The 112,077-nt window shown below is 64.7% G+C and carries 104 protein-coding genes, 1 tRNA gene and 1 pseudogene (2 of these 106 cut by a window edge); 59 read left to right on the top strand and 47 right to left on the bottom strand.

All coding sequences use genetic code 11. The annotated features are described in order from the left end of the window. From BCCGELA001_RS03690 to BCCGELA001_RS03680, 3 genes are all read left to right on the top strand, one after another. Positions 1–718, top strand: partial view of an acyltransferase family protein gene (locus BCCGELA001_RS03690; protein WP_008542629.1) — the 3' portion only. 347 nt of this gene lie to the left of the window's left edge; only the last 718 of its 1,065 coding nucleotides appear in the window; its start codon lies beyond the left edge, outside the window; it ends in the stop codon at positions 716–718. 187 nt (positions 719–905) lie between these two features. Further along, positions 906–3,995: a DNA polymerase I gene (gene polA, locus BCCGELA001_RS03685; RefSeq protein WP_060734646.1), complete on the top strand. Its 3,090-nt coding sequence runs from the start codon at positions 906–908 to the stop codon at positions 3,993–3,995. A gap of 160 nt (positions 3,996–4,155) precedes the next feature. Then, a complete protein-coding gene (locus tag BCCGELA001_RS03680; RefSeq protein WP_008542615.1) occupies positions 4,156–4,791 on the top strand; it encodes a LysE family translocator in 636 nt (211 codons plus the stop codon). 164 nt (positions 4,792–4,955) lie between these two features. On the opposite strand, the gene BCCGELA001_RS03675 is transcribed toward BCCGELA001_RS03680, so the two are convergent. Next, the gene (locus tag BCCGELA001_RS03675; protein WP_008542611.1) at positions 4,956–5,582 is read right to left on the bottom strand and encodes a glutathione S-transferase family protein; all 627 of its coding nucleotides are present in this window, start codon (positions 5,580–5,582) and stop codon (positions 4,956–4,958) included. Between the two features lie 176 nt (positions 5,583–5,758). On the opposite strand from BCCGELA001_RS03675, the gene pyrE reads away from it, so the two are divergent. Beyond that, complete coding sequence (gene pyrE / locus BCCGELA001_RS03670) at positions 5,759–6,322, top strand: orotate phosphoribosyltransferase (protein WP_008542609.1); 564 nt, start codon at positions 5,759–5,761, stop codon at positions 6,320–6,322. A gap of 212 nt (positions 6,323–6,534) precedes the next feature. After that, complete coding sequence (locus tag BCCGELA001_RS03665) at positions 6,535–7,344, top strand: DUF2865 domain-containing protein (RefSeq protein ID WP_008542607.1); 810 nt, start codon at positions 6,535–6,537, stop codon at positions 7,342–7,344. 63 nt (positions 7,345–7,407) lie between these two features. Here BCCGELA001_RS03665 and BCCGELA001_RS03660 read toward each other — a convergent pair whose 3' ends face one another. Both BCCGELA001_RS03660 and BCCGELA001_RS03655 read right to left on the bottom strand, forming a co-directional pair. After that, a complete protein-coding gene (locus tag BCCGELA001_RS03660; protein ID WP_008542605.1) occupies positions 7,408–7,839 on the bottom strand; it encodes a hypothetical protein in 432 nt (143 codons plus the stop codon). A gap of 155 nt (positions 7,840–7,994) precedes the next feature. Continuing rightward, the gene (locus BCCGELA001_RS03655; RefSeq protein WP_008542603.1) at positions 7,995–8,228 is read right to left on the bottom strand and encodes a hypothetical protein; all 234 of its coding nucleotides are present in this window, start codon (positions 8,226–8,228) and stop codon (positions 7,995–7,997) included. A 210-nt stretch (positions 8,229–8,438) separates the two neighbouring features. Here BCCGELA001_RS03655 and BCCGELA001_RS03650 point away from each other — a divergent pair, with 210 nt between their 5' ends. Beyond that, positions 8,439–10,955 carry a glycogen/starch/alpha-glucan phosphorylase gene (locus tag BCCGELA001_RS03650; RefSeq protein WP_060737470.1) on the top strand — a complete coding sequence of 839 codons (2,517 nt, stop codon included), beginning with the start codon at positions 8,439–8,441 and terminating at the stop codon, positions 10,953–10,955. A gap of 231 nt (positions 10,956–11,186) precedes the next feature. Continuing rightward, positions 11,187–12,002 carry an acyl-CoA thioesterase gene (locus BCCGELA001_RS03645; RefSeq protein ID WP_060734644.1) on the top strand — a complete coding sequence of 272 codons (816 nt, stop codon included), beginning with the start codon at positions 11,187–11,189 and terminating at the stop codon, positions 12,000–12,002. A gap of 208 nt (positions 12,003–12,210) precedes the next feature. On the opposite strand, the gene BCCGELA001_RS03640 is transcribed toward BCCGELA001_RS03645, so the two are convergent. The 3 genes from BCCGELA001_RS03640 to BCCGELA001_RS03630 all read right to left on the bottom strand — a co-directional run bounded on the left by BCCGELA001_RS03640 (position 12,211) and on the right by BCCGELA001_RS03630 (position 17,518). Beyond that, positions 12,211–13,827: a phosphoenolpyruvate carboxykinase gene (locus BCCGELA001_RS03640; protein WP_008542575.1), complete on the bottom strand. Its 1,617-nt coding sequence runs from the start codon at positions 13,825–13,827 to the stop codon at positions 12,211–12,213. 288 nt (positions 13,828–14,115) lie between these two features. Continuing rightward, positions 14,116–16,704, bottom strand: a complete 2,589-nt coding sequence (locus BCCGELA001_RS03635; protein WP_060737469.1) for a CHAT domain-containing protein — start codon at positions 16,702–16,704, stop codon at positions 14,116–14,118. 64 nt (positions 16,705–16,768) lie between these two features. Continuing rightward, entirely contained in the window at positions 16,769–17,518 is a 750-nt protein-coding gene (locus tag BCCGELA001_RS03630; protein ID WP_008542554.1) for a HugZ family pyridoxamine 5'-phosphate oxidase, read from the bottom strand. 241 nt (positions 17,519–17,759) lie between these two features. On the opposite strand from BCCGELA001_RS03630, the gene BCCGELA001_RS03625 reads away from it, so the two are divergent. From BCCGELA001_RS03625 to BCCGELA001_RS03605, 5 genes are all read left to right on the top strand, one after another. Next, positions 17,760–18,461 carry a response regulator transcription factor gene (locus BCCGELA001_RS03625; RefSeq protein ID WP_008542552.1) on the top strand — a complete coding sequence of 234 codons (702 nt, stop codon included), beginning with the start codon at positions 17,760–17,762 and terminating at the stop codon, positions 18,459–18,461. A 116-nt stretch (positions 18,462–18,577) separates the two neighbouring features. Further along, positions 18,578–20,374, top strand: coding sequence for a sensor histidine kinase (locus BCCGELA001_RS03620; RefSeq protein ID WP_060734643.1), 1,797 nt, complete (start codon positions 18,578–18,580; stop codon positions 20,372–20,374). A 53-nt stretch (positions 20,375–20,427) separates the two neighbouring features. Continuing rightward, positions 20,428–20,820 carry an HPr kinase/phosphorylase gene (locus tag BCCGELA001_RS03615; protein ID WP_236840816.1) on the top strand — a complete coding sequence of 131 codons (393 nt, stop codon included), beginning with the start codon at positions 20,428–20,430 and terminating at the stop codon, positions 20,818–20,820. 208 nt (positions 20,821–21,028) lie between these two features. Then, positions 21,029–21,430 carry a PTS sugar transporter subunit IIA gene (locus tag BCCGELA001_RS03610; protein ID WP_007597752.1) on the top strand — a complete coding sequence of 134 codons (402 nt, stop codon included), beginning with the start codon at positions 21,029–21,031 and terminating at the stop codon, positions 21,428–21,430. Further along, a complete protein-coding gene (locus tag BCCGELA001_RS03605; RefSeq protein WP_008542539.1) occupies positions 21,427–21,744 on the top strand; it encodes an HPr family phosphocarrier protein in 318 nt (105 codons plus the stop codon). The genes BCCGELA001_RS03610 and BCCGELA001_RS03605 overlap by 4 nt, the downstream gene beginning before the upstream one ends. 62 nt (positions 21,745–21,806) lie before the next feature. Here the strand turns inward: BCCGELA001_RS03605 and BCCGELA001_RS03600 are convergent, their stop codons facing one another. Then, positions 21,807–23,432 carry a glycosyltransferase family 39 protein gene (locus BCCGELA001_RS03600; RefSeq protein ID WP_060734642.1) on the bottom strand — a complete coding sequence of 542 codons (1,626 nt, stop codon included), beginning with the start codon at positions 23,430–23,432 and terminating at the stop codon, positions 21,807–21,809. Positions 23,433–23,546: 114 nt separating this feature from the next. On the opposite strand from BCCGELA001_RS03600, the gene lepA reads away from it, so the two are divergent. Next, positions 23,547–25,358: a translation elongation factor 4 gene (gene lepA, locus BCCGELA001_RS03595; protein WP_060734641.1), complete on the top strand. Its 1,812-nt coding sequence runs from the start codon at positions 23,547–23,549 to the stop codon at positions 25,356–25,358. Between the two features lie 342 nt (positions 25,359–25,700). Here the strand turns inward: lepA and BCCGELA001_RS03590 are convergent, their stop codons facing one another. Next, positions 25,701–26,663: a tetratricopeptide repeat protein gene (locus tag BCCGELA001_RS03590; protein ID WP_008542522.1), complete on the bottom strand. Its 963-nt coding sequence runs from the start codon at positions 26,661–26,663 to the stop codon at positions 25,701–25,703. 257 nt (positions 26,664–26,920) lie between these two features. Between BCCGELA001_RS03590 and BCCGELA001_RS03585 the strand changes: the two genes are divergently transcribed. Beyond that, entirely contained in the window at positions 26,921–27,889 is a 969-nt protein-coding gene (locus tag BCCGELA001_RS03585; RefSeq protein ID WP_060734640.1) for an ABC transporter substrate-binding protein, read from the top strand. A gap of 144 nt (positions 27,890–28,033) precedes the next feature. Here BCCGELA001_RS03585 and BCCGELA001_RS03580 read toward each other — a convergent pair whose 3' ends face one another. Together BCCGELA001_RS03580 and BCCGELA001_RS03575 are read right to left on the bottom strand one after the other, a co-directional pair. Continuing rightward, the gene (locus tag BCCGELA001_RS03580; RefSeq protein ID WP_060737468.1) at positions 28,034–28,447 is read right to left on the bottom strand and encodes an SRPBCC family protein; all 414 of its coding nucleotides are present in this window, start codon (positions 28,445–28,447) and stop codon (positions 28,034–28,036) included. A gap of 163 nt (positions 28,448–28,610) precedes the next feature. After that, positions 28,611–29,912, bottom strand: a complete 1,302-nt coding sequence (locus BCCGELA001_RS03575; protein ID WP_008542518.1) for a serine hydrolase domain-containing protein — start codon at positions 29,910–29,912, stop codon at positions 28,611–28,613. A gap of 192 nt (positions 29,913–30,104) precedes the next feature. Here BCCGELA001_RS03575 and BCCGELA001_RS03570 point away from each other — a divergent pair, with 192 nt between their 5' ends. From BCCGELA001_RS03570 to BCCGELA001_RS03560, 3 genes are all read left to right on the top strand, one after another. Further along, positions 30,105–31,325, top strand: coding sequence for an MFS transporter (locus tag BCCGELA001_RS03570; RefSeq protein WP_008542517.1), 1,221 nt, complete (start codon positions 30,105–30,107; stop codon positions 31,323–31,325). Between the two features lie 383 nt (positions 31,326–31,708). Next, positions 31,709–33,304: a glycoside hydrolase family 17 protein gene (locus BCCGELA001_RS03565; RefSeq protein WP_060734639.1), complete on the top strand. Its 1,596-nt coding sequence runs from the start codon at positions 31,709–31,711 to the stop codon at positions 33,302–33,304. A gap of 96 nt (positions 33,305–33,400) precedes the next feature. Continuing rightward, positions 33,401–34,555: an acyl-CoA dehydrogenase family protein gene (locus BCCGELA001_RS03560; RefSeq protein WP_060737467.1), complete on the top strand. Its 1,155-nt coding sequence runs from the start codon at positions 33,401–33,403 to the stop codon at positions 34,553–34,555. A gap of 206 nt (positions 34,556–34,761) precedes the next feature. Here the strand turns inward: BCCGELA001_RS03560 and BCCGELA001_RS03555 are convergent, their stop codons facing one another. Both BCCGELA001_RS03555 and BCCGELA001_RS03545 read right to left on the bottom strand, forming a co-directional pair. After that, positions 34,762–36,924, bottom strand: coding sequence for an EAL domain-containing protein (locus BCCGELA001_RS03555; protein ID WP_060734638.1), 2,163 nt, complete (start codon positions 36,922–36,924; stop codon positions 34,762–34,764). A gap of 378 nt (positions 36,925–37,302) precedes the next feature. After that, a complete protein-coding gene (locus tag BCCGELA001_RS03545) occupies positions 37,303–37,746 on the bottom strand; it encodes a L,D-transpeptidase (protein ID WP_144441121.1) in 444 nt (147 codons plus the stop codon). A 129-nt stretch (positions 37,747–37,875) separates the two neighbouring features. Between BCCGELA001_RS03545 and mepA the strand changes: the two genes are divergently transcribed. The 6 genes from mepA to modC all read left to right on the top strand — a co-directional run bounded on the left by mepA (position 37,876) and on the right by modC (position 42,068). Continuing rightward, on the top strand, positions 37,876–38,820 hold the full coding sequence (gene mepA / locus BCCGELA001_RS03540) for a penicillin-insensitive murein endopeptidase (RefSeq protein ID WP_060734637.1): 945 nt from the start codon (positions 37,876–37,878) through the stop codon (positions 38,818–38,820). Between the two features lie 190 nt (positions 38,821–39,010). After that, entirely contained in the window at positions 39,011–39,220 is a 210-nt protein-coding gene (locus BCCGELA001_RS03535; RefSeq protein WP_008542497.1) for a TOBE domain-containing protein, read from the top strand. Positions 39,221–39,222: 2 nt separating this feature from the next. Beyond that, positions 39,223–39,726, top strand: coding sequence for a hypothetical protein (locus tag BCCGELA001_RS03530; protein ID WP_060734636.1), 504 nt, complete (start codon positions 39,223–39,225; stop codon positions 39,724–39,726). 182 nt (positions 39,727–39,908) lie between these two features. Continuing rightward, positions 39,909–40,694 carry a molybdate ABC transporter substrate-binding protein gene (gene modA, locus BCCGELA001_RS03525; protein ID WP_060734635.1) on the top strand — a complete coding sequence of 262 codons (786 nt, stop codon included), beginning with the start codon at positions 39,909–39,911 and terminating at the stop codon, positions 40,692–40,694. A 13-nt stretch (positions 40,695–40,707) separates the two neighbouring features. Next, positions 40,708–41,403: a molybdate ABC transporter permease subunit gene (modB, locus tag BCCGELA001_RS03520; protein ID WP_008542494.1), complete on the top strand. Its 696-nt coding sequence runs from the start codon at positions 40,708–40,710 to the stop codon at positions 41,401–41,403. A 2-nt stretch (positions 41,404–41,405) separates the two neighbouring features. After that, positions 41,406–42,068, top strand: a complete 663-nt coding sequence (modC, locus tag BCCGELA001_RS03515; protein ID WP_008542493.1) for a molybdenum ABC transporter ATP-binding protein — start codon at positions 41,406–41,408, stop codon at positions 42,066–42,068. A 116-nt stretch (positions 42,069–42,184) separates the two neighbouring features. Here modC and BCCGELA001_RS03510 read toward each other — a convergent pair whose 3' ends face one another. Further along, entirely contained in the window at positions 42,185–43,978 is a 1,794-nt protein-coding gene (locus BCCGELA001_RS03510) for a potassium/proton antiporter (RefSeq protein ID WP_060734634.1), read from the bottom strand. A 211-nt stretch (positions 43,979–44,189) separates the two neighbouring features. Here BCCGELA001_RS03510 and BCCGELA001_RS03505 point away from each other — a divergent pair, with 211 nt between their 5' ends. From BCCGELA001_RS03505 to BCCGELA001_RS03490, 4 genes are all read left to right on the top strand, one after another. Then, complete coding sequence (locus BCCGELA001_RS03505) at positions 44,190–45,506, top strand: mechanosensitive ion channel family protein (protein WP_008542492.1); 1,317 nt, start codon at positions 44,190–44,192, stop codon at positions 45,504–45,506. 125 nt (positions 45,507–45,631) lie between these two features. After that, a complete protein-coding gene (gene map / locus BCCGELA001_RS03500) occupies positions 45,632–46,450 on the top strand; it encodes a type I methionyl aminopeptidase (protein ID WP_008542491.1) in 819 nt (272 codons plus the stop codon). An 88-nt stretch (positions 46,451–46,538) separates the two neighbouring features. Further along, positions 46,539–47,252, top strand: a complete 714-nt coding sequence (gene radC, locus BCCGELA001_RS03495) for a RadC family protein (protein ID WP_060734633.1) — start codon at positions 46,539–46,541, stop codon at positions 47,250–47,252. 27 nt (positions 47,253–47,279) lie between these two features. Beyond that, entirely contained in the window at positions 47,280–48,068 is a 789-nt protein-coding gene (locus BCCGELA001_RS03490; RefSeq protein ID WP_008542488.1) for a bestrophin-like domain, read from the top strand. A gap of 45 nt (positions 48,069–48,113) precedes the next feature. Here BCCGELA001_RS03490 and BCCGELA001_RS03485 read toward each other — a convergent pair whose 3' ends face one another. The 7 genes from BCCGELA001_RS03485 to BCCGELA001_RS03455 all read right to left on the bottom strand — a co-directional run bounded on the left by BCCGELA001_RS03485 (position 48,114) and on the right by BCCGELA001_RS03455 (position 53,805). Beyond that, positions 48,114–48,734, bottom strand: coding sequence for a tetratricopeptide repeat protein (locus BCCGELA001_RS03485; RefSeq protein ID WP_158511595.1), 621 nt, complete (start codon positions 48,732–48,734; stop codon positions 48,114–48,116). A 258-nt stretch (positions 48,735–48,992) separates the two neighbouring features. Further along, entirely contained in the window at positions 48,993–49,367 is a 375-nt protein-coding gene (locus tag BCCGELA001_RS03480) for a hypothetical protein (protein WP_008542483.1), read from the bottom strand. A gap of 93 nt (positions 49,368–49,460) precedes the next feature. Continuing rightward, positions 49,461–50,153, bottom strand: coding sequence for an AprI/Inh family metalloprotease inhibitor (locus BCCGELA001_RS03475; RefSeq protein WP_008542481.1), 693 nt, complete (start codon positions 50,151–50,153; stop codon positions 49,461–49,463). Next, a complete protein-coding gene (locus BCCGELA001_RS03470; protein ID WP_060734632.1) occupies positions 50,153–51,142 on the bottom strand; it encodes a 2-hydroxyacid dehydrogenase in 990 nt (329 codons plus the stop codon). The genes BCCGELA001_RS03475 and BCCGELA001_RS03470 overlap by 1 nt, the downstream gene beginning before the upstream one ends. Continuing rightward, entirely contained in the window at positions 51,142–51,960 is an 819-nt protein-coding gene (locus tag BCCGELA001_RS03465; protein WP_060734631.1) for an ABC transporter permease, read from the bottom strand. The genes BCCGELA001_RS03470 and BCCGELA001_RS03465 overlap by 1 nt, the downstream gene beginning before the upstream one ends. Then, complete coding sequence (locus tag BCCGELA001_RS03460) at positions 51,957–52,772, bottom strand: ABC transporter ATP-binding protein (protein ID WP_008542467.1); 816 nt, start codon at positions 52,770–52,772, stop codon at positions 51,957–51,959. The genes BCCGELA001_RS03465 and BCCGELA001_RS03460 overlap by 4 nt, the downstream gene beginning before the upstream one ends. Before the next feature lie 10 nt (positions 52,773–52,782). After that, positions 52,783–53,805, bottom strand: a complete 1,023-nt coding sequence (locus BCCGELA001_RS03455; protein ID WP_008542466.1) for an ABC transporter substrate-binding protein — start codon at positions 53,803–53,805, stop codon at positions 52,783–52,785. A gap of 138 nt (positions 53,806–53,943) precedes the next feature. Here BCCGELA001_RS03455 and BCCGELA001_RS03450 point away from each other — a divergent pair, with 138 nt between their 5' ends. The 3 genes from BCCGELA001_RS03450 to BCCGELA001_RS03440 all read left to right on the top strand — a co-directional run bounded on the left by BCCGELA001_RS03450 (position 53,944) and on the right by BCCGELA001_RS03440 (position 57,526). Then, positions 53,944–54,750: a creatininase family protein gene (locus tag BCCGELA001_RS03450; RefSeq protein ID WP_008542465.1), complete on the top strand. Its 807-nt coding sequence runs from the start codon at positions 53,944–53,946 to the stop codon at positions 54,748–54,750. A gap of 139 nt (positions 54,751–54,889) precedes the next feature. Next, a complete protein-coding gene (locus BCCGELA001_RS03445) occupies positions 54,890–55,153 on the top strand; it encodes a hypothetical protein (RefSeq protein ID WP_060734630.1) in 264 nt (87 codons plus the stop codon). Between the two features lie 402 nt (positions 55,154–55,555). Next, positions 55,556–57,526 (top strand): carbohydrate porin, encoded by a 1,971-nt coding sequence (locus BCCGELA001_RS03440; RefSeq protein ID WP_008542463.1) that lies wholly within the window; start codon positions 55,556–55,558, stop codon positions 57,524–57,526. Between the two features lie 209 nt (positions 57,527–57,735). Here BCCGELA001_RS03440 and BCCGELA001_RS03435 read toward each other — a convergent pair whose 3' ends face one another. After that, on the bottom strand, positions 57,736–59,811 hold the full coding sequence (locus BCCGELA001_RS03435; RefSeq protein ID WP_008542462.1) for a methyl-accepting chemotaxis protein: 2,076 nt from the start codon (positions 59,809–59,811) through the stop codon (positions 57,736–57,738). A gap of 243 nt (positions 59,812–60,054) precedes the next feature. Between BCCGELA001_RS03435 and BCCGELA001_RS03430 the strand changes: the two genes are divergently transcribed. Beyond that, complete coding sequence (locus BCCGELA001_RS03430) at positions 60,055–61,350, top strand: hemolysin family protein (RefSeq protein WP_060734629.1); 1,296 nt, start codon at positions 60,055–60,057, stop codon at positions 61,348–61,350. Between the two features lie 65 nt (positions 61,351–61,415). Here BCCGELA001_RS03430 and BCCGELA001_RS03425 read toward each other — a convergent pair whose 3' ends face one another. Further along, a complete protein-coding gene (locus BCCGELA001_RS03425) occupies positions 61,416–61,655 on the bottom strand; it encodes a PilZ domain-containing protein (RefSeq protein ID WP_008542454.1) in 240 nt (79 codons plus the stop codon). A 99-nt stretch (positions 61,656–61,754) separates the two neighbouring features. After that, positions 61,755–63,452, bottom strand: coding sequence for an FMN-binding glutamate synthase family protein (locus BCCGELA001_RS03420; protein ID WP_193409757.1), 1,698 nt, complete (start codon positions 63,450–63,452; stop codon positions 61,755–61,757). 347 nt (positions 63,453–63,799) lie between these two features. Between BCCGELA001_RS03420 and BCCGELA001_RS03415 the strand changes: the two genes are divergently transcribed. Together BCCGELA001_RS03415 and BCCGELA001_RS03410 are read left to right on the top strand one after the other, a co-directional pair. After that, the gene (locus BCCGELA001_RS03415) at positions 63,800–64,192 is read left to right on the top strand and encodes a RidA family protein (protein ID WP_008542449.1); all 393 of its coding nucleotides are present in this window, start codon (positions 63,800–63,802) and stop codon (positions 64,190–64,192) included. A gap of 44 nt (positions 64,193–64,236) precedes the next feature. Continuing rightward, entirely contained in the window at positions 64,237–64,620 is a 384-nt protein-coding gene (locus BCCGELA001_RS03410; protein WP_008542448.1) for a nuclear transport factor 2 family protein, read from the top strand. A gap of 131 nt (positions 64,621–64,751) precedes the next feature. On the opposite strand, the gene BCCGELA001_RS03405 is transcribed toward BCCGELA001_RS03410, so the two are convergent. Continuing rightward, positions 64,752–65,525: a ferredoxin--NADP reductase gene (locus tag BCCGELA001_RS03405; RefSeq protein WP_008542447.1), complete on the bottom strand. Its 774-nt coding sequence runs from the start codon at positions 65,523–65,525 to the stop codon at positions 64,752–64,754. Between the two features lie 375 nt (positions 65,526–65,900). Here BCCGELA001_RS03405 and BCCGELA001_RS03400 point away from each other — a divergent pair, with 375 nt between their 5' ends. The 6 genes from BCCGELA001_RS03400 (at position 65,901) to BCCGELA001_RS03375 (ending at position 72,202) form a co-directional block, all read left to right on the top strand. Further along, positions 65,901–66,731 (top strand): ATP-grasp domain-containing protein, encoded by an 831-nt coding sequence (locus tag BCCGELA001_RS03400; protein ID WP_008542446.1) that lies wholly within the window; start codon positions 65,901–65,903, stop codon positions 66,729–66,731. 186 nt (positions 66,732–66,917) lie between these two features. After that, the gene (locus BCCGELA001_RS03395) at positions 66,918–67,919 is read left to right on the top strand and encodes an NADP-dependent oxidoreductase (RefSeq protein WP_060734628.1); all 1,002 of its coding nucleotides are present in this window, start codon (positions 66,918–66,920) and stop codon (positions 67,917–67,919) included. A 145-nt stretch (positions 67,920–68,064) separates the two neighbouring features. Continuing rightward, complete coding sequence (locus tag BCCGELA001_RS03390) at positions 68,065–68,925, top strand: hypothetical protein (protein ID WP_060734627.1); 861 nt, start codon at positions 68,065–68,067, stop codon at positions 68,923–68,925. 121 nt (positions 68,926–69,046) lie between these two features. Further along, positions 69,047–69,262: a hypothetical protein gene (locus tag BCCGELA001_RS03385; RefSeq protein ID WP_008542439.1), complete on the top strand. Its 216-nt coding sequence runs from the start codon at positions 69,047–69,049 to the stop codon at positions 69,260–69,262. A 190-nt stretch (positions 69,263–69,452) separates the two neighbouring features. Next, positions 69,453–70,592, top strand: coding sequence for an FAD-dependent monooxygenase (locus BCCGELA001_RS03380; RefSeq protein ID WP_008542437.1), 1,140 nt, complete (start codon positions 69,453–69,455; stop codon positions 70,590–70,592). Beyond that, positions 70,589–72,202, top strand: coding sequence for a benzoate-CoA ligase family protein (locus BCCGELA001_RS03375; protein WP_060734626.1), 1,614 nt, complete (start codon positions 70,589–70,591; stop codon positions 72,200–72,202). The genes BCCGELA001_RS03380 and BCCGELA001_RS03375 overlap by 4 nt, the downstream gene beginning before the upstream one ends. A 147-nt stretch (positions 72,203–72,349) precedes the next feature. Here the strand turns inward: BCCGELA001_RS03375 and BCCGELA001_RS03370 are convergent, their stop codons facing one another. Both BCCGELA001_RS03370 and maiA read right to left on the bottom strand, forming a co-directional pair. Next, positions 72,350–72,862, bottom strand: a complete 513-nt coding sequence (locus BCCGELA001_RS03370; protein ID WP_060734625.1) for a MarR family winged helix-turn-helix transcriptional regulator — start codon at positions 72,860–72,862, stop codon at positions 72,350–72,352. Next, positions 72,852–73,484, bottom strand: coding sequence for a maleylacetoacetate isomerase (maiA, locus tag BCCGELA001_RS03365; protein ID WP_060734624.1), 633 nt, complete (start codon positions 73,482–73,484; stop codon positions 72,852–72,854). Before maiA ends, BCCGELA001_RS03370 begins: the two co-directional genes overlap by 11 nt. Positions 73,485–73,664: 180 nt before the next feature. Between maiA and gtdA the strand changes: the two genes are divergently transcribed. Next, positions 73,665–74,705, top strand: coding sequence for a gentisate 1,2-dioxygenase (gtdA, locus tag BCCGELA001_RS03360; RefSeq protein WP_008542432.1), 1,041 nt, complete (start codon positions 73,665–73,667; stop codon positions 74,703–74,705). A 113-nt stretch (positions 74,706–74,818) separates the two neighbouring features. Here gtdA and BCCGELA001_RS03355 read toward each other — a convergent pair whose 3' ends face one another. The 4 genes from BCCGELA001_RS03355 to BCCGELA001_RS03340 all read right to left on the bottom strand — a co-directional run bounded on the left by BCCGELA001_RS03355 (position 74,819) and on the right by BCCGELA001_RS03340 (position 79,081). Further along, positions 74,819–75,643, bottom strand: a complete 825-nt coding sequence (locus BCCGELA001_RS03355) for an ABC transporter permease (RefSeq protein WP_060734623.1) — start codon at positions 75,641–75,643, stop codon at positions 74,819–74,821. Beyond that, positions 75,636–76,409, bottom strand: a complete 774-nt coding sequence (locus BCCGELA001_RS03350) for an ABC transporter ATP-binding protein (RefSeq protein ID WP_060734622.1) — start codon at positions 76,407–76,409, stop codon at positions 75,636–75,638. Before BCCGELA001_RS03350 ends, BCCGELA001_RS03355 begins: the two co-directional genes overlap by 8 nt. A gap of 269 nt (positions 76,410–76,678) precedes the next feature. Next, positions 76,679–77,683, bottom strand: a complete 1,005-nt coding sequence (locus BCCGELA001_RS03345; protein WP_060734621.1) for an ABC transporter substrate-binding protein — start codon at positions 77,681–77,683, stop codon at positions 76,679–76,681. A 30-nt stretch (positions 77,684–77,713) separates the two neighbouring features. Continuing rightward, a complete protein-coding gene (locus tag BCCGELA001_RS03340) occupies positions 77,714–79,081 on the bottom strand; it encodes an FAD-dependent oxidoreductase (protein WP_060734620.1) in 1,368 nt (455 codons plus the stop codon). Between the two features lie 111 nt (positions 79,082–79,192). Here BCCGELA001_RS03340 and BCCGELA001_RS03335 point away from each other — a divergent pair, with 111 nt between their 5' ends. Both BCCGELA001_RS03335 and BCCGELA001_RS03330 read left to right on the top strand, forming a co-directional pair. Then, positions 79,193–80,077, top strand: coding sequence for a LysR family transcriptional regulator (locus BCCGELA001_RS03335; RefSeq protein ID WP_008542417.1), 885 nt, complete (start codon positions 79,193–79,195; stop codon positions 80,075–80,077). 195 nt (positions 80,078–80,272) lie between these two features. Then, the gene (locus tag BCCGELA001_RS03330; RefSeq protein ID WP_008542416.1) at positions 80,273–80,545 is read left to right on the top strand and encodes a hypothetical protein; all 273 of its coding nucleotides are present in this window, start codon (positions 80,273–80,275) and stop codon (positions 80,543–80,545) included. 10 nt (positions 80,546–80,555) lie between these two features. On the opposite strand, the gene BCCGELA001_RS03325 is transcribed toward BCCGELA001_RS03330, so the two are convergent. Continuing rightward, on the bottom strand, positions 80,556–81,359 hold the full coding sequence (locus BCCGELA001_RS03325; protein WP_060734619.1) for an enoyl-CoA hydratase-related protein: 804 nt from the start codon (positions 81,357–81,359) through the stop codon (positions 80,556–80,558). 151 nt (positions 81,360–81,510) lie between these two features. On the opposite strand from BCCGELA001_RS03325, the gene BCCGELA001_RS03320 reads away from it, so the two are divergent. Next, positions 81,511–82,485, top strand: coding sequence for a ketopantoate reductase family protein (locus BCCGELA001_RS03320; RefSeq protein ID WP_008542406.1), 975 nt, complete (start codon positions 81,511–81,513; stop codon positions 82,483–82,485). 3 nt (positions 82,486–82,488) lie between these two features. On the opposite strand, the gene BCCGELA001_RS03315 is transcribed toward BCCGELA001_RS03320, so the two are convergent. From BCCGELA001_RS03315 to BCCGELA001_RS03305, 3 genes are all read right to left on the bottom strand, one after another. Then, the gene (locus tag BCCGELA001_RS03315) at positions 82,489–83,160 is read right to left on the bottom strand and encodes an alpha/beta hydrolase family protein (protein ID WP_060734618.1); all 672 of its coding nucleotides are present in this window, start codon (positions 83,158–83,160) and stop codon (positions 82,489–82,491) included. Between the two features lie 80 nt (positions 83,161–83,240). Then, positions 83,241–84,797 carry an acyl-CoA synthetase gene (locus BCCGELA001_RS03310; protein WP_008542400.1) on the bottom strand — a complete coding sequence of 519 codons (1,557 nt, stop codon included), beginning with the start codon at positions 84,795–84,797 and terminating at the stop codon, positions 83,241–83,243. Beyond that, complete coding sequence (locus BCCGELA001_RS03305; RefSeq protein WP_063921091.1) at positions 84,794–85,525, bottom strand: TetR/AcrR family transcriptional regulator; 732 nt, start codon at positions 85,523–85,525, stop codon at positions 84,794–84,796. Before BCCGELA001_RS03305 ends, BCCGELA001_RS03310 begins: the two co-directional genes overlap by 4 nt. Positions 85,526–85,612: 87 nt before the next feature. Between BCCGELA001_RS03305 and BCCGELA001_RS03300 the strand changes: the two genes are divergently transcribed. Genes BCCGELA001_RS03300 through BCCGELA001_RS03280 form a run of 5 tightly spaced genes read left to right on the top strand, consistent with a single transcriptional unit; the run spans position 85,613 to position 89,672 of the window. Then, on the top strand, positions 85,613–86,794 hold the full coding sequence (locus tag BCCGELA001_RS03300; RefSeq protein ID WP_060734616.1) for a lipid-transfer protein: 1,182 nt from the start codon (positions 85,613–85,615) through the stop codon (positions 86,792–86,794). 8 nt (positions 86,795–86,802) lie between these two features. Then, complete coding sequence (locus BCCGELA001_RS03295) at positions 86,803–87,258, top strand: MaoC family dehydratase N-terminal domain-containing protein (RefSeq protein ID WP_008542387.1); 456 nt, start codon at positions 86,803–86,805, stop codon at positions 87,256–87,258. Then, entirely contained in the window at positions 87,255–87,668 is a 414-nt protein-coding gene (locus BCCGELA001_RS03290) for a MaoC family dehydratase (protein WP_008542384.1), read from the top strand. Before BCCGELA001_RS03295 ends, BCCGELA001_RS03290 begins: the two co-directional genes overlap by 4 nt. Before the next feature lie 17 nt (positions 87,669–87,685). Continuing rightward, positions 87,686–88,513, top strand: a complete 828-nt coding sequence (locus BCCGELA001_RS03285) for an SDR family NAD(P)-dependent oxidoreductase (protein ID WP_060734615.1) — start codon at positions 87,686–87,688, stop codon at positions 88,511–88,513. A gap of 13 nt (positions 88,514–88,526) precedes the next feature. Next, positions 88,527–89,672, top strand: a complete 1,146-nt coding sequence (locus tag BCCGELA001_RS03280) for an acyl-CoA dehydrogenase family protein (RefSeq protein WP_060737464.1) — start codon at positions 88,527–88,529, stop codon at positions 89,670–89,672. A 32-nt stretch (positions 89,673–89,704) separates the two neighbouring features. Here BCCGELA001_RS03280 and BCCGELA001_RS03275 read toward each other — a convergent pair whose 3' ends face one another. Continuing rightward, positions 89,705–90,589, bottom strand: a complete 885-nt coding sequence (locus BCCGELA001_RS03275) for a LysR family transcriptional regulator (RefSeq protein WP_060734614.1) — start codon at positions 90,587–90,589, stop codon at positions 89,705–89,707. A 104-nt stretch (positions 90,590–90,693) separates the two neighbouring features. Here BCCGELA001_RS03275 and BCCGELA001_RS03270 point away from each other — a divergent pair, with 104 nt between their 5' ends. Genes BCCGELA001_RS03270 through BCCGELA001_RS03260 form a run of 3 tightly spaced genes read left to right on the top strand, consistent with a single transcriptional unit; the run spans position 90,694 to position 92,184 of the window. Then, positions 90,694–91,122, top strand: coding sequence for a DoxX family protein (locus BCCGELA001_RS03270; RefSeq protein ID WP_060737462.1), 429 nt, complete (start codon positions 90,694–90,696; stop codon positions 91,120–91,122). A gap of 14 nt (positions 91,123–91,136) precedes the next feature. Next, positions 91,137–91,595, top strand: coding sequence for a DsrE family protein (locus BCCGELA001_RS03265; protein ID WP_060737463.1), 459 nt, complete (start codon positions 91,137–91,139; stop codon positions 91,593–91,595). Positions 91,596–91,620: 25 nt separating this feature from the next. Further along, positions 91,621–92,184, top strand: coding sequence for a TlpA family protein disulfide reductase (locus tag BCCGELA001_RS03260; RefSeq protein WP_008542359.1), 564 nt, complete (start codon positions 91,621–91,623; stop codon positions 92,182–92,184). Between the two features lie 6 nt (positions 92,185–92,190). On the opposite strand, the gene BCCGELA001_RS03255 is transcribed toward BCCGELA001_RS03260, so the two are convergent. Beyond that, positions 92,191–93,330: an amidohydrolase/deacetylase family metallohydrolase gene (locus BCCGELA001_RS03255; RefSeq protein ID WP_060737461.1), complete on the bottom strand. Its 1,140-nt coding sequence runs from the start codon at positions 93,328–93,330 to the stop codon at positions 92,191–92,193. Between the two features lie 140 nt (positions 93,331–93,470). After that, positions 93,471–93,547 (bottom strand) — tRNA-Arg (locus BCCGELA001_RS03250). Between the two features lie 132 nt (positions 93,548–93,679). Between BCCGELA001_RS03250 and BCCGELA001_RS03245 the strand changes: the two genes are divergently transcribed. Continuing rightward, on the top strand, positions 93,680–94,039 hold the full coding sequence (locus BCCGELA001_RS03245; RefSeq protein WP_008542356.1) for a VOC family protein: 360 nt from the start codon (positions 93,680–93,682) through the stop codon (positions 94,037–94,039). 275 nt (positions 94,040–94,314) lie between these two features. Then, positions 94,315–96,762: a hypothetical protein gene (locus BCCGELA001_RS03240; protein WP_060734612.1), complete on the top strand. Its 2,448-nt coding sequence runs from the start codon at positions 94,315–94,317 to the stop codon at positions 96,760–96,762. Positions 96,763–97,021: 259 nt separating this feature from the next. Here BCCGELA001_RS03240 and BCCGELA001_RS03235 read toward each other — a convergent pair whose 3' ends face one another. From BCCGELA001_RS03235 to BCCGELA001_RS03205, 7 genes and pseudogenes are all read right to left on the bottom strand, one after another. Next, complete coding sequence (locus BCCGELA001_RS03235) at positions 97,022–97,954, bottom strand: phosphatase PAP2 family protein (protein WP_060734611.1); 933 nt, start codon at positions 97,952–97,954, stop codon at positions 97,022–97,024. A 77-nt stretch (positions 97,955–98,031) separates the two neighbouring features. Continuing rightward, entirely contained in the window at positions 98,032–99,711 is a 1,680-nt protein-coding gene (locus BCCGELA001_RS03230) for an adenylate/guanylate cyclase domain-containing protein (protein WP_008542351.1), read from the bottom strand. Between the two features lie 392 nt (positions 99,712–100,103). Beyond that, positions 100,104–100,937, bottom strand: a pseudogene (locus tag BCCGELA001_RS03225) (tripartite tricarboxylate transporter substrate-binding protein). A gap of 244 nt (positions 100,938–101,181) precedes the next feature. Further along, positions 101,182–101,553: a dimethylsulfonioproprionate lyase family protein gene (locus BCCGELA001_RS03220; RefSeq protein WP_008542338.1), complete on the bottom strand. Its 372-nt coding sequence runs from the start codon at positions 101,551–101,553 to the stop codon at positions 101,182–101,184. A gap of 24 nt (positions 101,554–101,577) precedes the next feature. Further along, complete coding sequence (locus BCCGELA001_RS03215) at positions 101,578–102,216, bottom strand: RraA family protein (protein ID WP_008542336.1); 639 nt, start codon at positions 102,214–102,216, stop codon at positions 101,578–101,580. Between the two features lie 27 nt (positions 102,217–102,243). Further along, complete coding sequence (locus BCCGELA001_RS03210) at positions 102,244–103,761, bottom strand: AMP-binding protein (RefSeq protein WP_008542334.1); 1,518 nt, start codon at positions 103,759–103,761, stop codon at positions 102,244–102,246. A gap of 123 nt (positions 103,762–103,884) precedes the next feature. Next, the gene (locus tag BCCGELA001_RS03205) at positions 103,885–104,913 is read right to left on the bottom strand and encodes a hypothetical protein (protein ID WP_060734610.1); all 1,029 of its coding nucleotides are present in this window, start codon (positions 104,911–104,913) and stop codon (positions 103,885–103,887) included. Positions 104,914–105,120: 207 nt separating this feature from the next. Here BCCGELA001_RS03205 and BCCGELA001_RS38100 point away from each other — a divergent pair, with 207 nt between their 5' ends. After that, entirely contained in the window at positions 105,121–105,750 is a 630-nt protein-coding gene (locus BCCGELA001_RS38100) for a hypothetical protein (RefSeq protein WP_060734609.1), read from the top strand. Positions 105,751–105,819: 69 nt separating this feature from the next. On the opposite strand, the gene BCCGELA001_RS03195 is transcribed toward BCCGELA001_RS38100, so the two are convergent. Together BCCGELA001_RS03195 and BCCGELA001_RS03190 are read right to left on the bottom strand one after the other, a co-directional pair. Next, positions 105,820–106,029: a hypothetical protein gene (locus BCCGELA001_RS03195; protein ID WP_008542321.1), complete on the bottom strand. Its 210-nt coding sequence runs from the start codon at positions 106,027–106,029 to the stop codon at positions 105,820–105,822. 21 nt (positions 106,030–106,050) lie between these two features. Then, a complete protein-coding gene (locus BCCGELA001_RS03190; RefSeq protein WP_060734608.1) occupies positions 106,051–107,052 on the bottom strand; it encodes a 2-dehydropantoate 2-reductase in 1,002 nt (333 codons plus the stop codon). Between the two features lie 165 nt (positions 107,053–107,217). Here BCCGELA001_RS03190 and BCCGELA001_RS03185 point away from each other — a divergent pair, with 165 nt between their 5' ends. Together BCCGELA001_RS03185 and BCCGELA001_RS03180 are read left to right on the top strand one after the other, a co-directional pair. Beyond that, complete coding sequence (locus tag BCCGELA001_RS03185) at positions 107,218–107,793, top strand: YidB family protein (protein ID WP_060734607.1); 576 nt, start codon at positions 107,218–107,220, stop codon at positions 107,791–107,793. A 28-nt stretch (positions 107,794–107,821) separates the two neighbouring features. After that, on the top strand, positions 107,822–108,094 hold the full coding sequence (locus BCCGELA001_RS03180; RefSeq protein ID WP_193409756.1) for a GlsB/YeaQ/YmgE family stress response membrane protein: 273 nt from the start codon (positions 107,822–107,824) through the stop codon (positions 108,092–108,094). Between the two features lie 142 nt (positions 108,095–108,236). On the opposite strand, the gene BCCGELA001_RS03175 is transcribed toward BCCGELA001_RS03180, so the two are convergent. Next, positions 108,237–109,022, bottom strand: a complete 786-nt coding sequence (locus BCCGELA001_RS03175; protein WP_008542308.1) for an SDR family NAD(P)-dependent oxidoreductase — start codon at positions 109,020–109,022, stop codon at positions 108,237–108,239. Positions 109,023–109,259: 237 nt separating this feature from the next. On the opposite strand from BCCGELA001_RS03175, the gene BCCGELA001_RS03170 reads away from it, so the two are divergent. The 3 genes in view from BCCGELA001_RS03170 to BCCGELA001_RS03160 are tightly spaced (at most 17 nt apart) and all read left to right on the top strand, a layout consistent with a single transcriptional unit that may run on beyond the window. Continuing rightward, positions 109,260–110,324 (top strand): acyl-CoA dehydrogenase family protein, encoded by a 1,065-nt coding sequence (locus BCCGELA001_RS03170; protein ID WP_008542306.1) that lies wholly within the window; start codon positions 109,260–109,262, stop codon positions 110,322–110,324. A gap of 15 nt (positions 110,325–110,339) precedes the next feature. Next, positions 110,340–111,500, top strand: a complete 1,161-nt coding sequence (locus BCCGELA001_RS03165) for an acyl-CoA dehydrogenase family protein (protein WP_060734606.1) — start codon at positions 110,340–110,342, stop codon at positions 111,498–111,500. 17 nt (positions 111,501–111,517) lie between these two features. Further along, on the top strand, positions 111,518–112,077 hold the 5' portion of the coding sequence (locus BCCGELA001_RS03160) for an enoyl-CoA hydratase/isomerase family protein (protein WP_060734605.1). Its footprint extends 253 nt past the window's final position; the window shows 560 of its 813 coding nt (coding positions 1–560); its start codon is at positions 111,518–111,520; its stop codon lies off the right edge, out of view.

Below are 112,077 nucleotides of genomic sequence, written 5' to 3'. Positions count from 1 at the left end.
GGAGACGAGCTGGCATCACGTTGGCTTGCTGTATCTGGAATCCTTCGTCGAGCCGTTCGGCACGCTGTGGTTCATCTATCTGCTGCCGATCTTCTTCGTCGTCACAAAACTGACACGCAAAGCTCCGCCGCTCGCGATCTGGCTCGTCGCCGCCGCACTGGAGACCGCGCGCATCACCACCGGCTGGACGGTCATCGACGAGTTCTGCTCGCGCTTCGTTTATTTCTATTCGGGCTATCTGTTCGCGCCCTATGTGTTCGCGCTGTCGGATCGCGCGCGTAACCACCCGGCGCTTGCGCTTGCAGCGCTCGCGACCTGGGCGCTGGTCAATGCCGGCCTCGTCGCCTGGGGCGCCAGCGAGTGGGCGATCGTCTCTCTCGTGCTCGGCTTCGCCGGCGCCTGCGCCATCATCACCACCGGCACGCTGCTCGCGCGCGCGCAATTGCTGAACTTCCTCCGTTTCTGCGGCGAGTATTCGATCGCGATCTATCTCGCCTTCTTCCTGCCGATGGCGGCAACACGCACGCTGCTGCTGCGCACCGGCATCATTCCCGACATCGGCACGGTCTCGCTGCTCGTCACCATCGCCGGCGTGCTCGGCGCACTGGCGATCTGGCAGGTGGCGCTGCGCCTCAATGCACGCTTCCTGTTCGAACGGCCTGATGCGTTCTGGATCGCGCCGAGGAAGAGCGGACCGGTATTGCAGGCGGCGGAGTAGTTCCTTGTCGTCGCCCGGCTTGACCCGGCGACCCAGTACGCCGAGACGTCAGTGATGGAGCCGGGAAGCCGCGGCGTACTGGATTCCCCGCTTTCGCGGGGAATGACAGTGGGGATAGTCGCGTAACCAGCCCAAAATTGGCGCCTCGAAGGCTGTCAAAGCCCGCAAAAATTCATACATTGCGGCCATGCCCAAAACCTCCCCGAAGACCACCGCCAAAGCTGACACCAAGGCCGCGCCCAATGCGGCCGCCGACACCAAGCCCGCGGTCAAATCCGCTGCGACAGCTGCTGCCAAACCGGTTGCGGCGAAGGCGGCCGGCAAGGGTGACCATGTGTTCCTGGTCGACGGTTCCTCCTACATCTTCCGCGCCTATCACGCGCTGCCGCCGCTGAACCGCAAGTCCGACGGCCTCCAGGTCAATGCCGTGCTCGGCTTCTGCAACATGCTGTGGAAGCTGCTCCGCGACATGCCCGAGGACAACCGGCCCACGCATCTCGCCATCATCTTCGACAAGTCGGAGATCACCTTCCGCAACAAGATCTATCCCGACTACAAGGCGCACCGGCCGCCGGCGCCCGATGACCTTATCCCGCAATTCGCGCTGATCCGCGAGGCGGTCCGCGCCTTCGACCTGCCCTGCCTGGAACAAGTCGGGTTCGAGGCCGATGATCTCATTGCGACCTATGTGCGGCAGGCCTGCGAACGCGGCGCCAGCGCGACCATCGTGTCTTCCGACAAGGATTTGATGCAGCTCGTCGCCGATTGCGTCACCATGTACGACACCATGAAGGACCGGCGCATCGGTATCCCCGAGGTGATCGAAAAGTTCGGCGTGCCGCCGGAGAAGGTGGTCGAGGTGCAGGCGCTCGCGGGCGACTCCACCGACAACGTGCCCGGCGTGCCCGGCATCGGCATCAAGACCGCGGCGCAGCTGATCACCGAATATGGCGACCTCGATCAATTGCTGTTCCGCGCCGGCGAGATCAAGCAGCCGAAGCGGCGCGAGGCGCTGCTCGAGAATGCGGAGAAGGCACGGATCTCGCGGCAGCTCGTCCTGCTCGACGACAAGGTCGACCTCGAAGTGCCGCTGGACGACCTCGCGGTGCACGAGCCCGATGCCCGCAAGCTGATCGCCTTCCTGAAGGCGATGGAGTTCACGACGTTGACGCGGCGCGTCGCCGAGTATGCGCAGATCGATCCCGCCAATGTCGATGCCGACCCCGGCTATGCCAGCGGCGCCAGCGTGTTCTCGCCGCTGCCGCCCTCGGACGTCGTGCCCACGCCGGGCGACGGAACGCCGGCACCGGCCCGCCCGAACCAGCCCAACACATCGGCGAGCAAGGAGGACAAGTCCGCGAGCCCGAAAGGCGCGCCGGTCTCGCTCGCGGCCGCGCGCGAAGAGGCGTTGCGCAAGCTTCCGGTCGACAGGACCAAGTACCAGGCGATCAAGACGCTGAAGGAGCTCAACGCCTTTATCGCGCGCATCCATGATGCCGGCCATGTCGCGATCGAGACGCGAGCGAACTCGATCGATCCGATGCAGTCCGACCTTTGCGGCATCGCGCTGGCGCTGGCGCCCAACGATGCCTGCTATGTGCCGCTGGCGCACAAGCAGTCCGGCGGCGGCGCCGGCCTGTTCGATGCGGGCCTCGCGCCCGATCAGGTCAAGCATGCGGATGCGATCGAAGCGCTGCGGCCGGTGCTGGAATCGACAGGCATTCTCAAGATCGGTTTTGACGTCAAGTTCACCGCCGTGATGCTGGCGCAGCACGGCATCACCCTGCGCAACATCGACGATGCGCTGCTGATCTCCTACGTGCTCGATGCAGGCCGCGGCTCGCATGCGATCGAGCAGCTGTCCGAGCGCTGGTTCGGCCATGCCATGCTGAAGGAGAGCGAGCTGCTCGGCAGCGGCAAAGGCAAGATCACCTTCGACCAGGTGCCGATCGACAAGGCCGCGCCGCTGTCGGCCGAAGCCGCCGACATGGCCCTGCGCATCTGGCGCGTGCTGAAGCCGCGCCTCGTCGCCGAGCACATGACCACCGCCTACGAGACGCTGGAGCGACCGCTGGTATCGGTGCTCGCGCGCATGGAGCGCCGCGGCATCTCGATCGACCGCCAGGTGCTGTCCCGTCTCTCCGGCGATTTCGCCCAGACCGCCGCGCGCGTCGAGGCCGAGATCCAGCAGATTGCCGGCGAGCCCGTCAATGTCGGCAGCCCCAAGCAGATCGGCGACATCCTGTTCGGTAAGATGGGACTATCAGGCGGCAGCAAGACGAAGACCGGCGCATGGTCGACCACCGCCCAGGTGCTCGATGAGCTCGCCGAGCAGGGCCACGACTTCCCGAAGAAGATTTTGGAGTGGCGCCAGGTCTCGAAGCTGAAATCGACCTACACCGACGCGCTGCCGACCTACGTCAATCCGCAGACCCACCGCGTCCACACGACTTACGCGCTGGCCGCGACCACCACGGGGCGGCTGTCGTCGAACGAGCCGAATTTGCAGAACATCCCGGTGCGCACCGAGGACGGCCGCAAGATCCGCCGCGCCTTCATCGCGACACCAGGGCACAAGCTGGTGTCGGCCGACTATTCTCAGATCGAGCTGCGGCTGCTCGCCGAGATCGCGGATATCCCCGTGCTGAAGCAGGCGTTCCGCGACGGGCTCGACATTCACGCCATGACGGCGTCGGAAATGTTCGGCGTGCCGATCAAGGGCATGCCGAGCGAGATCCGCCGCCGCGCCAAGGCGATCAATTTCGGCATCATCTACGGCATCTCCGCGTTTGGCCTCGCCAACCAGCTCGGCATCGCGCGCGAGGAGGCCTCGGCCTACATCAAGAAATATTTCGAGCGCTTCCCAGGGATCCGCGCCTATATGGACGAGACGCGCGACTTCTGCCGCAACCACGGCTACGTCACCACGCTGTTCGGCCGCAAGTGCCACTACCCCGACATCAAGGCCTCCAACGCCTCGGTGCGCGCCTTCAACGAGCGCGCCGCGATCAACGCCCGGCTCCAGGGCACCGCCGCCGACATCATCCGCCGCGCCATGACGCGCGTCGAGGACGCGCTCACCGAGAAGAAGCTGTCGGCGCAGATGCTGCTCCAGGTGCATGACGAGCTGATCTTCGAGGTGCCGGACGCGGAGGTTGAGGCAACGCTGCCCGTGGTGCAGAAGGTGATGCAGGATGCACCATTCCCGGCCGTGCTGCTGTCGGTGCCGTTGCATGTCGACGCGCGCGCGGCGAACAATTGGGACGAGGCGCATTAGTCTCGCTCCCTGCTTGGCGCGCCGGTACTGCCACAAACGCGATGTCGGACCGGCCGTGGGGTAGGATGCCGCCCGACTCAATTGCTCTCCGAGCAATTGCGCGATGGTCCTGCGATCCCGCGCATATTAGAACCGTGCCGTCCCCCGCACCGGTTCGCCCATGCCCCATACCCCCGCCCTGCTCGGCTTCGCCCTCGTCTGCCTCGGCCTCGTGCTCACGCCCGGGCCGAACATGATCTACCTGATCTCGCGCTCAATCACGCAAGGGCCTGCGGCCGGCATTGTCTCGCTCGGCGGCGTCGTGCTCGGCTTCGTGTTCTACATGCTGTGCGCGGCGTTCGGCATCACGGCGCTGCTGCTCGCCATTCCCTTTGCCTATGACGCGCTGCGCTTTGCCGGCGCGTTCTATCTGCTCTGGCTCGCCTGGCAGGCGGTGAAGCCAGGCGGGCGCTCGCCGTTCCAGGTGAGAAAGCTCGCGGTCGACAGCCCGCGCAAATTGTTCGCGATGGGCTTCGTCACCAACCTGCTCAATCCGAAGATCGCGATGTTGTATCTGGCGCTGCTGCCGCAGTTCATCGATCCCACAGCCGGCAGCGTGCTGATGCAGTCGGTGGTGCTCGGCGCGATCCAGATCGCGATCAGCGTCAGCGTCAATGCGATGATCGCGCTCGCAGCCGGATCGATCGCGCTGTTCCTGGCGAGGCGGCCGAGCTGGATGCTGGTGCAGCGCTGGCTGATGGGCACGGTGCTGGCCGGCCTCGCCGTGCGGATGGCAGTGGAAGCGAAGAAGGTGTGAGCTTCTTTCTTCCTTCTCCCCTTGTGGGAGAAGGTGGCGCGAAGCGCCGGATGAGGGGTTCTCTCTGCGCGCAAGACTGTCCGAGAGGATGGAGACCCCTCACCCGTCTCGCCGCTTCGCGGCGAGCCACCCTCTCCCACAGGGGGAGAGGGTAAGAAGCCCCCTCAATCCAGCTTCGCCTCCATCCCCCGCTTCACCGCCGGGCGCGCCATCAGCGCCTCATACCAGCGCTTGACGTTGGGGAAATCGGCGAGGTCCACCTTGTGGCGGGGGTGGCGCCAGGCCCAGCCGAGGATGGCGAAATCGGCGACCGAGAGCTCGCCGGCGACGAAGTCGTACCCCTCCAGCCGGCGGTCGAGCACGCCATAGAGCCGGCGCGTCTCGGCCATGTAGCGCTTCAGGCCATAGGCGCGGTCCTGCTCGTTCTCGAGGGCGATAAAATGGTGCACCTGGCCCGGCATCGGGCCGAAGCCGCCCATCTGCCACATCAGCCATTCATACACCGGGATCCGCGCGGAGAGCGATTTCGGCAGGAACTTGCCGGTCTTTTCGCCGAGATAGAGCAGGATCGCGCCGGATTCGAAGATGCTGACCGGCTTGCCGTCGGGCCCGTCGGGGTCGAGGATGGCGGGGATCTTGTTGTTGGGGGAGAGCTTGAGGAAATCAGGAGCCATCTGCTCGCCCTTGGTGATGTTCACCGGGATCACCTTGTAGGGCAGCCCCATCTCCTCCAGCGCGACCGAGATCTTGCGGCCGTTCGGCGTGTTCCAGGTGTGCAGTTCGATGGTCATGCCTTGTTTTCCTTGCCCCTGACAGGTTCGTCCTTCACCTACTCCAGAAGGTTGCAGCCCCACAACCGCCGGGCCGGGATGGCCGATCCCTGTTGACGGCAGTTGCCCCCTCTGGAATGTCGCGTCCGTCGCGGATAAATTCCGCCTCCTCCAAAAACGCTGTTCGAGGGACCGCCGTGTCGAAATCAGCCTCCCGCGCCCGCCTGTTCGAAATCATCCGCCGGCGCTCCTTCGGCCGCGGCGAGGTGACGCTCGCGTCCGGCCGCAAGAGCGATTTCTACTTCAACCTCAAGCCGACCATGCTCGACCCCGAGGGTGCGACCCTGCTCGCCGAGCTCACCTATGAGGCGCTGAAGGACGACCAGCTGGATTTCATCGGCGGGCTCGAGATGGGCGCGGTGCCGCTGGCCGGTGCGCTGGCGCAGATCTCCTGGATCAAGGGCCATCCGATCGCGGCCTTTTTCGTGCGCAAGAAGCCGAAGGAGCACGGCGCCAAGCTCGCGATCGAGGGCCTGCCCAAGGGCGAGACGCTGGCCGGCAAGCGCGTCGTGATCGTCGAAGACGTCACCACCACCGGCGGCTCGGCGATGAAGGCGGTGGAATCCGTGCGTGAGATTGGCGCCGAAGTAGTGCTGGTGCTGACCATGGTCGACCGCGAGGAAGGCGCCACCGACACGTTCGGTGCGGCCGGCCTGCCGTTCCGCTCGCTGTACAAGGCCTCGGAGTTCTTGAAGGCCTGAGGTGGCAAAACTCCTCCGCCGTCTTGCCGGGTGTAGCCCTGAAGCAACCATCCGTCGAAAGCTGCGCCGGCCTTAAAGAGGTCACCGCCTCGACTTGAAACCGCCTCCGCGCAACGGCTCATTTACCATCCCACTTTATCGTGAATCATGTGCTGAGACCCGGGTGGTCCCAGCCGGTTCAGTAGCGTCGGGTGGAGTGAGCATTGCGTAACATGTCGTCCCATGCGCGGCGTCGCGCGAAACTTGTGGCCGCCACCCTTGCAGCTCCGCTGCTTGCGGCGCCGGCTCCCGTTTCGGCTGAAGGCTTGTTCGACTTTCTCTTCGGCGGGATGCAGCAGCAGCGTCCCCAGCGCGAGGTGCCGCAGCAGTCGAACTCCTATGTCGATCCCTTCACCGGGCAGCAGAATGCCGCAACGCCGCAATATGTGCCGCCGACCCGGGCGGCGGCAGCGGGCGGCTCCGGCCCGGCCTTCTGCGTGCGCAGCTGCGACGGCAAGTATTTTCCATTGATGCGCGGCCTCGTCTCGCCGGCGCAGATGTGCCAGGCATTCTGTCCTGCCAGCACGACCAAGGTCTATTTCGGTTCCTCGATCGAGGGCGCCTATTCGCAGGCCGGCGAGCGCTACACCGATAGCGAGAACGCCTTCTCCTATCGCAAGGCGCTGCGCGCGGACTGCACCTGCAACGGCCGCGAGCCGGTCGGCCTCGCCCCCGTCGACCTCGCACTGGATTCCTCGCTGAAGGCCGGCGATGTGATCGCCACCAGCGACGGCCTCGTCGCCTACACCGGCATTCGCGTCGGCAACGACCAGGCTGCAGATTTCACTCCGGTTGCCTCCTATCCAGGCCTCACCGCACAGGTCCGTGCGCGGCTCGGCGAGATGAAGGTGGCGCCGGTGCGCGCCGAGACGGTCTCCGCGGATGCCCCCGCCGCGGCCGAGATCGCGCGCGAGCCGCTGCCTGATGTGACGGTGCCGAAGACCAATGCGCAGAAGCCGGCGAAGCGGGCCGGGTTGGAATGATATGATGTCCCGGACGCGCTGCAGCGTGCACGCTGCTGCGCAGCGCCCGGGGCACCCAGCGCGCTACCTCCCGATGATCACACCGATCACGTTCGGTGCCGCCAGATATTTCTCCTCGATCGCCGCGCGCGCGGCAGCGCGGTTCTCCGGCGTCAGCAGGCCGCGCTTCTCGGCCAAAATCATCCAGCAGAAGCCCCACCAATCGGTCAGCATGCCGGTCTCGTCGACGAGGTCATAGCCTTGCTCGGCCGCGAAGATGCGCGCATGCGCCTCGTCCAGCGTGTCGAGAAACAGATGGTCGTCAGTTGAGAACAGCTCGTCGCTGACGTCGTCGATGGTGTAGCCCCAGATCGACTGGCACACCGCGTTGAACTCGCGGTCGAATTGGTCGTCGTCGATTCGCTGCCGCCGCGCCGCCCGATGCAGACGCGACAGCGACCGGGCGAAATCGGCGATCCGGGTGAGGGCAAACTGATCGAAGGCAATGGTGGACATGTAGTCCTCGCAGAGTCTGACGGACGCTAGATCTTGTGTCGGCGCAATACCGAATCACTATGATATATCAAAGACTTGCTAAAGTGTTCTTAATTTGTTCTGAGGCGAAAACGCCCTGAGCCAGACCGAGCGCCGGTGATGGGGGCTTGCCGCCCTCACCTCGCTGCCGACATCAGCTTGTCCCCGCACGCACTCGCGTAGAACTTGCCGCCACATTGGCGCTTGATGGCCGCGCAGCGGGATGCGGGAGATGCGCTCTGCGGGATGGTGAAGCCGCAGCTGAGACCGTCGGCGCTGCGACCGGGCTTGCCGGCGGCAAGAGCTGCGCTGGAGGCGCCGATGCTGACGACGAGCAGGGTCGCAGTGGCGATTTCGGGCAGCAGTCTCATCAGAGGCCTCATGGCGGTTCCTCCACAGTGATGGCTGAATTGTCCGCCATTCTAGCAGCAAATCAGCGTTTCTCCGTGCTCACCCGGGTTCCCAAACCGGCCCGGTCCTTGCATAAATTTGCGCCAGTGCCGGGCCGCGCCCGTGACGGTTCGGATGCAGGGAGCCAGGCGCGTAGGGTTCAGTGTTCAGTCGACCAGGAAGTGAAGGCCTTGCAAGATCAATCTTTCCAGCCAAATTTTCCCGCCCCGGGCCAGCCCATCGACGAGCTCGCGCTGGCTGAGATCAAGGGCGCGATCCTGGCGAAGCTGCGCCTTGCCATCGGCAAGGACGCGGGCATGGCGACCAAGCACGACTGGTACCAGGCCGCGGCGCTGGCGCTGCGCGACCGCATCGTGCATCGCTGGCTCACCGCCGAGAAGCACAGCTACGACGCGGGTCGCAAGCGCGTCTATTATCTCTCACTCGAATTTTTGATCGGCCGCCTCTTCACCGACGCGCTCAACAACATGGGGCTGCTCAAGATCTTCGAGGTCGCGCTCGGCGATCTCGGCGTGTCGCTGCCCGAACTGCGCAAATGCGAGCCCGACGCAGCCCTCGGCAATGGCGGCCTCGGCCGCCTCGCGGCCTGCTTCATGGAGAGCATGGCGACGCTGTCGATCCCCGCGATCGGCTACGGCATCCGCTACGATTACGGCCTGTTTCGCCAGATCATCAATCAGGGTTGGCAGCAGGAATATCCCGACGAATGGCTGAGCTTCGGCAACCCCTGGGAATTGCAGCGGCCGGAGGTGATCTATCACGTCCATTTCGGCGGCAGCGTCGAGCATGTCGACGACAAGGGCCGCGACCGCGCGATCTGGCATCCCGACGAGACCGTGCAGGCGATCGCCTATGACACGCCGATCGTCGGCTGGCGCGGCCAGCACGTCAACGCGCTCCGCCTGTGGTCGGCGCGCTCGCCCGATCCGTTGAAGCTCGACGCCTTCAACAAGGGCGATTATGTCAGCGCCAGCGCGGAGCAGTCACGCGCGGAAGCGATCTGCAAATTCCTCTATCCGAACGACGAGAGCCCGGCGGGCCGCGAGCTGCGGCTGCGCCAGGAATACTTCTTCGTCTCCGCCTCGCTCCAGGACCTCGTCAACCGCCACCTCAGCTCCGACGGCCAGCTCCGCAGCCTCGCGATGAAGGTCGCGGTGCAGCTCAACGACACCCATCCGAGCCTCGCCGTCACCGAGCTGATGCGGATCCTCGTCGACCTCCACAATTTCCGCTGGGACGAGGCCTGGAAGATCACGGTCGCCACGCTCTCCTACACCAACCACACGCTGCTGCCGGAAGCGCTGGAGACCTGGCCGGTCGAGCTGTTCGAGCGGCTGCTGCCGCGGCACCTCGAGATCATCTACCGCATCAACGTGCAGCATCTGGCGCTCGCGGAGGCGCGCTGCCCCGGCGACATCGACTTCCGTGCCTCGGTCTCGTTGATCGACGAGAAGAGCGGCCGCCGCGTGCGCATGGGCCAGCTCGCCTTCGTCGGCTCGCACCGCATCAACGGCGTCTCGGCGATGCATTCCGACCTGATGCGCGAAACCGTGTTCCACGATCTCAACCATCTCTATCCCGGGCGCATCACCAACAAGACCAACGGCATCACCTTTCGCCGCTGGCTGATGCTGGCGAACCCGAAGCTGACCGACCTCTTGCGCGAGACCTGCGGCGAGGCCGTGCTCGACGATCCCACCCAGCTCAGCCTGATCGAGGCGCGCGCCAGCGACGTCGAATTCCAGAAGAAATTCCGCGCCGTCAAGCACGCCAACAAGGCGGCGCTGGCGCGGCTGATCGGCGAGCGGCTCGGCATCAAGGTCGACCCGAGCGCGCTGTTCGACGTGCAGATCAAGCGCATCCACGAATACAAGCGCCAGCTGCTCAACGTCATCGAGACGGTCGCGCTGTACCAAGCGATCAAGGACGATCCCAACGGCAATTGGGTGCCGCGGGTGAAGATCTTCGCCGGCAAGGCGGCGGCGAGCTATCGCTATGCCAAGCTGATCATCAAGCTGATCAACGACGTCGCCGACATCGTCAACAACGACCCCGCGGTCGACGGCAAGCTGAAGGTCGCCTTCCTGCCCGACTACAATGTCAGCCTCGCCGAAGTGATCATTCCCGCGGCCGACCTGTCCGAGCAGATCTCGACAGCCGGCATGGAAGCCTCCGGCACCGGCAACATGAAGCTGGCCCTGAACGGCGCCATCACCATCGGCACGCTCGACGGCGCCAATATCGAGATCCGCGACCATGTCGGGCCTGAGAACATCGCGATCTTCGGCCTGGAGGCCGGCGACGTCATGATCCGGCGCAAGCAGGGGCTGGATGCCTCCGACATCGTCCGGAATTCGCCGAAGCTCCAGCGCGCCATCAATGCGATCGGGACCGGCGAGTTCTCGCCCGGCGACCCCGGTCGTTTCGAGTCCATCGCGCACGCGCTGCGTTACCTCGACCATTACATGGTCAGCGCCGATTTCGATTCCTATTACGAGGCGCAGCGAGCGGTCGACGCGCGCTGGCTGGTCTCGCCGGCCTGGACGCGCGCCTCCATCCTCAACGTCGCGCGCATGGCGTGGTTCTCCTCGGACCGCACCATCCGCGAATATGCCGAGGAAATCTGGAACGTGCCGGTCAATCCGACCACGCCGCTGCTGCCGAATTTGCGCGACGTCGCGGGCTGATTTTCCGCGACGTGGAAGCGTCGTTACCTGCGAGGTTATTGCATCAGGCGGGAATGATGATGATATGATCATCATCATTCCCAGACCGGCGCCTGCGATGCGGACGCCCTAACCTCAACCGCCGTCATTGCGAGCGCAGCGAAGCAATCCAGAATCTTCCCGCGGAGACAGCCTGGATGCTTCGTCGCAAGGGCTCCTCGCAATGACGGCCGGAGCCATCGAGGACCACCAATGCATGCCAAGCTCCCCCATCCCTTCGACGACGCCACCCGCATTACCGCGGGCGACTCCAGCTGGCAGGGGCACACCAGCGACGGTTACTGGGCCTTCGTCGGTCCGTTCGGCGGCGCCACCGCCGCGACAATTCTGCGCGCGCTGATCGACCATCCCGAACGCGCCGGCGATCCGCTCGCGCTCACCGTCAATTACTGCGCGCCGATCGCCAAGGGGCCGTTCGATCTCGACGTGCGGCTGGTGAAGGCCAACCGCTCCAGCCAGCATTGGAGCGTCGAGCTCAGCCAGGGCGGCGGCGAGGTCGCAACGCTCGCCACCGCCGTGTTCGCCGAGCGCCGGCCATCGTGGGAACACAGGGTGGCGAAATGCCCGAATGCCAAGCCGTTCGAGCAGACGCTGCCGTTCCCGAAAATCTCGGCATCCTGGGCCAATCAGTATGAATTCCGCTTCGTCGAGGGCGAGATGCGGATCGGCCCGCCGCAGGCCGAGCCCGCCAGCACCTATTCCAAGATCTGGATCGGCGACCGCACGCCGCGCAAGCTCGACATGCTGTCGCTGATGTCGATGTCGGATGCCTTCTTCGGTCGCATCTTCCACGCCCGGCGCGAGCTGGTGCCGTTCGGCACGGTGTCGCTGACGACCTATTTCCACACGACCGGCGAGGAGCTCGCAACTGAAGACATCACGCGCGTGCTGGCGACGGCGGACGCGAAGATCTTCCACAGGAGCTATGGCGACCAAAACGGCGAGCTGTGGTCCCCGAACGGGCGACTGCTCGCCACTACGACGCAAATCGCCTATTTTAAGGCGTAGGTGCCCCTCTCCCCTTGTGGGAGAGAGTGGATCGTCGCGCAGCGACGAGACGGGTGAGGGGTTCTCTCCGCGGGCTCATCTCTCGCACTTGAGTTTGCAGAGAGAACCCCTCATCCGGCGCTACGCGCCACCTTCTCCCACAAGGGGAGAAGGAAAAACAAAAAGGGCGGCCTCGCGGCCGCCCTTTTGCGATGAAGAGAGAGAGCGACTATTCCGCGGCGAGCTTCACGTCCGGCGCAGCCGCGCGAACCTCTGCATCCACTTGCGCTTCGAACTTGGCGAAGTTCTTCTGGAACATGCCGACCAGCGCACGGGCGGTCTTGTCGAACTCGTCCTTGTCCTTCCAGGTGTTGACCGGGTTAAGGATCTCGTGAGGCACGCCCGGCAGCGCGGTCGGGACCGCGAAGCCGAAATATTTGTCGGTGCGGAATTCGACGTTGCGCAAGCTGCCGTCGAGCGCGGCGGTGAGCAGCGCGCGCGTCACCTTGATCGGCATGCGGTTGCCTGTGCCGTACTTGCCGCCGGTCCAGCCGGTGTTGACCAGCCAGCAATCGACATTGTGCTGGGCGATGAGGTCGCGCAGCATATTGCCGTAAACGCTGGGGTCGAGCGGCAGGAAGGGCGAGCCGAAGCAGGTCGAGAATTCCGGCTGCGGCTCGTTGCCGAGACCGCGCTCGGTGCCGGCGACCTTGGCGGTGTAGCCGGAGAGGAAGTGATACATCGCCTGCGCCGGCGTGAGCTTTGCGATCGGCGGCAGCACGCCGAAGGCGTCGGCCGCGAGCATCACGACGTTCTTCGGCTGCGGCGCGCGGCCGGTGCGCGAGGCGTTCGGAATGAAGTCGAGCGGATAGGCCGAGCGCGTGTTCTCGGTCTTGGAGCCGTCGTCGAAATCGACCACGCGGGTGTCTTCGTCGAGCACGCAGTTCTCGAGCACCGCGCCGAAGCGGGTGGAGGCCGCATAGATTTCGGGCTCGGCTTCCTGTGACAGCTTGATGCACTTGGCATAGCAGCCGCCTTCGAAATTGAAGACGCCGTTCGGGCCCCAGCCATGCTCGTCGTCGCCGATCAGCGTGCGGTTGGGATCGGCAGACAGCGTGGTCTTGCCGGTACCCGACAGCCCGAAGAAGATCGCGGTGTCGCCCTTGGCGCCGACATTGGCCGAGCAGTGCATCGGCATTACGCCACGCTCGGGCAGGTAATAGTTCAGCGTGGTGAAGACCGACTTCTTCATCTCGCCAGCATAATAAGACCCGCCGATCAGGACGATCTTGCGGGCGAAGTCGATCGCGACGACGTTCTCCGAACGGCAGCCGTGACGTTTAGGATCGGCGCGGAAGCTCGGCATGTCGATGATGGTGAGCTCCGGCACGAAGGTCGCCAGCTCGATCGCCTCGGGGCGGATCAGCAGCGTGCGGATGAACAGCGAGTGCCAGGCGAGCTCGGTGAAGACGCGCGTCTTGATCCGATAGGCCGGATCGGCGCCGCCATAGAGATCCTGCGCGAACAGGCGCTTGCCTTCGGCGTGCTTGAGAAAGTCCTGGTAGAGCGTCTCGAACTGCTCTGCGGTGATCGACTGGTTGCCGGCCCACCACATCTTCTTGTCGGTGGTGGCGTCGCGCACCGTGAACTTGTCCTTCGGGCTGCGACCGGTGAATTCGCCGGTGTCGGCGCAAAGCGCGCCATCGGCGGACAGCACCGCCTCACCCGCCGAGAGCGAGTATTGATAGAGTTGCGGCGCACCGAGGTTCCAGTGAACCTGCTTGAGATTCTTTAAGCCGAATTTGTCGGCGCCGAAGGCACCGTTGCGCACGCCCGTCTCTTGCACGAAAAAATCCTCCTAGAACCCGCGACACCCAGCGCGACCAAGTTTGGACGCCATCGCGGTCACCGTTAATAATAGGCCGTTCCGGCCTCGGCTGGAACGACCTAATACTGATGAACGCTGGCGTTGCCAAGCTGATCCCGTAGGATTTGGTTTATTCAAAGACCGCGCCAAACGTCGCGCATGTCAGCTCTGAGCGGACGCACCAAAAAAGCACGAATGGTCGCGCAACCAAACGTGCATTGAGGCGTTACTTCCGGTTATTGCGACGCACAATACCCGCTTGGCGTCTTATCTTACCTCACCTTCACCAACGAGTGCGAACGGCCCCCAGATCGCGGGATAGGCGTTGCGCGGTGACGAGGCGTCGTCGAGATAGGTCAACATCGCGCGGCGCAAGGCTTCGGCGCGACCGATCTTCGGCTCGTTCTTGAGCAGATCGAATGTCGACGTGGTCAGGCGCGTGGCAGCTTCCGAATCCACCGCCCAATGTGAAACCAGCAAGGCACGGGCACCGGCATAGAAGAACGAGCGCGCCAATCCGGACAGGGCTTCGGCGCCGGGCTTGTCGCCCGCGATGGTGTTGCAGGCCGACAGCACCACCCAATCCGCATTGAGCTTGAGCTGGGCGACTTCGCTTGCGGTGAGAAGGCCGTCGTCGAGCTCCGATGGCCGGTCGGGAATGGAGAGCGCAAGCGATGGCTCGCCCAGTCCCTTGATGTCGCCGGCGACGAGGCCGTGGGTGGCAAAGTAGATGATGCCGTATTGAGCAAGCGCTGCACGCTTGAGCGTCGTTTCGCTGGCATCGCGGCCGAGATGGATGTCGGCCTCGGACGCGCCGACATCCCTTGCCACCGCGGTCAGCTCGTCCGCAGTATCCGGCAGTTGCGGCAGCGCCTGCGCCAACCTTGCACGATCGACGCCGGCGCCGCGCCAGAAATCGGTATAGGCGGTGGTGGCAATGCTACGCGCCGCGACCTTGCTGCTTGCCGCGCGACGCTCGGCTGGCCCTTCGGCTGCAGGGTTGAACACGGGATCGCCGAAACCCGTCATCGGCTTGACGCCGTGATCCCTGCGCGCAAAGGCACGCAGCGATTTCAGGCTGATCACCGAGGGCAGCACCGAAACGGCCTGACGCCGCAACAGCCAGGCGGCACTACGATAACCTTCGAGCCTGTCCGGAATCGCAGCCTGCGGCTTCTCAGTGACCAGCAGATGAAACGGCAACGCGGTCAGCGCCGCCGACGGCACCACCAGCAGATTGCGCTTGTCCTTCGTCAGCGCCTCGACCGGACCGAGCAGCGCGACATAGAGCTCGTTCGCGAGACCGAGGTCGAACAAGCCGGACGCATCACGCGCCTTGCCGACATCGAGCCCCTTGCGGAATGCAGCAACCTTCTGTGTCACCGCATCCGCGCCGAGCGGTATCTCCTTCCAGTCGACGCCCTCGCGCGTGATCGCGATTACGTAACTCTGCTTGTCGACGACGGCATAGACCACCATCGCCTCATCGGCCGACAGCAAGACCTGAATCTCCCTGGTAGCTAGCGGCAGCGGGTTGGACAGCGAGGCATAGTCGGGAAATTCCACCGCGAGCGTCTTCTGCAATCCGCTGCGCTCGTTCGCGATCGCTGCGATCCGCGCGCGGCTGCGCTGCTCGACGCTCAAATCGCGCTGCGCAGACGGTTTCGACACCGCGGCGATGATCGCCTTGTCGAGCGCTTCGGACTCGGATGCGAGATCCTGATCCCTGCGCACGAGCTCGGCGAGCCGGTCGCTGCCGGCTGCGAGCCGCACCGCGAGCTTGTTCACGGCGGAGGCCGCGGAGGATTGCGTGCCGCGCTGGATCGCCGCGAGCGCCTCGTCCAGCGCCTTGTCGTCAGGCAGGAGACGCTGCTGCCGCGCGGAAAACAGGACCGGTAGCACGACGCGCAGCTGCGCCCGATTGTTGGCGAGCGTCTTCTCTGCGAGCGGCAAGGCCTCGGCGGTCCGCCCGGATACCTGGAGGAAATAGGCGAAATTGCTGGTCGAGATCGCAACGTCGGGGTGATCGGCGCCGAAGGCGCGTTCGCGGATCGCCAGGGCGCGTCGATACAGCGGCTCGGCCTCGGCATAGCGCTGCTGGTGCTGATAGAGCCCCGCAAGGTTGTTCAGCGAGCGGGCGACATCGGGATGATCCGGCCCCAGCGCCTTTTCGCGGATCGCGAGCGAGCGCTTGATCGGCGCTTCAGCCTCGGCATGGCGGTTGAGGTCGCGATCGACTTGACCAATGTTGTTCAGGACGGTCGCAACCGCGGGATGCTCGGGACCTGCAGCCTTCTGGTAGATCGCAAGCGCCCGTCGAAACAGCGGCTCGGCCTCGGCAAAATGCTCCTGCTTGACGTAGAGCGTGGCCAGATTGTTGAGGGACTGACCGACGTCGGGATGTTCGTGCGACAGGCTCTTTTCGCGCACGGCGAGCGCACGCTGGAATAGCGGCTCGGCCTCGGCGAAACGGCCTTGTCGCTGATAGAGTGCGGCAAGATTGGTGAGGACGGGCGCGATCAGGACGGTGTCGAGACCGAGAGACTTTTCCATCAGCGCGATCGCACGCATGTAGATCGGCTCGGCCAGATCGTCGCGGCCCTGTCCGGCATGGACTTGGCCGAGATTATTGAGCGCAGCGGCGAGACCGCGGCCATTGCGGCTCCTCTCGAGGCTCGCCACCATCGCCTGCGCGAGCGGCAGCGCTTCCGAATATCGGCTGGCCTTGCTGAGTTCGTTGATCCGCGCGCCCTGCGCCGCAAGGCTGCCCTGCTGGGCAAACGCGGCCGTCGGCGTGGAGGCATTCGCGGCGAGTGCGAGCGCTGCGACCAGCGCCAGTCGATTCCATCTTGCCATGAACACTCTCGCTGCCGCCGCCGGATCGATCACGGACTTGGGTCGCCGCGACCGGCGGCAGCGTTCAATGCCTTGCGCCCTGGTCCATCTTGTTGCGCGCTTCACCAGCAAGGCGGACCAGCATCTTGCGCAGCGACGTGCCGTCCGTCACCCGCTCGGGAAAATCGAGCCGTAGCGCGGCCTGATCGAGCTGCATGTCGAGGCCTTCCGGATCGCAGCCGGTGCAGCGCCAGTCGCCCGCGGCCGCGCCTAGCAGCTGCGTCGCATAGAGGTTCATGGCGTCGCGGTGGTCGGCATTCATGTGCTCCACGGCCCCCTCCTCTGCCGCCAGCAGGTCCTCTGCGCCGGTGAGGTCCGTGAGGAACTGCTCGGGCTTGAGATCGACGATCCGGCCGAAGCCGGCAACCAGATGGGTTCCCGTGGGCCGGATACGGTAAAAGGAGAAATCCTTAAACGAAACAAAGCCTGCCGCCGACGGATGGGCATTGAGATACCGCCGCTGCAGCAGGTCATTGTCGGCCTCGGCCTGCTCCGCCCGGCCGGACAGCATGATCCGCGCCCCTTCCAGGGGATCGCCGGCAGCCCGCTCGTCCAGCATCAGGGAGACCCGGCTGTCCGCCAGGATGTTCCTGGTGTGCACGGCAAGGCCCGAGATCAGCAGGATCGGCGAGCCGTCCGGATGGCTGGCCAGATTGACCAGGGAACAATAGGGATCACCGCTGCCGACCATCAGGGTGGCCAAGGCCCCCTGCCGCGAGCGCCTCAGCAGCGATTTGGCGAGCTTTCCGGGGTCGAAATCGTCGGTCGGTTGCATCGGCTTTCTCAGGTCAGGTGGTTGCAAGGGGGGCCTTTTTTCGGGTAAACGGGGACCAGATTATGGGTCGAGACGCGGCGAATCTGCCGTGTCTCGTGGAACTTGGTCACACTTCAGCCCAGCTTGCATTGCTCGGTAACCAAGTTTGAACGCCACTTCGGCACCCATTGTATGCGGCGCATCACTGGATTGCTCGCCGTTTCAAGCCACGACCCAAACGGAAAGCAGAAAGCAGAGGCTCATGCCCACAATCGCTTTGGTCGACGACGACCGCAACATTCTCACATCCGTCTCGATCGCGCTGGAAGCCGAAGGCTACCGCATCATGACCTACACCGACGGAGCCTCCGCGCTTGACGGTTTCCGCACCACCCAACCCGACCTCGCCATCCTCGACATCAAGATGCCGCGCATGGACGGCATGGAGACGCTGCGCCGCCTCCGGCAGAAGTCCGACCTGCCGGTGATCTTCCTGACCTCCAAGGACGAGGAGATCGACGAACTGTTCGGCCTCAAGATGGGCGCCGACGACTTCATCCGCAAACCGTTCTCGCAACGCCTGCTGGTCGAGCGCGTCAAGGCCGTGCTGCGCCGCTCGGCACCGAAGGACCCAACGGTCGCACCGAAGGAGAACGACGCCAAGGCACTCGACCGCGGCCTTCTGCGCATGGATCCGGAACGGCATACCTGCACCTGGAAGAACGAGCCGGTGACGCTCACCGTCACCGAATTCCTGATCCTGCAGGCGCTGGCGACCCGCCCCGGCGTGGTGAAGAGCCGCAACGCGCTGATGGACGCCGCCTATGACGATCAGGTCTATGTCGACGACCGCACCATCGACAGCCACATCAAGCGGCTGCGCAAGAAGTTCAAGGTGGTCGACAACGAGTTCGAGATGATCGAGACGCTCTACGGCGTCGGCTACCGTTTCAAGGAAGCCTGAGGCGGCAGGCAGCTTCACGAACGACTGAGAGCATCGCCGGTTCTGATTCCATCGGCACCGGGGTCGCTCTAGGATGTGGGGACCTTCTCAACGCCGTCCTAACGCGGGCGTAAGCATTGCTCGACCGAACGCAGCCCGATCCGAACCAGAGCGCCGGGGATTTCGCATCCGACGGCGTTCAGGAGCCAATTGCCGAAGGCAAGCCGCAAGGCTTCCGGCCGCTGAACTGGCTGACGCGCGCCGGGCAGTTCTTCTTCGCGCTGTCCTTCTCGAGCCTGACCCGCCGCATCGTCTCGCTCAACCTCGCCGGCCTCGTCGCGCTGGTCGCGAGCATCCTTTACCTCTCGCAGTTCCGCGCCGGCCTGATCGACGCGCGGGCGCAGAGCCTTTTGGTGCAGGCCGAGATCATCGCCGGCGCGATCGCGGCCTCTGCCACCGTGCAGACCAACGCCATCACCATCGATCCCGACCGGCTGCTCGACCTCAAGCCGGGCGAGACTTATGGCGGCTCGGACGAATATTCACCGCTCGACTTTCCGATCAATCCGGAACGCGTGGCGCCGGTGCTGCGCACGCTGATCTCGCCGACGAAGACCCGCGCCCGCATCTACGATCCGAACGGCAGCCTGCTGGTCGACAGCCGCAATCTCGAGAACGTGCTGCGCTACAATTTGCCGCCGCCTGCAGAGAAGCCCGGCATCGTCGAGCGCGGCATGGTCGCGGTGCGCACTTGGCTGAACCGCGGTGACCTGCCGCTCTATCGCGAGCTCGGGCCCGAGAACGGCAATGGTTATGCGGAGGTTAGCGACTCCCTCCAGGGCCAGAAGCGCTCGATGGTGCGGGTCAATGCGCGCGGCGAGGTGATTGTCTCGGTGGCGGTCCCCGTGCTGCGCTCGCGCGCCATCCACGGTGCCCTGATGCTGTCGACGCAGGGCGACGACATCGACCAGATGGTCACTGCCGAGCGCCTCGCCATCCTCAAGGTCGGCGGCGTCGCGGCCGCCGTGATGATCATGCTGTCGCTTTTGCTGGCCAGCACGATCGCAGGTCCCGTGCGCCGGCTCGCCGACAGCGCCGAGCGCGTCCGCCGCCGCATCAAGGCCCGCATCGAGATCCCCGATTTCACCCGCCGGCGCGACGAGATCGGCCACCTCTCGGGCGCGCTGCGCGACATGACCAGCGCGCTCTACAGCCGTATCGAGGCGATTGAGATGTTCGCCGCCGATGTCGCCCACGAGCTGAAGAACCCGCTGACCTCGCTTCGCTCCGCGGTCGAGACGTTGCCGCTGGCGCGCAACGAGACCAGCCGTGCACGCCTGCTCGAGGTGATCGAGCACGACGTCAAACGGCTCGACCGTCTCATCTCCGACATCTCCGACGCCAGCCGCCTCGATGCCGAATTGCAGCGTCAGGACGCGATCCCGGTCGACCTGCGCCGCCTGCTGACGACGCTGGTGTCCGTTGCCAACGAGACCAAGCTCGGCCATGACGTCGCGGTCGAGACCCGCTTCGAGGGCCGCGGCCCGACCGATACCTTCGCCGTGAGCGGCCACGATTCTCGGCTCGGACAGGTCGTCTCCAACCTGCTCTCCAACGCGCAATCGTTTTCCGAGCGCGGCAGCAAGGTGCGCCTCAGCTGCCGCCGCGTGCGCGGCGAGATCGAGATCGTGGTCGATGACGACGGTCCCGGCATTCGCGACGACGCGCTGGAGCGCATCTTCGAGCGCTTCTACACCGACCGTCCGCATCAAGGCTTCGGCCAAAACTCCGGCCTCGGCCTGTCGATATCCAAGCAGATCGTCGATGCGCATGGCGGACGCATCTGGGCTGAGAACCGTGTTGGCCCGCCGGACCATGAGGGCGTGCCGACGGTGGCGGGCGCACGCTTCGTGGTGAGGCTGCCGGCGCTATGAGTGACGGCGGCCCCAGCGTGCACGCCTCCGCGGTCAGGGTCGGACAAAGAGCGGTGCTGATCCGCGGTCCCTCGGGCTCCGGCAAGTCGCGCCTTGCCTTCGATCTGATCATGGCAGGGCGATCAGGCGTGGTTGAAAGAGCCGTTCTGGTCGGCGACGACCGTGTCCATCTGGCGACACTCGGCAATGAAATTGAGGTCCGGCCCGCCCCTCGCCTGGCTGGCCTGATCGAGATCCGGGGCTTGGGAATCCGCCGGTGCGAGTTCGTGGAGCATGCGACCGTCGGTCTCCTGGTCGATCTGGACGCAACGGACGCGGAACGGCTGCCTGCGGCAGAAGCGCTAAAAACCAGCATTTTAGGTGTCGAGTTACCGCGTATTCCGATCAGCCGCGACTATTCGCCCCTCCCGCTGGTTGTCGCGGCCTTGACCACTACCAAGAGTTAACCTTCTGCTAAGCCCTCAGGCGATTGTTTGAAGGGAAATGGTAACCATATGAACCCCACTATCGCGACCGAATAGACCGGCGCAGCTCCCCTTATCCTTCCGTCTAGATTCAGGGAGATACGCAACATCCCCCCTTGCGCGGGGGCTCTGGATGGTCAAAGTGGCGCGTTCGTGCGGTGCACCAAAAGCGCCCGCGAGGAGTTTTCCGATGATTGGTCTAGTACTTGTGACCCACGGGCGCCTTGCCGACGAATTCAAGGCAGCGCTTGAGCATGTCATGGGCCCACAAAAGCAAATCGAAGCGATCACGATCGGCGCCGAGGATGATTCCGATCTCTGCCGTAGCGACATCATCGAGGCGGTTAACCGCGTCGATTCCGGCGACGGCGTTGCGATCCTCACCGACATGTTCGGCGGCACGCCGTCGAACCTCGCAATATCCTGCATGAGCCGGCCCAAGGTCGAAGTGCTCGCAGGCATCAATCTGCCCATGCTGGTGAAGCTTGCCAAGGTGCGCGAGGAGCGTCCGCTGCCCGACGCGATCGCGATGGCGCAGGAAGCCGGCCGCAAATACGTCACCATTGCCAGCCGCGTGCTCGCCGGCAAATGAGCGACGACGCGCCACAAGCGGGGACAGGCGTGCCCGCGGGCGCGATCTCCAAGGAGCTTCTGATCATCAACAAGCGCGGCCTGCATGCGCGCGCCTCGGCGAAATTCGTCCAGGCGGTCGAGCGCTTCAACGCGCAAGTGTGGGTGACGCGCGGCGGCGAGACCGTCGGCGGCACCTCGATCATGGGCCTGATGATGCTCGCGGCCGGTCCCGGCACCACGATCACGGTCGCGGCCGCCGGCGAAGAAGCGGAAGCCGCGCTCGCGGCGATCACCGAACTCGTTGAAAGCAAGTTCAACGAGGAAGGGGTTTAGGTTCTCTCTCGCAAGATGGTGGGCACGGCGCTTCACGCCTTTGCCCACCCTACCGCACCCTTCTACTTCGCTGGCCCTGCGATGTAGACGTTCCAGGTCATCGCCGGACCGGCCTTGCCGTGGGTGAATCGGCGCGTGGTCATCACGATGCGCTCGGCATTCGGCGCGATCTCCGACACCCATTTCTCGAAGGCGGGCAGGCGGCCGTCGGTCGGATCGAACACGCCGATGAAGCCATATCTCTTGACGTCCTCGAGCGAGGTCAGCCCGGAATTCCAGGGCTCGAGCGGCAAGAACGCGGCGGGATGATCCGGGCTGTAGAACACCATCGGCTGGATCGATTCCATGGTGCCGGCGACGATGGCCCAGCGCGAGGCAAAGCGGGTGTGCCAGGCCTGCGTCAGCTCGCGCGCCAGCTCCGAGCGCGCGCCGTAGGTCGCGGTGTTGCCGGTATTGGCCGCCATCTCGCGCGCGGCGATCCAGGGCGAGGCGGCGAGCGTCGCGGCGCTGATCACGAGCCAGATCGCGGCGATGTTGAACAGCACGGCGCTCTGCACCCGCAATGCGGGGATTGCGACCAGCGCCAGGGGCACCAGGAAGAACAGCGAGATGCCCCAATCGGTCTTCATGTAGATGCTGAACAGCAGCGCGCCGAGCGGGGGACCGACCGCGACGATGACCTGGATGATCCAGACGTTCAGCGCCTGCGAGAGGTTGACGCCCGGATTGCCTCCGCGCGCCCAGGCCCGCGTGACGATGCGCAGCGGCGCGCGCAGCAGCAGGGTGAACCAATGCGGCACCAGCGCCATCGCCAGCGCGGCGAGCGCCACCGGCAGCGCCAGCAGCGCGACATTGTGCAGGACATAGCCGGCGACGAGCCGATGCATCAGGTCCGCGTCCTGCAGGCTGTAGGTGTCGCCGGCATAGGTCAGCGGGACGAAATGCGCGTTCGCCAGCCAGACGATGTGCGGGATCATCGCCGCCGCCATCGTCGCGATCGCGACCCATGGCGCCGGCGACGACAGGAAACGCAATCGCTCCGGATGAATCAGCGCGGCAAGGCCGACGGCGCCGATCATGGTCAGCACCCAATATTTGGTCATCAGCGCCAGCGCGCCGGCGAGCCCGAGCAAGATGCCGGATTGCCAGCTCCGCTTCGCGAACGCGTTGAGATAAGCGAGCACGAGCAGCGGCAAGGTGACGAGCTGGAGCAGATCCGGGTTGTACTTGAAGCCCTTGAAATTGAAGATCGGGTAGAGCGCGATCATCACGACGACGAGGAACGCGCGCCGCGCATCGACCACGCGCAAGGCGACCAGCCAGCAGATCACCATGCCCAGACTCACCGTCGCCATGGCCAGCGCATAGGTCGCCCAATCCGTCGCCGGGAACATCTTGAACCAGACGCCGGCGATCCAGCCCGACAGCGGCGGATGCTTGCCATAGCCCCAGAGGAATTTCTGGCCCCAGCCATAGGCCTCTGCGACGTCCATATGAACGTCCTGCGCTGCCTTGAGATTGATCAGGATGAAGGTCCAGAGCACGCCATGCAGGATGGCGAGCTGGATCACCAGCCACAGGCGCGCTTCCGGCCGGGTCGCGCAGGCAACCAGCCAGGCCCGGAAGCGGGCATAGCTCAACCGGGTCTTCGCGCGCGTTCTGGCAGAGGGGATCGAAGTCGTCGACATGGCAGGTTGCCTAGCGCGTTTTGGCCCGTCATGGAATCAGCTTGGCGTGAACAAAGCCCCTGAAAATACAGCAATATGGTTGCCGCACGGGGATGTGAGTGGTATCCCGCGCCCATGACGACCGTCCCCATTTCCAACATCCGCAATTTCTCCATCGTCGCCCATATCGACCATGGCAAATCGACGCTGGCCGACCGCCTGATCCAGATGACCGGCGGCCTGTCCGACCGCGAGATGGCGGGCAAGGAGCAGGTGCTCGATTCCATGGACATCGAGCGCGAGCGCGGCATCACCATCAAAGCGCAGACGGTGCGCCTCGCCTACCGCGCCAAGGACGGCAAGGACTACGTCTTCAACCTCATGGACACGCCCGGCCATGTCGACTTCGCCTACGAAGTCTCGCGGTCTCTGGCGGCGTGCGAGGGTTCCCTCTTGGTGGTCGACGCCAGCCAGGGCGTCGAAGCGCAGACGCTCGCCAACGTCTATCAGGCGCTCGACAACAATCACGAGATCGTCCCGGTCCTGAACAAGGTCGACCTTCCCGCGGCCGAGCCGGAGAAGATCAAGCAGCAGATCGAGGACGTCATCGGCATCGACGCCTCAGACGCGGTGATGATCTCGGCCAAGACCGGCCTCGGTGTGCCCGACGTGCTGGAAGCCATCGTCACCCGCCTGCCGCCGCCGAAGGGCGACCGCGACGCGACGCTGAAGGCGCTGCTGGTCGACAGCTGGTACGACGTCTATCTCGGCGTCGTCGTGCTCATTCGCGTCGTCGACGGCGTCATGAAGAAGGGCAGCCGCGTGCGCATGATGGGCACGGGCGCAGCCTATGACGTCGAGCGCGTCGGCTTCTTCACGCCGAAGATGCAGCAGGTCGACGAGCTCGGCCCCGGCGAGATCGGCTTCATCACCGCCGCGATCAAGGAAGTCGCCGACACCCGCGTCGGCGACACCATCACCGACGACAGGAAGCCGGTCGCGGACATGCTGCCGGGCTTCAAGCCGGCGATCCCTGTGGTGTTCTGCGGCCTGTTCCCGGTCGATGCCGACGACTTCGAGACGCTGCGCGCCGCGATGGGCAAGCTGCGTCTCAACGACGCCAGCTTCTCCTTCGAGATGGAAACCTCGGCCGCGCTCGGCTTCGGCTTCCGCTGCGGCTTCCTCGGCCTGCTCCACCTCGAGATCATCCAGGAGCGGCTGTCGCGCGAATTCGATCTCAATTTGATCGCGACCGCGCCGAGCGTCATCTACAAGATGAATCTCACCGACGGCACCGAGCTCGAGATCCACAACCCCGTCGACATGCCCGACGTGGTCAAGATCGCCGAGATCGACGAGCCCTGGATCGAGGCGACGATCCTCACGCCCGACGAATATCTCGGCAGCGTGCTCAAGCTGTGCCAGGACCGCCGCGGCGCGCAGAAGGAGCTCACCTATGTGGGCTCCCGCGCGATGGTGAAATACGATTTGCCGCTGAACGAAGTGGTGTTCGACTTCTACGACCGCCTGAAATCGGTGTCGAAAGGCTACGCTTCGTTCGACTATCATCTCACCGACTACAAGCCGGCCGACCTCGTCAAGATGCAGATCCTGGTCAATGCCGAGCCGGTCGACGCGCTCTCGATGCTGGTCCATCGCACCCGCGCGGAAGGGCGCGGCCGTGCCATGGTCGAGAAGATGAAGGAGCTGATCCCGCCGCACATGTTCCAGATCCCGATCCAGGCGGCGATCGGCGGCAAGGTGATCGCCCGCGAGACGGTGCGCGCCCTGCGCAAGGACGTAACCGCAAAATGCTACGGCGGCGACATCACGCGTAAACGAAAACTTCTGGAGAAGCAGAAGGAAGGCAAGAAGAAGATGCGGCAGTTCGGCAAGGTCGACATCCCGCAGGAAGCTTTCATCGCCGCGCTGAAGGTGGATAGCTGAGCGGATCAGAACCGCTACCGAATATCTCGTCCCTCCTGCGCGGCCGAAGCCGCCGCTTCGGCGAGGCGAACGCCCAGGCATTCGCATTCCTGCTGCCGCCACGAAAACCGGTATGACGACCAACGTCTCGAAACAACCCCATGCACAGTAGCCATGGTCTTGTTTGCATTCGATATTTTTGATTTACCGAAATTGGCTTGACCGCCGGGCAAAACAGTGGCATGATGTCACCATCGCAGCCCTCGGGAATCTCTGAGAACCGTACGAATTGCACGACCTGAGCGCGTGCCTCGTCCTTCGAGACGACCGCGCACTCGATCCTCGTCTTGAGGTGCGTGGAAGTCAGATCCGACTGGTCTTCCCCCGAATGGCCATCGACCGTTTCAGGACCTGCTCGGCATCGGCATAGCGGCCTTGATACTTGTAGAGACCGGCGAGGTTTTCCAGAACGCCGGCGAGATCCGGATGGTTGGGGCCGAGGGTTTTCTCGAAAGTGGCCGCCGACCGCTTGAACAGCCGCTCGGCCTCCGCGTTACGGCCCTGACGCCCGTAGAGCGCAGCCAGATTGTTCTGTGCCTGCGCGATGTCGGGATGATCCGGGCCGAACGCCTTCTCGGTCACCGCCATCGACCGCCTCAGCAGGCGCTCGGCATCGGCATAGCGATGGCGATTGATATAGGCGTCGGCCAAATTGTTCATCAACACCGTGGCTTCGGGATCGTCGGGACCGAGCGCCTTCTGCAGCACGGCAAGGCCTCGCTTGAATAGCGGTATGGCCTGATCGTACCGGCCCTGATGGCTGTAGACCGCGCCGAGGTTGCTCAACGCCATCACGATCGACGCATCATTGGGGCCGACCGTCTTCTCGCTGATGGCGATCGAGCGCTTGAGGAGCGGCTCCGCTTCTGCGTGACGCTCTTCCGCGCGATAGAGATCGCCCAGATTGTTCAGCACCATGGCGACTTCCGGATGGTTCGAACCGAGCGTCCGCTCCCGGATCGCCAGCGCGCGCTTGTAGAGCGGCTCGGCCACCGCGTATTGGCCGAGATTGTAGTGGATCGTGCCGAGGTCGTTCAGCGGCATCGCGAGGGCCGCATCATCAGGGCCGAACTCCTTCTCGCGCAGCACCAGCGATTTCTGAGCCAATGGCAGCGCTTCGGTATATTTGCCGGCCCGATAAAGCTGCTTCATCTGCAGCATGAGGGCATCTGCCTCGTCATGTGCGGCATGGGACGGCGCGCCGAGCGAAAAGCTCAAGGCGAGCGCGGTGACCGCGACGCAAATCGATGCTTTCAGGGCCTTCATCACGCGTTCCTTCGTCGCGGTCTCACCGACATACGCGACGTTGGTGCATCTCGAAGACGGTCTGGTTCAAAGCACTCCCCCGCGCCGCCCCCCGGCAGAGGCACGATAAAGATCGAGGACTTGCCCGCCGCCAAGTCTCTGATCCAGGCGTGCTGCCGACGACGGCTCGCTCGGTATCTGGCCCGTGATCTACGTCGGATGGCTTAGGAGCACGTGCTATAGTCTGACCATCGCACGGCAGTTTCGAGCGAGGTCAGATGAGACGGCGCGCATTCATCGGGCTGGTGGCGGGCGCAATCGGCTGGCCGCTCATCGCACGCACCCAGCAGTCCTCCGCAACGCCGCGCGTCGTCCAGTTGGGACCGGTCGAAATCCCCGCGCAGATCGCTGGAACCAAGAGGCTGCTTGCTGAGCTTGGTTATGTTGAGGGGCGGATTCGACTCGAGTTTCGTCACGCGGCCGGAGATGCCGACGCGCTACCGGCGCTCGCGCAGGAGATCGTGCGGGATGGACGGGTTGACGTGATCATCGCCATCAGCACACCCGCCGCCCTCGCGGCCTACAAGGCAACGCGGACCATTCCGATCGTCACCCTTGCTGCCGTCGACCCTGTCGCGTCCGGATTGGCCGACAGCCTCGCCCGCCCAGGCCGCAACGTGACCGGCATCGCGGTTTTCTCGGAGGAAACCACTGTAAAGCGGGTCGAGCTCATGCGGGAGATCCTGCCCCAGGCCGTCCGCCTCGGGACTGTCACGACAAAGGTGTCGAGCGGTGCACAGAGTCTCACGCCGGTCCTGGAGGCCGGCCGCAAGCTCGGCTTCGAGGTCGAAGCAATCAACATCGATGATCCCGCCAGCATCGGGACAATCCTGAGCCCGGACAACCTCGCCCGATTTGACGGTCTTGTTTTCGTTCCTGACGTCGTGCTCAGCGCCCACCTGGGCGAAGTCGTCAGGCTGGTGAATCTGAGCAAGAAGCCTGCGATCTTTGCTTCACCGGACTGGGTCGCGAACGGCGCTTTCATGTCGTTCGGCCCTGACTTTGCAGACGCAGGGCGCCGCTTGATTGCGCAGGTTGATCGCGTTCTACGGGGCGCAAAGCCGGGCGATCTGCCTTTCGAACGACCCACCAAGTTCGACCTCAGGATCAATCTCCGCATCGCCAAGGCCCTGGGCCTCGACCTGCCTGCAACCGTCGTCGCCCGCGCCGACGAAGTGATTGAATAGCGTGCAGGATTTGCCCGCGATCGACCGCCATTGCCCTCGTCCGGTAAGCCATCATCCCTGATGCGCACCATCAACAAAACAAAAAGCGCGAAGAAACGCATGAAAGGGATCGGGCGTGAGTCAGCACGCCCGATCCCTGATCGATCAGGGCTTCTGCTTCGTCTCGACGTAGCGCGCGAAATTGTCGAGGATCGCCTGCCAGCCGGCTTGCTGCTGCTCCACCGAGTGCGTCGTTTCGCCATCGAAGGCGACGCGGACGACGACGCCATTCGCGCTGGGCACGAACTCGACCTCGGCTTTTCGATCGCCGAACGCGTATTCGATCCGCTTGTGTTCGATGATCTTGGTGTAGGTGCCGGCGAAGTCGAAGCCCATGCTGCCGTCCTTGGCTTCCATCCGCGACGAGAAGGCGCCGCCTTCCCGCAGGTCGACCGTCGCCTTGGTCGTATGCCAGTCGTCGGACGCCGCATTCCACGTCACGATGTCGGCAGGCGTCGTATAGGCCTGCCAGACCCGATCGATGGGGGCTGCGACGCTGGTTTCGACGGTGATCCTCATGGGCATTGCTCCAGTTCAATTCTTGCGGTCGAGGCGACGAGATTGCTTCCCGTGTGCCGGGCCATCCGCGGCGGTTCCGGGATTGTAAGCCAAGGACGATCGAACTCCGTCCGCGCCGACATGGTCGTCATGAATATCTGTGAATCAAGCCGCCGTCAGGTCGTCATTGCCCGAGTTGTTGAATCACGGCGGACCACAATGCGAGCGGCTCCCTCAGGCTTCCCGGCTCAAACGGCTTTTGGCGCACGGCGGTGTGCACCATGACGAGCTTGGAGGCCGGATCGACCAGGATGACCTGACCGCGAATGCCGAGCAGGGCAAATCTGCGCTGCTCGCCCGGAAGGATCCACACCTGATAGCCGTAACCGAAATAGGGTGTGGCGACGCGCGGAGCAAGATGACCATCGGCCGGCCTGACGGTGGTGGCATCCAACAGCCATTGCCGGGGGATTAACTGACGGCCTTCCCAGACGCCGTCGTTTGCGAGCAAGCGGGCCAGGCGCGCATAGTCGCGCAAGGTTGCGTTGAAGCAGCAAAAGGCAATCTCTTGCCCGCTGCCGTCAATCGCCCACGACGCATCCGCCTCGGTGCCGATCGCGCCCCAGATCCGGTCGTGGAGATAGTCGGCAAGTGGAATGGCCGTGGCCGAGCGCAGCACCAGGCCGAGTATCTCGGTTTCGACGCTTGCATAGTGCCACCTGGTCCCCGGCGGTGCGGTTCTGTTGTTGAATTGCGCGACGATGGCCGCGGGGTCTTTCGGCTCACCACCGAACAGCGCCCGCCCGAGCCGGGCGATATCGTCCTTCCCGTCATAGACTTCCGAGAATTCAACGCCCGAGGACATGTTCAGCAAGGCGCGGATGGATGTGCTTCCATACTCCCTTCCTGCAAGGCCGGGGACGTAGGTCGAGACGGCATCGTCGATCGACTTGATCTGCCCTTCCGAGACCGCGATCCCGACCAGCATGGCCACCAGCGTCTTCGCCATGGATTGCGAGAGAAAGCGGTCGCGGTCGGTCCGCGCATATTGATAGTGCTCGTACAGGATGGTGTCGTCCCTGGCGATCAGGAGCCCCGTCACCGGGTTGCGCTTGAGATAGTCCGCGATGCTCAGCCGTTCGTTGTTGAAGCTGTAGGCGATCGATGGCTCTGGTGCGCGCTTGAACTGCCAGGGCGCCGCCGCGCGGCGAACCGTGCGCGAGGGGTAGATGTCGCCGAAATGGCTGTAGACCCCGACGAGCTTGTCGAGCTGGGTGGCCGTGCCCCGCGTGCCGACCGGATAGCCCTCAGCCGCGCCGTAGAGTTCGGCATCGGGGCCACTCTCCGAAAAGACCGGGCCCGGCTCGCGCGATGAGCTTTGGCCGTCCTGTGCGTAGGCCAGGGATGCCGAGACCGCGGCGGCGAAAATGACGGGAAGCAAAAGGCTGCGGCGATTGAGCGGCCTGCAGAGCGCGTCCCACTTCATTGACTTTGCCTCCTCACACATTGCTGTGTGTGCGCGCATGAGAACAACCTCGCAGGGCGGGGACCGAAGGCATGCTATCACCGCGGGCAGGCAATGTCAGCGTCCCGTTGCAGTCCGCCTTGCCCTCTCGCAGAAGTTAGGCCACCATCTCTGCTGCGCAGCATCAACAAAACCAAAAGCGCGAGGAAACGCATGAGCAAGCCGTCAGGCTTCGACTATGGCTGGGTTGTTGTCGCCGCGGGCGCGCTGATGACCTGTGTCGGGTTCGGCACGATGCTGTCCCTTGCGGTGTTCCTGCAGCCGATCTCGGAAGCGATGGGCTGGTCGCGCGCCGGCGTGTCCGCCGCGGCGACGCTGGATTTCCTCTGCATGGGCGTGGCCGCGTTCCTCTGGGGCGCACTGTCGGACCGTTTCGGCACGCGCATCGTGGTGCTCGCGGGAAGCTTGCTGCTGGGGCTTGGTCTGGTCACCGCCAGCCAGGCCGCAACCCTGTGGCAATTCCAGCTTTGCTTCGGCGTGCTGATCGGCATCGCCGCCGGCAGCTTCTACGCCCCGATGATGGCGCTCGCGAGCGCCTGGATCGAGAAGAACCGCAGCCTTGCGGTGGCGCTGGTCTCGGCCGGGATGGGCGTCTCGCCGGTGACGGTCGCACCGACCGCCAGCTGGCTGATTACGGCCTATGACTGGCGCACCGCGATGCTGGTGATCGGCATCGTGTCATGGGCGCTGCTGATCCCCGCCTGTTTCCTGGTGCGTCCGGCGCCGGCAACTGCCGGCCCGTCCACCGCGAACGCCTCGCTCGAGGTCGAGCTGACCGCGGCGCAGGCACTGCGCACGCCGCAATTCATCGCGCTCGCAGCGGCGCATTTCGCCTGTTGCGCCGCGCATTCCGGCCCGATCTTCCACATGGTGTCCTATGCGATGGTCTGCGGCATCGCCCCGCTCACGGCGGTGACGGTTTATAGTGTCGCCGGCGTCTCGGGCCTCGGCGGCCGCCTGCTGCTGGGCGCGCTGGCCGATCGCATCGGTGCAAAGCGCGTGCTGGTCGGCGGCCTCCTCGTACAGGCGATGTGCATCGCGACCTATCTCGCGGTCGCGCAGCTCGGCGAGTTCTACGCGCTCTCGGTGGTGTTCGGTCTCGCCTATGGCGGAGTGATGCCGCTCTATGCGGTGCTGGTCCGCGAATTCTTCGGCGCGCGCATCATGGGTACCGTGTTCGGTGCGGTCTCAGCCTTTGCCAGCCTCGGCATGGCGCTCGGGCCGTGGGCCGGCGGGCTCGTGTTCGACAGCTTCCAGCAATACACATGGCTGCATGTCGGCTCCTTTGCGATCGGGCTTGCGGCGGTCGCGGTAGCGCTGAGCTTTCCGACGAAGCGCAGGCAACCGCTCGATCTTGGTCGCGCTGTGGCGTGACGGGGCAACCTTCGCAGCGGATCGCAATGCGACGCGAAGCCCCGATCGTCGAGACGCGATCGATGCTAGAATTGGCCGGGTTGCGACCGATGGATCCTTTCGGGGTGCGATGAAATCGAATTGAGGCAACATCGCGCTCTTGGTTTTCGTTTTCGCACGATCTTTTTAGAAGACTGCTTCGCGCTTCTCCGGAACATGCCTTAGCTTGTTTTCCTGCTCGTCATCAAAACGTCGGCACAAGGCCGGCACGCTTGGACGCCTGGGCAAGGCCTGCGTCCGATTGCAGCAAGCGGAAAGTGACCGGAATCATGCATGGTGGGCAGACAAGAGGGGCCTTCAATCCGTCCAGGCCGGCGATGCAACCCGGGACCAGACAAGTCCCAATGCGCACGCCGCTCGTGCTTCTGCTGATATCCCTGAGCGTCATCGCCTCGGTATGGATCTGGCTGGGGACGCCTGTCCATCTGGTGCGCGCGCCGATCGATCCCAACGACAAGCTGCAATGCATTTCGTACGCCCCGTTCCGCAGCCATCAGACGTCGCTTTTGTCGACGACGCAGGTGACGCGAGAACAGATCGCGGAAGACCTCGCCCAGCTCGCGAAAGTGTCCGATTGCATCCGGACCTATGCGACCGATCTCGGCCTCGACCAGATCCCCGGCCTTGCGGCCGAGGCGGGGCTGAAGGTCATCCAGGGTATCTTTCTCGACAAGGACCAGGCGAAGAACCGGCTGCAGATAGCGACCGCGATCCGCCTCTCCCGGGAATATCCCAACACCATCATCGCGCTCGTGGTCGGCAACGAGACGCTGCTGCGGAAGGACATCACAGTCACCGACCTGATCGCCACGCTTCGCGCGGTCAAGACACAGGCCTCTGTCCCCGTCACCTATGCCGATGTCTGGGAGTTCTGGCTCAGCAATAGCGAACTTCGTGACACCGTCGATTTCGTCACGATCCACATCCTGCCCTATTGGGAGAACGAGCCGGTCCGCGCGGAGCTTGCCGCCGCTCACGTCGGTGAGATTCGCCGCCGGGTGGCAGCGGCCTTTCCGGGCAAGGAAATCCTGATCGGGGAAATCGGCTGGCCGAGCGAGGGACGGATGCGCGAGGTGGCGCTTCCCTCCCGCGTCAACCAAGCTCGGGTTGTCTCGGAGATCCTCGACCTTGCGCGGCGCGAGAAGTTTCGCGTCAATGTGTTCGAGGCCTATGATGAGTCGTGGAAGCGTGAAATCGAGGGCACCGTCGGTGGATCCTGGGGCCTGTTCGACTCGGTTCAGCGCACTCTTAAATATCCGGCCGGCATTCCGATCAGCAATTTCCCGTCGTGGAGATTGCAGATGGGCTGCGGACTGGCGCTGGCCATGCTGGTGTTCGGCGCGGCGTGGTTCACCTGGCGGCGCAGGCCCGACGATGCCGGACTGGCCGCGTGGATGGCCGTCGGACTATCCGCAACCACGGCCGGGCTCCTGCTTGGCGTGACAGCCCAAAGACTGGTCGAGGAAAGTTACGGCGTGGGCCTTTGGCTGTTGTGGGGCTCACTCCTGGCGGCGGCAACGGCTTCGCCGGTGTTCGGCGCGATCGCCCTGATGTCGGGGCGTCCCTCTCCCGGTTTCCTGGAATTGCTGGGGCCTGAGGGTTACCGGACAGACTCTCCGCTGACGACCGTGTACGGGCTGGTCTGGATCGTAATCGTCGTGATCGGCACCGCGACCGCGCTCGGCCTCGTGTTCGACCCGCGATTCATCGATTTTCCTTTTGCGCCTCTCACCATGGCGGCCATTCCCTTTGCAGCAACGACGCTGCTCAATCCCAACGGCAAGAACATCCACCCCCTGGCGGAATCGATATTTGCCGGAGTTTTCTCCATGGCCGCCATTTACGTGGCAATCAACGAAGGCCCGGCTAACTGGCAATCGCTGTGGACCTGTGCCGCCTATCTCCTGCTCGCGTTCACATTGTGGCGTGTGCGGGTCTGAGACTGCGCCGAGCGGCATTTCGTGTTGCTCTCGATCGGAGGATGGACCACCATCGCGTCTCTCACTGCTCACGATAGAATGAGCGAGGGACCGCAGATGATCGAGCCTTCCGGATCTGATCTCGCCGAACGCGCACGCGCCATCGCGCCGCTGATCGCGCGCGAGGCCGACGAGATCGAGCGGACGCGGCGGCTGACGCCTGATGTCGTCGATGCGCTGATCGTGAACGGGCTCTATCGCGCCCTCCTCCCGCAGAGGCTCGGCGGCGCTGAAGCCCCCATTGAAGTCTTCATGCACATGCTGGAGGAGATCGCGAAGGCGGATGCGTCCACGGCATGGTGCCTCGGCCAGTGCAGCGTCTGCGCGATGATCGCGGCTTCGCTCGATCCCGACACGGCCCGGGAGATCTTCAACACGCCGCCCGGCATTCTTTCTTGGGGCGCGATCGCGCATGAGGCGCACGCGGTCGCAGGCGGTTATCGCGTCACGGCGCGCTGGGATTTTGCCTCGGGATCGCGGCAGGCGAGCTGGCTCGGGGCGCATGTGCGGATCATCGGGGCGGACGGCGCGCCACGGAAGAATGCCGACGGGTCGCCGGAGGTGCGCACCATCCTGTTTCCAGTCGCGAGCGCGACATTGCACGACGTCTGGCAGGCGATCGGGCTCGCCGGCACCGGCACGGATAGTTACGAGGTGCACAATCTCTTCGTCCCCGAGCGCTTCACGGCATTTCGTGACGTGACATCGGCACTGCGCGAGACGGGGCCGCTCTACAGGATCGGCACCGGCGCGACCTTCTCCCTCGGCTTTGCCGCAGTGTCTCTGGGCGTGGCGCGTGCCACGCTGGACGCCGCGATCGCGCTGGCGCGTGGAAAACACCAATCGCTGGCAACCAGCGCGATGCGCGACAACGCGGCGGTGCAGGGACTGATCGGCCGCACCGAGGGCGACCTTCGCGCCGCCCGCGCCTACCTCTATGCGACCGCGCATGCGATGTGGCGCGATCTCTGCGCTACCGGCGAATTCAGCGCGGCACATCGCAGCGCGGTGCGCCTGGCTACGACCTGGACCATCCATCAATCGGTGCGGGTGGTCGACACGGCCTATCATATGGCGGGCGCGACCGCGGTGTTTCGCAGCAACCCGTTCGAGCGGCGGTTTCGCGACATGCACGCCATCGCCCAGCAGATCCAAGCGCGGGACTCACATTATGAGGATGTGGGGAAGAGCATTTTGGCGGGAGGCCGCTAGGCGACCGCCAGCGACGGTGCGCTCCCTCCCCCGCTTGCGGGGCGCGACGAGCTTCGCTCGCGCTGGGAGGGTCGGGGAGAGGGTGCCTCCGCATTGGGGTAATCCCCAGAGGAAACTCACCCGCGCCTTCGGCGCGACCTCTCCCGTAAGCGGGAGAGGTTAACGGAGAGAGCGGCGCGTCCCTTCGATTCGCAGGAGGTGAACGCTTACGCCACCAGCGCGGTGACCTCGCCATCGATGCCGCGCTGCGCCGCCAGCAGGGCAACGATCTCCGCATTCGGCCGGGCCTTGCTGAAGAGAAAGCCCTGGCCCTCGTCGCAGCCTTCGGTGCGGAGGCAGCTGAGTTCGGCTTCGGTCTCGACGCCTTCGGCCGTGATGGTGACGCCGAGGCCCTTGCCGAGGCTGACGATGGAGCGGATGATCGCCTGCGCCTCGCGGTTGGCGCCGAGATCGCGCACGAAGGACTGGTCGATCTTGATCTTGTCGAACGGGAAACTGCGCAGATAGCTGAGGCTGGAATAGCCGGTGCCGAAATCGTCCATGGAGATGCGCACGCCCAGCGCGCGCAGCGCATGCAGCGTCGCCAGCACCTGCGCGCTCTTCTCGAGCAGCAGCGTCTCGGTGATCTCCAGCTCGAGCCGCCGCGGCGACAGGCCGGAATGCTTCAGCGCGTCCGTGACCATCGAGAGCAGATTGCCGCTGCGGAACTGAAGCGGCGAGAGATTGACGGCGACGCGGACGCCGTCCGGCCAGGACGCGGCGTCGAGGCACGCCCGGCGCAGCATCAAGCCGCCGAGCGGGTTGATCAGGCCGGTGTCCTCGGCGACCGGGATGAACTCGGCCGGCGAGACCATGCCGCGCTCGGCATGCGGCCAGCGCACCAGCGCCTCGAAGCCGGTGATGCGGCCGCTCTGGAGGTCGATCAGCGGCTGGTAATAGGGACGCAGCACGTCGTTCTGAATCGCGTCGCGCAGCTCGACCTCGATCTTGCGGCGGCTCTGCGCTTTCGCATCCAGCGCGGCCTCGAAGAAGGCGAAGCTGCCGCGCGCGTCCGCTTTCGCGCGCGACAGCGCCATGCCGGCGCTCTTGAGCAGCTTCTCGGACTCGTCGCCGTCGCCCGGCGCCATGGCGATGCCGATCGAGGCGCCGATCACCACGGAATGGCCGTCGAGCAGATAGGGATCGGCGATGGCTTCGAGCAACCGCTTGGCCAGCATCACCGCGTCCTCCGGGCGCGTCAGCCCGCTCTGCAGCACCGCGAACTCGTCGGAATTGAGCCGCGCCAGCGCGTCTTCCTCGCGCAAGGTGGAGCGTAGCCGCTTGGCGACGCCGCGCAGCAGCTTGTCGCCGACGGTGTGTCCGAGCGTGTCGTTGACCGACTTGAAATTGTCGAGCCCGAGGATCAGCAGCGCGACCTTGTCGGTGCTGCGCCGCGTATGCAGCAGCATCTCGTCCATCTGCTGGCGCAGCAGATTGCGGTTGGGCAGGCCGGTCAGGGCATCGTGCTGGGCCATGAAGGCCAGCCGCGCCTCGGCGCGCTTGCGCTCGGTGATGTCCATCAGCGCGAGCAGCACCGCGGGCCGCTCGGCATAGGTCAATTCGCGCGAATAGATCGCAAGGTCGATCAATACGCCGTCGGCCTTGACGTGCTTCCAGGTGCGTCCCGCCTGCTCCTCGCCGGCGGAGCCGGCGGCCCAGGGCGGCTCGCTGTCGAAGGCCTGGAGGCTGCGGATCGTCAGCTTCTCGAACTCGGCGCGGCTATAGCCGTAATGCGCGATCGCGGCGTCGTTGACGCCGAGGATACGCTGGTCGTCCAGCGCGCAGACGATCATGGGAACGGGATTGCCGTCGAACAGCAGGCGGAACGAGGCCTCGCGCTGCTTCAGCTCGGTGATGTCGACACGCAGGCCGACGACGCCGCCATCGTCGGTCAGCCGCTCGTCGATCAAGATGACCCGGCCGTCGGCCAGCTTCTGCTCGTGGCGGGCGCCGGGCTGGTAGAGCTTTTGCAGCCGCTCGGCGATCCATTCGTCCTCGTTGCCGATGGCTTCGGGATAATCCCCGCGGGCGACGCCGATGCGGAGCGTGTCTTCGAGGCGTGCGCCCTCCTCGAACAGATCGGCGGTCTTGCTGTAGATCTCTGCGTATTTCTTGTTCCAGAGCACATAGCGGCCGTCGGCATCGAGAAACACGATGCCCTGCGGCAGGATGTCGATGGCCTGGCGCAGGCGCTCATGAGATTTGCGTGCTTCGGCGATCGCAGCCTCCGCCTCCGCGCGGCTGCGCAGAAGTTCATCGCGGTCGGCAGGCGGATGCGGCGCGCGTGCGAGCCGCGGCTTGCGCGGCTGTCGGCCGGCGCGGGCAAGCACGTTACGCTTTCGCTTTCCTGTCTTTCGAGACCCCAAACTCAAATTCACTCGTCCCAGTCGCGCCCGGCGGCCGCAAGCTTTGGGGCAAGTGTCTGAAAAAACAGTAATCCTGCCCGGCCGCGGCCCGCGCGTAGTGGTCCCTTGCTGCCCGTTTGCGAGGCGCGGGTACGTCGACGAAGGCCGCCAGCTTCATTCCGACGCTGCGGTGGAACCTCATCTGGCGCAAAATTGCGCGCGGGCTTGATTCCTTTCCGCGCATCGCGCGCGATTGCATGCGGACCGCGATTATTCCTCACGTTGCGCACGAATTTTGGTCAATGCGGCACAGGGTTATCGCGGCGTTAAAAATCGGCCGGCAGGATGCGACTTCCGAATGGTCTAATTGGAAATGCGGATCGTGGTGTTGCGCGCACCCTCGCGCTGGACCAGCGCGAACAGGGTAGCCGCATGCGCGGGATGCAGCCTGACACAGCCATGCGAAGCCGGCCCGCCCAGGCGGGAGAGGTCCGTGGTGCCGTGGATGGCAAAGCCGCGGTGGAAGAAGATCGCGTACGGCATCGGCGAATTGTAGTATTTGCGCGAGAAATGGCGCCGCAGCATCGCCTGCGGATGGAAGATGCCGCTCGGCGTGCCGTAGCCGCGGCGGCCGGTCGACACCGGCCAGTTGTAGCGCGGCGCGCCGTCGACGCGCACCGACATGCGCTGCGAGGATTTGTCGATGTCGACCCGGAGGTCAGCCCGCGCCGGCGTCATGCAAAATCCCGCCAGCGCACAGGCAGCCAGGGCAACGCGCCGCGCCGGCCGCGTCAGAAAAAATGTCATTCTAAAAAACCTCTGCCTCCACGACAGGAGGTCGCCGGCACCTTGCAACTGTAAAGCCGCGGTGAGGCAGCACCCGCATGGCAAGGCTAATTCTTAACCCTGACGCGGTGTTGGGCTATAAGATTCGGCATGAGTCCCCGCCGCTTCGCCCCTCTCCTGCTTTTTATGACACTCCTGGCCTCCGGCAGCGCGCTGGCCCAGGACAAGGGCAGCGTCACCCCGAAGGCTCTGCCCCCGCTCGCCAATCCCAACGATCCCAGTCTCGGCGCCAAGGAATTGTTTGCGCGAAAACTGCTGCCCTCGAAGGGGCCGGCACATGTGGTCGGCTCCTACACCAGGGGATGCCTCGGCGGCGCCGCGCAGATGCCCGTGAACGGCGACAATTGGCAGGTGATGCGGCTGTCGCGCAATCGCAGCTACGGCCATCCCGACATGATCGCGCTGATCAAGCGGCTCGCGGCCAAGGCGCACAGGGACGCCGGCTGGCCCGGCATCCTGGTCGGCGACATCGCCCAGCCGCGCGGCGGGCCGGCGCTGTCGGGCCATGCCAGCCATCAGATCGGCCTCGATGCCGACATCTGGCTGACGCCGATGCCGGACCGCCGGCTCTCGCGCGAGGAGCGCGAGGAGATGAGCGCGGTGATGATGGTGCGGCCCGACCGGCTCGACGTCGATCCGAGGGTGTTCACATCAGGCCATGTGCTGGTGCTGCGCGATGCGGCGCGTGAACCCGCCGTGCAGCGCATCTTCGTCAACGCGGCGATCAAGAAGGCGCTGTGCCGCGAGGCCAAGGGCGACCGCGCCTGGCTGTCGAAGATCCGCCCGTGGTGGGGCCACGACTATCACTTCCACATCCGCATGCATTGCCCGGCGGGCGCCGGGGACTGCGAGGGCCAGCCGTCGCAATCCGAGGACGAAGGCTGCAAGCCCTCCGATCTCGCCTATTGGTTCTCGGACGCCGTGCTGCACCCGAAGCCCTCGCCGGAGCCGCCGAAGCCGAAGCCGCCGATGACGCTGGCGCAGATGCCGGCGGCCTGCAAGGCGGTGCTGCATGCGACGGATGTGAAGCCGTGAGCATCCCAAGGCACGAAGCGAGCCCGGGATGACGAACTCGTTGGTTGGCTCGCGCCACTGACATGCGCTAGGATCGTGCCGCCGCCGTGCCGTAAGCCCGCGGCATTCCGGGACGCGCATCCCGCTCCGACCAATCCCCCCATCCGTACGCGCGGCAACATCGGCTTACGCCGGCTACCGTGAGAGATCCATGCGCATCAGTGCACGCAACCAGATCAAGGGCAATGTCGTCGATGTCACCAAGGGTGCCACGACCTCCCACATCCGCGTCGATATCGGCAACGGCACGATCGTGACGTCCTCGATCACCAACGAGGCTGTCGACGATCTCGGCATCAAGATCGGCGGCAACGTCATCGTCGTAATCAAGGCCTCCGACGTCATGATTGCCGTGGATTGAGCATGAAAACCTCCTTCCTCGTGGCGCTGCTGCTGATCGGGGCAACTCCCGTTCTCGCCGCAGAAGAGCCCAGCGGCTGCGACAAGTTCAAATGGCCGATCGAGCGCGAGCGCGCAGCGCTCACGGCGTCGGATCGTGCCAAGCTGGCATCGGGAAGCGAACAGACGACGCTACCGTCATCCGCCATCACGCTCGGGCTGGTCGTCCCAGGTGAAGCCAGGCTGCCGACGCCGCCGGAGCGGGCGCCCAAGGATGGCACCTTCGCCGGCTTCACCAGCATCAAGGCGCCGAAGGCCGGGCTTTACACGATCAGCCTGTCCGCAGGGGCCTGGGTCGACGTGGTGCAGGACGGGCATTTCCTGAAACCGGTGGCCTTCAGCGGCGCGACCGATTGCGCCAGCATCCGCAAGACCATCAAATACGAGCTGTCGGGACAGCCCTTCGTGCTGCAGGTCAGCGGCGCCAAGGACAACTCGCTCTCGATTGCGATCCTGCCGGCGCAATAGGCCAAACAGCCGCCTTTGACCTGGCGGCCCAGCCTGCTATCTTCGCAGGTGCGATATCCCCGCCGGCCGTAAGCCGTTGCCGGGACACGCGGACAGCGCTTCCGCCCGTCGCACCTGACATGAACCCAACGCCAGATTTGCGCGTGCATTTGCACGCGTGGGCTCGCACGGAGCGCTATCCCATGATTCGTATTGCCGGACTTTTCGCCGCCTTCCTCATCCTCGCCGGCGCGAGCTTTTCGCCTGCCAGCGCGCAAGACAAGACCATCACCGTGTTCGCCGCCGCCTCGATGAAGAACGCGCTCGACGAGATCAATGCCGCTTACACCGCCAGGACCGGCGTCAAGATCGTCGCGAGCTACGCCGCGAGCTCGGCGCTGGCCAAGCAGATCGAGCAAGGCGCACCGGCCGACGTGTTCGTCTCCGCCGACACCGACTGGATGGACTACGCAGTCTCCAAGAAAACCATCAACGAGCCTTCCAGAGTCAATTTGCTCGGCAACAGCATCGTGCTGATCGCGCCGAAGGATTCCAAGATCGACAACGTCAGCATCGCGCAAGGCTTCGACCTCGCCAAGCTCGCCGGCGACGGCAGGATCGCGACCGGCGACGTCAAGTCGGTACCGGTCGGAAAATACGCCAAGGCTGCGCTGGAGAAGCTGGGCGCGTGGCAGGCGGCCGAGCCGAAATTCGCCATGGCCGAGAGCGTGCGCGCCGCGCTGACGCTGGTCGCCCGCGGCGAGGCCGCGCTCGGCATCGTCTATGCGACCGACGCCAAGGTCGAGCCTGGCGTGAAGATCGTCGGCAGCTTCCCGGCGGACTCGCATCCCGCGATCATCTATCCGGTCGCGGCGACCACCACCGCGAAGAGCGAGACCAGCGATTATCTCGCCTTCCTGCGCTCGTCGGCGGCCAAGACCATCCTGGAAAAGTACGGCTTCAAATTCCTGGTGAGCCCCAGCACCTGATCTTCGTCGCTTGATGCTCGACATCTCTCCCGCTGAATGGACGGCGATCCTGCTCTCGCTCAGGGTCGCCGTCATTGCGACCCTGGTGGCAACGCCGTTCGGCATCGCGCTGGCATGGCTGCTCGCCCGCCATGACTTTTGGGGCAAGTCGTTTCTCGACGCCGTGGTGCATCTGCCGCTGGTGCTGCCGCCGGTCGTCACCGGCTATCTGCTGCTTCTGACCTTCGGCCGCAAAGGCCTCGTTGGCGGCTTCCTCGCCGACCATCTCGGCATCGTCTTCTCGTTCCGCTGGACCGGCGCGGCACTCGCCTGCGGCGTGATGGCGTTTCCGCTTCTCGTCCGGCCGATGCGGCTGTCGATCGAGGCGATCGACCGCCGGCTCGAGCAGGCCGCCGAGACGCTCGGCGCGGCGCCATGGAAAGTGTTCTTCACGGTGACGCTGCCGCTGGCCCTGCCCGGCGTGCTCGCCGGCATGGTGCTCGGCTTTGCCAAAGCGATCGGCGAGTTCGGCGCCACCATCACCTTCGTCTCCAACATTCCCGGCGAGACCCAGACCATCTCGTCCGCGATCTATTCGCTGATCCAGACACCTGACGGCGATGCCGCCGCCGGCCGGCTCGTCATCGTCTCGGTCGTGCTCGCGATCGGCGCGCTGATCGCGGCCGAATGGTTCGCCCGCCGCGCCACCGCGCGGCTGCACGGGAATTGACCATGCTGCGCGTCGATGTCGAAAAGAAGCTCGGCGAATTCTCGCTCTCCGCGTCCTTCACCAGCGAGGGCCGCGTCATCGGCCTGTTCGGCGCATCGGGCGCCGGCAAGACCTCGCTGGTCAACATGATCGCAGGGCTGCTGCGGCCCGACCGCGGCACCATCGTGATCGACGGCGAGACCGTCGACGACACCGCCGCCGGCCTCCACGTGCCGACTTATCGCCGCCGCATCGGCTATGTGTTCCAGGATGCGCGGCTGTTTCCGCACCTCAGCGTCGCGCAGAACCTCGATTACGGACGGCGGATGAACGGCCTTGCGCCGGATCGCGCCCAGCACAAGCGCATCATCGATCTGCTCGACATCGGTGCTCTGCAGGATCGCCGCCCCGGAAAACTCTCCGGCGGTGAGCGCCAGCGCGTCGCGCTCGGCCGCGCGCTGCTGGCGCGGCCGCGCCTCCTCTTGCTCGACGAGCCGCTCGGCGCGCTCGACGAGGGCCGCAAGCTCGAGATCCTGCCGTATCTGACGCGGCTGCGGGATGAAGCCAATGTGCCGATGGTCTATGTCAGCCACGACGTCGCCGAGCTGCGCCAGCTCGCAACGCAGATCGTGATGCTGAAGCAGGGCCGGGTGACGAGTCTTGGCGGGGTGAAGGTGCTGGCGTAACGGGGGAGTTTCGTAGCCCGGATGGAGCGAAGCGTAATCCGGGACGGTGCCACGGGAGAAGCATCCCGGATTACGCCTCGCTTCATCCGGGCTACGCGTCCGGCTGCAAGGCGCGCCTAAACCCCCGCCACAGAGGCCCAGACATCGGCGAGCTTCTTCCGCAGTATTTGTGCGCGCGTCACTGCCGGCGGGGTCTCGTCCTCTTCCGGCAGGCGCAGGCCGACGACGTTGACGCGGCCGCCGGAGATGCTGCGTGCGACCAGCACGATCTCGTCCAACGGCAGCTCGGCACCCTCCTTCGGCGCGTGGTCGAGATGGACGTCGAAATAATCGGCGAGGGTTAGCTTGCCGTCGTCCTCGCCGACCTTCACGCCGTAGATCCCGGCGAGCTCGGCGAGCGTGTGCTCGCCGGAGACCATGAAGTCGCCGAGCAGATGCGGATCGGGCGCCGAGCTCGGCTGCATGTCGACGAAGAAGCGGTCGAGCGCCTCGGCCTTTTCCGGCGGCGCCAAGAGGTAGATGTAGTCGCCGGGCGCGATCGGCTCGGCCTCCATCGGCGTCAGGATGTTCTCGTTGCGGATCACCAGCGTCGGCTTGGACCACGACGGGATCAGGCCACGGCGGAAATACAGGCTCTTCGGCCGCACCGGATAGCCGACCAGCTGCTGCTCGAGCTGGCCGGGCAGATCGAGCTCGACACGACGCGGGCCGCGCTCGGCGCGCGGCAGCGCCACGTGCAGCTTGCGCGCAGCAGGCGCCAGCGTCCAACCCTGCAGCAGCAGCGAGATGATGACGACGACGAAGGCGACGTCGAAATAGAGATAGGCCTTGGGCAGGCCGACCAGCATCGGGATCGACGCCAGGAAGATCGCGACCGCGCCGCGCAGGCCGGTCCAGGCGATGAAGATCTTTTCGCGCCAATTGAAGCGGAACGGGCCAAGGCACGCGAACACCGCGATCGGTCGGGCGACCAGCATCAGGACCAGCGCGACGGCGATCGCCGGCAAAAGACTGGCACCGAGCCGGTTCGGCGAGACCAGCAGGCCGAGCAGCACGAACATCACGATCTGTGCCAGCCAGGTCGCGGCGTCCAGGAAGGCCACCACGGAATTGTGCGCGCGCGTCGGCCGGTTGCCGATGATGATGCCGGCGAGATAGACGGCGAGGAAGCCGGAGGCGTGCATGATCTGCGAGCCGCCGAAGATGACGAGCGCAGCGGTCGTCACGAATGGCGCATGCAGGCCCTGCGGCAGCGCCACCTGGTTCAGCGCGATGACGACGAGGCGTCCGCCGATGACGCCGACGACGGCACCCAGCACCGCCTCCTGGATGAACTCCACCAGCACATGGCCGGGCGAGCTCGTTCCGAGCGAGATGTATTCGACCAGCATCAAGGTGAGGAAAATCGCGAAGGGGTCGTTGGTGCCGGATTCCGCCTCCAGCGTCGCGCCGACACGCGGGCGCAGGCGCAGGCCCTGGGTGTGCACCAGCAGGAACACCGCGGCGGCGTCGGTCGAGGCCACGACGGCGCCGACCAGCAGCGATTCCGACCAGTTGAGGTCGAGGGCGTATTTCGCGAACGGGGCCGTGATCAGCGCCGTCAGCAGCACGCCGATCGTCGCCAGCACTACGGAGGGTGCGAGCACGGTGCGGATGCTGGCAAAGCGTGTCCTGAGGCCGCCGTCGAACAGGATCAAGGCGAGTGCGACCGATCCGACCAGATAGGTGGTGCGGACGTCGTCGAACTGGAGCTGACCGGGGCCGGAATCGCCGGCGAGCATGCCGATGGCAAGAAAGACGAGCAGCAACGGCGCGCCGAAGCGCAGCGCCAGCAGGCTGGAGAGAATGCCGGCCATGACGAGGACGGCGCCGAGCAATATGGCGAGACTGACGGAGTCGAGAGAGGCCATCCACCTTCCGGGTACAAATCGCTGGAATATCCATCCTTATCGTCGGCATTCTCCTGCGCCAACCCATTTTCTCCCGCTCGCGGCAATGTGCCCGCATTTTGCGGCCTTAACGCGCTTCACTTCACGGTGTATCGATGGCTCGGCCGCACCCTTTGTGGGATTCTGCGGCCCCCTCGAATCAATTGCGCCCGCCTGCTTCCCGACGAGACCGATGGACATGGACCTCAAAGACCTCATGGAGTTCGTGCAGACCACTGCACGCAGCGTCGGGGCGGAAATCTCGTCACCCTGGTTCTACCTGCAATTCGGCCTCATCCTGGCCGCGGCCGGCATCGCCTATGCCGCTGAGGCCGGCATTCGCAGCCGGGTCGACATGACGTCCCTGGCGATGCGCTGGCCGCTGCCGCTCCGGCACTTCGCACGGGTGATGGTCGCGAGCGCCTCGACGGCGGTGTTCACGCTGCTCGTGATCGTCTCGCGCGTGGTGATGTACCACGCGACCTGGCCGAGCCGCAGCTATCTCCTGATGGTCGCTGCCAAGATGGGGCTGGCCTGGCTCGTGATCCGGCTGGTGACGTCGGTCCTGCGCAACGCGTTCATCGTCAAGCTGGTGTCGATCACGGCCTGGTTCATCGCCGCGCTTTCCATCATCGGGCAGCTGGAAACGACGGTGGAGCTGCTCGATTCCTTCGCCATCGTGCTCGGCGGCCTCAGGCTGACCCCGCTGTTGGCGATCAAGGCCGGCGCGCTGCTGCTGATCGCGCTCTGGCTGACCAATATCGCGAGCAATTTCGCCGAGAGCCGGATCAACGCGACCACAGACCTGACGCCGTCGGTGCAGGTGCTGCTGGTGAAGATCATCCGCATCGGGCTTCTTGCCGTCGCAATCGTCATTGCGCTTGGCGCCGTGGGTATCGATCTGTCGGCGCTCGCGGTATTCTCCGGCGCGGTCGGCGTCGGCATCGGTATCGGCCTGCAGAAGATCGTCGCCAACTTCATCTCAGGGATCATCCTGCTCGCGGACAAATCGGTGAAGCCCGGCGACCTCGTCACCATCGGCGACAACACCGGGCGCATCAGCGCGATGAAGACGCGCTATATTTCCGTCGCAGCCGGCGACGGGCGCGAATTCCTGGTGCCGAACGAGGATCTGGTGACGCAGAAGGTCGTCAACTGGACCTATACCGACAAGAACACGCTGGTGAAGATCGCCTTCGGCACCAATTACGACGCCGACCCCCGGCTGGTCTGCAAGCTCGCCGCCGAGACCGCCGCCGCCCACCCCCGCGCCCAGAAGGGCAAGCCGCCGAACTGCATTCTGACCGAGTTTGCGGAGGCAGGGATGAAGTTCTCGTTGACCCTGTGGCTCGCCGACCCCGACGGCATGGACACCGTCAAAAGCGACGTGATGCTGGCGCTGTGGGACGCCTTCAAGCAGGAGGGCATCCGGGTTCCCTACCCGGTCCGCGAAATCCGCATCCGCGGCGGCGCCCTGCCGGTCGAAACCACCGTAGAAGTCCCGAATTAGGCCGGCTTTCGGGCGCAAAGAGTACGCTCGGCTTGCATGAAGGCCCGCAATCATTAGATTAGGGCCTGAAATCAAGCCTTTCCGCCGATATCCAGATCAGACCGAGCCCGGAAGACAGTTCTCGCATGAGCTACGTCGAAGCCACCGATACCTCCCTGCGCAAGACCGGACAGATCAAGCTGCATGGGCCAGCCGCGTTTGCCGGCATGCGCAAGGCCGGCGCGCTGGTGGCGAAGTGCCTCGACGAGCTCACCGACATCGTCGCTCCGGGCGTGCCGACCTCGACGATCGACGAATTCGTCCGCGACTTCGCCTTCAGCAACGGCGCCTATCCGGCGACGCTGATGTATCGCGGCTACCGCTACTCGACCTGCACCTCGCTCAACCACGTCGTCTGCCACGGCATGCCCGGCGACCGTCCGCTGAAGGAAGGCGACATCGTCAACATCGACGTCACCTTCATCGTCGACGGCTGGTATGGCGATTCCAGCCGGATGTATGCGGTCGGCCCGATCGCGCGCAAGGCCGAGCGGCTGATCGAAGTCACCTATGAAGCGATGATGCGCGGCATCGCCGCCGTGAAGCCCGGCGCCACCACCGGCGACATCGGCCACGCCATTCAGAGCTTCGTCGAGCCGCAGGGCATGAGCGTCGTGCGCGATTTCTGCGGCCATGGCCTCGGGCGCATGTTCCACGACGAGCCGAACATCATCCATATCGGTCGTCCCGGCGAGGGCGTGCAGCTCAAGCCCGGCATGTTCTTCACCATCGAGCCGATGATCAATCTCGGCAAGCCGCATGTGAAGATCCTCTCCGACGGCTGGACCGCGGTGACCCGCGACCGCTCGCTGTCGGCGCAGTTCGAGCATTCGGTCGGCGTCACCGCGACCGGTGTCGAGATTTTCACGCTGTCGAAGCGGCACGGCGAGAAGCCGATCGGGTGAGCTTGGTGCGAGCCGATCCGGCATAGCTTAGTTTGCCAGCGCAATTGACGGTTGCAAAAACGCGGCTCCCCGGCGATGCTTGGGCGCAATGCCCGTCAAGCCGGACCCCGACACGAGCAAGCCTGAGGACGCGCCGCATTATCACGGCCATCGCGAGCGGCTGCGCGAGCGCTTCTACAGTGCGGGCGCGGATGCGCTGAGCGATTACGAGCTGTTGGAGATGGCGCTGTTTCCGGCGCTGCCCCGGCGCGACACCAAGCCGCTGGCGAAGACGCTGATCAAGACCTTCGGCTCGTTCGCGGAGGTCGTGCACGCGCCGGTGGCGCGGCTGCGCGAGGTCGACGGGGTCGGCGAGGCCGCAATCAACCAGCTCAAGCTGATCGCCGCCGCGGCGCACCGCGTCGCCAAGGGCGAGGTCAACAGCCGCAACGCGCTGTCGTCCTGGAACGAGGTGATCGCCTATTGCCGCACCAGCATGGCCTTCGCCGACAAGGAACAGTTTCGCCTGCTCTTCCTCGACAAGCGCAACCAGCTCATCGCCGACGAGGTGCAGCAGACCGGCACCGTCGACCACACCCCGGTCTATCCACGCGAGGTGATCAAGCGCGCGCTCGAGCTATCGGCGACCGCGCTGATCCTGGTGCACAACCATCCCTCCGGCGATCCCTCGCCCTCGCAGGCCGACATCCAGATGACGAAAGCGATCATCGACATCGCCAAGCCGCTGGGGATTGCCGTGCACGACCACATCATCGTGGGCAAGAGCGGGCACGCCAGCCTGCGCGGGATGCGGTTGATCTAGAGCCTCAAATCAGATGACAAGGAAACGATGAGCGACTGGCTGCACAATCTGCCGGTGCCGTTGATGGCGCTGGTGATCTTCGGCTTCACCTATCTTGTGGCCGCGGCGATCTTCGCAGGCATCGCGCTTGTCGCGACGGGAGAGCGCGCAAAATCGCTCAAAGCGATCTCGCCGGGCATGCTGCCCGTGCTCGGCATCATCTTCGGCCTGTTCGTCGCCTTCACCGCAGCGCAGGTCTGGGGCGATAGCGATCGCGCAAGCGCCGCGGTAAGTCGCGAGGCCAGCGCGCTACGCAGCGCCGTGCTGCTGGCCGGCGGCCTGCCGGCAGAGCAGGAGACGAAGCTGCGCGGCCTGGTGCGCGACTATGTCGGGCAGGCCGTCGCGGTGGAATGGCCGATGATGGCGCATCAGGAGGCATCGCTGAAGGTGACGCCGCCGGCGCTCGCCGATGCCCTGCAGCTCGTCATCACGATGACGCCGCAAGGCACGGGGCAGGCGAATGTGCAGCGCGAGCTCATCGCCGCGCTGGAGCAGGCGCTGGATGCGCGGCGGCAGCGGATCATCGTCAGCCTCGCCGCGGTCAATCCAGTCAAATGGTGGTGCCTGTACCTCCAGGCCGCCTGCGCATTGCTGGTGATCGGCCTCGTTCATTGCGACAACCGGCTGGGATCGGCGATCGCGATGGGCCTGTTCGCAACGGGGGTGGCCACCTCGGTCCTGCTGATCGCCGCGCACGACCGGCCGTTCGCCGGCCAGATCTCGATTCAGCCAGAGCCGCTGCTCCAGATCATGCCGGAGGCGGCGGCAAAGACCTAGAGCGGGCACGCCAGCCTGCGCGGGATGCGGTCGATCTCAGCTAGATCAGAACATCTGGTTCTTGGCGGCTTTCAAGTGGTCTTCCGCGGCTGAGATGCCGGCGAATGCCTTGAGCGTCAGGGCAGTCGGTTGCGGCTTCCATGCAGCGACCAGCCTTTCTGCATTCTCGAGCTCCGGCTTGGACAACATTCCGGCCATCTCGTTCACGTTCTTGGCCGGTGCCACCTTCGAGAGCTTGAAATAGGCATAGGACAGGGACAGATCCCTCGGCGTGCCCTTCCCGGCGGAATACGCACGGGACAGGCTGAAGAGCGCGGCGGGAAGCCCCTGATCGCCTGCCAGCTTCCACCATTTCAGCGCTTCTTCTGAGTTGCCTTGCCGGTCGTACATGAGCGCGACATCGTGCTGGGCTCTCGCATAGCCGGCCTTGGCCGAAACGAGCTTGTATTTCAACGCTTGATCCGAGTCGGTTGCGACGACGCCTTCGCCTTGCCCGTCGTAATAACAACCGAGCTTGTAGGCCCCCAGCGGGTGGTTGGCCGCGGCCGATTTCTGAAACCACTCGAAGGCCTGGCTGCGATCCTGCGGCGTGCCGATGCCGTTATTGTGCATCATGCCGACGTGGTATTGCGCCTCGGCATCCCCGCGATCGGCCAGCGTCACCATCGCATTGAAGGTGCGCGCATCATTTGCGTCGGCGGGCATCGAGAGGCCGAGAATGCAGGCGAAGGCAACGGCAACGAATCTCATATCCAAGCCCGATCCGGTCTGACCATTATGCCTTGGTCACCGGAACGGAAGAAAAGTTCAAATCTGGCAGCAATTCAGAAACCGGCGAACTTGGCCGCAGCCGCCGCGAAGCCCGCAGCGTTGATTGCGCAAACGAACTGACACACGCAACCTCGACGAGCGAGCGCCGTCAGCTCACGGCTCGATCCAGCGCTGCACGGCTTCGGCGGTGTCGGCCGGCGTGGTGTTGAAGCAGATCGCAGCATCGGGCGCGAGGCGATGGACGAGGTTGAGCACCCTCTCGAACAACAGCAATCGCTCCTTCTGCTCGCGCAGGCCGGCGCCGATCACGATGCAGTCGAAGCGCTCGTCGCGCAGCGCCGCCGTGACGGCGGCCTCGGCGGTCGCGTCGAGATCGATCAGGCAGCTCGTGACCTCGAAACCGAGACCGCGCAAACGCAGCAGCTGGGCCTCGATGTAGCTACGGACGTTTTCGGGCGTGAGCTGCGGGAATGCGCTGTAATCCGCATTACCGGGCTCGATGCCGATCGCGAGAACGCGCTTGGCCATGCCGGATCTCCCAACGGAATCGCCTGTTCCGTCAACGGAATGCCCTGCCGACGAGTTCCGCGTGGCGTCCGTCGTTCGGCAGCGGCGGGCTGCCTATTGCCGCAGCATGATCAGGGGATCGGCGGTGTCGGGGACGCGCCGCCATTGCGCGTTGTCGTCGGCCTCGAACTGCCAGGCATCGCCCGATTTCGACATCAGGATGATCTGGCCGCGCTCGAGCCGCCATTGCGTCGGGTTGAACTGCGCGATCGACGCGTCGCATCTCGGCTTGAGGAAGACCTGGAAATTGTCCGGCCCCGCCTCGGTGTTGGTCAGCGTCAGCCCGCACACCGGCTGGCCGTTGCCGCGCACCATCGACCAATCGCCGATCATCTGGTCCATCGACTTGGCCATGGCGCGCGCGGCGGCGAGGTCCTGCAGGATGTAGACGCCCTCGCCCTGGCGCAGGCCCTCGAAGATGCCGGCCTCGACCTCGGTGAAGTCGATCACGGCTTCACCCGCTGCGTCCTGCAAGCGGACGATGTCGAGCCCCCTGACGCTCCAGGCGACGATGTCCTTGGTGAAGGGCAGCGCGGCCTTGCAGGCCGGCTCGAGCTCGAGCTTGAAGCCCTGGCCTGCGGCGTCGCCCTTGAGGGTGACGACGCAGGTCTTGCTGCGCTCGGTGGTCGAGAGCTCCCACTGTCCGGGCATCTGCTTCTTCAGGGCCGCCGCATCCTGCGCATGCGCGATGCCGATCGCGGCCAGGCAGGCCGCGACGGCGGATGCAACGACCCGAAGAGCTCTCATCAGCGCCCCTTGAATGGTGTTTCCGCAACCGGGGTCAGCGGCGCCTTGCCGCCGAACCAGGCCTTGAGGTTGTCGACCACGAGCTGGTCCATGGCGTTGCGCGTCACCACCGAGGCGGAGCCGATATGCGGCAGCAGCACGACGTTCTGCATGGTCTTGAGCTCGTCCGGCACGTTCGGCTCGGCCGCGAAGACGTCGAGGCCGGCGGCGAGGATGGTGCCTGATTTCAGCGCCTGAACCAGCGCCGGCTCGTCCACCACCGAGCCGCGCGCGACGTTGATCAACACGCCGCGCGGACCGAGCGCCTTGAGCACCTCGGCATTGATCATCTTGTTCGTGCTGGCACCGCCGGGCACGATCACCATCAACGTGTCCACCGCCTTGGCCATCTCGATCAAGTCAGGATAGTGCTTGTAGGAGACGTCCTTGGACGGATTGCGCGAGTGATAGACCACCGGCACCAGCGAGGCATCGAGCCGGCGCGCGATGGCCTGGCCGATCCGGCCCATGCCGACGATGCCGACCTTGCGGTCGCGCAGCGAGCCGACGCTGAGCGGGTAGTTCTGGGTCTGCCACAGCCCGGAGCGGACATAGCGGTCGGCCTTGATGAATTCGCGCAAGGTCGAGATCAACAGGCCCATCGCGACGTCGGCGACCTCCTCGGTCAGCACATCAGGCGTGTTGGTGACGATGATCTTGTGCTCGGCCGCGTATTTCACGTCGACGTGGTCGTAGCCGACGCCGAAGCTCGCCACCATCTCGATCTTGGGCAGTTGCGACAGCGAATCCTTGTCGGCCCGCACGGTGTGATAGGTCACGGCGACGCCGCGGATCTTCTCGCGGATCGCCGGGGTCAGCCGCTCGAGGTCACCACGCGTCTCGGCCTTGTGCACGACGAAATGGTCGGAAAATCCGTTGTCGAGGATCGGCCGCACCGGTCCATAAATCAAAAGATCGATCTTTTCGGACGAAATCGGACCGGTAGACATCAGCTTTCCTTTCCAAGCGCGCTCTCGTGCCAGCGCCGTAAAACGAGGTGGGAAACTAGCGCCAGCACCCCATAGATGACAATCCCGGCCAGCGACAACAAAAGCAGCGCCGCGAACATGCGGGGTATGTTCAATCGATAGCCTGACTCGGCGATCCTGTAGGCGAGGCCGGAGCCGGCACCCGCTGTTCCCGCCGCGATCTCGGCCACTACCGCGCCGATCAGCGACAGGCCGCCGGCGATCCGCAAGCCACCGAGGATATAGGGCAGCGCCGCAGGCAGCTTGAGAAAGCGCAGGGTCTGCGGCTTTGATGCGCCATAGAGCTGGAACAGGCCGGCGAGATTGCGGTCGACCGAATTGAGCCCGAGCGTGGTGTTGGACAGCACCGGGAAGAACGCAACGATGAAGGCGCAGACCACGACCGCGGTCTGCTGCTCCAGATAGATCAGCAGCAGCGGCGCGATCGCGATGACCGGCGTCACCTGGAGCACGATGGCATAGGGGAACAGCGAATATTCCACCCATTTCGACTGGTTGAACAGCAGCGCCAGCGCAATGCCGCCGATGCTGGCGGCGATGAAGCCTTCGAGCGTGGTCAGGAGCGTGGTCGCGAGCGATTGTGACAGCACCGCCCAGTCCTTGATCAATGTCAGGACGATGACCGAGGGCGCCGGCAGCACGTAGGGCGGAATCTCCTTGATCCGGACGACCGCTTCCCAGGCCAGGAGGCCGGCCGCGAACACGATGACGGGCAGCACGATGCGCATCGCGCGTTGCGCAGCTCGCGGTTTTGCAGTGACGGCAGCTTGAGCGCTCATAGCGTCGACTGTCCCGAATATGACGGCGCCAGCGCGGTCGACACGCGTCGGCAATAATCGGAATAGGCGGTCGAGGTGCGAAACTCCTCGCCGCGCGGCTCGACCGTCTCGATGCGGAGGTCGGCCTGGATGCGGCCGGGCCGCCCCGTCATCACCACGACGCGCTGCGACAGGTAGACGGATTCGAACACCGAATGGGTGACGAAGATGACGGTCTTGCCGAGGCTGCGCCACAGCGCGAGCAGATCGTTGTTGAGGCGGAAGCGCGTGATCTCGTCGAGCGCGGCGAACGGCTCGTCCATCAAGAGAATATCAGGATCGGTGACGAGCGCGCGTGCCAGCGACACCCGCATCTTCATGCCGCCCGACAGCTCGCGCGGATAGGCCTCGGCGAAATCGGCGAGCCCGACGCTGGCGAGCGCCGCATCGGCGCGTTCGCACGCTTCCGCCTTCGGAACGTGGCCGAGCCGCAGGGGCAGCCGCACATTCTCGCGCACGCTGGTCCAGGGCATCAGGGTCGGCTCCTGGAATACGAAGCCGATGCCGTGGCCCGGCTGCACCTCGCCCTCGTGATGCGCCACCCGCACGGTGCCGGACGACGGGGCCGCGAGGCTTGCGATGATCCGCAGCGCCGTCGACTTGCCGCAGCCGGACGGGCCCAGCAGCGAGATGAACTCGCCCTTGCGCACGGCAAGGTCGAGCGGGCCGAGCGCCATCACGCCGTTGTCATAGGCTTTCGTCACGCCGCGCAGGCTGACGGCGAGCGCCGTCAGGCTCGCTTCGACGGCGGACGAGGTTGGGGCAGCGGACATCGACCGCGCGTTACGGCTTGTTCGGGCGCAGCTCGACGCCGACGCCCTTGTTGACGAAGCGCAGCGTGTAGGATTTGCGGAAGTCGAGATCGGCCTTGACGACGCCGGCCTTGACCATCTTGTTGAAGAAGGAGCCGTAGCGCTCGTCGCTCATGGCGCCGATGCCGTTCTTCAAGCTATCTCCGGAATCGACGATGCCGTGCTCCTTCATCTTCGCGACGGAATAGGCGAGCAGATCGTCGGTCATCTCCGGATTGAGCTTCTTGATCAGGGCATTGCCGGCGGAATTGTCGCGGTAGATGTAATTGTACCAGCCGATCATGGAGGCATCGACGAAGCGCTGGACGAGATCGGGCTTCTTCTCGACGATGTCGCGGCGGGTCTCGATCAGGGTCGAATAAGTGTTGAAGCCGTAATCGGCTAGCAGCAGCACGTTGGGCTTGAAGCCGGCCGCCTTCTCGACCGCGAAGGGCTCTGACGTCACGTAGCCCTGCATGGCGCTCTTGGGATTGGCGATGAAGGGCTGCGGATTGAAATTATAGGGGCGGACGTTCTTCTCGCTGAAGCCATATTCGGATTTCAGCCATTGGAAGTAGCTGGTCATGCCTTCCTTGGAGACGAACAGCGTCAGCGGCTTCAATTCCTCGATCTTGGTGACCTTGGCGTCGGGCTGCGTCAGCATCACCTGCGGATCCTTCTGGAAGATCGCGGCGATGGTGATGACGGGCACGTTGTTAGCGACCGCATCGAACGACATCAGTGTGTTCGCGGCCATGAAGAAATCGATCTTGCCCGCGATCAGCAGCATCCGGTTGTTCTCGTTGGGACCGCCGGGGATGATGGTGACGTCGAGGCCGTATTTCTTGTAGGTGCCGTCGGCGACCGCCTGGAAGAAGCCGCCATGCTCGGCCTCGGCAACCCAATTAGTGCCGAAGGTGACCTTGTCCAGCGTCTCGGCCTGCGCCGGCAGGATCGAGACGAAAGCGGCGATCAGGCCTGCCGTTAACGCTCGCCGCAGATGAGAGGGGCTCATGAGTGCACTCCGTCGATCACTTCTAGCCGATACCAAGCCAACGCGATAAAACCGCATGACATTGGGGACGCGAGCCGGTCGGGCCCGCGTCCCCTCATAACCCCAAATTACGTGACAAATTCGGGCAAAGAAACCTTGATGACGCCGCCCCGCGACTGGAACGAAATTCGCTGGGCCGATGCCGCCGCCGCGGACCTGTCGCGCTGGATCGCCGTGCTGCCGCTTGCCGCGACCGAGCAGCACGGCCCGCATCTGCCTGTGACGACCGACGTGCTAATTGCGGAGGCTTACCTGGCGCGCGTGCGCGAGCTGCTGCCCGAGAGCATTCCCGCCAGCTTCCTGCCCGTCGAACGGATCGGGATTTCCACCGAGCATATCGACTATCCGGGCACGCAGACGCTGCCGACCGAAACTGCGCTGAAGAAATGGACCGCCATCGGCGAGGACGTCGCGCGGCGCGGCGTCAGGAAGCTCGTCATCATCACCAGCCACGGCGGCAACAGCGCGGCGATGATGCTGATCGCGCAGGATCTGCGCGCGCACCAAAACCTGTTCGTGGTGACGACGTCGTGGTCGCGGCTATCGGGCGCGGATAAACTGTTCCCGGCCGAGGAAGTGCGCCACGGCATTCACGGCGGCGCGGTCGAGACCTCGATCATGCTGTCTCGCTATCCCGAGCAGGTGCGCGTGGATGCGATCGCGGACTTTCCCGCGAGCAGCATCGCGCTGGAGCGGCAATATCGCTGGCTGTCGACGCAGCGGCCCGCGCCGTTCGCCTGGCAGGCGCAAGATCTCAACCCCAGCGGCGCGGTCGGCAACGCGACATTGGCCGTTGCTGAGAAAGGCGAGCAGCTGATCGATCAGGGCGCGGCGGCGTTTTGCGAGCTATTGAACGAGGTCGATAACTTCGACGTGAACAGGCTCGCCAAGGGGCCCCTCGGTTAGCTGTCATCCCACTGGAATCATTCGAGAAAGATCGACGCTCCGGAACCGACTCCGCGGTGTTCGAACCGGACACGGAGAGCCTCCGTCCAACTGGGCACGCGGGCCACAACGGACCGCCTCAACCCGGATGGAGTTTCACATGTCGATCAAGTCCAAGATTGCCGCCGCAGCTCTCGCCACCCTTGCCGTCACCGGCAGCATCGTGTCCACCACCTCCTCGGCCGAAGCCAAGCAGCCCGGCTGGGTCTGGGGTGTGGGCGCCGGCATCGCCACTGCCGCCGTCGTCGGCTCCGCGATCGCCGCCACCAACGACCCCTATTACCACGGCTATCGCCGCTGCGGCTGGGTCGCCCAGTACAACGCCTTCGGCCAGTACGTCGGCCGCGTTCGCACCTGCTACTGATCTAGGTACCTGAGGCCGATCTAACGTGGCTCCTGCGTCCCGACACGGGCGCCTCATCCACCCCGTGTCGTGCCCCCGACCCCGCCCGGCTGTCCCCGCCTGGCGGGGTCATCTGTTTTGCGCCCAGCAAGTTGTTGCAGTCCCGTCACACAGAGGTGCGAACCATTCCAGGAGGTGGCGAGCGTCAGTTGCTATTGCGAATTATTCGCAATAGGGTTCGCCGGAGCCTTAAGGACTTGGGCGAAATCGCATCGGATCTGGATGATCCGAAGCAAGCGGGGGCCAACCAAGACCTGATGACAAGATCGCCGCGAATCGGCAGGGATGCCGGTTGCGGCGAATGGGACATAGTCGCGTTGTGGGGGCGTGCGTTTGACGTTGAGAGATCACCGACACTGGTGCTTGCGAACGGCCGCGGCGATCGCCACGGGCGTGCTGGCTCTTCCCGCTGCCGGCCACGCGGCCGATCTGCCGCTGAAGGCGCCGGTGCTGAGGTCCGTCTATGACTGGACCGGGTTCTATATTGGTGCGCATGCCGGCTACAGCCGCGGTTCGTCGCATTTCGCGCTGAACGACGGCACTGCACTCAGCGACAGCGGCGTCTTCAGTGGCATGATTGGGGGCGTCCAGGCCGGCTACAATTACCGGCTCAACTCCGGCTGGCTGGTCGGCGTCGAAGGCGATTTCACGTTTCCCAACTACATCACCTCGAACTCGATCGTCTCCTTCCTGGCGACGCCCGCCAACACCGTCACCCAGCAATGGGACTATACCGCGAGCGTCCGCGGCCGTGTCGGCTACACCAGCGGTCCGTGGCTGGTCTACGCCACCGGCGGCTTTGCATGGATGGGCGAGCGCTATTTCGACACGCCCGCCTCCGGCGCCGAAATCCCGAAAATCCTGAACACACGGCCCGGCTGGATCGCGGGCGCCGGCATCGAATACGGCTTCGCGCCGCATTGGAGCGCGCGACTCGAATATCTCTACAGCCGCTTCGACGGCGCCAATGTCGCCTTCTCCACCGGGGCACAATACGCGTCCTCGTCGCTCGACTTCCAGCAGGTCAGGCTCGGCCTCAACCGCAAGGTCGGTTGGCCGGGCATGCAGAGTTACGATCCGAAGAGCTCTCTGATCGACACGGAATCGGATCGCTGGGAGATCCACGGCCAGAGCACCTATCTGCCGCAGGGCTATCCATCGTTCCCCGCGCTCTATAGCGGACCGAACTCGCTCTCACCGTCCCGGCAGGCCAAGGCGACCTGGAGCAACAGCCTGTTCCTGAACGCACGGCTGTGGGACGGCGGCGAGGTCTATTACAATCCGGAGCTGCTCCAGGGATTTGGACTGAACGACACCGTCGGCGCTGCCGGCTTCCCGAACGGCGAAGCGCAGAAATCGAACTTCCCCTATCCGCACTACAACACCTCGCGCCTGTTCGTGCGCCAGACGTTCGGATTTGGCGGCGAGCAGGAAGAGCTTGCGAGCGGACAGCTTCAGCTCGGTCAGAAAGTCGACGTCTCGCGCCTCACGATTCAGGCCGGCAAGTTCGCGGTGGTCGACGTGTTCGACGGCAACGCCTACGCCAAGGACACCCGCAGGGACTTCATGAACTGGTCGATCTGGGCGCCCGGCGCCTTCGACTATTCCGCCGACAAGGTCGGCCTCACCTACGGCATCACCGCCGAGCTCAACCAGAAGCAATGGGCGCTGCGCGGCGGCTATTTCCTCATGGTCTCCGAATCCAACTCGAACCATTTCGACACCAAGGTCGGGGAGCGCGGCCAGTACGTGCTCGAGCTCGAGACGCGCTTCTCGCTGCTCGGCCAGCCCGGCAAGCTCCGGACCATGGGCTGGGTCGACAGCGCCAATATGGGCAGCTTCCGCGAGACGCTGGATAATCCCGCGCTCAATCTCGACATCACGCAGACCCGGCGCGGACGCGTGAAATATGGCTATGTCCTCAACCTCGAACAGGCGATCACGGACGATGTCGGGCTGTTCGGCCGCTGGAGCTGGAACGACGGCCGTTTCGAAACGCTGGCCTTCACCGACATCAACCGCAGCCTATCCGGCGGTCTTTCGATCAAAGGCACCAAATGGGGCCGGCCCGACGACGTGATCGGCATCGGTGGCGCGATCAACGCGATTTCCCGGGACTATCGCGACTTCCTCGCCGCCGGCGGCCTCGGCGTTCTCGTCGGCGACGGCGCGCTCAATTATCGCAAGGAGCGCATCCTCGAAACCTATTACGCCTACGCGCTGAACAAGAATCTTACCCTCACCGGCGACTACCAGCTGATCGTGAATCCCGCTTACAACGCCGACCGGGGACCGGTGTCGGTGTTCTCAGGGCGGCTGCACGGGGAATTCTGAATAGCACGCGTGCTGCAAGTCTGCTGGGCGACAGAGTGAGCGCGCCTCGTCCTTCGAGACGCCCGCTACGCGGGCTCCTCAGGATGAGGCTAAGCGGCAGCGGTGCTCGCTGGAATGCTGCCTCGCTCTCCGTCCTCATCCTAAGGGTCCGCCGTAGGCGGGCGTCTCGAAGGATGGGCTACGAGGTACGCCGCCTTCGGCAGGAAGCTCTACGCCGCGCGGATCGCGTCCAGGAATTTGCCGACCTCGACCTTGAGGCGGCTGCTCTCGCCGGACAGCGATCTCGCCGAGGTCAGGACATTGGCGGAGGCCGAACCGGTCTGGCTCGCGCCGCGCTGCACGTCGACGATGCTGGCGGAGACCTGCTGGGTGCCGCGGGCGGCCTGCTGCACGTTGCGGGAGATCTCGCGCGTCGCCGCGCCCTGCTCCTCGACCGCCGCGGCGATCGCGGAGGCAATCTCCGACATGCGGGAGATGGTGTCGCTGATCGACTTGATAGCGCCGACGGAATCCTCGGTCGCGGTCTGGATGCCCGCAATCTGCTGGCTGATCTCGCCGGTGGCCTTGGCGGTCTGTTCGGCGAGCGCCTTGACCTCGGAAGCGACGACGGCGAAGCCGCGACCGGCCTCGCCGGCGCGCGCCGCCTCGATGGTGGCATTGAGGGCCAGAAGATTGGTCTGGCCCGCGATCTGGCTGATGAGCTCGACGACGTCACCGATCCGGCCCGCCGCCTTGGCGAGCTCGCCGACATGGTCGTTGGTGCGGCTCGCCTGTTGCACCGCTTCGCCGGCGATGCGCGCGGAATCCTGGACCTGGCGGCTGATCTCGTCGACCGACGAAGCCATCTCCTCCGCGGCGGCCGCGACGGTCTGCACGTTGGTGGAGGCCTGCTCGGAGGCGGCAGCGACGGTCGCGGTGACCCTCTCGGATTGGTCGGCCGTGTTCGTCAGCGTTCCCGCCGAGACTTCCAGCTCCGACGATGCCGACGACACGGTATTGATCACGTCGCCGATCATGGCTTCGAACTCGCGCGCGATCTGGTCCATGCGCTGGCTGCGGCGGAGCTTCGCCTCGGCTTCGACCGCGGCGGCCTCGTCGGCCGCCGTCTTGGCGGCGAGCGAATCCTTGAAGTGACGAAGCGAGCCGGCGACCTGGCCGATCTCGTCGTTGCGGCCCGTCGCAGGGATCTCGACCTCGTGCTGTCCGGCGGCGAGCGTTCCGATCACGTCGGCGAGCTTCGCCAGCGGCGTCACCACGCGGCTGCGCAGCATCATGGTCACACCGGCGAGCGTGCCGAGCAATGCGAGCACCGCCACGCCTGCGAGGGCGAGCATCGCCAGCGCACCATCGCGCGCAGCCGAAGCGCGCTCGGCTGCTTCCGCCAGTGCGGCGTCGCGGACACCGTAGAACATCTGGATCGCGGGCACGATCACCTTCGCGAGCTCGTCTGCGGTGGCGCTGTACTTGCCGTCACTCCGGGCTGCGGAAATTTCCTTGTCCACGGCAACCGCTGCCGATCCGAAATAGGATTCATTTGCCGCCTTCAGCGCGGTCGCGATGCGGGAGGGGTTTCCGAGCTGCGCGATGCCGGCCTCGATGCGCTCGCGGTTGGCCTCGACGCGGCCCTGCATGCGATCCATCAGCGACAATTCGGCCGCAGTGAGCGGGCGGCGTGCGGACAGCGCCGGCGAGAGCGTGGCGGCCCGACTGCCGGCGGACACGCGCAGATCCTGCGCTGTCCGCGCGAGGCTGAGCAGCGCCGCAAGCGAGGAATCGGCATTGATCACCTTCGCTTCGAGCCGGTTCATGACCGGCTCGAGAGCGGCGAGGACCTCGGCAACACCGGGCAGGAAGCCCTTGGTTGCGGCGCTGTCGCGCGCAGCCAGAGCGACGCCCATCGCGCGATCGGCCGCCGTGGTGATGTCCTTCAGCCGCCGCGCGGCACGGTCGAGATTTTCGCTGATCGCTGCCCCGTCATCCAGCACCATGACGGCGCGCCTTGCGGCCTCGAAGCCCGCCTCGGCAGCTTTCGTCGCCTTCGCGGCGGCTTCGAGTTGAGCCTGGCTCGCGGCCGCTTCCTGGAAGATCGGTCCGATATAGGGGGCGCGCAGGCTGGCGACGTGCTGGCTGGCCATCAGCGTCGCACCAAAGGCGTCGACGGTCTTGATCGCATCGGAGCGGTTCGCGAAGATCCGCGTCTGGGGGATGAGCACCTCAGCGCCGAGGATGATTGCAAACACCGTCACCGTCAGCATCGACAGCGCGAAAAGCTTTCCGATCCGCATCCTGGTCCCCGAATACATCCTGCAAATGTCGGGAAACCTAGCCCGCCCCCACTAAGAGCCCGTTAAGCAAACGCCCGTAGTTCCGCGGGGACGCCATCTCGTCGCAGGTTTGATCGAACCGCGCCCGCCGCTCGCTTCCTACGGAGCGCGGAACGCGACACAATGACCGGCATTTTCTCACCGGGATACCTATATCGAGGCATGCCGCCGTGCGGCCACACTCGCTTACCCCTTGGAACAACAATGCTCTCGGTCGAACTCGTCATCGTCGTCGTCCTGATCGTCATCAACGGCTTGCTCTCCATGTCCGAGCTCGCCGTGGTGTCGTCGCGCCCGGCGCGGCTGTCGCTGCTCGCGGCGAAGGGCGTCCGCGGCGCCGAGCGAGCGCTGACGCTGGCGGCCGATCCCGGCAAGTTCCTCTCGACGGTGCAGATCGGCATCACGCTGGTCGGCGTGCTCTCCGGCGCATTCTCGGGCGCGACGCTCGGGCAGCGGCTGACGCAATGGCTGCTCGAGCTCGGCCTCTCCAAAGGCATCGCCGACATCGTGGGCGTCGGCCTCGTCGTCACGCTGATCACCTACGCGACGCTGATCGTCGGCGAGCTGGTGCCGAAACAGGTGGCACTGCGCGATCCCGAAAGCATCGCGGTCAGGGTCGCGCCCGCGATGCATTTGCTGGCGCGAATCTCGCTGCCGCTGGTGTTCCTGCTCGACGTCTCCGGCAGGCTGATCTTGACGCTGCTCGGTCGCGGCGGCAGCGCCGAGGAAAAGGTCTCGGAGGATGAGATCCATCACCTCGTCAAGGAGGCTGAGACGGCGGGCGTGCTCGAGCCCGGCGAGAAGGAGATGATCGCCGGCGTGATGCGGCTCGGCGATCGTCCCGTGGGCGCGGTCATGACGCCGCGCACCGAGGTCGACGAGATCGACCTGTGCGACGACGCAGAGACCATTCGCGACATCATCGCGAAGAGCCCGCATTCGCGCTTTCCCGTCTCGGACGGTGATCGCGACAAGCCGATCGGCGTGCTCCAGGCCAAGGACCTGCTGGTCGCCCATATGCACGAGCGCACGCCGGATCTGCGCGCCCTCGTGCGCGAGGCGCCTGGCATCCCGGCATCGGCAGACGCGCGCGACGTGCTGGCCATCCTGAAAGCCGCGCCGGTCCATGTCGGCCTGGTCTACGACGAATACGGCGCCTTCGAAGGCATGGTAACCGCGGCCGACATTCTCGAATCGATCGTCGGCGCCTTCCATTCCGAGGAAGGACCGCCCGAGCCGGCCTATGTCAGGCGCGACGACGACTCGCTCCTGATCTCCGGCTGGATGCCGGTCGACGAGTTCGGCGAGCTGCTCGGCATCGAATTGCCGCCGCACCGCTACAACACCGTGGCGGGCCTCGTGCTGCAGCAGTTCAGCGTGCTCCCCAATGTCGGCGACGCCTTCGATTTCGCCGGCTGGCACATGGAGGTGGTCGATCTCGACGGACGTCGGATCGACAAGATTTTGGCGAGCAGGTTGGGCGAGCAGGCGGCGGCGTGAGACGTGAGCCCCGTGAACTCTCCACATCGAGATTGTAGGGCGCGCTCAGGCCTAAACTCCTCGCCTCACCCGAACTTCACGCCGATCCGCTTTTCCTTGCGCCAGACCACGGTGCAGGCCCGATGCGTGCCGTCGGCTTGGACGAACAGGGTGAAACGGTCGGGAATGCCGACGGGGCTCGTGACGTCGAGGGCGGCGCCCGTGTCGGAGAGGTTGCGGACGGTGCAGTCGATCGCGCCGCCGCCGAACTCGATCGTTCCGGCCTTCAGCACGCGATGTCTGGCTTTTTCGCGCCGCTCGTCCATGGGCATAACATACACCCAAAGTTGAACCAAAGCTTAATCACCAACCCTGCTCGCGATGGATTTACGCAAGGGCCGGACCGATGGCGCAGCGCGTCTCGCTTACAGCGCGGGCTGGAACGTCTCGGCCCGCGCCATCCGCCAGGCGTCGCGGAACCGCGGATCCTCGGTGCCTTCGAGCAATTCGCCCGGGCGGAGTGCCGGATAGAGCTGCGCGAAGGAGCGCACGTCCGTGGTCGAGGTGCGCTGGGTGAAATGGATCGGGCGCAGCTGCTGCGGATGTTCGAGGCCGGCGGCGGCGATCAGCTCGGTCAGCGAATGCAGCGTCGCATGGTGATAATTGTGCACGCGGTCGATCTTGAGCGGCACGTAGAGCGCGCGCGCCCGCGTCGGGTCCTGCGTCGCAACGCCGGTCGGGCAGCGGTCGGTGTGGCAGCTCAGCGACTGGATGCAGCCCAGCGAGAACATGAAGCCGCGCGCCGAGTTGCAATAGTCGGCGCCGATCGCCATCGCGCGCGCCATGTCGAAGGCGGTCGCGATCTTGCCGGAGGCGCCGATCTTGATGCGGTCGCGCGCATTGATCCCGACCAGCGCATTGTGGACGAAATTGACGCCCTCGCGCATCGGCATGCCCAGATGGTCCATGAATTCCAGCGGCGCCGCACCAGTGCCGCCCTCATTGCCGTCGACGACGATGAAATCCGGATAGATGCCGGTCTCCATCATCGCCTTGCAGATCGCCAGGAATTCCCAGGGATGGCCGATGCACAGCTTGAATCCGGCCGGCTTGCCGCCGGACAGCCGGCGCATCTCGCCGATGAACTGCATCATCCCAACCGGCGTGGAAAAAGCGCGATGCGATGCCGGCGAGATGCAATCCTCGCCCATCGCGACGCCGCGGATCTTGGAAATCTCCTCGGAGACCTTCGCGGCCGGCAGCACGCCGCCATGGCCAGGCTTCGCGCCCTGGCTCACCTTGAGCTCGACCATCTTGATCTGCTCGTCGCCGGCAACGCGCGCAAACGCTTCCGGATCGAAGGTGCCGTCGAGATGACGGCAGCCGAAATAGCCGGAGCCGATCTCCCAGATGATGTCGCCGCCCATCTCGCGGTGATAGGGACTGACGCCGCCCTCGCCGGTGTCATGCGCGAAGCCGCCCTTCCTGGCGCCGGCATTGAGCGCCCGCACGGCGTTCGGGCTGAGCGCGCCGAAGCTCATCGCGGAGATGTTGAAGACCGAAGCCGAATAGGGCCTTGCGCAATCCGGCCCGCCGATCAGGACACGGAATTTCTCCTTGGCGTGCGCCTTCGGCGAGACCGAGTGATGCATCCACTCGTAGCCCTGGCGGTAGACATCCTCCTGGGTGCCGAACGGCCGCTTGTCGAGCTCCATCTTGGCGCGCTGATAGACCAACGAGCGGGTGTCGCGCGAGAACGGCATGCCGTCCTTCTCGCTCTCGAAAAAGTATTGCCGCATCTCCGGGCGGATCTCTTCGAGCAGGAAGCGGATATGCGCCGAGATCGGATAGTTGCGCAGCACCGCGTGGCTCTTCTGCAGGAGATCGCGCACCCCCAGCAGCGTCAGCGCGCCGAAGATCAGGATCGGCACCAGCATGATGTCGAAGATCTTGCGGTCCGCGAGACCGATGCCGATCAACAGCGCGGTGACGACCGCGCAGATCGTCAGCACGATGAAGCGGGGCGAGAAAGGAAGCAGCAGGGTTTCCATGATCCCCTCCTCCGCCAGCGGCAGGCGTTTCGGAGCTTGCTGCGTCTTGTTGTCCTCGGCCACGATTCCCATCCTCTCGCCAGCATGAGGCGGTACGATACGCCTGTGCCTGTCATACGGATATGACGCGGCCCTTGTTTCAGGCTAGCGAATTCGGCCGGGGCAAATCAATCAGCCGGATGGACGGGTTTTGCGGTGCAGCAGGGGGATGGAAGACGGGGCGGGGCGCTGAAGCAGCCCGTTTCCGGCTTCCAACGCCAACGGAGATGCCCCGGCACCGGCCTGACGCCGCAGCCGCTCGAGCATCAGCGACGGATCCCTGAGATGGCACAGCACGCGGTGGGCCGCCAGAGAAAGGCCATAACATCAGCCTTCAACTCGTCGGCCGCTTCAAGGCTTCCACGACAGGAGAACTTCTCATGACCAAGCGCGATGCTGTTTTCCCCGCCGGCCGACATGACCTCTATAAGTCGCACGCCTATTCCGCAGCGATCAGATCGGGTGATCTCCTGTTCGTCTCCGGCCAGGTCGGCAGCCGCCGCGATGGCTCGCCCGAGCCGGATTTCGAGGCTCAGGTCCGTCTGGCATTTGCGAATCTCGAGGCGACCTTGAAAGCAGGTGGATACGGGCTTGACGATATCGTCGACGTGACGACCTTTCACACCGATCCCGAAAATCAGTTCGCGACGATCATGACCGTCAAGAGCGAGGTGTTTGCAGAGGAGCCTTATCCGAATTGGACGGCGATCGGCGTCAATTGGCTCGCGGGGTTCGACTTCGAGATCAAGGTCATTGCTCGCATCCCGGGCTGAATTCAGCGCGCCTGGTCGCCAGTGATCTCATAAGGGAGCGTGTCGTGCACCATCTGGAACGGAACAAGGCGAATGTGATCGCCTTCTACGAGTTGATGTTCAACGCGTGCCGGCCTGCCGAGGCCATCGCGCGCTTCGTTGGCGACGAGTACATCCAGCACAATCCGCATGTTGAAACCGGAAAGAAGGGCTTCATCGATTATTTCGAGCGCATGGCTCGCGAGTGGCCGGGCAAGCGAGTCGAGATAAAGCGGGTCGTGGCGGAGAACGAGTACGTCGTTCTCCATTGCTTCCAGCACTGGCCTGGAGACCACGACTACGCGGGAATCGATATTTTCCGGCTCGACGACGAGGGAAAGATCGTTGAACATTGGGATGTGCTGCAGGTCGTGCCCGAGCATGCAGCCAATCCGAACGGTATGTTCTGAGCTCGCTGGCTACGCGGTCAGCGGTGTTCCCTGCGGCTGCGTCGTATCCCTGACAGGCGGATATGGGTCCTGGCCCCCTTGCGCAATTGCGCACTAGGCCAGGACGACACCATGAGGATGGCTGCGCTAGACTAGCGCTCGACGAAGGCCTTCTCGATCACGAAATGACCGGGCTTGTTGCCGCTGCCCTCGACGAAGTCGCGGCCTTCGAACATCTGCTTCAGCTCTTCGAGCATCGCCGGGCTGCCGCACATCATGATGCGGTCGGTGGCGATGTCGAGCGGACCTTGGCCGATATCGTTGAAGATCTGCTCGGAGCTGATGAGGTCGGTGATGCGGCCGCGGTTCTTGAACGGCTCGCGCGTCACGGTCGGATAGTAGATCAGCTTGTCCGCGAGCAGCTCGCCGAACAGCTCGTCTTCGCGCAAGGAAGCGACCAGTCTCTCGCCATAGGCGAGCTCGGACACCTGGCGGCAGCCATGCACCAGCACGATCGAGTCGAACTGGTCGTAGACCTCGGGGTCCTTGATCAGGCTCGCGAACGGCGCAAGGCCGGTGCCGGTCGAGAGCAGCAGCAGCCGCTTGCCCGGGATGAGGTTGTCGGTGATCAGCGTGCCGGTCGCCTTGCGGCCGACCAGGATGGTGTCGCCTTCCTTGATCTTCTGCAGGCGCGAGGTCAGCGGACCGTCCTGGACCTTGATCGAAAAGAATTCGAGCTGTTCCTCGTGGTTCGCGCTCGCCATGCTGTAGGCGCGCAGCAAGGGACGGCCGTCGATCTCGAGGCCGATCATGGCGAACTGGCCGTTCTGGAACCGGAAGCCGGTGTCGCGCGTGGCGCGGAAGCTGAACAGCGTATCGGTCCAGTGGTGGACGGAAAGAACCTTCTCTCGGTAAAACGCGCTCATGATTTTCGATATTCCGAATATTTGCGGTTTTCGGGCAACAGCGTTGCCCGGCCCTGACTGCGGGGCGAGCACCATTTGCCATGGCGGAGGATTTCGTGTGTGTGATCTACGCCATTGAGACCAATAATCAACCTCGTTTCGGATGCAATTGACGCTGATCAAACCTGCATTTGGGCTGATTTGGGCGCATCATTAACGAATTTGCTGCCGAGCGCGCACGGCGGGCAATTTCTTTTCCCCGCGAGGCTCGACGGCAGCACTTAATTTCCATCGCGCTCGCAAGAATTTCATTAAGAATAGCTCTGATCTTCACCCGGTTTGGCGCCATTTCCCGCATTTTTGCGGCTTTCGGCGCCAGGAACGACGGCAATCACCATGGCAGGCGGCGAGCGGATCTTCGTCCAGGCGATCAGGCGCTATTGCGCAGAGCACGGCATCACCGTCGACGTCCGCGCCGACGGATGGTTGATCGCGATGCGCCGGGGCGAGATGCGCCGCTTCGCCTTCGGCTACGACATCGGCCTCAACAGCGGCATTGCGCACCGCCTCGCCAATGATAAATCGGCCACCGCCGAGGCACTGGCGCTCGAGGGCGTGCCTTGCATTGCCCATCATCTCTTCCTCAACCCGAAGCTGGGCACGCAAATCGCCGGCACCGATTGGCGCGAGAGGATGCTGTCGCTGCTCGCGCAGAATCGGCAAGGCGTGGTGGTGAAGCCGAACGAGGGGACGTCGGGGCGCGCCGTGTTCAAGGTGAAGACGGAGGCGGAGCTCGACCACGCGGTTGGAGAGGTTTTTTCCATGAGCGCCGGCCTCGTGATCTCGCCCTATGTCGCGATCGAGGACGAGGTCCGCGTGGTGCTGCTCGATGATGCGCCCCTCGTGGTCTACAGCAAGCAGCGCGGCAAAGATTGGCGGCACAATCTCGATGCCGGCGCAAAGCCGGTGCTGCTGGAGGAGGACGATGTTCGCGCGACCTGCGTGAAGCTCGCGATCGATGCAGCGCATGCCATCGGCATCGCTTTCGCCTCGATCGACCTTGTCCGCGTGGATGCCAGGTGGAGCGTGCTCGAGATCAACTCCGGCGTGATGATGGAAGCGTTGGGCAAGCTGCATCCGGAGCTGGTGCAGGCGACATATGACGCGGCGCTGGATCGCGTGTTTGCGGGAAATAGCGACCGCGGCACTGGTGCGACCCTCCCCTGAAGGAGCCGGAGCGGGGCGCAAATACCACGATGACGCAAACGCTTTGCGTGTGTTGGCGTTGGCCGGATGTTCCCGTTGTGAAATGGAACGCAGCGCTTTAGCCTTCATGCAGCGCACAACACATGCGGCTTGCACGCTCTCGCGGCTGCGGATGCATCAAGAACAAAATTCGAAGAGGGAAACGCCATGAGCGGCAACATCAATCGCCAGATCCTTCTGGTGGAGAAGCCCAGCGGCAAGCTCGGCCCCGAGCATTTCAAGATGGTGGAGAGCGCGCCGCCGGAGCCAAAGGACGGCGAGGCCTTGCTGCGCGTGCGATACATCTCGCTTGACGCCGCCAACCGCGCCTGGATGCACGGCGCGACCTATCGCTCCGCCGTCGAAGCCAACAGCGTGATGGCCGGCGGCGCCATCGCCGAGGTCGTCAGCTCGAAGGCGCCGGGCCTTGCGCCTGGCGACATCGTGTTCGGCGACACCGGCTGGCAGGAATTTGCCGCCGTCCCGGCCAAGCATCTCACCAAGATGCCGAAGCTCGAGCCGATGACGCATCTGCTCAGCGTGTTCGGCATCGCCGGCCTCACCGCTTACTTCGGCCTGCTGGAGATCGGCAAGCCGAAGGAGGGCGAGACGGTCGTGGTCTCCGCGGCCGCCGGCTCAGTCGGCTCGATCGTCGGCCAGATCGCCAAGATCAGGGGATGCCACGTTGTCGGCATCGCGGGCGGCACTGAGAAGTGCAACTGGCTGACCTCCGAGCTCGGCTTCGATGCCGCCGTCGACTACAAGGACGGCGCGGTGTTCAAGGCGTTGCGTGCGGCTGCGCCGAAGGGCATCGACGTCTACTTCGACAATGTCGGCGGCGACATTCTCGAAGCCTGCCTGCCGCAGATGAACAATTACGGCCGCGTCGCCTGCTGCGGCGCGATCTCGCAATATGACGGCACGCCTTCTGCCCACGGCCCACGCGGCGTGCCTGGCTTGATCGTGGTGAAACGCCTCGTGATGCAGGGTTTCATCGTGATGGACTACATGAAGGAGAGCCAGCGCGCGCTCGCCGACCTCCAGACCTGGGTCAAATCCGGCAGACTGAAAGTGCAGGAGGACATCATCGATGGCCTCGAAAATACGCCGAATGCGTTGATCGGATTGCTCGCGGGCGAAAACCGCGGCAAGCGCATGGTCAAGCTCTGACGGCGCGGTTACGGCGCCGACATAATTGACTTGCGGGTGACGCCAAAGCGGCGAATGATGTCGCTTGCGAGGGCGTCACTCGCGATGATTGCGATTGCATTACATTTTAAACGTCGTCGGCGTGGCCGGCAGGGCAGGACATCACATGTTCAACACATTGAAACAGGCATCGACGAAACAGGCATCGACGCGCAAGGCGTTGCTGGCGGCAGCACTCTTCGCAATTGCAACAGGGGCGTCTGCGCAAGCACCGACCGAGGCCCAGAAGAGCGCCATCCGCTCCGCCTGCCGCTCGGATTTCATGGCGCATTGCGCGAGCGTCACGCCCGGCGGCGTGGAAGCGTATCAATGCCTGGCGAAGAACATGTCGAGCCTGTCAGCGGGATGCCAGACCGCCGTTCGCGCCGTCGAGCCCGCCAAGACCGAAGCCGCGCCCGCCGCGCCGAAGACCGAGGCCGCGCCCAAGGCAGAAACGGCGCCAGCCGCGCCAAAGGCTGATGCCGCCCCAGCAGCGAAGCCAGCCGCCGCACCGGCGCCGAAGGCCGCTGCCGCCAAGCAGCCGAGCAGCGCGCAGGTCGCGGCAGTCAAGAGCGCGTGCCGTGGCGATTATCCCAAGGTGTGCGCCAGCGTGCCGCCGGGCGGCGCGCCCGCGCTCGAATGCCTTGAGAAGAACAAGGCCAAGGTCTCGCCCGCCTGCGAGAAGGCCGTGAGCGCTGCAGCCGCCGGCGGCGCTGCCGCAGCGGCGGCGCCCGCGGGTGCGGCTCCGGCGGCAGCAGCGCCGGCGGCGGGAGCAGCACCGGCGGCCGCGCCAGCCGTGATCGTGTTGCGTCCCTTGCTGCCGCGCGAGGAGCTGTTCATCGTGAGGTCGGCCTGCGGCGCCGACATCCGCACGCTCTGCGCGGGCGTCGCGCCCGGAGGCGGCCGCATCATTCAATGCATTTCCAACAGGGCTGCTTCGCTGTCGCCCGCGTGCAAGGACGTGCTCGCGCCGTTCGCGGCGAGATAGCTCTCGTACGCCCCAAGGGACGACATGATTGATCACGTGCGTGAATGAATTCACGCGCGCCTGCGACGACAAATCTATTGCAAGTATCCGATTTCGATCACGACAAGCCCGGGAGGACCACATGCGTTCGTTGCTGCTCGTCGCTTCTGCACTGCTTGCCTTCGCGGCCACCATGACCTTCGAAACCACCGACGCCAATGCGGTGGTTTGCGCCCGCGGCGTCTATCGCGCCGGTTGCGCCGGGCCGAACGCGGCCGTCGTGGTCCGGAAGCCGGTTCCCGCCGTGCGCTGCACCAGGGTCCTGGTGAACGGGGTCTATGTGAAGCGCTGCGTTTGAGGCGCGAATAGCCAAGCCGGCGCGGTTTGGCTATGATTCGGACCTGACGGTTCGGACGCCCGCAAAACGTGCGGTCCGAAGATGAGCTTTGGTGTGTCCGCGCTGGCCGATAATTCTGCTGGCGCCGGACGCGGGAGCCCATTAGTCTACCCTTAGATAGTAAGTATACTGTCAATTAGGGAGGCAGACGTTGCGGATCGCCGTGATTGGCGGGGGGCCCGGTGGGCTCTACTTTGCCTATCTCTGGAAGAAGCGTCACCCCGAGGATCAGGTCGACCTGTTCGAACAGAACCCGGCCGACGCGACCTGGGGTTTTGGCGTCGTGTTCTCGGACCAGGCCCTGGAATTCCTGCGCGCCGACGATCCCGAGACGGTCGACGCGATCGCGCCGCATATGGAGAGCTGGGAGAACATCACGCTGAACCTGCACGGCGACAGCGTCGCCATCGACGGGGTCGGCTTCTCCTCGATCGGACGGCTCGACCTGCTCAGATTCCTGCAGCAGCGCGCGCTCGACGTTGGCGTCACGCCGCGCTTCGACACCCAGATCCACGCCATCGACCAGCTCAACGGCCACGATCTGATCGTCGCCGCTGACGGGCTGAACTCGCTTGTGCGGCGCGCCTATGAAGGCGATTTCGGCACCTCGCTGTCCTACTCCTCCAACAAGTTCGTCTGGTACGGCACATCGAAACGCTTCGACACGCTGTCGCAGACCTTCGTGAAGACGGACCGCGGCGCCTTCAATGCCCATCACTACCGCTACTCGCCGGCCATGAGCACCTTCCTGGTCGAATGCGACCACGCGACGTGGCAAGCCTATGGCTTCGCCTACAAGGACGTCGAGCAGTCCAAGGGCGTCTGCGAAGAGGTCTTTGCGGACACGCTCGGCGGCCATTGCTTGGTCTCCAACAAGTCAGTGTGGCGCAACTTTCCCTGGGTCTGGAACGAGCACTGGTCGTTCAAGAACATGGTGCTGCTCGGCGATGCCCTGCACTCAGCGCATTTCTCGATCGGCTCGGGCACGCGCCTTGCGATCGAGGACGCCATCGCGCTGGTCAAGGCGCTGGAATCCGACGCGCATCTGACGACCGCGTTGCATCGCTATCAGGCAGCGCGCAAGCCGGTGGTGCAGAAGCTCGTCAACGCCGCGCGCACCAGCGCCTTCTGGTACGAGCACTTCGCCCAGCACATGCAGCTCGACCTGATGGATTTCGCCTACAGCTACATCACCCGCTCCGGCCGGATCGACGACGCCCGCCTACGCCACATGTCGCCGGCCTTCATGGCACGTTACGAGGCCGCCAAGAATACTGGAGATGCGGCATGAGCAACCAGATACGCGACCAGGTGCCCGCGGACAGCGCGGGGGCTCGCGAGATCGGCTTTGCCGTTCCGCAAGTCTACAACGCCAGCCGCGTGCTGTTCGACAATCTCGGCAAGGGCCGCGGCGACAAGCGCGCGCTCATCGGTCCGGCCGGCACACGGACCTATGCCGAGCTCTGCGCGGAAGCCTGCCGCTGGGGCAATGGCTTCGCCTCGCTCGGCCTCAAGCGCGGCGACCGCGTGCTGTTGTTCCTCGACGACACGCCGGCCTATCCTGCCGCGTTCTTCGGCGCGGTGCGCGCCGGCTTCGTGCCGCTCCTGATCAACACGCTGACGCCACCGGATCTGTTGCAATTCTATCTCGCCGATTCCGGCGCGGCCGTTGCGGTGGCGGATGCCGAGCTCTGCGCGCGATTCAATGCGGAGGCCTGCAAGGCGACCGGCCTGCGCACGCTGATCACCGTCAATGGCGAGGTCGGCGATCATGCCGCGCCTGAGGCATTCGCAGCGGCAGGCTGGCTTGCACAATTTCCGGCGGAGTTGGCGGAAGCCCCGACGCACCGCGACGAGATGGCGTTCTGGATGTACTCCTCCGGCTCCACCGGCCGGCCCAAGGGCATCGTGCATCTCCAGCACGACATGGCCTACACTGAGGCCGCCTTCGCGAGAAGCGTGCTGAAGCTGACGCTTGAGGACATCTGCTTCTCGGTGCCGAAGATCTTCTTCGCCTATGGCTTCGGCAACTCCGTCACCTTCCCGTTCTCGGCAGGCGCGGCAACGCTGCTGCTGCCGGGACAGCCGAAACCCGCATCGATCTTTGCGGCGATCGAGCAGTACGAGCCGACGGTCTTCTTCGGCCTGCCGACGCTCTACACCTCGCTGACCAAGGCGGAGGGCGCGGACAAGACGAACTTCTCGTCCCTGCGGATGGCGCTCTCCGCAGCCGAGGTGCTCTCGGCCGAAGTCTTCAACGGCTGGAAGACGCTCACCGGGCTCGAGATCGTCGAAGGCCTCGGCTCGACCGAGGTGCTGCACATCTATCTCTCCAACCGTCCCGAGCAGAAGAAGCTCGGCGCCGCCGGCCTGCGCGTGCCCGGCTACGAGGTCGCGCTGCGCGACAAGGACGGAGGCGACGTCGCCGACGGCGAGGAAGGCATTCTGTGGGTGCGCGGCGATTCCAACACGCCGCTGTACTGGAACCGGCCGGATAAATCCGCCGAGACCATCCGCGAGGGCGGCTGGATCTACACCGGCGATCGCTTCGTTCGCGATGCCGAGGGCTTCCACTTCTTCCGCGGCCGCGCCGACGATCTCATCAAGATCTCCGGCCAGTGGGTCTATCCGCTCGAGGTCGAGCTGTGCCTCGCCGATCACCCCGATATCCGCGAATGCGCCGTGTTCGCCGCCGAGCTGCCGGACCGGCGCATGACGCTGAAGGCCGTTGTCGTGATGAACAACCGCGCCGCCAACGAGAACGAGGCGACGCGGCGGCTCCAGGACTACGTCAAGGGCAAGCTGCTGCCCTACAAATATCCGCGCGAGGTGATCTTCACCGACGAGCTGCCGAAGACCGGCACGGGGAAGATCGACCGGCAGGCGTTGCTAAGGATGTGACCACCGCTGTCATCGCCCGGCTTGACCGGGCGATCCAGTATTCCAGAGGCAGTTGTGATTGAGCCGAGAGGCCGCGGCGTACTGGATTCCCCGCCTTCGCGGGGAATGACAGCGGAGATAAAGGCGACTGCATCGCCATATACTCCCTCACCCACCCTTCCCCAGATGCTCCAGCGCGTCCTCGGCGCGCAGCGGCACGCGGGAGGCTTCGTTGTTGAGGTCGACGAGTTGCACCAGGAGCCCCAGCAGCGCCTTGCGGTCGGCGGGCTTGAGCGGCTCCAGCATGCGCGCCTGGGCGCGCTCGACGGCGGGGATGATCTCGCGCAGGATCGCGGCGCCGGATTTGGTCAGATGCAGCAGCTTGATGCGCTTATCCTCGCGCGCCGGCCTGCGCTCGATATAGTCCTTGACCTGGAGCCGCTCGATGACGCTGCCGAGCGTGGAGCGGTCGAAGGCGATCACCGCCGACAGCCGCGTCGCGTCGATGCCGGGATGGGTGTGGATCGCGATCAGCGCCGCATATTGCACCGGCGTCAGATCGAACGCCTTGCATTCCTCCATGAAGATCGAGACCGCGATCTGCTGCATGCGCCGGAACAGATAACCCGGCGCGGCATAGACCGCGTCCATCGTGATCGGAGGAGAAGGCTTACTCGGCATCGGGCTGCTTCTCCGGTGCCGCATCGGCAAAGGCCGGCAATGCCTTGGCGGCGGCTTCCGCCTGGAGCAGGCGCGGATAGGCCGAGACATCGACGCCGAAACGGCGCGCATTGGCGAGCTGCGGCACCAAACAGAGATCGGCGAGCGTCGGCGCCGCCCCGAAGCAGAACGGACCCGGCTCGTTCCTGATCAGCGTCTCGCAGGCCGACAGCCCCTCGCGATTGACCCAGGCGGCCCAGTCCTGGACTTTCTCCTCGGGCAAGCCCAGCTCGCGCAGCCGCGCCAGCACCTTCAGATTCTGCACCGGATGGGTGTCGCAGGCGATCGCCAGCGCGAAGGCGCGCACCTTGGCGCGGCGCAGCGGATCCTTCGGCAGCAGCGGCGGGTTGGGGTGAGTTTCGTCGAGCCATTCGATGATGGCGACCGATTGGGTCAGCACTACACCCGTGTCGTTTTCCAGCGTCGGCACCAGGCCCTGCGGGTTGATGGCGAGATAGGCGGGCGCGCATTGCTCGCCCTTGCGCAAATGATGTGGCAGATGCTCGGCGCCGAGGCCCTTGAGGTTGAGCGCGATCCGCACGCGATAGGCAGCGCTGGAGCGGAAATAGCCGTGCAGCTTCATCGAGACCTCCCTTACTTTCTTGTCGTTCCGGGGCTCGCGAAGCGAGAACCCGGAACCTCGAGATTCCGGATTCGATGCTATCGCATCGCTCCGGAATGACGGCAACCACTGGCTGCCAATATTGACGCTACCTAGATCGTCAGTATACTGTCAATCAACAAACGACCGGGAGCCGCCACCATGGAAGCCGTGACCAAGACGCCGGAACGCGAGGCGTTCTACAGGAAGATCGACGGCGAGAACCTCACCGCGCTGTGGACCGTGATGAGCGATCTGATCACGCCGGAGCCGAGAAGCGCCTGCCGTCCGCATTTGTGGAAATTCGACGTCATCCGCGACTACATGACGGAAGCCGGCAAGCTGATCACGGCCAAGGAGGCCGAGCGGCGCGTGCTGGTGCTGGAGAACCCGGGCCTGCGCGGGCAGTCCAAGATTACCACCTCGCTCTATGCCGGCGTGCAGATGGTGGTGCCCGGCGACGTCGCGCCCGCGCACCGGCATAGCCAGTCGGCGCTTCGATTCGTGCTCGAAGGTAAGGGTGCCCACACCGCAGTGGACGGCGAACGCACCGCGATGGAGCCTGGCGACTTCATCATCACGCCGTCGATGACCTGGCACGATCATTCCAACGAAACCGATGAGCCGATGTTCTGGCTCGACGGCCTCGATATCCCCTTGGTGCAGTTCTTCGATTGCTCCTTTGCGGAAGGCTCGAAGGAAGACCAGCAGAAGATCACCAAGCCCGCAGGCGACAGCTTTGCACGCTACGGCCATAACCTCCTGCCCGTCGACGTGAAGCGCAGCTCGAAGACCTCGCCGATCTTCAGCTATCCCTACGCCTACACCCGCGAAGCCCTGGAGAAGGCGCGCGCCAGCCAGGAGTGGGACGCCTGCCACGGCCTGAAGCTCAAGTTCAGCAATCCAGAGACCGGCGATTTCGCCATGCCAACCATCGGCACCTTCATCCAGCTGCTGCCGAAGGGTTTTGAGACTGCACGCTATCGCGCGACCGATGCGACGGTGTTCTGCCCGATCGAGGGCCGCGGCCGCAGCCGCATCGGCGATGCCGTTTTCGAATGGGGCCCGCGCGATCTCTTCGTCGTGCCAAGCTGGCACTGGGTGACGCACGAAGCGGACGACGACGCGGTTCTGTTCAGCTTCTCGGATCGCCCGGTGCAGCAGAAGCTGGATCTTTTTCGGGAAGATCGCGGCAACGCGTGAGCTTCGGTAGGATGGATTAGCCGCAGGCGTAATCCACCATCGATTTCTTTGCGGTGAAACATGGATGGTGGATTACGCTTCGCTAATCCACCCTACGGCAGCGGCGATTGCAGCTACCGCCAGTGCAACAGCCGCATCTCCAGCCAGCCGATCACCTTGCCAACGGCCAGCCCGAACACCGACAGGATCACCACGCCCGCGAGCAGCTGATCGGTCTGCATCAGATTGCCGGCCTGCAGCACGAAGGCGCCGATGCCGTATTGGGCGCCGATCATCTCGGCGCTGACGACGAGGAGCAGCGCGACCGAGGCCGTGATGCGGAAGCCGGCGAGGATCGCGGGCAGCGCGCCGGGCCAGATCACCTTGCGCACGATGGTGGCGAAGGGAACGTTGAAGCTCTGCGCCATGCGGATGAGGTTGCGCGGCACCGCGTCGACGCCGCTATAGACCGAGATCGCGGTTGAAAAGAACACCCCAAGCGCGATGGTCGCGATCTTCGGCTCTTCGCCGATGCCGAGCCAGAGGATCAGGAGCGGCAGCAGCGCGATCTTCGGGATCGGGAACAGCGCCGAAATGAAGGTGATGCCGACGCTGCGCGCGAGCCTGGACAGGCCGATGGCGAAGCCGACGGCGACGCCGGCGGCGGTGCCGAGCAGCCAGCCGACGCCGATGCGCAGCAGCGAGGCCGACAGATGCTGCCAGAGCGCGCCCGAGATCGCGAGCTGGTAGATCGCCCGCGCGATCGCCGACGGTGCCGGCAGGAACAACGGATTGGCGAGACCGGCGCTGCCGGCGGCCTGCCAGATCGCGATGACGAGCGCGAGCGCGATCCAGCCGCCGAAGCGGCTCGACGCAGGCACGAAGCCGGCGCCGCGGAAACGGACGCGGCGCGTCGCCTGATCCGTCGAGGTCGCATCCGCCGGCGCACGATCAAGCATGCTGGACCTCGCGCTCGGCATCGATGGCTTCGTTCCGGATCAGCGACCAGATCTGGTTCTGCAGCGCCAGCAGCTTCTCGCGCGCCGCGGTTTCGCCGCGTTCAGTGCGCGTCATCGGCACGGTCACGACCTCGCGGATGCGGCCCGGCCGCCGCGACAGCACCACGATGCGGTCAGCGAGCCGCGCCGCCTCTTCGAGATTGTGGGTGACATAGACCGCGCCCATGCCGCCGTCGGCGAGCAGGCGGACGAAATCCTCCATCAGCAGTTCGCGCGTCTGCGAATCCAATGCCGAGAGCGGCTCGTCCATCAGGAGGATCGCTGGCTTCACGGCCAGCGCGCGCGAAATGCCGACGCGCTGGCGCATGCCGCCAGAGAGCTGCTTTGGATAGGCTTTGCGGAAATCGGTCAGGCCGGTGCGGCGCAGGGCATCGTCGACCAGCGCGCGCCGCTGCGCGGCCGAGAGTTGCGTGTGCAGCAGCGGGAATTCGACGTTCTCTTCCACGGTGGCCCAGGGTAACAACGCAAAATCCTGGAATACGAAGGTGAGCGGATTGAGACTGTCTGCCGGCGGCGCGCCGCGCAGCTCGGGCGCGCCGGAGGTCGGTTGCAGGAGGCCGCCCAGGATCGACAGCAGCGTGCTCTTGCCGCAGCCGGACGGACCAACGATGGCAACCACCTCGCCGGCACTGACCGTGAAGGAGACGTCGTCGAGCACCGCGAGATCGCCGAAGCGGTGGCAGATGTGGTTGGCGATTAGGTCCATGCGATGCGCCCGCTTTCTTCACCGGTCGGTTCGCATTGAGCGAAGCGAAATGCGAACCGGGGTGGGGTGACAGTCCATCCACGACGGCGCTGACAACGATTGCCGATGAAATGCCCCGCGACGACTAACGCGAACGGCGGAGAGACTGCCGCCGTGGCTCACCCCACCCCGCTCGCTCCGGACGATGCTGCGCATCGCCGGTGCGATCCACCCTCCCCCTCCAGGGGAGGGTGGCAGATCGCCTTCGGTGAGAGTCAGCATCGCCAGCATCAATCCGCCTTCACATAGTCCTTCGCGATGATCGCATGCGCATCAAAACCCTTGTCGACGAAGCCCTGGTCCTGGAGCCATTTGATCTGGTTGTCGACGTTCTTGACGTCGAGCTTGCCGTCGGGATCGATATAGGCGCAATTGCCGACCACCTGCTCGACCGGCAAATTGGTGTACTTCGCAATGATCTCCAGCAGCGGTTTTGTCCGCTCGTTGATGGGGGCGACGCCGTCCTTCATCGCGGCGAGTATGACGTCGTGATATTCGCGATCCGCCTTCGCCAGCGCGCCGAGCAGCTTCGTCACAAGCACCTTGTTGGTCAGCGTCTTCGGCGAGGCGAACACCGCGCCCAATTGCCAGGGCGTCTCGTCGCCGACCCAGCCCAAAAACTTCGCGCCGCCCTCGTCCATCAGCTTTCGCGCGGTCGAGATCGGCAGCAGCGCCGCGTCGACGGTCTCGCCCTTGAGCGCGGCTGCCGCATTCGACAGCGATTGCAGCGGCACGATCTTCACCTCAGAGAGCTTGAAGCCGTATTTGTCGGCGAGCAGGCCGAGCGAATAGTGAAAGCTCGATCCGACCTGTGTCATCGCCACGCGCTTGCCGGCGAGATCCTTTGGCGTCTTCAACCCGGCCGCGTAGGCGTTGTTGCTGGCGAAATAGCCGATCAGGGGATAGCCGGCCTTCTCGCGGCTCATGCCGCCGATCACCTTCAGCGTACCCTTGCCGGCGAGATTGTAGAGACCGGCGGTGAAGGCAGTGATGCCGAAATCGACGTCGCCCGAGGTGGTGGCGACGGCGATCGGCTGCGCCGCATCGAAGAATTTCAGCTCGACCTCGAGGCCAGCCTCGCGAAAATAGCCCTTGTCCTGCGCGATGAAGACCGGCGCGGAGGACGACAGGCGAAGCACGCCGATCTTGGCCTTGAGCGCGTCTTCGGCGCTCGCCGTGCCCATCGCCATGATCGCCAAAAGGCCGGCTGCCGCGAGCCGCGCAATCCCGATCATCCCGTTTCCTCCCGTTCTCTCTGCAGTCCGTTACAGGCCCTCGGGGACGGGCTGGTCCCGCCCGATGAAGGCGCCCTGTTGTTTCAACGTTTCCTGCAATTTTTCAACGGGGATGTCACGCGGGATCCGGTTTCCGGACAACGCCAGTGCGGCGGCGGAACCGGCGGCCTCGCCCATCACGAAACAGGCACCGGAGACCCGCGCCGCCGACTGACCCTCATGGGTCATCGAGGCACAGCGGCCGGCCACCAGGAGATTGTCGACGCCTTCGGGCACCAGCATCCGATAAGGCAGCTCGTTGTAGCCGCGCGATTGCGGGATCGGCGGGAAGGTGAACACGACGTCGCCGGGCACATGCGCCTCGATCGGCCAGCCATTGACGCCGATGGAATCCTCGAACGAGGCGCAGCCGAGCACGTCCTCGCCGCTGAGCTGATAGCCGCCCTTGATGCGGCGGGTCTCGCGGATGCCGAGCTGCGGCGGCAGATCGACGATGTAGGACTTTTCGAAGCCCGGGACAGTGCTGCGCAAAAACTCGTAGGCGGCAAGCGCCTGCTTGCGGCCCTCGATCTCGCCGCGGGTGAGATCGTCGGGCTCGATGCCGTTGATAGCGCGGCCGTCCTCGCGTGCGACCTGCGTGAAGTTCACCCGCCATTCGATGCCGGATTTCTGCGGCCGCACGATCGCGCTTTTCCGCGGAAATTTATGCGTTCCGGCGGCGAGCGCCTTCTCCATCAATTGCGGAATGGTGCGCCAGGCCTCGCCCGCCTTAGCGGGATCGATGCCGTTGAGGCGCAGCATCATCGAGGGATAGAGCGGATGGCCGTGCTCGTCGCCGATCTCAAACGGCGCGCCGGCCCAGACCGCGAGGTCGCCATCGCCCGAGCAGTCGATGAAGATCTCGGCTCGCACCGCCTGCCTGCCGGCTTTGGTCTCGACCATCAGCGCATCGATGCGCCGGTTAGCGCCCATCACCACGCCGGCGCCGAGCGCGTGGAAGAGGATGTTCACCTTGTGGCTCGCCAGCAGTTCGTCGGCCGCGATCTTGTATGCGGCGGTGTCGTAAGCCTGCGCATAGACCTTGCCGAGGATCAGATGCGGCGTGTTGAGGCCGTTCAGATGATCGATCCGCGCCAGCAACTCCGACGCCAGGCCCTGCACCAGCCGGCGGTGCTCGCCATGGACATTGCCGTGCAGGCCGCAGAAATTGGTGACGCCGGCCGCGGTGCCCATGCCGCCGAGAAAGCCGTAGCGTTCGATCAGAAGCGTTTTCCGCCCGGCGCGCGCGGCGGAGGCGGCAGCGACAATGCCGGCGGGTCCGCCGCCGAGCACGACGACTTCGTATTCGCCATAGAGCGGCACCTGACGTGCCGGTTCGTCGATCATTGTGGCCCGCATGACGCGCCCGCTCCCGAAATCTCTTGCTTGGGGCCGACTATGAATTAACGCGTACGGCGCTACAATCCACCAAAATAGGCGATCAGCTTTCGCGAATCGAGAAAGGTGGACATGGACATCCTGGTGAACCTGCAGGCCTTCCTCGCCACCGCGGATGCCGCCGGCTTCTCCGCCGCCGCGCGAAAGCTCGATGTCTCGACCTCGGTGGTCGCCAAGCGGGTCACGCAGCTGGAGGCGCGGATCGGCACGCCGCTGTTCCACCGTTCGACTAGACAGCTGCGGCTCACCGAAGCGGGGCAGCGCTACGTCCATCGCGCGCGCGGTGTCGTGGCTGACGCCACCGACCTGCTCTCGCGAATGGGCGAGAAAGGCCACGATCTCGTCGATCATCTCCGCATCAAGGCGCCGACCTCGCTGACGGTGGCGCGGCTCGCCGACGCGTTCAGCGCGTTCCAGACCCAGAACCCGCGGCTGAAGCTCGAGATCGTGCTGATCGATCGCCCGGTCGATCCCGTTGCCGAAGGATTCGACATCGCGATCGGCGCCTTCCCGCATTCGTTCGGTGGTGTCGTCGACGAGCCGCTCTGTCCGCTAAAACGATTGCTCTGCGCCTCGCCCGCTTACCTGAAGAAACACGGCACGCCAAAACATCCGCGCGACCTCGTCGAGCATCGCTGCCTCAGCTTCATGCCGACGGGACCGGAATGGATCTTCGACGGACCGCGCGGCCGCATCAACATCCAGGTCAGCCCGCTGCTCTCTTCGAACGAAGGCCACGTGCTGGCGCGCAGCGCCATCGCCGGCAACGGCATCGCGCTGATCTCGCATTATCTCGTGGCGGGCGCGTTGCGTGACGGCAAGCTCAAGCCGGTGCTGCGCGAGTTTCCGATTCCGGAATTGTGGGTGAAGGCGGCGATTCCGGAGCGGCGGCGCAATGCGGCGGCGGTGCAGGCGCTGCTGACGTTGCTGAAAGCGTCGCTGGCGCAGTCGCTTTAGGCGGGGCTGCGTCATTGCAACAAGATCGCGGTTGCTCTCTGACCATGGAACTGAGAGAAGGACCATTAAACCGCTGTCATCGCCCGCGAAAGCGGGCGATCCAGTATTCCAGAGACGTCCAACGTATACGGAGAGGCCGCGGCGTACTGGGTCGCCCGGTCAAGCCGGGCGACGACAAGCAACCTGGTTCAACGCATGGATTCGACGCTTTTGAAATTCGCCCTGCCCGCTTTTGTCGTTTTCGCGATCTCCGCCACGCCCGCCTCGGCCGTGGAGCAAAACTGCCGCTTCATCCAGTCCAAGCTCGACCGCGAAGCCTGTTACAAGCGCCAGGAGGAGGAACTCGCAGCCAAGCGTAGGCCTGCGCCGGCGACTGATGAGAGCAAGACTCTCGAAACACTGCGCCAGATGCGGCAGGACGACGACGCGGTCTATCGCAGCATCAACAACATCTGCCGCGGCTGCTGAGCGCTGACGCTCAGCCCTTGCCGCCGCCCCAATTCGCCGCCCGCTTCTCGGCGAACGAGGCCAGCCCCTCCGCCGCCTCGGCGCTCTGGCGCTTGAGCGAGTGCAGCTGCACGAGCCGCGTATAAGCGGCATCGTCCACCGCCATGCCGCCGAACGAGCTCTCCAGCGCGAGACGCTTCGTCTCGGCCATGGCCGCCGGCCCGTTGGCAAGCAGTTGCTCAACCACCTTGGCGCCTGCGGCTTCGAGGTCGGCGAGCGGAACCACCTCGTGGACGAGACCGATGCGGCGGGCGTCCTCGGCGCCGAAGCGTTCGCCGGTGAGCGCGTAACGGCGGACCTGCCGTACGCCAATGGCGTCGCAGAGCTGCGGGATGATGATCGCCGCGGTCAGGCCCCAACGCACCTCGGTGATCGAGAACAACGCATTGTCCGCGGCAATCACGACGTCGCAGGCCGCGATCACGCCGGTGCCGCCACCGAAACAACCGCCCTGCACCAGCGCGACAGTCGGGATCGGCAGCGTGTTGAGCCGCTGCACGGCCTCGAAGGTCGCGCGCGAGGCCGCTTCGTTGGCCTCAGCCGATTGCGGCCGGACGCCATTGATCCATTTGAGATCGGCGCCGGCCTGGAAATGCTTGCCGTTGCCCCTGAGCATGACGACGCGCAGGTTCGGCTTCTTTCCGAGGTCGTCCATGGCCGCGAGCACGCCCGCGATCAGGTCGCCGTCATAGGCATTGTTCACCTCGGGCCGGTTCAGGGTGACGGTCGCGACGCCGCGCTCATCGAGGCTCCACAGGACGGGGTTGGCGGTCATCGGCGATCCCTCCGCTTCGTTTGCTGCGCACTATGACCGAGGCTGTGCGTCCTGATCCATATCTTTCCGGCGTGGGGCGGCCGCGTCCATCGCATGGCGGCTTGTGTCATGCTGATCTGGGGCGGCACCGAGATCAAGGACGGGACATCACATGCGCATCTGCATTTTCGGCGCGGGCGCCGTCGGCAGCCATCTTGCGGTCCGGTTGGCGCGCGCCGGCCATGAGGTCTCTTGCGTGATGCGGGGGGCGCATCTGGAGGCGGCGCGTGCGGGCGGCCTCAAGCTGCGCGTCGGCGATTCCGAGGTCGGTGCCAAGGTGAACGCGTCGGGCGATCCAGCCCAGCTAGGTCCGCAAGATGTCGTGATCTCGACGCTGAAGGCCACCGCGCTGACTGGCCTCGTCTCCAGCATCAAGCCGCTGCTCCAGGACGACACCGCGATCGTGTTCGCGCAGAACGGCATTCCCTGGTGGTACGGCATCGGCCTGCCGCCGCGGCACCCGACGCCGCCGGACATTTCCTTCCTCGATCCCGGCGGCCGCCTGCGCGCCTGCATCCCGAAGGAGCGAATCGTCGGCGGCGTCGTCTTTTCCTCCAACGAGGTGATCGCGCCGGGCGTGGTGCAGAACCTGACGCCGGACCGCAACCGGCTCCTGATCGGCGAATGCGACGACCGCAATTGCGACCGCATCACAAGGCTCCGCGGCGTCTTCAACGATGCCCGGCTGGAATCACCGCCGGTCGCCGAGATCCGCGAGGCAATCTGGTCAAAGCTGCTGACCAACATGTCGCTCTCGGTGCTGTGCCTGCTCACCGGCCAGACCGCGCGCGGCGTACGCGACGATCCCGCCTTCACCGACGTCATTCCGCGCATGCTGAACGAGGCCAATGACATTGCCCAGCACTTCATCCCCGAGGTCAAGCGCGTGACGCGGAGTGGCCCCGCGCCCAACCACAAGCCGTCGCTGCTGCAGGATTACGAGCTCGGCCGCGCCATGGAGATCGACGTGCTGGTGAGAGCGCCCGCCGCCTTCGCTCGCACCGCGGGCCTATCGACGCCGACGCTCGACCTGATCGCCGCGCTGGCGATCCAGAAGGCGCGTGACAAGGGGCTCTATTCGGCGTGACGTTCAGCCGAGCGCGTCGATCCAGGCGGCGAGCGTGTCGAGCACTTCCGTCAGCGCCTCGTCATTCGTTCGACCGGACTTTTTCAGCACCGCGAAAGAATGGTCGCCGCCTTCGATCTCATGCAGCGTGGCCTTCGGCCCGAGTGTTTCAATTACGGGCTTGAGATAGCTGAGATCGGCAAGTCCGTCGCGCGTGCCTTGAAGGAACAGCATCGGGATAGCGATGGCGGCGAGGTGCTCGGCTCGCTCGGCTGACGGCTTCTTGTCGGCATGGAGGGGAAAGCCGAGGAAGGCGAGCCCTTTGACACCGGGCAACGCAGACTTCGACTGCGCCTGCGAGGCCATGCGCCCGCCGAAGGATTTTCCGCCGGCGACGAGCTTCAATCCCGGGCATAGCCGCGCCGCCTCGGCGACCGCCGCGCGGATGGCGGCGTGCGCGACCGCCGGCTGGTCGGGACGCCCCTTCTTCTCCATGTAAGGGAAATTGAAACGGAACGGCGCGATGCCGCGGCTCGCGAGACCTTCTGCGACCTTCTCCATGAAGGAATGCCGCATATCGGCCCCGGCGCCGTGCGCCAGCACGTAACAGGCGCGCGTCGCGGCCGGCTGCGTCAGGATCGCCGAGACCGTGCCGACACGCTCGATGTCGAGCTTGAGCTCGCGCCTCTCAATCAAGACTGAACGTTCCCAATGAAGCCCCGGCCGATGGTACCTGCGCGACGGTGACCTGGAAACATCAAATGCGCGCGGGAACGTCAGCTGACCCGCCGTTCCCGCCCCTCCCAGAACGGCCTGCGCAGCTCGCGCTTCAGCACCTTGCCGGCGCCGGACAGCGGCAGCGGCGTCTCGGTGATCTCGATGCTGCGCGGGCATTTGTAGCCGGCGATCAACGCTTTCGTGAACTCGATCAGCTCGCCGGTCGAAACCTCCACGCCGCTGCGCTTGACCACGACCGCATGGACCTGCTCGCCCCATTGCTCATTGGGAATTCCGATCACCGCGCATTGCAGCACCGACGGATGTTGCGCCAGCGCGTTCTCGACCTCGACCGAGTACACATTCTCGCCGCCCGAAATGATCATGTCCTTGACGCGGTCGACGACATAGATGAACCCGTCCTCGTCCATGTAGCCGCCATCGCCCGTGTGCATCCAGCCGTCGACGACGGCGCGCGCGGTCTCCTCCGGCCGTTCCCAATAGCCCATCATCACGGTGTCGCCGCGCACCACGATCTCGCCGACAGCGCCTGTTGGCAGCGGCTGATCGTTCTCGTCGACGATCCGCACCTCGCAGCCCAGCAAGGCGCGGCCGGCGCCGCGATGGCGCCCCTTCTTGCGCCCTTCTCCGACGTGCTGGTCGGGATGCAGCAGCGTCGCGATCGGCGACAGTTCGGTCATGCCGTAAGCCTGCGTGAAGCGCACATGCGGCAGTGCGCGCGCGGCGCGGTCGAGCACCGCCTCGCTGATCGGCGAGGCCCCGTAGATGATGTTCTTCAGCGACGACAGGTCGTAGTTGCCGATGGCGGGGTGATCAACGAACATCTGGATCATCGTGGGCACCAGCAGCACGTCGGTGACGCGCTCGTTCTGCATCGCGGCCATCACACCCTCGGGCGTGAAGCCCTGAACGATCACGTTGGATCCGCCGGAGAGCAGCAGCGAGTACATCGCCGCCCCGTTGGCGAGGTGAAACATCGGCGCCGCATGCAGATAGATCGCGCTTCCCGGAAACAGTCCTTCGCCGAGTGCATTGAGCGCATTGGCCATCAGATTGTGGTGACTGAGCATCACGCCCTTGGACCGGCCGGTGGTGCCGCCGGTGTAGAAGATGCCGGCGAGATCGTCGCCCTTGCGCATGGCATCGGCAACCGGCGCGCTGCCGGCGACCAGATCCTCATAGCTCTCCATCCCGGCCGGCACCTCGCCGTCGTCGGCATAGATCAGCTTCAGCCCAGGAATGGCGCCGGCGAGCTGGGCGCCGACCTGCGCGAAGACCTTGTCGACCAGCAAAACCGAAGCACGGCAGTCGCGCAGCGCATCCTCGTTCTCCAGGGCGCTCCAACGTATGTTGAGCGGCACGATCACGCCGCCCGCCCAGCCGGTCGCCAGATAAAGCTCGAGATAGCGGTCGGAATTGAAGGATAGCACGGCGACTCGGTCACCATCCCCGACGCCGCGTGTGCGCAGGCCGCCGGCCAACCTGGTAACGCGCTCGCCGAGCTCGCCCCAGCTGCGCCGCCGCTGGCCATAGACCGTCGCCAAACCGTTCGGATTGATCTGCAGCGCGCGCCGCAATCCATGCGTGATGTTCATCCTCTTCCTCCTCCCGTGCGTTTCTTCCCAGTCGTCTTGCGTCCTGAGTTGCGCCGTTGCGGCGCTCTCGGCGTCTTCTTTGTCATTTCCAACCGGCCCGCGGCGGCCAGGCCATCCGTCAGCCGGACCGTGAACTCGTCGGCGATCGCGGTCGGCGACAGCTCGCCGTCGCGGCGATACCAATGGCCGATCCAGTTGAGCGAGCCCGCGATCGCGAAGGCTGCAAGCTTGGGATCGCAGGGCCTGATCGAACGGTCGTCGATACCCCCGGCGATATACTGCCGGAACGTGGCGTCGATCCGCCTCTTGGCGGCACGTGCGACACCGGCGTTGCGCTCGGCGAGGTCGCGCAGATCGAAGCGCACCAGGCTCGCGCCGAAATCGGTCGCCATCAGACCGGCATAGGCGTGCACCAGCTTGCGCAGCTTGGCGAGGCCCGAACCACCGCCGGCGTTGATCTCCGTGATTACGCTGTCGACAAGCTCGGCGCCCATCGACCAGCACTCGAACAGGATCTCGTCCTTGCCCCGGAAGTAATTGTAGAGCGCAGGCTTGGTGATGTTCAGCCGGTCGGCCACCTCGTTCAGCGTCACGCGATGATAGCCCTGCTCCAGGAACAGCTGAACGGCGGCGCGCAACACCGCCTCGCGCTTCTCGTCGCGGGCGCGGCGCCGGCTCTCGAAAGGCAGCCAGGGTGACGACGGTGGAACGGGCGGCGCTGAATCCATGGTGCTCGGTTGACTCCGGTCGACATCGAGCGATATGTTACCCATGGGTAATAAAAAGTCCAATGGGTAATTTATCGGGAGGAAGCGATGTCTGACGTCGTCGTCGCAGGGGTCGGCATGATCCCGTTCGCCAAGCCGGGCGCCAGCGCGCCCTATCACGAGATGGGGACGGACGCGGTCAGGCTCGCGCTCGCCGACGCCGGCCTCGGCTACGACAAAATCGAGCAGGCCTATGTCGGATACGTCTACGGCGATTCCACCTGCGGGCAGCGCGCGCTCTACCCTGTCGGGATGACCGGCATCCCCATCGTCAACGTCAACAACAATTGCTCGACCGGCTCGACCGCGCTGTTCATGGCGCGGCAGATGATCGCAAGCGGCGCGCTGGATTGCGTGCTGGCGGTCGGCTTCGAGCAGATGAAGCCCGGCGCGCTCGGCAGCGTCTACACCGATCGCCCGAGCGCATTCGAGGACTTCGACGCCGCCGCGGACCAGCTGATCGACGCCCCCGGCGTTCCGCTGGCGCTACGCTATTTCGGCGGCGCCGGGCTCAGCCACATGAAGAAATACGGCACCCCGCTCGACGCCTTCGCCAAGGTTCGCGCCAAGGCGAGCCGTCATGCCAAGAACAATCCGCTCGCGCTGTTCCGCAAGGAAGTCACGGCGGACGACGTGATGAACGACCAGGTGATCTGGCCGGGCGTGATGACGCGTTTGATGGCGTGCCCGCCGACCTGTGGCGGCGCCGCTGCCGTGCTGGTGTCCGAACGGTTTGCGGACAAGCACGGCATCGGCAAACAGGTGCGTATCGCGGCGCAGGCCATGACCACCGATACGCCCTCGACCTTCAAGGCCGGCGACATGATGCAGCTGGTCGGCTACGACTTGGCAAAAGAGGCGGCCAGCCGGGTCTATGAGAGCGCCGGCATCGGCCCCGGCGATCTCGACGTGGTCGAGCTGCACGACTGCTTCGCCCATAACGAGCTCATCACCTACGAGGCACTCGGTCTCTGCGGCGAGGGCGAGGCCGGCAAGTTCATCAATGACGGCGACAACACCTATGGCGGCCGCATCGTGACCAATCCCTCAGGCGGATTGCTGTCCAAGGGACATCCGCTCGGCGCCACCGGGCTTGCGCAGTGCTATGAGCTGACGCGACAATTGCGCGGCACGGCAGGCTCCACGCAGGTCGAGGGCGCCAAGGTCGCGCTCCAGCATAATCTGGGCCTCGGCGGCGCCTGCGTCGTCACGCTCTACAAGCGGCATTGATCTCCGCCATGGTCGATCAGTCCGCCGTAGGGCGCAGCTTCACGCCCGTCACCGCGCGCGTGGAGCCCGGCCGTCTCCGCTACTTCCTCAACACGCTGAATGAAGAGAATCCAGTCTACCGCAACGCGGATGCTGCGCAGGCGGCCGGATTCGCCGGCACCCCCGTGCCGCCGACCTATTTGTTCTGCCTGGAGATGATGGACGTCGACGATCCCTTCGAGATGTTCACCGCACTCGACATTGATCTCGCCCGCGTGCTGCACGGCGAGCAGAGCTTCGTCTATCACGCGCCGGTTCTGGTCGGCGACACCCTGACGTTTCGGCCGCGCGTGACCAGCGTGACGGACAAGAAGGGTGGCGCGATGACGCTGATCGGCATCCGCTGCGAGGTGACCAACCAGGACGGCGTGCATGTCGCCGACACCGCGCGCACCATCGTGGTCCGCAACGAGGTGTCGTCATGATGGCGTCCGGAGACATCAAGCCCGGCGACCGCATCGTCCACAAGGTCTTTCCGCCGATCACCCGCCACACGCTCGCGCTCTATTGCGGCGCATCGGGCGACCATAATCCGATCCACGTCGATATCGACTTTGCCAAGGCGGCCGGTTTTACTGATGTGTTCGCCCACGGCATGCTGGTGATGGCCTGCCTCGGGCAGGCGCTCACCGACGTGGTACCGCCGTCGAGGCTTCGCAGCTTTGCGACGAGGTTCGTCGCCATCACCCAGCTCGGCGCCAAGCTGACATGCCAAGGCACCGTGACGGAGGTCTTCGCCGAGAATGGCGAGCGCCGCGCACGGCTCGCGCTCACCACCACCGATGATCGCGGCGAGGTCAAGCTCGAAGGCAGCGCCGTCGTCGCGCTGCAATAGCAAGAGGACTCAATCACATGACAAAACTGCAGGGAAAGGTCGCGCTCGTGACCGGCTCGGGCCGCGGTATCGGGCGCGCGATCGCCCTCAAGCTGGCGCGCGAGGGCGCGAGGGTCGTCATCAATGATCTCGATGCCGAACCTGGCGATGCCGTGGTCGCGGAGATCAAGGCGCTTGGGGGCGATGCCGTTGCCGTGAACGGCAGCGTCGCGGAGGCAGGTTTCGCCGACCGCTTCGTCGGCACCGCGCTGGACAGGTTCGGCGGGCTCGACATCATCGTCAACAATGCCGGCTATACCTGGGACTCCACCATCCAGAAGATGACGGACGAGCAGTTCCAGGCCATGCTCGACGTCCATCTCGTCGCACCGTTCCGTCTGCTGCGCGCGGCCGCCGAGCCAATCCGCGTCTTCGCCAGGAAGGAAGCCGAGGAAGGGCGTGAGGTGTTCCGCAAGGTCGTGAATATCTCCTCCATCGCAGGCCTCTACGGCAATGCCGGGCAGGCCAGCTATTCCTCGGCCAAGGCTTCGCTCATCGGGCTGACCCGGACCATGTGCAAGGAGTGGGGCCGCTACAAGGTCAACGTGAATTGCGTCGCCTTCGGCCTCATCAACACCCGTTTGACCCAGCCGATCGAGGCGCAGCAGAAGACCATCGACGTCGCCGGCCGCGACATCAAGGTCGGCGTGCAGCCGCACATGCTCGACGCCATGTCGCGCATGATTCCGCTCGGCCGCGGCGGCACGCCGGAGGAGGCGGCCGACGCCGTCTATCTGTTCTGCAGTCCGGAATCCAATTATATCAGCGGTCAGGTGGTCGTCGCCGGCGGCGGCCTGATTGTCTGAGAGCGAGGCGCTGATGCATTATCGATCGTCCTGGATGACCGAAGAGCTGGACACGTTCCGCGACCAGTTCCGCAAATATCTCGCCAAGGATCTGGCGCCGCATGCCGAGAAATGGCGCGAGCAGAAGATGGTCGATCGCTTCGCCTGGCGCGGGCTCGGCGAGATGGGCGCGCTGCTCGCCAGCGTGCCGGAGGAATATGGCGGGCTGGGCGCGACCTTCGCCTATGACGCCGCCGTGCTGGACGATCTCGAAAGCACCGTGCCGGAGCTGACCACCGGCGTCTCCGTGCACAGCGCCATCGTCGCGCATTATATTCTCAACTACGGCTCGGAGGAGCAGAAGAAGCGCTGGCTGCCGAAGATGGCGTCTGGCGAGATGGTCGGCGCCATCGCCATGACCGAACCCGGCACCGGCTCGGACCTGCAGGCCGTGAAGACCACGGCGAAGAAGCAGGGCAATTCCTACGTCATCAACGGCCAGAAGACCTTCATCACCAACGGCCAGGCCGCCGACCTCGTCATCGTGGCCGCACGCACCGGCGATGCCGGGGCCAAGGGCATTTCGCTGATCGTGGTCGAGACGGCGGGCGCGGACGGTTACAAGCGCGGGCGCAACCTCGACAAGATCGGGCTGCACGCCTCCGACACATCGGAGCTGTTCTTCGACAATGTCACGGTGCCGCCGGAAAACCTGCTCGGCAAGGAGGAAGGCCAGGGTTTCGTCCAGCTGATGCAGCAGCTGCCGCAGGAGCGCCTCGCCCTCGCGGTCGGCGCCGTCGCCTCGATGGAGCGAGCGGTCAAGCTCACCACGGACTACACCAAGGAGCGGAAAGCGTTCGGCAGGCCGTTGATGGATTTCCAGAACACCGCCTTCACGCTGGCCGAGCGCAAGACCGAGGCGATGATTGCGCGCGTCTTCGTCGACTGGTGCATCGAGCGCCTGGTCGCCGGGGATCTCGACACCGTCACGGCGTCGATGGCGAAATATTGGTGCTCGGAGAAGCAGGTCGAGACCGCCGACGAATGCCTCCAGCTGTTCGGCGGCTACGGTTACATGCAGGAATATCCGATCTCGCGCATCTTCATCGATTCCCGCATCCAGAAGATCTATGGCGGCACAAATGAGATCATGAAGCTGCTGATCGCCAGATCACTGTAATCAGGTCGCTGCAATCGAGCCGCTGTGAGCTGCTACCTCATCCGCTTGTCGGCGGCGATGAAATCGATGAAGGTCCGCACCTTCGCGGACAGGTATTTGCGGCTCGGATAGACCGCGAACAGCTTTCCGACGAAGACGACCTGCTCGGACATCAAATGTTCGAGACGCCCGCTGGCGATGTCCTCGGCGACCAGCCATTTCGGCAGGAAGGCGAGCCCCATCCCTTCCAGCGCAGCCATATGCAGCAGCGTTTCGTTGCCGCTGCGCAGCACCGGATTGAGCTTGACGGTCTCGAGGCCGTGCTCGCCCTGGAAGGAGAAGCTCTCGCCGGGATAAAGCGCATAGTGCAGCAAGGCCCGGCCGGAGAGATCGGCAAAGGACACCGGGCGGCCAGCACGTTTGAGATAGGCCGGAGCGGCAACCAGATAGAACGGAACGTTGGTGATGGGCCGCGCAATCAGCGCCTCGTCGGGTGCGCCGGTCGCGCGCAAAGCGAGATCGAATCCCTCCTCGACCAGATTGACCAGCCGCCCGCTGAGATCGACGTCGAGACGCACGTCCCGATGGCGGGCCTGATAGTCGGCCAGCACGCCGGCGAAGATCGAGTTCGCCATCCACACCGGCGCGGTCAGCCGCAGCGTGCCGTGCGGCACCACCGTCGCGTTGCTGACGGCGGCCTCGACCTCGTCGAGCGAGTCCAGCATCTGCCGGGCCTGCTCGAAATAGAGCGTGCCGCTTTCGCTCAGGCTGACGCGCCGGCTGGTCCGGTTGAGCAGCCTCGTGCCCAGCCGCTTCTCGATCTGCATCACGTGCTTGCTCGCCATGGCGGGCGACATGCGCAGGCGCTGCGCCGCGGCCGCAAAGCTCTTGAGCTCGGCGACCAGGCAAAACACCCTCATACTGACCAGAGTATCCATTGGATCATCAACATCCAGGAAACGAACCCATCCCGCAACCGATAATGATCAATAATCAGGAAATCATCAAATGGTGGCAACCCTCACATTCCTGGAGCAACACCATGTCCACCACGACCCTCGAGACCGCTGCCCCCGGGCGGGCCCTCCGCATCGGCCTCTGGGCTGCGCAGGTCGTCCTCGCCTTCGTCTTTGTCTCGGCGGGGTTCGTCAAGCTCACCACCCCGATTCCCCAGTTGGCCGCGATGATGCCCTGGGCCGGGCAGTATTCCGAGACGTTTGTCCACTCGATCGCGCTGGTCGATCTCGCCGGTGGGATCGGCATCCTGCTGCCGGCCCTGACACGGATCCTGCCCCGGCTGACGGTGCTGGCCGCGCTCGGCTGCGCGGTGCTGCAGGTGATCGCACTCGTCTTCCACCTCTCGCGCGGCGAGGCTGACGTGGCACCGCTCAACATCGCGCTGCTTGCGCTCAGCCTGTTCGTATTGTGGGGCCGCGGCAGCAAGGCGCCGATCGCGCCGCGTCAGTTCTGACCGGCAGCAACGTCATGATCTCAGCAACTGCATGGTCCCGAAGAGGCCTGCTCGCGGGCACCGCAATCCTCACAGCCGGCGGTGCCGCGGCCAAGGAGGATCGTCTCACCCAGGGCGTCGTGATCCTGATCGACAGCAACGAGCCTTACGTCATGGGGCACGCAATCAGCTACTCGGCCAATCTCTCCAAGCATTTTGCCGAGAGGGGCGCGAAATTGCTGATCGAGGTCGTCGCCAACGGCAAGGGCATCGACGTCTTCCGCGCGGACAAGACCCCACTGGGCGAGCCGCTCGCGACGCTGCGGCAATCGCTGCCGAACCTCACCTACAGCATGTGCGCCTCATCCAAGGTGATTGCGGAAGCCAAGGAGCAGATATCCATCCCGCTGATCGCAGGCGCGACCCTCGTCCCGTTCGGAATCGGCCGCGTCGTCGACCTGCAATTGAAGGGCTGGGCCTATATCCATGCCTGATGAGCGGCACGAAAGGGGACCAGTGATGTCGCGGCGATCGATCCTGATCGCCGCGCCGATGCTGGCCGCTTCTCTCCGCGCAAGCCGCGCGCGGGAGAGCTGGCCGCCGGTGTTCAAGGCCGACCGCAGCCAGTTCACAATGGTGCGGCCGCGCGCAATGATGCCGCAGCTCAGGCTTCAGCATATCGGGGGTCGGGACGCCGTGATCACAGCAAAGCCGGGCCGCATCACTCTGGTGAATTTCTGGGCTACCTGGTGCGCGGCCTGCAAGCTCGACCTGCCCATGCTGGCAAGCCTTGCAGCATCACGACCCGAAGCGCTCGACATCGTCGCGATCTGCACCGACACCAAAGACCTGCGCAAGATCCGCAAATATCTCGACAGTCTCGCCGTGCGAAACCTCGCCTGCTATGCCGATGCCTATGGCGCAGCGGCCGAAGCATCCAGCGCGATGTTCACGATCATCGGCATGCCCATCACCTATCTGGTGGGTATGGGCGGCCGCGTCGAGGGCTACATCACCGGCGCGCCCGACTGGCTCTCCCCGGCAGGCAGCCGCCTGCTGCAATTCTATCGCGAGCAGAGCTAACGGCGCTCAATTCGGATGCCACCAGCGGCCGCCGATGACGACGCCTTCGGAAACGATCTTGCGGTCGCCGATCAGGTGCTCGCCGACGACGTCCTCATAGTCGAACTGGCCTTGCTTCACCGTAACAAGCGTGGCGTCGCCGACGCTGCCGGGCTTGAGGCTGCCGAGTTCGGGGCGGCGCAGCGCCATCGCGGCATTCACGGTCGACGCCGCGACCACGTCGGAGAGATCCATGCCCATGCACAGGAACTTCGACATGGTCGTGACCTGGTCGTAGGCGGGACCGTCGATGCACAGCATGTGGATGTCGGACGAGATCGTGTCCGGATAGAAGCCGTTGGCGAGCATCGCGCGCGCGGTCTTGAACGCGAACGAGCCCTTGCCGTGGCCGATGTCGAACAGCACGCCGCGCTCGCGCGCATCCAGCACCGCCTTCTTCACCGTGCCCTGCGCGGTCGCCGGCGTGTTGGGGAAGGGTCGGAATGCGTGGGTCAGCACGTCGCCGGGCCGCAGGCGGGCCAGCACCTCTTCGTAGCTCGGCGGCGGATGGTCGATATGCGCCATCAGGGGCATGCCGACCTCGTCGGCCACCTGGAGCGCGATGTCGAGCGGCACCGCCCCCGACGTGCCCGAGGAATGCAGGCCGACGCGCACCTTGATACCGACGATGAGGTCGCGGTTGGCATCGGCCACCTTGGCCGCGTCTATTGGATTCATCAGCCGCAGCTCCTCGCTTTCGCCGACCATGATCCGGTGCGAGAAGCCGAAGATGCCGGCATGCGAGACGTGCAGATAAGCGAGGATGCGAACCTGGCTCGGCTCGATCACGTGCTTGCGGAAGCCGGCGAAATTGCCGGGTCCGGCGCTGCCGGTATCGATGGCGGTGGTGACGCCGGAGAGGCGGCAGAATTCCTCGGCATCGATGCCGAGCGAGGTGCCGCCCCAATAGACATGGGTGTGGAGATCGATCAGCCCCGGCGTCACGATGTATTTCGAGACGTCGCGCACGTCCGTGCCCGGATCGGCCTTGAGTTCGCTGCCGACCGCGGCAACCTTGCCGCCGGCGAAGGCGACATCGGTTACGGCGTCGAGCTTCTGGGAGGGGTCGATCACACGGCCGCCGCGCAGGATCAGGTCGAAAGGCATCAGGGTCTCCAGGTGGGGATAGTGAGACGAGGCGGGCACGCCGGCCGGGCCAGCAAGCAAGCCATTCACCTCAAGCCCTTCACCTGTAGCAATTTTTGCGCCGACCAGCGTGGCGAACCGTAACCGCGGCCCACGAAAAATGGCGATCCCGGGAAGACTCGAACTTCCGACCTACGGTTTAGGAAACCGTCGCTCTATCCGGCTGAGCTACGGGACCGCGGAACCCGAAGTTGCAGGTTCGGCTCCTCATAGCAGAGCAGGACGAGGTTCGCCAGCCGCTAGACTGGCCACATCGACCGAACAAGGAGCTGTACCATAACCTCCAGGTCCATTCTGCGGAGCAGCTCACATGATCGACTGCATCAGCGCCATCACGCTCGGCACCCATGACATGGCGCGAGCCGTGCACTTCTACCGCTCGCTGGGGTTCGAGCTCCTATATGGCGGCGAATCTGCGGCGTTCACGAGTTTTCGCGCCGGCACCGGATATCTCAACCTGACGGCACAGCCCGACGAGAAGCAGTGGTCCTGGTGGGGCCGGGTCATCTTCTATGTCGCCGACGTCGATGCGACCTATGATCAGGCCCGCGCCGTCGGATGGCAGCCATCCACCACGCCGCGCGATGCGGAATGGGGCGAGCGCTACTTCCATCTCGCCGATCCCGACGGGCATGAGCTCAGCTTCGCACGGCCGCTGCGTAAGGCATGACGAGGCGAGCCAGGCCTGATATCGCTGTCCAGCACCAGCTATCCCCGATCGGCGATGCGCCGATTGTCGGGCACGACGGAGCGGGTTGTCATCCGGGAGACCCTTGGGTCTGTCGTAAGATTCCGCTCATGAACGGCGAGGAAATCACCGCCCCCTCACGGAGGTCTGGCCTTCCACCACTTTCTCAAGCAGGCGGAACGAGCCTTGCGTTGCGCAACCCGCGGAGGCATGCTCGGCTCCGTGATGCCGGAGATCGAGACCCCTCGAGGTGAGCTATGAATCTTCCGCAAGAGCCAGATCTTCTGATTGAGAAGGATGCGGACGGGGTTATTCGTGAGTTGCGCCATCTGCAGACGCCAGCGGTGGGTGACCCTGACGTAACAGCGAAGCGAGCAGCGTTCGAGTATCTGACGCTGGCTTCCCATACCCACCCGCCTTTGCTGCCGCTCAGCGACGACGATTTGGAACACCTTGACCGCACGAGTGGGCCTGGCGAGCGGGCGCGGTCCAGTGATGCACGATTTGCATGGGCAAAGCCCCGCGAATTGAAACGGAACGACAGGCTCGAGACCACAATCGTCTGGGTGCAACAAACAGTTCCCATCGGGAATTCGAAGATTGCCGTCGATGTCGAAGGGAGCAGCATTCGACTCGTCGTGCATCGCGCGCAAGCGAGCCATAGGCCCCTAATCACCAGTGTGCGTTCGACGACGCTCAAGGATCCTGAGCTGCCGGTGCACGCAAACGACGTCGAGGACGTGCTCGGTGGGCTGAAGCAGGAGTGGGCCGACGAGCTGAAGCAGGAAGTCGCGCTGGAGCTGCTTCGTTCTGTTCTGGGCCTTGGCCGGCCAATCGGGGTCGATGATCTACGGATTCTCGCATATGAGCGCGAGCGGGCAACCGTCGGGCGCAGCGGCAAGCTGGGCCTCGCCCTCAGCGCCGCGATCTTCATGCCGGTGGCGAGCGGTGACTCCATTGCACACCGGGTCCTGGTCGATCTCCCGAGTCTCAAGCCTGTCCGCAAGACCCCGATCCTGTCGGCTTGCGCTGGATATGCCTTCCTCAGTGATCCCGCCAGCAAGACAGGCGGCTTCAAGCTGCGCCCTGACAGCCTCGCCGACTTGCTCGATCACGAGCGCGATCCAGTCGGATTACTGGATCTCGATCACGCCGGTGGCGGCCGTCGGAAGCTGTCGGGGCCGCGCGTGACCGTGCTCGCGCCGGCGGCGCTGGGTGATGACTATGATCCGCCGGTGCAGCGGCCTCCCTTCGCCTTCACGGCTCGAACCAACGAGTTCGCCGCGGTCAGCGCCTACTGTCATTGCGATTCAATGATGCAACTGGTGCAGGGATTCGGGTTCGTTCTGAAAGACTATTTTGGAAAGGTTGCACTACCGTTGACCGTCGAACATCGGGCCAAGATGTTGACGGGCTCGGGGGCCCATGACGGCCGTGGCATCAATGCCTACGTGACCCCGTTCCGCGCCGACCAAATGGCGACAGAGTGGGACGTCAGGATGTTGTTCGGGCTTGCGGATTTCGCGGACACTTGGAAGCACCCTCTTGGGCTTGTCGCCGACGTGCGCTTCGTCTGGCATGAGTTCTGCCACGTCCTGATTCTGGCCGCGACTGGCTCGACCGAATTCGACTTCGCTCATAGCGCCGGTGACGCGCTTGGCGCGATCATGTGTGATCCGGCGTCAAAGCTCCCGAAGACATGGCGGGGGGTGACGTTCCCCTTCATCCAGCTGCCGTTGCGGCGCCACGACCGTGACGTCACGAAAGGATGGGGCTGGAACGGAACACTGTATGAGAAACCAAATCCGACCTACGGGCCGCGCGATCCCGTCGGCTACAACTCCGAGCAGATCCTGTCGAGCACCCTGTTCCAGCTCTATCTCGCCTCCGGCGGCGATGCGGTTCGCCCGGACGAGGCGCCGGATGTCGACGCTCGCACGGCTGCTGCATACTACATTGCTTACCTCGTCGTACGCGCGATCGCCTCGCTCGGTTCCGTCGCGACGCAACCGACCCGCGAGGCGGGGCAGTTCGCCACAGCCCTGATGGACGCCGATGTCGGCACTCCTTATCTCGACTACGACGGATCGAGGCGGCTGGGCGGAATGCTCCACAAGGTTGTCCGCTGGGCTTTTGAGAGACAAGGCCTTTACCAAGCTTCTTCGGCTGCGCGAGTAGACGAGCCAGGTAGTCCGCCGCCGATTGACATCTACGTCGATGACGGCCGTGGCGGGCAATACAAGTACTGCAAGCACTGGCACGCACTCCCTGCTGTTTTCTGGGTCCGCAACGCCGCGGACGGCCAGCGGTATGATCAGACGCCGCGCCCGGGCTATGTCAACTATGTCTATGTCAAACTTGGGAATCGCGGCGCCCAGATCGCGACCGCGGCATCGGTGGATGTTTCCACAGTCGTCGGCAACCATGCAGACACTTGGGATACTGATCCGAACCACTGGTCGCCGGTGAACGGAAACAATACGACGACGGACGTATCACCCGGTGAACCATCTGCGATCTTTGGGCCGTTTGAGTGGACACCACAGGCCGGGAAGAGAAACGCCCTGCTCGTCCGCGCGACGGTCGCGGGCGATCGCAGCAACATTGATACGGGGTCTACCCTGCCTGTAGCAACCGGCCCCGTGACCGTGGCGGACCTTGTCCGCACCGACAACAATCTCGGCTATCGGGAGTGGACCTTATAGAGCATTATCGGTTCTGATTGAATCAGAACCGAAGCTCTAGATTCTTGTTTTGACGCGTTTTTTTAACGCGAACCGGTATCCACTTCGCTCAGAAGCGCTCTAGCCAGAGCATGATCCGGAACAGTGCGCAGCGGTGTTCCGCAAAGATCATACTCAAACAACAACCTGAAGCGCGATGATGAATCGCCCCGATCTCATCGCGCGCTAGGCGGCGCCCGCCAAGCCGACTCCTTCCATTTTCTACCGGCCACCGGCGGGGTCACGGAAAATTCGGGAGCGGATCGTTGGTGTCCGGCGTTATTGACGCGATCCACTCATCCTTGGCTTTACCAAACAACGCCGTGATATCCGGGCAATGCGCCTCGATCAGGTCCACACACTTTTCGGCAATGAGTTCGCCTGCAGCGCTATCGCTCGCGTAATGCACTCCGGCCCGCTCGCGGTTGAGCGCAACCCTTTTTGCAAGCCAGTAGAGTTGATCCGTGTAGTCGGGCGATACCTTCGCAAGGAACCGCGACAGCAGCCAACTCTGCAGGGAATGACCGCTTGGGAATGACGCATGTGCCGGCGGACCGAAAGCCGGCAAGAGACCCGGACAGACGAACGACGGTCGCGGCCGCTTGAATCTCTTTTTATAGTACGCCGCCACGATCTGGCCGATCCGCACCGCGAGGTTCATAACGACCAGGGTCAGTGCGTGCTGGTGCCCATTGATCGCCATCAGGCCCACCCAATAACCGGGCGCGTTGTCATGCTGCGCGACGATTTCGGCCATATAGCGCTCGCGATCAGTTTGCATGAGCTCCCGGAGTTGCCTGATCTCAGCAGCGACAAACTTCTCAAAGTCCGCATAGCCTGGCTGCCAGCCGACGAGTTCGGGATCGTTCAGGTCAATCGCCTTCCAGTCGGTCTTCTCTAGGAATTCAGTGAGATAGAGCAACGACAGGACATCCGAATCCCACGGTCCGATCCTGTCCTGCCAGGCCTCCTTGGGCAGCAAGTCCTCAGGAAAGCTCGGGTCGGTGTTCGGCCCCAGGTTGTACTGCAGGGTCAAGGGTCGGAAGCCGAGCTCAGGGGGCGTGGCGCTGAAGGCCATGCCCATCCCCATACCCATACCCATACCCATGCCCATACCCATGCCCATTCCCATTCCCATGCCCATTCCCATTCCCATTCCCATACCCATGCCCATGCCATTCTCCTCCAGAGCTGTGCTGCGCGAAAACCTGCTCGTGCCTGGAAGGCTACCGACCGCTGAACAGAATTCAGTCAGCGAGGCAGCCCAGCTTCAATCAATCGTTTGCCAAAGAGAGCGCGTCTGTCCGGTTGCTTGATGGGATACCAGCTACAAAATTTTTCGACGGAGAATGATGGATCGACCCGCAGGAGCGCGGCTCCAACCTCGCGTGCCTGGTTGACAGAGTCCGCCGCCACAAGACTTGCTGCAAGAAGCCGCAAATTCGCGACAAACCGCGGAGCTGCCGCCATCACCTTCGTCCCCCAGTAGACAGCCTCGTCGAAGGTCCCGTTGGTGTAGTGCGCGTTGGTGAGCGCGGACTGATAGAAATAGGCGTAGGGATCGAGCGGCGACAGCGACATCCCATATGATGCTCGCGCCACCGCACGGGGCCCGTCACCGAGGTAGCAATATGTCGACGCGCTCAAGCTCCATGCGATTGCGGAATTCGGCGTTCCTCCGATCGCGCGATCGAAAGCGTCTATCGCACGATCATACGCGGCGAACAGAAAGGAGTTGATGTGCCCGAAAATTGCAAGTGCCATAGGATCCGATTGCTCGAACTCCAACGCCCGCGACGCAAGCCGCAGCGCCTCTTCCGAATCGGCCTTGAAGTCGGTGGAATGCCCTTCACCGATATGCAGGATGTACCATTTGGCCATTAGCGCATAGGCCGCCGCATAGTGCGGATCGTGCTCCAAGGCCCGTTCAAACAAGGTCCGCGCCGCAATCATATCGTCGTCGCCAAGACGATAAAGCCGATACATCCCCTGCAGAACCAGATCGTAAGCGTTCATGCTCTGGGGGATCTTGCGCTCGGCATGCCTCAGCTCCGAGATGTGAATATGCGGAAGCAGTGCGTAAGCGATGCTGGTCGCTATCTTCTCCTGCACGTCGAAGAGCTGCCAGATCGGCGATTCGTACTGATTGGTCCACAGCATGGAGCGCGTATCGACGTCGATCAACTGCACGCGCATCCGCAACAGCTCACCGTGGCGGGTCAATGTTCCGGTGACCAGGTATCGCACCCCGAGGCGGTGGCAGATCGCGGCGGGATCGATCGTAGGATCGCTGAATCCGAGCGTGGATGTGCTGGACACCACAAACAATTCGCGAATACCCGCCAGCGAAGCGACTATGTCATGAACAATTCCCTGCGCGAGATAGGCGTCCTTCGCTTCAAGCCCAAGCATCTGGAGCGGCAATACTGCGACTGACGGCTTGAGCGCGTGAGCAACGGAGATTGTCGGAGGACGCAACTCTTGATGCGCGATCTTGAATGCGCGGATGCGCCGCTCGATATTCTTGAGCGTGAGGAAGCCGAGATCGGCGGCGTGGTAGCGCAGATCGTCCTTGACTCGATCGTGGATGGACCCGGAAATCACAATGCCGCCCGGGCCGGCGAATTCTTGCAATCGGGCTGCAATATTGACCCCATCGCCATAGATATCGTCGCGTTCGGCGATGACGTCGCCGACATTTGCCGACATCCTCAATTGCAGCGCGTCGCTTCCGCCAGGCGGGATCTCGGCGAGGTACAATTGGGTCACCAGTGCGAAGCCGATCGCGTCCGCGGGCTGCTCGAATTGCAGAAGCAGACCGTCCCCGGTGCTCTTGATCACCTCACCGCGGAATGAAGCGACACGCGGCTCGACAACGTCGGCTCGCAACGACATCCATCGCTTGTGCGTGCCTTCCTCATCAGCGCCCATGAGTCGTGAGTATCCGACGACATCAATGAACACCGTGGCAGCTGTATACCGTTTCGGCCGACCCCGATCCGAGCCACTTTCCGAGGACGTGTTGTCGACTCTGATCATCACAGCGCCACAACTCCTTGGCGGGGCACAACCACCGCGCGGAATAGTAGCAAACAGCTATCGGCCGGCAAATGCAAGGTCTGCCGTTAACCGAGCAACGCCCCCTGGTTGAGAGCTGCTTTTCGCGGAGTACCCCGCAATGGCGCCTATACCTAGAGTCGCAGACCGAGCGCCTGCAATTCACCAAGACGGGCACACCGACTCGTCGCAACAGATCAGGACGAGCTGCACGCCCCCTATCCCCGCAGCGCTTCATCCGCCTGCGGATGAGAGCCAGCGGGCCCTCACGCCCTGATATTGTTGTCCTTCACCACCTTGCCCCAATAGGCAACCTGCTTGTCGAAGAAGGTCTTGAAGGCGGCGCCGTCCTGGAGAAGCAGCGTCATGTGCTGGGTCTCCTTGAGCTGCGCGGCGGTTGCGGGCTCGCTCAGGATCTCCTTCGAGACCGTCGCCATGGCCGCGACCACATCCGGAGGCGTGCCCGTGGGCGCAAAGATGCCCCACCAGGCCAGCGTCTCGAAATCCGGAAAGCCGGCCTCGATCGCGGTTTGTGTCTCCGGCAAAGCCGGCAGCCGCTCGCGGCCGAGCTGCAGGATCGGCCGCAGCATGTTGGTGCCGAGTTGGGCCGCCACCAGCGCCGCCGATCCCGCGATGAGATCGACATGGCCGCCGAGCACGTCGTTCATCGCCGGCCCGCCACCGCGATAGGGCACGTGCATGATCTCGACGCCCGCCTAGCTGCCAAGCACGGTCATGGCGAGATGGCCGAGCGTGCCGATGCCGACAGAGGCGTATTTCACCGCGCCGGGCGTCGCCTTGCACGCGGCGACCACGTCCGCGAAGCTCTTGTAGGGCCGGCCGGCGCCGGCGGCGATCACGTAAGGCGCTGTGCCGATCAGCAGGACCGGCATCAGCTCGCGTTCGACATCGACCGGCGGCTTGTCGAGGATGGACGGGATCACCGCATGGGAATCGAACGTCACCAGGAAGTTCGAGCCGTCCGCTGGGCCCTTGGCGACCTGCGCCGCACCCAGCGCGCCGGCCGCACCGGATTTGTTCTCGACCACGACGATGCGATTCAGCTTTGTCTGGAGGCTAGCCTGCAACAGCCGCGCCATGGCGTCGGTCGAGCCACCCGGCGGAAACGGCACCACCAGCGTGATCTTGCCGGCCTGTGCCATCGCCGGCGTCAATGCGAGAATGGCCGGCGCGGCCAGCAGCGTGCGTCGTGTGATCGTCATAGTCCCCTCCCTTTTGTGATGCGCCCGGCTTTTGCTCTTTGGCGCCAAAGCATGATCCGGAAAGTGTGCAGCGGCTTTCCGAAAGGATCATGCTCAAAAACATGGCCTAAGCGCGAAGCGCTTAGGTCGTGCCGAAACCCGACCCTGCTTTCTTGTATTCTGGCCGTGGTGGACTGAAAATGTCCAGCACCCGCGCTCCATCGGGGCCGGCGCGCATGGTGTGCGGCACATTGCCCGGCGTGCGCCAGAAGTCGCCTTTCTTCACGGCGATTTCCTCGTCGCCCTGGACGCGGATGGCGGAGCCGTCGAGCAGCACGCCCCATTGCTCCTCGGGATGATGGTGCAGCGTGCCCTGTGCGTGAGGCGCCAGCGTCACCACCGACAGCATCGCCTGCTCGCCGGAGAAAATGCGCGTGGTCACACCCGCGGCAAGCTCCCGGAAGAGGCCGTCGTCGGGACTGTCGATGTTGTGGAATTCTTCCTTCTGGCTCACGTCATACTCTCCTTTTTTCTCTGATCAGGACTTGCCGTAAGCGCCCTGGTAACGCCCCTCGCGGATCGCCTTCAGCGTTTCCTCCTCGCGCGCGACTTGGACGCGGACCGCCTCCAGCAGCGCGGCGGCACCCGCGGCTGGAAACGACACCACGCCGTCCTCGTCGCCGACCACGATGTCGCCGGGCGAGATCACGCTGCCGCCGATCGTCACCGGCACATTGATCTCGCCCGGACCGTTCTTGTAGGGGCCACGGTGGATCACGGCGCGGGCGTAGCAGGGAAAGTCGTCCGCTGCGAACGCCGCGACATCGCGGATCGCGCCGTCGATGACATAGCCCTCGGCTTTGCGCCATTGCGCGATGTTCTTCATGATCTCGCCGACCAGCGCGCGCGTCTCGTCGCCGCCGCCGTCGACCACGATGACGTCGCCGGGACCGACCAGCTCGAGCGCGCGATGAATGGCGAGATTGTCGCCGGGACGGGTGCGCACAGTGAAGGCCGTACCCACCAGCGCGCCGCCGCGGTGATAGGGCTTCAGCCCGACCGCGCCAGGCAGGCGGGCAAGATTGTCGGAGATGACCGAGGTCGGCGCGCCGCGAAAGCCCGCGATGATGTCGGCCGGCGGCTTCGGCACGCTGTTGGCTGCGATGGTGATCGTCATGTCCAAGGAATCCTTTCGTGACTTTTCTTATTCAGCGTGCGCCCGCGCCTTCGACGGCAAAATCCGGAAGGCGCGGCCTTCCTTCATCCACGCCGCGCGCTCGTCGCGCAACAGGGTGCGGCGGACCTTACCGGAATCATCGCGGGGCGGGGCGCCGACGATCTCGAAGCTCTCGGGGTGCTTGTAGCGGCTGAGCCTGTCCTTCAAGAACTCCGCCATGCCGTCGGCGATCGCCTGGCCGTCCGCATCAGGCTCCGGCTCGATGATGGCGTGCACGCGCTGGCCCAATTCCGGATCGGGCAATCCCACCACGACGCAGGAGCGCACGCCGGGAGCCTCGGACACCGCGGCCTCGACCTCGGCTGGATAGATGTTGGCGCCGCCACGCAGCACCATGTCGGCGAGGCGGTCGCCGAGATAGAGATAGCCTTCGGCGTCCAGCCGGCCGATATCGCCGAGGGATTCCCAGCCATCGCTGCGGCGCTTCGGCTCGGCGCCGAGATAATGGTAGGTCGCGTCCTTGCCGTCATTGTTGAGGAAATAGATCTCGCCGGTCTCGCCTGGCGCGACGTCGTTGCCGTCCTCGCCGATGATGCGAAGCTTCGCCATGTCGCCGATCTTGCCGACCGAGCCCTTGTGCGTCAGCCATTCCGTGCCTGAGATGATACAGGCGCCCTGGCGCTCGGTGCCGCCATAGAGCTCCCAAATCCGCTCGGGCCCCAGCCAGGCGATCCAGTTCTCCTTGAGCCAGGGCGGCATCGGAGCCGCCATGTGGAAGACCGTCTGAAGGCTCGACAAATCGTAGCCATTGCGCACGCGCTCCGGCAGCGCCCAGATCCGGTGCATCATGGTCGGCACGAAATTGACCCATTGCACGCGCTCGCGCTCGATCTGCCGCAGCGTCTCCTCGGCGTCGAATTTGGTGAGACCGGTGAGCTGGCCGCCGACGAAGAGCGCGTAATGCGACACGATGAACGGCGCATTGTGATAGAGTGGGCCGGGATTGAGCAGCGAGACGCCGAAGGGAATGTTGAGCGGCGGCGCAGCCGCCGTATCGGTCACCGCCGGATGATGGTCGAGGATCACCTTGGGCCGGCCGGTCGAGCCGCCCGAGGTCATCGCCTTCCAATAGCGCGCCACCGGCGGATCGAGCGGTTCATCCGAGAATCCCTCCGGCACGAAATCGGCGGGCAAGCGGTTCGGCGCGTTCCAGTCGGCCTCGCCGCCGACCACCAGCGCCGGCTTGAGGATGTCGAGCACGGCGGCGGCTTCGCCGCGCGGCAAGCGCCATGACAGCGAGGTCGGCGTCGCCCCGCACTTCCACACTGCAAAGGAGGTCTCGAAAAACGCGTTGCCGTTGGGCAATCCGATCGCGACGAAGTCGCCGGGCTTGACGCCCTTGGCCATGAACGCCCGCGCACGCCGGTTGGCGCCACGCTCGAGCTCGTCCCATGTCAGCGTGTCCTGCCCGTGACGGACGGCGATCGTGCCATGTGGTTTTCGTTGAGCGTACCAGCGCGGCACGTCGGACAGGGGCAGCAGCATCAGGCGTTTCCACTTCGTCTTCTTGGCGCCGCCTCACGATGAGGCGTTCACGCTGCGAAGTGTAACAGCCGGAGCCGGGCCTTCAAGACATTGCCCCAAGAGACTGCCTTCAAGAGACGCGCATCAGCGCTCCGCGCCGCAGCCCGGACTGTCGAACAGCGCGGCTAACCCGCACGCCGAGGTCAGCATCTTGTCGCCGTCATGGCCGATGCCTGCGACGTCCCAGACCCTGTGATGGGGCGTGCCGTGGTTGCGCTTGGCCATCGCATCCGCATAAGCGTGGCCGCGGGCGTAACGCGTGGCACCTTGCGCCTCGGCCATGCAGCTCTTGTCGAGCGCGGGATGCTTCGGATTGGTGTCGAGGGTGCCGAGCAGATACACCACCTCGCGCTCGACATAGCGCTGCTCGAGCGTATCAGGCGCGACGTTCGCAACATAGGGCGGCCGTTCGTCCATGCCGTATTTCCATTTGTTATAGCCCGGACAGGATTTGGCGATCGCGGGCAGCGGACGCTCGGCAGTGAAATAGGCGTAGGACGAAGGGTTGGCGACGACGTAACGGACATCGATGTGCTGGCGCGATAGCGCCATCTCGCCCTTGCCGGCGATGGCGTAGCGCTGCGCGACCTGGCCGCCGCCGGAATGACCGGCGACCACGACCTGCTTCAGGTTCGGGAAGATGCGCCGGTCGGAGAGCTTTGCCAGGATCGCATCGAGCGCCTCGAACGAGGAGACCGGATTGGGCCCGAGCGCGGCCTCGCCGCCCTCCCAGCCCTCCAGAGACCAGCGCAGCACGTCGGCCGGCAGCTTGTATGCCTCGATGTCGATCTCCGCCAAGAATTGCGGCACGATCATGAGTGCGTGCTTGCCATCGTCGCCCGCGGCCACCTGCGCGGTGTGGGCCGAGAGATAATATTCGTCGGCATTGCGCAGCCGTCCGTGCAGCACGATGATCGCGCGCGAGATCGCCGGCAGAGGCAGCGACCAGTCGCTGGAAAGATACAGCGGCAGAATGCCCTGGCCGCCGACGGCGAGCCGCGTATCGGCAATCGCCCTCACCGGCTTGTGGTTGGGTGCAGCTTCGTCCGCCGCGAAGGCATCGCCGCACATCAGCATCAGCGCGATTGCGACGAGGCCGGCCAGCGCACGCATGAGAGACATTCCCCTTCGAATTCAAATCGATAAAAGTCTAAGCGCACTCCCGTCGCGCGGCTGTGACTCCTGCGCCACGTCAAGCAAAAAATGTCAGCATTCCAGCCATGAAATTCCCGAGTTCCACGGGTGACAAGCCGGCAATAAAGGGGCAAAAATCAGACTCGACTCAGGGCGGGTTGAGTCTTGTAAGGAATGCTCTCGTAAATGTCGGCTATAGTTGCATCGCGTCGTGCGGCGCCACTTCTCGTTGCTGCGGCAGGATTTTTTCTGCTGACGGTGCCGCATGCCCAGGCGCAATGGTGGAAGCGCGCGCCTGTCGACTTCGAATCCTGCGCCGACGCCGCAGAAAAATTGCCGACCAAGGCTGAGAAGACAGCGGCGCTTGCCGATTGCAACGCCAAGTTCGCCGGGCGCCGCAAGCCGGGCGGCGGCTATTCCTATTATGATTTCCTCCAGGATCGCAGCTTCGACATCGTCGGGCCGAACCCGACGCCGGAGGAGCAGAAGAAGATCGACGAAGCCTACACCGCCTATCTCGCCCGAGAGCGCCGCAACAACGAAGCCGCGCAAGCCACCGCGCGCCAGCAGCGCGAGCAGCAGGAACAACAGGCACAGCAACTCCAGCAGCTCCAGCAGGTCGCGCTAAGGACCGACGTCGCGCGCGTGCCACTCCCGGTCGAGCGGCCGAAGGTGCAGCAGACCGTGGCCCAGCGGAAAGGCGCGCCCTGCACCAAGGGCGCCTTCTCCTGCGAATGGCCGCGCCTGTCGGAAAGCCTGAACGATCTGAAGAAGCTGTTCAGCCCGACGCCGAGCAAGCCGGCGAAGAAGGGCTGAGCTGCTGAGCTGTGTTTTGCTCCGCTGACGCTGCACACTCCGCGGTCGTCCCGGAAGGAGAGTGGGGCTTCAGTTCATCCGCTTCTTCTTGCCGCGCGTCGGCTTGACCACCGGCGCAGTCGCTGGCGCCGTCGGCATCGCGCCCAGCTGCGACCTGCTCTCCTGCAATCGCCTGTCATAGCCGGGTGAGTTCATCACCGTCGGCGGCCTAGCGTAAGCGAGCGTCGATGCGGCGCAGAGAGCGGCCAGCGCGAGACCGATCATCAGGCTACGTTTCATCGCGCTTCTCCATCGAAAGTGCTAGCCGCGAATTTGCTGCGGCGTCAGACCGGGCGGACCCTTGCCGGCGACCTCGGCTTCCTTGATCAGCGCAACAATGCGGCGCATCAGCGGCACATCGACATTGTTCTGCTCGGCCAGGCCGATGACCGCGCCCTGGAGATAGTCGATCTCGGTCTTGCGGCCCTGCTTCAGATCCTGCCACATCGAGGAGCGCGCCTCCGGATCGATCTTCATCGTGCGTCCCAGGATCGCATTGAAGATCGTGTCCGGCAGCCGCAGCAGGGCCGGCGTCCAGCCCATTGGAATCGGCGTTGCCGAGATCGGGGCGATGCCGGCGGCCTTCAGCGCGGCCAGCCCCTCCGCCATCTGGTCGGCGAACAGCCTCCGCCAGTCGCGGTTCGCCAGTTGGGCGGCGAGCGGCATGTCGGACAGCGCGCTGAGTGCATTGTTCAGATTGATGATGAGCTTGCCCCATTGCACGCCGGTGATGTCGCGGCTCGCACGCATCGCAAGGCCCGGCACCGACAGCGCGGCCGCGGTGTTCGCATCGTCCGCGCCGACATGGATATCGCCGGAGGTCGAGCGGTGGAAACGGCCCTCGCCCATCGCGATCACGTTGAAGGGCACCATGCCGGCGAGCACGCGGCGGCCGTCGAGGCGCTCGCGCAGCACCGCGACATTGCCGACGCCGTTTTGCAGGGACACGATGACGGCATCCCGTGGCGCATGCTGCGCGATCTGGTCCGCGACATCTGCGGTATCGGCACTCTTCACCGTCACCAGCACGATGCCGGCGCTGTGGAAGATCGAAGTATCCTCCGACAATGCGAGCTGGCCCGCGCCGAGCCTCGTCTCCGAGCCGTTGAAATCGGTCAGCCGCAGGCCGAACCGCTCGATCTCGATCTTCACCCGCGGCCGCACCAGCAGCGCGACGCGGCGGCCCGAGGCCGCCAGCATGCCGCCGACGAAACAGCCGATGGCGCCGGCGCCGGCCACCACGATCGGTCGATCCGTAGACACTAACATTGCTCCCTGAACGTTCAGTCATCGATAGCAGAGGTCGGTTCGACTGCCCACCGGTTGCGATGCATCCGCCTTGTAACCGTCATGAGAGCCCCATATGTTTTCGCCCGGGGGGCAGACAGCGGCGAGCGCTCGCCGAACGAGACGCCAAAGGAGAGCACCATGGGTCTACTCGACGTCCTCAACGGCATGCAGAACGGCCCGCGCGGCCAGAGCGCGCCCAGCTCCGAGAAATCCTCCGGCGGCATGTCGCCGATGACCATGGCGCTGCTCGGTCTGCTGGCCTGGAAGGCGTTCAAGCATATGACCGCGAACCAGTCCGGCACGGCGCCGCAACCGTCGCCGACACCGGCTCCTCCGCCGGTGAACACCGCGGACAGCGGAGGTCTTGGCGGTCTCGGAGGCCTGCTCAAAGGTGGCCTCGGCGGCCTGCTCGCGGGCGGCGCGGCCGGTACCGTACTCAGCGGCGGGCTCGGCGATCTCCTCAATCAGCTCCAGCAGGGCGGCCAGGGCGAGACCGCGAATTCCTGGGTGGGCAAGGGCGAGAACAAGCCGATTGAACCCGGCGATCTCGCCAGCGCGCTCGGCGCCGACCAGATCGAGAGCCTGTCCGCGCAGAGCGGCTTGTCGCGCGACGAACTGCTGTCCGGACTCAGCCAGTATCTGCCGCAAGTGATCGACCATCTGACGCCGGACGGGCGGCTGCCGACCGAGAACGAGCTCTCGGGCCGCATTTAAGTCTCGTCAAAATGAGGGGAGCACTGTCATGAGCATGGGCGGCCTGTTGTGGATTATCGTCGTCGGCTTCATTGCCGGCCTCATCGCGCGCTGGCTCGCGCCGGGGCCGAACAATCCGAGCGGCTTCATCCTCACCACCATCCTCGGCATCGCCGGCGCGTTTCTGGCAACCTTCGTCGGTCAGTCCATCGGACATTACAGCCCCGACCAGGGCGCCGGCTTCATCACCGCCACCATCGGCGCGGTGGTGGTGCTGTTCATCTGGCACCGCCTGGTGGCCAGTGGGGTGATCAAGGGGTAGTGTCTTTTCGCGAAGGCAGTACGCTGCCACCTCATCCTCATGCCCGGGCTTGACCCGGGCATCCACGTCTTTCTATCGGCGCGACAACACGTCGATGGCCGGGTCAAGCCCGGCCATGACGTGGAGAGAGCGCGACGCCAAATCACGTAATCAAATGCATCCCCGCATCCATGCGCACGACCTCGCCGGTCATGTTGCTGGAGGCCGGCATCGCCAAGAAGCAGACGAGCTGGGCGATGTCTTCCGCAGATGATGCGACCTTGAGCGGCACCTTCGCCACCACGCTGTCGCGCACCTGCTTGGCGCCGGCTTCGCCGCGGCCCTTGGTGAACCAGGGCGTGTCGATATAGCCGGGGCACACCGTGTTGACGCGGATCAGCGGCGCCAGCGCGCGCGAGAGCGACAGGGTCATGGTGTTGAGCGCGCCCTTGCTCGCGGCATAAGCGATCGACGAGCCGACGCCGCTGATGCCGGCGACCGAGGACACGTTGACGACGGCGGAGGGCCGGCCCGAAGCTTTCGCGCCGGCTTCGAGCAGGCTGCGCGCCGCGCGCACCATCTGGAACGGGCCGATGGTGTTGACGCCATATACGCGCTGGAAATCCTCCGCCGACAATCCGTCGAGATCGGCGTGCGCGACGTGCTTCGTGGTGCCGGCATTGTTGACGAGGATGTCGAGCCGGCCCCAGCCGCTGGCCGCAGCGACGATCTTGCGGCAATCGTCATCCTTGGAGACGTCGCCCTGCGCGACCAGGACTTCCGCGGCGCCCGCCTTGCGGCAGAGCTCTGCCGTTGCCTCGGCCTCCTTCTGGCTCGACGAATAGTTGATGACGAGCCGAGCCCCGCTCCGCGCGAGAATTTCCGCGGTCGCAGCACCGAGGCCAGACGCCGACCCCGTCACGATTGCGCACAGACTATCCTTGGCCATCCCAAATCCTTCCCCTGTCTCTTTGATCTCGGCGTCCTGTTTAGCGAGTTTGCCGCGCGCTGCAAATCGAGCAAACTCCGCTAAGCGGAATTAGCTGATCCCCCATGCCCGCGCCGCAGGTTGACCTGCGATCAACGCTTGTCAGAGCCATGGCTTTTTCCGATCATCGGGCGCAAGAAGAGCTTGCGCGCCCACTCATGCAGCGGGACGCGCCAATGGCAAAACACGGGGAACGCTGTGGCGGAGAGTGACAATATCATCGTCGAGACCGCGGAGAAGATCTTCGCCGATCTCGCCGATCCGCAGACCATCAACAACGACAGGAAGGATTCCTGGCAGGCGCCGCTGTGGCAAGCGCTGAGCGAATCCGGCCTGACGCTGTCCTGGGTGCCGGATGATCTCGGCGGCTCCGGCGCCAGCCTTGCCGACGGCTTTGCCCTTCTGAACGCTGCGGGCCGCTTTGCGGTTGCAGTCCCCTTGGCCGAGACCATGCTGGCGGGCTGGCTGCTGACGCAGGCGAAGATCACATCGCCCGAAGGCGAGATGACCGTGCTGCCGGCCTCGCCGCGGGATCGCATCACGCTCGATGCCAATGGCGCGCTCTCCGGCCGCGCGCGCGGAGTGCCCTTTGCCAAGGCGGCGAAGCACTTTGCAGTGCTCGCACACGGCAAGGACGGCGCTTCCATCGCGCTGGTCGATGCAGCCAAGGCGCGGATCGAAGCCGGGCTCAATGTCGGCTACGACCACAGCGACACCGTCACGCTCGACAAAGTGCAGCCCGTGGCGATCAAGCCGGCACCGAAGGGCTTCGACCAGACCAATTTGATGCTGATGGGCGGCGTCGCCCGCAGCCTCCAGATCGCGGGCGCGCTGGAATCCATGCTCGACATCTCCGTGCGCTATTCCAACGAGCGCGTCGCCTTCGAGAAGAAGATCTCGAAATTTCAGGCCGTGCAGCACAATCTCGCGCGCCTCGCCGGCGAATCCGCCGCAGCACTGGCGGCCGCAACGTCCGCGGCCGATGCGATCGCGAACGCAAAATCCTTCGACGACGAGGTCTATCTCGAAGCCGCCTCGGCAAAGATCCGCTGCGCGGAAGCTGCGGAAAAGGGCGGTGCCATCGCGCATCAGGTTCATGGCGCGATCGGCTTCACCATGGAGCACATCCTGCACCGCTATTCACTGCGGGCGCTTGCCTGGCGCGACGATTTCGGCTCGGAAAGCCACTGGGCTGTCGAGCTCGGCAAGCTCGTCGCAAGCCGCGGTGCCGATGAATTATGGCCGCTCGTGGCGTCGCGCTGATCCGGGAGAGAAACAATGACCGCTGCCCTCCGTTTCGATCCGATCCGCCTGCCCGAGAAGTGCGAGCAATTGCGCAAGGAAGTGCGTGCCTTCCTCGCCGAGGAGATCGCCGCCGGCACTTTCGATCCGCACAAGCCCAACCGCGAAGACATTGACGCGCCGGAATTTTCCCGGCGGGTCGGCGCCAAGGGCTGGCTCGGCATGACCTGGCCGAAAAAATACGGCGGCCAGGAGCGCTCCTTCCTCGAGCGCTACGTGGTGACCGAGGAGATGCGCGTCGCCAACGCGCCGACGCGGCGCTTCTTTGTCGCCGACCGCCAGAGCGGGCCGGTGCTGCTGAAATACGCGCCCGAGCACATCAAAATGGACATCCTGCCGCGCATCTGCCGCGGCGAGATCTGCTTTGCCATCGGCATGAGCGAGCCGAACTCCGGCTCCGACCTTTTCGCGGCGAAAACGCGCGCGACTAAAACCGACGGCGGCTATCTCATCAACGGCACCAAGATCTGGACCTCGTCGGCGCACATCGCCGACTACATGATCGCGATCTTCCGAACCTCGCCGCCGACCAAGGAAAACCGCCGGCACGGCCTCACCCAGTTCCTGGTCAAGATGAAGCAGCCGGGCATCCAGGTGAACCCCATCGGCCAGATCACCGGCCAGTACGAGTTCAACGAAGTCGTGTTCACCGACTTCTTCGTGCCCGACGATCACGTGCTCGGCGAGGTCGACGGCGCCTGGAAGCAGGCGACGAGCGAGCTCGCCTATGAGCGCTCGGGTCCCGAACGCTTCCTCGAAACCTATTACGTGCTGACCGAGCTGGTCCGCGCGGTCGGCCCCAATCCGGATACGCGCAGCGCCGAAGGCATCGGGCGCCTCGTCGCGCAGCTTCACACCATGCGGCGCATGTCGGTCTCGGTCGCCGGCATGCTGGAGGCCGGCAAGGAGCCGGTGGTAGAGGCGTCCATCGTTAAGGACATCGGCACGGTCTGGGAGCAGCAGCTGCCGCATCGCGTGCGCGATCTCGCCGCCTTCGTCGAGGAGACCGCGACCAACCGCGAGACTTTGGAGCGGCAGCTCGACTTCGCCATCAAGACCGCGCCGAAACTCACCATCCAGGGCGGCACCACCGAGGTCCTGCGCGGCATCATCGCCCGCGGACTTGGCTTGCGCTAATTCAATCGAGGATCATCATGAGCACCTACAAAGATATCGGCGTCGAGAAGGTCGGGCATGTCGGCACCATCGAGATTCGCCGTCCGCCACTCAACTTCTTCGACATTTCGCTGATCAACCAGATCGCGGATGCGCTCGATGAGTTCGACCGCGACATCGAGATCCGGGCCTCGGTCCTGTCGGCACAGGGCAAGGCGTTCTGCGCCGGCGCCAATTTCGGCGATCCGGCACGGCAGGAGCAGGAGGCGCGCGAGGCCGAGAAGAAGGGCGACCCGGCCGACAGTCTCGGCCCGATCAACCATCTCTACATCCAGGCCGTGCGCATCTTCCGCGCCAAGAAGCCCATCGTCGCGGCCGTGCAGGGCGCGGCCATCGGCGGCGGCCTCGGCCTTGCGGTATCCGCCGATTTCCGCGTCACCTGCCCCGAGGCGCGCTTCTCCGCGAACTTCACCAAGCTCGGCTTCCATCCCGGCTTCGGGCTGACCGTGACGCTGCCCGAGCTGATCGGCAAGAACAATGCCGAGCTGATGTTCTACACCAGCCGCCGCGTCACGGGCGAGGAAGCCTACAAATGGGG

The sequence above is a fragment of the Bradyrhizobium sp. CCGE-LA001 genome (assembly GCF_000296215.2).
Lineage (GTDB): Bacteria > Pseudomonadota > Alphaproteobacteria > Rhizobiales > Xanthobacteraceae > Bradyrhizobium.
This window is presented reverse-complemented; position numbering and strand designations above follow the sequence as displayed.

What these genes read in the sequence shown, in the direction of transcription:
- polA (WP_060734646.1), top strand. Translation starts at nt 906, where the DNA reads ATGCCCAAAACCTCCCCGAAGACCACCGCCAAAGCTGACACCAAGGCC.
- BCCGELA001_RS03680 (WP_008542615.1), top strand. Translation starts at nt 4,156, where the DNA reads ATGCCCCATACCCCCGCCCTGCTCGGCTTCGCCCTCGTCTGCCTCGGC.
- BCCGELA001_RS03675 (WP_008542611.1), bottom strand. Translation starts at nt 5,582, where the DNA reads ATGACCATCGAACTGCACACCTGGAACACGCCGAACGGCCGCAAGATC.
- BCCGELA001_RS03665 (WP_008542607.1), top strand. Translation starts at nt 6,535, where the DNA reads ATGTCGTCCCATGCGCGGCGTCGCGCGAAACTTGTGGCCGCCACCCTT.
- BCCGELA001_RS03660 (WP_008542605.1), bottom strand. Translation starts at nt 7,839, where the DNA reads ATGTCCACCATTGCCTTCGATCAGTTTGCCCTCACCCGGATCGCCGAT.
- BCCGELA001_RS03655 (WP_008542603.1), bottom strand. Translation starts at nt 8,228, where the DNA reads ATGAGACTGCTGCCCGAAATCGCCACTGCGACCCTGCTCGTCGTCAGC.
- BCCGELA001_RS03645 (WP_060734644.1), top strand. Translation starts at nt 11,187, where the DNA reads ATGCATGCCAAGCTCCCCCATCCCTTCGACGACGCCACCCGCATTACC.
- BCCGELA001_RS03635 (WP_060737469.1), bottom strand. Translation starts at nt 16,704, where the DNA reads ATGGCAAGATGGAATCGACTGGCGCTGGTCGCAGCGCTCGCACTCGCC.
- BCCGELA001_RS03630 (WP_008542554.1), bottom strand. Translation starts at nt 17,518, where the DNA reads ATGCAACCGACCGACGATTTCGACCCCGGAAAGCTCGCCAAATCGCTG.
- BCCGELA001_RS03625 (WP_008542552.1), top strand. Translation starts at nt 17,760, where the DNA reads ATGCCCACAATCGCTTTGGTCGACGACGACCGCAACATTCTCACATCC.
- BCCGELA001_RS03610 (WP_007597752.1), top strand. Translation starts at nt 21,029, where the DNA reads ATGATTGGTCTAGTACTTGTGACCCACGGGCGCCTTGCCGACGAATTC.
- BCCGELA001_RS03605 (WP_008542539.1), top strand. Translation starts at nt 21,427, where the DNA reads ATGAGCGACGACGCGCCACAAGCGGGGACAGGCGTGCCCGCGGGCGCG.
- BCCGELA001_RS03600 (WP_060734642.1), bottom strand. Translation starts at nt 23,432, where the DNA reads ATGTCGACGACTTCGATCCCCTCTGCCAGAACGCGCGCGAAGACCCGG.
- lepA (WP_060734641.1), top strand. Translation starts at nt 23,547, where the DNA reads ATGACGACCGTCCCCATTTCCAACATCCGCAATTTCTCCATCGTCGCC.
- BCCGELA001_RS03590 (WP_008542522.1), bottom strand. Translation starts at nt 26,663, where the DNA reads ATGAAGGCCCTGAAAGCATCGATTTGCGTCGCGGTCACCGCGCTCGCC.
- BCCGELA001_RS03585 (WP_060734640.1), top strand. Translation starts at nt 26,921, where the DNA reads ATGAGACGGCGCGCATTCATCGGGCTGGTGGCGGGCGCAATCGGCTGG.
- BCCGELA001_RS03580 (WP_060737468.1), bottom strand. Translation starts at nt 28,447, where the DNA reads ATGAGGATCACCGTCGAAACCAGCGTCGCAGCCCCCATCGATCGGGTC.
- BCCGELA001_RS03575 (WP_008542518.1), bottom strand. Translation starts at nt 29,912, where the DNA reads ATGAAGTGGGACGCGCTCTGCAGGCCGCTCAATCGCCGCAGCCTTTTG.
- BCCGELA001_RS03570 (WP_008542517.1), top strand. Translation starts at nt 30,105, where the DNA reads ATGAGCAAGCCGTCAGGCTTCGACTATGGCTGGGTTGTTGTCGCCGCG.
- BCCGELA001_RS03565 (WP_060734639.1), top strand. Translation starts at nt 31,709, where the DNA reads ATGCGCACGCCGCTCGTGCTTCTGCTGATATCCCTGAGCGTCATCGCC.
- BCCGELA001_RS03560 (WP_060737467.1), top strand. Translation starts at nt 33,401, where the DNA reads ATGATCGAGCCTTCCGGATCTGATCTCGCCGAACGCGCACGCGCCATC.
- BCCGELA001_RS03545 (WP_144441121.1), bottom strand. Translation starts at nt 37,746, where the DNA reads ATGACATTTTTTCTGACGCGGCCGGCGCGGCGCGTTGCCCTGGCTGCC.
- mepA (WP_060734637.1), top strand. Translation starts at nt 37,876, where the DNA reads ATGAGTCCCCGCCGCTTCGCCCCTCTCCTGCTTTTTATGACACTCCTG.
- BCCGELA001_RS03535 (WP_008542497.1), top strand. Translation starts at nt 39,011, where the DNA reads ATGCGCATCAGTGCACGCAACCAGATCAAGGGCAATGTCGTCGATGTC.
- BCCGELA001_RS03530 (WP_060734636.1), top strand. Translation starts at nt 39,223, where the DNA reads ATGAAAACCTCCTTCCTCGTGGCGCTGCTGCTGATCGGGGCAACTCCC.
- modA (WP_060734635.1), top strand. Translation starts at nt 39,909, where the DNA reads ATGATTCGTATTGCCGGACTTTTCGCCGCCTTCCTCATCCTCGCCGGC.
- modB (WP_008542494.1), top strand. Translation starts at nt 40,708, where the DNA reads ATGCTCGACATCTCTCCCGCTGAATGGACGGCGATCCTGCTCTCGCTC.
- modC (WP_008542493.1), top strand. Translation starts at nt 41,406, where the DNA reads ATGCTGCGCGTCGATGTCGAAAAGAAGCTCGGCGAATTCTCGCTCTCC.
- BCCGELA001_RS03510 (WP_060734634.1), bottom strand. Translation starts at nt 43,978, where the DNA reads ATGGCCTCTCTCGACTCCGTCAGTCTCGCCATATTGCTCGGCGCCGTC.
- BCCGELA001_RS03505 (WP_008542492.1), top strand. Translation starts at nt 44,190, where the DNA reads ATGGACATGGACCTCAAAGACCTCATGGAGTTCGTGCAGACCACTGCA.
- map (WP_008542491.1), top strand. Translation starts at nt 45,632, where the DNA reads ATGAGCTACGTCGAAGCCACCGATACCTCCCTGCGCAAGACCGGACAG.
- radC (WP_060734633.1), top strand. Translation starts at nt 46,539, where the DNA reads ATGCCCGTCAAGCCGGACCCCGACACGAGCAAGCCTGAGGACGCGCCG.
- BCCGELA001_RS03490 (WP_008542488.1), top strand. Translation starts at nt 47,280, where the DNA reads ATGAGCGACTGGCTGCACAATCTGCCGGTGCCGTTGATGGCGCTGGTG.
- BCCGELA001_RS03485 (WP_158511595.1), bottom strand. Translation starts at nt 48,734, where the DNA reads ATGGTGACGCTGGCCGATCGCGGGGATGCCGAGGCGCAATACCACGTC.
- BCCGELA001_RS03480 (WP_008542483.1), bottom strand. Translation starts at nt 49,367, where the DNA reads ATGGCCAAGCGCGTTCTCGCGATCGGCATCGAGCCCGGTAATGCGGAT.
- BCCGELA001_RS03475 (WP_008542481.1), bottom strand. Translation starts at nt 50,153, where the DNA reads ATGAGAGCTCTTCGGGTCGTTGCATCCGCCGTCGCGGCCTGCCTGGCC.
- BCCGELA001_RS03470 (WP_060734632.1), bottom strand. Translation starts at nt 51,142, where the DNA reads ATGTCTACCGGTCCGATTTCGTCCGAAAAGATCGATCTTTTGATTTAT.
- BCCGELA001_RS03465 (WP_060734631.1), bottom strand. Translation starts at nt 51,960, where the DNA reads ATGAGCGCTCAAGCTGCCGTCACTGCAAAACCGCGAGCTGCGCAACGC.
- BCCGELA001_RS03460 (WP_008542467.1), bottom strand. Translation starts at nt 52,772, where the DNA reads ATGTCCGCTGCCCCAACCTCGTCCGCCGTCGAAGCGAGCCTGACGGCG.
- BCCGELA001_RS03455 (WP_008542466.1), bottom strand. Translation starts at nt 53,805, where the DNA reads ATGAGCCCCTCTCATCTGCGGCGAGCGTTAACGGCAGGCCTGATCGCC.
- BCCGELA001_RS03450 (WP_008542465.1), top strand. Translation starts at nt 53,944, where the DNA reads ATGACGCCGCCCCGCGACTGGAACGAAATTCGCTGGGCCGATGCCGCC.
- BCCGELA001_RS03445 (WP_060734630.1), top strand. Translation starts at nt 54,890, where the DNA reads ATGTCGATCAAGTCCAAGATTGCCGCCGCAGCTCTCGCCACCCTTGCC.
- BCCGELA001_RS03435 (WP_008542462.1), bottom strand. Translation starts at nt 59,811, where the DNA reads ATGCGGATCGGAAAGCTTTTCGCGCTGTCGATGCTGACGGTGACGGTG.
- BCCGELA001_RS03430 (WP_060734629.1), top strand. Translation starts at nt 60,055, where the DNA reads ATGCTCTCGGTCGAACTCGTCATCGTCGTCGTCCTGATCGTCATCAAC.
- BCCGELA001_RS03425 (WP_008542454.1), bottom strand. Translation starts at nt 61,655, where the DNA reads ATGGACGAGCGGCGCGAAAAAGCCAGACATCGCGTGCTGAAGGCCGGA.
- BCCGELA001_RS03420 (WP_193409757.1), bottom strand. Translation starts at nt 63,452, where the DNA reads ATGGGAATCGTGGCCGAGGACAACAAGACGCAGCAAGCTCCGAAACGC.
- BCCGELA001_RS03415 (WP_008542449.1), top strand. Translation starts at nt 63,800, where the DNA reads ATGACCAAGCGCGATGCTGTTTTCCCCGCCGGCCGACATGACCTCTAT.
- BCCGELA001_RS03405 (WP_008542447.1), bottom strand. Translation starts at nt 65,525, where the DNA reads ATGAGCGCGTTTTACCGAGAGAAGGTTCTTTCCGTCCACCACTGGACC.
- BCCGELA001_RS03400 (WP_008542446.1), top strand. Translation starts at nt 65,901, where the DNA reads ATGGCAGGCGGCGAGCGGATCTTCGTCCAGGCGATCAGGCGCTATTGC.
- BCCGELA001_RS03395 (WP_060734628.1), top strand. Translation starts at nt 66,918, where the DNA reads ATGAGCGGCAACATCAATCGCCAGATCCTTCTGGTGGAGAAGCCCAGC.
- BCCGELA001_RS03390 (WP_060734627.1), top strand. Translation starts at nt 68,065, where the DNA reads ATGTTCAACACATTGAAACAGGCATCGACGAAACAGGCATCGACGCGC.
- BCCGELA001_RS03385 (WP_008542439.1), top strand. Translation starts at nt 69,047, where the DNA reads ATGCGTTCGTTGCTGCTCGTCGCTTCTGCACTGCTTGCCTTCGCGGCC.
- BCCGELA001_RS03375 (WP_060734626.1), top strand. Translation starts at nt 70,589, where the DNA reads ATGAGCAACCAGATACGCGACCAGGTGCCCGCGGACAGCGCGGGGGCT.
- BCCGELA001_RS03370 (WP_060734625.1), bottom strand. Translation starts at nt 72,862, where the DNA reads ATGCCGAGTAAGCCTTCTCCTCCGATCACGATGGACGCGGTCTATGCC.
- maiA (WP_060734624.1), bottom strand. Translation starts at nt 73,484, where the DNA reads ATGAAGCTGCACGGCTATTTCCGCTCCAGCGCTGCCTATCGCGTGCGG.
- gtdA (WP_008542432.1), top strand. Translation starts at nt 73,665, where the DNA reads ATGGAAGCCGTGACCAAGACGCCGGAACGCGAGGCGTTCTACAGGAAG.
- BCCGELA001_RS03355 (WP_060734623.1), bottom strand. Translation starts at nt 75,643, where the DNA reads ATGCTTGATCGTGCGCCGGCGGATGCGACCTCGACGGATCAGGCGACG.
- BCCGELA001_RS03350 (WP_060734622.1), bottom strand. Translation starts at nt 76,409, where the DNA reads ATGGACCTAATCGCCAACCACATCTGCCACCGCTTCGGCGATCTCGCG.
- BCCGELA001_RS03345 (WP_060734621.1), bottom strand. Translation starts at nt 77,683, where the DNA reads ATGATCGGGATTGCGCGGCTCGCGGCAGCCGGCCTTTTGGCGATCATG.
- BCCGELA001_RS03340 (WP_060734620.1), bottom strand. Translation starts at nt 79,081, where the DNA reads ATGCGGGCCACAATGATCGACGAACCGGCACGTCAGGTGCCGCTCTAT.
- BCCGELA001_RS03335 (WP_008542417.1), top strand. Translation starts at nt 79,193, where the DNA reads ATGGACATCCTGGTGAACCTGCAGGCCTTCCTCGCCACCGCGGATGCC.
- BCCGELA001_RS03330 (WP_008542416.1), top strand. Translation starts at nt 80,273, where the DNA reads ATGGATTCGACGCTTTTGAAATTCGCCCTGCCCGCTTTTGTCGTTTTC.
- BCCGELA001_RS03325 (WP_060734619.1), bottom strand. Translation starts at nt 81,359, where the DNA reads ATGACCGCCAACCCCGTCCTGTGGAGCCTCGATGAGCGCGGCGTCGCG.
- BCCGELA001_RS03320 (WP_008542406.1), top strand. Translation starts at nt 81,511, where the DNA reads ATGCGCATCTGCATTTTCGGCGCGGGCGCCGTCGGCAGCCATCTTGCG.
- BCCGELA001_RS03310 (WP_008542400.1), bottom strand. Translation starts at nt 84,797, where the DNA reads ATGAACATCACGCATGGATTGCGGCGCGCGCTGCAGATCAATCCGAAC.
- BCCGELA001_RS03305 (WP_063921091.1), bottom strand. Translation starts at nt 85,525, where the DNA reads ATGGATTCAGCGCCGCCCGTTCCACCGTCGTCACCCTGGCTGCCTTTC.
- BCCGELA001_RS03300 (WP_060734616.1), top strand. Translation starts at nt 85,613, where the DNA reads ATGTCTGACGTCGTCGTCGCAGGGGTCGGCATGATCCCGTTCGCCAAG.
- BCCGELA001_RS03295 (WP_008542387.1), top strand. Translation starts at nt 86,803, where the DNA reads ATGGTCGATCAGTCCGCCGTAGGGCGCAGCTTCACGCCCGTCACCGCG.
- BCCGELA001_RS03290 (WP_008542384.1), top strand. Translation starts at nt 87,255, where the DNA reads ATGATGGCGTCCGGAGACATCAAGCCCGGCGACCGCATCGTCCACAAG.
- BCCGELA001_RS03285 (WP_060734615.1), top strand. Translation starts at nt 87,686, where the DNA reads ATGACAAAACTGCAGGGAAAGGTCGCGCTCGTGACCGGCTCGGGCCGC.
- BCCGELA001_RS03280 (WP_060737464.1), top strand. Translation starts at nt 88,527, where the DNA reads ATGCATTATCGATCGTCCTGGATGACCGAAGAGCTGGACACGTTCCGC.
- BCCGELA001_RS03275 (WP_060734614.1), bottom strand. Translation starts at nt 90,589, where the DNA reads ATGGATACTCTGGTCAGTATGAGGGTGTTTTGCCTGGTCGCCGAGCTC.
- BCCGELA001_RS03270 (WP_060737462.1), top strand. Translation starts at nt 90,694, where the DNA reads ATGTCCACCACGACCCTCGAGACCGCTGCCCCCGGGCGGGCCCTCCGC.
- BCCGELA001_RS03265 (WP_060737463.1), top strand. Translation starts at nt 91,137, where the DNA reads ATGATCTCAGCAACTGCATGGTCCCGAAGAGGCCTGCTCGCGGGCACC.
- BCCGELA001_RS03260 (WP_008542359.1), top strand. Translation starts at nt 91,621, where the DNA reads ATGTCGCGGCGATCGATCCTGATCGCCGCGCCGATGCTGGCCGCTTCT.
- BCCGELA001_RS03255 (WP_060737461.1), bottom strand. Translation starts at nt 93,330, where the DNA reads ATGCCTTTCGACCTGATCCTGCGCGGCGGCCGTGTGATCGACCCCTCC.
- BCCGELA001_RS03245 (WP_008542356.1), top strand. Translation starts at nt 93,680, where the DNA reads ATGATCGACTGCATCAGCGCCATCACGCTCGGCACCCATGACATGGCG.
- BCCGELA001_RS03240 (WP_060734612.1), top strand. Translation starts at nt 94,315, where the DNA reads ATGAATCTTCCGCAAGAGCCAGATCTTCTGATTGAGAAGGATGCGGAC.
- BCCGELA001_RS03235 (WP_060734611.1), bottom strand. Translation starts at nt 97,954, where the DNA reads ATGGGCATGGGTATGGGAATGGGAATGGGAATGGGCATGGGAATGGGA.
- BCCGELA001_RS03230 (WP_008542351.1), bottom strand. Translation starts at nt 99,711, where the DNA reads ATGGGCGCTGATGAGGAAGGCACGCACAAGCGATGGATGTCGTTGCGA.
- BCCGELA001_RS03215 (WP_008542336.1), bottom strand. Translation starts at nt 102,216, where the DNA reads ATGACGATCACCATCGCAGCCAACAGCGTGCCGAAGCCGCCGGCCGAC.
- BCCGELA001_RS03210 (WP_008542334.1), bottom strand. Translation starts at nt 103,761, where the DNA reads ATGCTGCTGCCCCTGTCCGACGTGCCGCGCTGGTACGCTCAACGAAAA.
- BCCGELA001_RS03205 (WP_060734610.1), bottom strand. Translation starts at nt 104,913, where the DNA reads ATGCGTGCGCTGGCCGGCCTCGTCGCAATCGCGCTGATGCTGATGTGC.
- BCCGELA001_RS38100 (WP_060734609.1), top strand. Translation starts at nt 105,121, where the DNA reads ATGTCGGCTATAGTTGCATCGCGTCGTGCGGCGCCACTTCTCGTTGCT.
- BCCGELA001_RS03195 (WP_008542321.1), bottom strand. Translation starts at nt 106,029, where the DNA reads ATGAAACGTAGCCTGATGATCGGTCTCGCGCTGGCCGCTCTCTGCGCC.
- BCCGELA001_RS03185 (WP_060734607.1), top strand. Translation starts at nt 107,218, where the DNA reads ATGGGTCTACTCGACGTCCTCAACGGCATGCAGAACGGCCCGCGCGGC.
- BCCGELA001_RS03180 (WP_193409756.1), top strand. Translation starts at nt 107,822, where the DNA reads ATGAGCATGGGCGGCCTGTTGTGGATTATCGTCGTCGGCTTCATTGCC.
- BCCGELA001_RS03175 (WP_008542308.1), bottom strand. Translation starts at nt 109,022, where the DNA reads ATGGCCAAGGATAGTCTGTGCGCAATCGTGACGGGGTCGGCGTCTGGC.
- BCCGELA001_RS03165 (WP_060734606.1), top strand. Translation starts at nt 110,340, where the DNA reads ATGACCGCTGCCCTCCGTTTCGATCCGATCCGCCTGCCCGAGAAGTGC.